The 111,428-nt window shown below is 69.2% G+C and carries 110 protein-coding genes and 1 tRNA gene (2 of these 111 running past the window's edge); 42 read left to right on the top strand and 69 right to left on the bottom strand.

The features are described 5' to 3' along the window. Nucleotides 1–286: the end of an AI-2E family transporter gene (locus OG984_RS27700; RefSeq protein WP_328529297.1), read on the top strand. The gene continues 911 nt to the left of window position 1, outside the view; the window shows 286 of its 1,197 coding nt (coding positions 912–1,197); its start codon lies beyond the left edge, outside the window; its stop codon occupies nt 284–286. 55 nt (nt 287–341) lie between these two features. Here the strand turns inward: OG984_RS27700 and OG984_RS27695 are convergent, their stop codons facing one another. After that, on the bottom strand, nt 342–1,304 hold the full coding sequence (locus OG984_RS27695) for an EamA family transporter (RefSeq protein WP_328529296.1): 963 nt from the start codon (nt 1,302–1,304) through the stop codon (nt 342–344). Nucleotides 1,305–1,342: 38 nt separating this feature from the next. On the opposite strand from OG984_RS27695, the gene OG984_RS27690 reads away from it, so the two are divergent. After that, the gene (locus OG984_RS27690) at nt 1,343–1,897 is read left to right on the top strand and encodes a CGNR zinc finger domain-containing protein (protein ID WP_328529295.1); all 555 of its coding nucleotides are present in this window, start codon (nt 1,343–1,345) and stop codon (nt 1,895–1,897) included. On the opposite strand, the gene OG984_RS27685 is transcribed toward OG984_RS27690, so the two are convergent. After that, nucleotides 1,876–3,165, bottom strand: a complete 1,290-nt coding sequence (locus tag OG984_RS27685) for an ArsB/NhaD family transporter (protein WP_328529294.1) — start codon at nt 3,163–3,165, stop codon at nt 1,876–1,878. The two genes, OG984_RS27690 and OG984_RS27685, sit on opposite strands and share 22 nt — an antisense overlap. Nucleotides 3,166–3,267: 102 nt before the next feature. Here OG984_RS27685 and OG984_RS27680 point away from each other — a divergent pair, with 102 nt between their 5' ends. Together OG984_RS27680 and OG984_RS27675 are read left to right on the top strand one after the other, a co-directional pair. Continuing rightward, nucleotides 3,268–4,215 (top strand): sensor histidine kinase, encoded by a 948-nt coding sequence (locus OG984_RS27680; RefSeq protein ID WP_328529293.1) that lies wholly within the window; start codon nt 3,268–3,270, stop codon nt 4,213–4,215. Further along, a complete protein-coding gene (locus OG984_RS27675) occupies nt 4,212–4,874 on the top strand; it encodes a response regulator (protein ID WP_141795508.1) in 663 nt (220 codons plus the stop codon). Before OG984_RS27680 ends, OG984_RS27675 begins: the two co-directional genes overlap by 4 nt. A 14-nt stretch (nt 4,875–4,888) precedes the next feature. Here the strand turns inward: OG984_RS27675 and OG984_RS27670 are convergent, their stop codons facing one another. From OG984_RS27670 to OG984_RS27655, 4 genes are all read right to left on the bottom strand, one after another. Then, nucleotides 4,889–6,580: an FAD-dependent oxidoreductase gene (locus tag OG984_RS27670; protein ID WP_328529292.1), complete on the bottom strand. Its 1,692-nt coding sequence runs from the start codon at nt 6,578–6,580 to the stop codon at nt 4,889–4,891. Between the two features lie 27 nt (nt 6,581–6,607). Beyond that, on the bottom strand, nt 6,608–7,387 hold the full coding sequence (locus OG984_RS27665; RefSeq protein WP_328529291.1) for an alpha/beta fold hydrolase: 780 nt from the start codon (nt 7,385–7,387) through the stop codon (nt 6,608–6,610). Between the two features lie 32 nt (nt 7,388–7,419). Next, complete coding sequence (locus tag OG984_RS27660; protein WP_328529290.1) at nt 7,420–8,175, bottom strand: hypothetical protein; 756 nt, start codon at nt 8,173–8,175, stop codon at nt 7,420–7,422. Nucleotides 8,176–8,312: 137 nt separating this feature from the next. Then, entirely contained in the window at nt 8,313–10,091 is a 1,779-nt protein-coding gene (locus OG984_RS27655) for a 3-hydroxyacyl-CoA dehydrogenase family protein (protein WP_328529289.1), read from the bottom strand. Nucleotides 10,092–10,153: 62 nt separating this feature from the next. Between OG984_RS27655 and OG984_RS27650 the strand changes: the two genes are divergently transcribed. Continuing rightward, entirely contained in the window at nt 10,154–10,660 is a 507-nt protein-coding gene (locus tag OG984_RS27650) for a polyketide cyclase (RefSeq protein WP_328529288.1), read from the top strand. A 122-nt stretch (nt 10,661–10,782) separates the two neighbouring features. On the opposite strand, the gene OG984_RS27645 is transcribed toward OG984_RS27650, so the two are convergent. After that, on the bottom strand, nt 10,783–11,949 hold the full coding sequence (locus tag OG984_RS27645) for a 3-hydroxyacyl-CoA dehydrogenase family protein (RefSeq protein ID WP_328529287.1): 1,167 nt from the start codon (nt 11,947–11,949) through the stop codon (nt 10,783–10,785). An 88-nt stretch (nt 11,950–12,037) separates the two neighbouring features. Here OG984_RS27645 and nucS point away from each other — a divergent pair, with 88 nt between their 5' ends. Beyond that, nucleotides 12,038–12,712: an endonuclease NucS gene (nucS, locus tag OG984_RS27640; protein ID WP_328529286.1), complete on the top strand. Its 675-nt coding sequence runs from the start codon at nt 12,038–12,040 to the stop codon at nt 12,710–12,712. A gap of 62 nt (nt 12,713–12,774) precedes the next feature. Beyond that, entirely contained in the window at nt 12,775–13,050 is a 276-nt protein-coding gene (locus OG984_RS27635; RefSeq protein WP_008362168.1) for a hypothetical protein, read from the top strand. Nucleotides 13,051–13,071: 21 nt separating this feature from the next. On the opposite strand, the gene OG984_RS27630 is transcribed toward OG984_RS27635, so the two are convergent. The 6 genes from OG984_RS27630 to OG984_RS27605 form a co-directional block, all read right to left on the bottom strand. After that, the gene (locus tag OG984_RS27630; RefSeq protein WP_328529285.1) at nt 13,072–14,910 is read right to left on the bottom strand and encodes a bifunctional metallophosphatase/5'-nucleotidase; all 1,839 of its coding nucleotides are present in this window, start codon (nt 14,908–14,910) and stop codon (nt 13,072–13,074) included. 82 nt (nt 14,911–14,992) lie between these two features. Further along, a complete protein-coding gene (locus tag OG984_RS27625) occupies nt 14,993–15,130 on the bottom strand; it encodes a hypothetical protein (protein WP_196876577.1) in 138 nt (45 codons plus the stop codon). A 71-nt stretch (nt 15,131–15,201) separates the two neighbouring features. Beyond that, nucleotides 15,202–16,083, bottom strand: coding sequence for an NAD(P)/FAD-dependent oxidoreductase (locus OG984_RS27620; protein ID WP_328529284.1), 882 nt, complete (start codon nt 16,081–16,083; stop codon nt 15,202–15,204). 123 nt (nt 16,084–16,206) lie between these two features. After that, nucleotides 16,207–16,647 carry a DUF6069 family protein gene (locus OG984_RS27615; RefSeq protein ID WP_328529283.1) on the bottom strand — a complete coding sequence of 147 codons (441 nt, stop codon included), beginning with the start codon at nt 16,645–16,647 and terminating at the stop codon, nt 16,207–16,209. 122 nt (nt 16,648–16,769) lie between these two features. Beyond that, nucleotides 16,770–18,797, bottom strand: a complete 2,028-nt coding sequence (locus tag OG984_RS27610; RefSeq protein ID WP_328529282.1) for a protein meaA — start codon at nt 18,795–18,797, stop codon at nt 16,770–16,772. 83 nt (nt 18,798–18,880) lie between these two features. Next, complete coding sequence (locus OG984_RS27605) at nt 18,881–19,189, bottom strand: STAS domain-containing protein (protein WP_040756541.1); 309 nt, start codon at nt 19,187–19,189, stop codon at nt 18,881–18,883. A 196-nt stretch (nt 19,190–19,385) separates the two neighbouring features. On the opposite strand from OG984_RS27605, the gene OG984_RS27600 reads away from it, so the two are divergent. Next, nucleotides 19,386–19,958, top strand: coding sequence for a cob(I)yrinic acid a,c-diamide adenosyltransferase (locus OG984_RS27600; RefSeq protein ID WP_328529281.1), 573 nt, complete (start codon nt 19,386–19,388; stop codon nt 19,956–19,958). 7 nt (nt 19,959–19,965) lie between these two features. Here the strand turns inward: OG984_RS27600 and OG984_RS27595 are convergent, their stop codons facing one another. After that, nucleotides 19,966–20,961 (bottom strand): helix-turn-helix domain-containing protein, encoded by a 996-nt coding sequence (locus OG984_RS27595; RefSeq protein WP_328529280.1) that lies wholly within the window; start codon nt 20,959–20,961, stop codon nt 19,966–19,968. Nucleotides 20,962–21,337: 376 nt separating this feature from the next. Here OG984_RS27595 and OG984_RS27590 point away from each other — a divergent pair, with 376 nt between their 5' ends. Then, complete coding sequence (locus OG984_RS27590) at nt 21,338–24,505, top strand: DEAD/DEAH box helicase (RefSeq protein WP_328529279.1); 3,168 nt, start codon at nt 21,338–21,340, stop codon at nt 24,503–24,505. Nucleotides 24,506–24,597: 92 nt separating this feature from the next. Here the strand turns inward: OG984_RS27590 and OG984_RS27585 are convergent, their stop codons facing one another. The 15 genes from OG984_RS27585 to prmC form a co-directional block, all read right to left on the bottom strand. Then, nucleotides 24,598–25,758 (bottom strand): MFS transporter, encoded by a 1,161-nt coding sequence (locus OG984_RS27585; protein WP_328529278.1) that lies wholly within the window; start codon nt 25,756–25,758, stop codon nt 24,598–24,600. 42 nt (nt 25,759–25,800) lie between these two features. Continuing rightward, complete coding sequence (locus tag OG984_RS27580; protein WP_328529277.1) at nt 25,801–26,403, bottom strand: DUF1707 and DUF4870 domain-containing protein; 603 nt, start codon at nt 26,401–26,403, stop codon at nt 25,801–25,803. A 104-nt stretch (nt 26,404–26,507) separates the two neighbouring features. Beyond that, nucleotides 26,508–26,954: a DUF2550 domain-containing protein gene (locus OG984_RS27575; protein WP_328529276.1), complete on the bottom strand. Its 447-nt coding sequence runs from the start codon at nt 26,952–26,954 to the stop codon at nt 26,508–26,510. Nucleotides 26,955–26,975: 21 nt separating this feature from the next. After that, nucleotides 26,976–27,368, bottom strand: coding sequence for a F0F1 ATP synthase subunit epsilon (locus tag OG984_RS27570; RefSeq protein ID WP_328529275.1), 393 nt, complete (start codon nt 27,366–27,368; stop codon nt 26,976–26,978). Then, on the bottom strand, nt 27,368–28,804 hold the full coding sequence (gene atpD / locus OG984_RS27565) for a F0F1 ATP synthase subunit beta (RefSeq protein ID WP_328529274.1): 1,437 nt from the start codon (nt 28,802–28,804) through the stop codon (nt 27,368–27,370). Before atpD ends, OG984_RS27570 begins: the two co-directional genes overlap by 1 nt. 26 nt (nt 28,805–28,830) lie before the next feature. After that, entirely contained in the window at nt 28,831–29,757 is a 927-nt protein-coding gene (locus OG984_RS27560) for a F0F1 ATP synthase subunit gamma (protein WP_040756539.1), read from the bottom strand. A gap of 3 nt (nt 29,758–29,760) precedes the next feature. Next, nucleotides 29,761–31,401 (bottom strand): F0F1 ATP synthase subunit alpha, encoded by a 1,641-nt coding sequence (gene atpA / locus OG984_RS27555; RefSeq protein WP_328529273.1) that lies wholly within the window; start codon nt 31,399–31,401, stop codon nt 29,761–29,763. Between the two features lie 78 nt (nt 31,402–31,479). Then, on the bottom strand, nt 31,480–32,292 hold the full coding sequence (locus tag OG984_RS27550) for a F0F1 ATP synthase subunit delta (protein WP_008362141.1): 813 nt from the start codon (nt 32,290–32,292) through the stop codon (nt 31,480–31,482). Next, the gene (locus OG984_RS27545; RefSeq protein ID WP_008362140.1) at nt 32,292–32,828 is read right to left on the bottom strand and encodes a F0F1 ATP synthase subunit B; all 537 of its coding nucleotides are present in this window, start codon (nt 32,826–32,828) and stop codon (nt 32,292–32,294) included. Before OG984_RS27545 ends, OG984_RS27550 begins: the two co-directional genes overlap by 1 nt. 26 nt (nt 32,829–32,854) lie before the next feature. After that, nucleotides 32,855–33,067 (bottom strand): ATP synthase F0 subunit C, encoded by a 213-nt coding sequence (locus tag OG984_RS27540; protein ID WP_141795487.1) that lies wholly within the window; start codon nt 33,065–33,067, stop codon nt 32,855–32,857. A 76-nt stretch (nt 33,068–33,143) separates the two neighbouring features. Beyond that, the gene (gene atpB, locus OG984_RS27535) at nt 33,144–33,950 is read right to left on the bottom strand and encodes a F0F1 ATP synthase subunit A (protein WP_328529272.1); all 807 of its coding nucleotides are present in this window, start codon (nt 33,948–33,950) and stop codon (nt 33,144–33,146) included. 113 nt (nt 33,951–34,063) lie between these two features. Next, complete coding sequence (locus OG984_RS27530; protein ID WP_328529271.1) at nt 34,064–34,480, bottom strand: hypothetical protein; 417 nt, start codon at nt 34,478–34,480, stop codon at nt 34,064–34,066. Nucleotides 34,481–34,594: 114 nt separating this feature from the next. After that, entirely contained in the window at nt 34,595–35,770 is a 1,176-nt protein-coding gene (locus tag OG984_RS27525) for a glycosyltransferase family 4 protein (RefSeq protein WP_328529270.1), read from the bottom strand. Continuing rightward, complete coding sequence (locus OG984_RS27520; RefSeq protein ID WP_328529269.1) at nt 35,770–36,498, bottom strand: L-threonylcarbamoyladenylate synthase; 729 nt, start codon at nt 36,496–36,498, stop codon at nt 35,770–35,772. The genes OG984_RS27525 and OG984_RS27520 overlap by 1 nt, the downstream gene beginning before the upstream one ends. Beyond that, on the bottom strand, nt 36,495–37,352 hold the full coding sequence (gene prmC, locus OG984_RS27515; RefSeq protein WP_328529268.1) for a peptide chain release factor N(5)-glutamine methyltransferase: 858 nt from the start codon (nt 37,350–37,352) through the stop codon (nt 36,495–36,497). The genes OG984_RS27520 and prmC overlap by 4 nt, the downstream gene beginning before the upstream one ends. Nucleotides 37,353–37,528: 176 nt before the next feature. Between prmC and OG984_RS27510 the strand changes: the two genes are divergently transcribed. Further along, nucleotides 37,529–38,497, top strand: a complete 969-nt coding sequence (locus tag OG984_RS27510) for a sunset domain-containing protein (protein ID WP_328529267.1) — start codon at nt 37,529–37,531, stop codon at nt 38,495–38,497. A gap of 69 nt (nt 38,498–38,566) precedes the next feature. Here the strand turns inward: OG984_RS27510 and prfA are convergent, their stop codons facing one another. From prfA to OG984_RS27470, 8 genes are all read right to left on the bottom strand, one after another. Continuing rightward, complete coding sequence (gene prfA, locus OG984_RS27505; RefSeq protein ID WP_328529266.1) at nt 38,567–39,646, bottom strand: peptide chain release factor 1; 1,080 nt, start codon at nt 39,644–39,646, stop codon at nt 38,567–38,569. Between the two features lie 159 nt (nt 39,647–39,805). Further along, on the bottom strand, nt 39,806–40,018 hold the full coding sequence (gene rpmE / locus OG984_RS27500) for a 50S ribosomal protein L31 (protein WP_008362128.1): 213 nt from the start codon (nt 40,016–40,018) through the stop codon (nt 39,806–39,808). 144 nt (nt 40,019–40,162) lie between these two features. Continuing rightward, a complete protein-coding gene (gene rho, locus OG984_RS27495; RefSeq protein ID WP_328529265.1) occupies nt 40,163–41,950 on the bottom strand; it encodes a transcription termination factor Rho in 1,788 nt (595 codons plus the stop codon). A 202-nt stretch (nt 41,951–42,152) separates the two neighbouring features. Further along, the gene (gene thrB, locus OG984_RS27490; RefSeq protein ID WP_328529264.1) at nt 42,153–43,076 is read right to left on the bottom strand and encodes a homoserine kinase; all 924 of its coding nucleotides are present in this window, start codon (nt 43,074–43,076) and stop codon (nt 42,153–42,155) included. A 5-nt stretch (nt 43,077–43,081) separates the two neighbouring features. Further along, a complete protein-coding gene (gene thrC / locus OG984_RS27485) occupies nt 43,082–44,149 on the bottom strand; it encodes a threonine synthase (RefSeq protein WP_328529263.1) in 1,068 nt (355 codons plus the stop codon). Further along, nucleotides 44,149–45,462: a homoserine dehydrogenase gene (locus OG984_RS27480; RefSeq protein WP_328529262.1), complete on the bottom strand. Its 1,314-nt coding sequence runs from the start codon at nt 45,460–45,462 to the stop codon at nt 44,149–44,151. Before OG984_RS27480 ends, thrC begins: the two co-directional genes overlap by 1 nt. A gap of 62 nt (nt 45,463–45,524) precedes the next feature. Continuing rightward, on the bottom strand, nt 45,525–46,469 hold the full coding sequence (locus OG984_RS27475) for an alcohol dehydrogenase catalytic domain-containing protein (RefSeq protein ID WP_328529261.1): 945 nt from the start codon (nt 46,467–46,469) through the stop codon (nt 45,525–45,527). A 52-nt stretch (nt 46,470–46,521) separates the two neighbouring features. Further along, a complete protein-coding gene (locus OG984_RS27470; RefSeq protein ID WP_328529260.1) occupies nt 46,522–47,184 on the bottom strand; it encodes a hypothetical protein in 663 nt (220 codons plus the stop codon). A gap of 81 nt (nt 47,185–47,265) precedes the next feature. On the opposite strand from OG984_RS27470, the gene OG984_RS27465 reads away from it, so the two are divergent. Beyond that, nucleotides 47,266–47,838, top strand: coding sequence for a hypothetical protein (locus tag OG984_RS27465; RefSeq protein WP_328529259.1), 573 nt, complete (start codon nt 47,266–47,268; stop codon nt 47,836–47,838). Between the two features lie 108 nt (nt 47,839–47,946). Here OG984_RS27465 and lysA read toward each other — a convergent pair whose 3' ends face one another. Further along, nucleotides 47,947–49,332, bottom strand: a complete 1,386-nt coding sequence (gene lysA, locus OG984_RS27460; RefSeq protein WP_328529258.1) for a diaminopimelate decarboxylase — start codon at nt 49,330–49,332, stop codon at nt 47,947–47,949. After that, nucleotides 49,332–50,996: an arginine--tRNA ligase gene (gene argS, locus OG984_RS27455; RefSeq protein WP_328529257.1), complete on the bottom strand. Its 1,665-nt coding sequence runs from the start codon at nt 50,994–50,996 to the stop codon at nt 49,332–49,334. The genes lysA and argS overlap by 1 nt, the downstream gene beginning before the upstream one ends. A gap of 86 nt (nt 50,997–51,082) precedes the next feature. Here argS and OG984_RS27450 point away from each other — a divergent pair. Both OG984_RS27450 and OG984_RS27445 read left to right on the top strand, forming a co-directional pair. Continuing rightward, a tRNA-Arg gene (locus OG984_RS27450) sits at nt 51,083–51,155 on the top strand. Nucleotides 51,156–51,248: 93 nt separating this feature from the next. Further along, the gene (locus OG984_RS27445; RefSeq protein ID WP_328529256.1) at nt 51,249–51,794 is read left to right on the top strand and encodes an RNA 2'-phosphotransferase; all 546 of its coding nucleotides are present in this window, start codon (nt 51,249–51,251) and stop codon (nt 51,792–51,794) included. A gap of 12 nt (nt 51,795–51,806) precedes the next feature. Here OG984_RS27445 and OG984_RS27440 read toward each other — a convergent pair whose 3' ends face one another. After that, the gene (locus OG984_RS27440; protein ID WP_008362113.1) at nt 51,807–52,013 is read right to left on the bottom strand and encodes a DUF4287 domain-containing protein; all 207 of its coding nucleotides are present in this window, start codon (nt 52,011–52,013) and stop codon (nt 51,807–51,809) included. 135 nt (nt 52,014–52,148) lie between these two features. On the opposite strand from OG984_RS27440, the gene OG984_RS27435 reads away from it, so the two are divergent. The 3 genes from OG984_RS27435 (at nt 52,149) to OG984_RS27425 (ending at nt 53,486) form a co-directional block, all read left to right on the top strand. Beyond that, the gene (locus OG984_RS27435; protein ID WP_328529255.1) at nt 52,149–52,724 is read left to right on the top strand and encodes an acetoacetate decarboxylase family protein; all 576 of its coding nucleotides are present in this window, start codon (nt 52,149–52,151) and stop codon (nt 52,722–52,724) included. An 81-nt stretch (nt 52,725–52,805) separates the two neighbouring features. Beyond that, complete coding sequence (locus OG984_RS27430; protein ID WP_328529254.1) at nt 52,806–53,153, top strand: VOC family protein; 348 nt, start codon at nt 52,806–52,808, stop codon at nt 53,151–53,153. A 54-nt stretch (nt 53,154–53,207) separates the two neighbouring features. Further along, a complete protein-coding gene (locus OG984_RS27425) occupies nt 53,208–53,486 on the top strand; it encodes a MazG-like family protein (RefSeq protein WP_328529253.1) in 279 nt (92 codons plus the stop codon). Here OG984_RS27425 and OG984_RS27420 read toward each other — a convergent pair. Further along, nucleotides 53,483–54,244, bottom strand: coding sequence for a lysophospholipid acyltransferase family protein (locus OG984_RS27420; protein WP_328529252.1), 762 nt, complete (start codon nt 54,242–54,244; stop codon nt 53,483–53,485). The two genes, OG984_RS27425 and OG984_RS27420, sit on opposite strands and share 4 nt — an antisense overlap. 135 nt (nt 54,245–54,379) lie before the next feature. On the opposite strand from OG984_RS27420, the gene OG984_RS27415 reads away from it, so the two are divergent. Beyond that, nucleotides 54,380–55,228, top strand: a complete 849-nt coding sequence (locus tag OG984_RS27415) for an alpha/beta fold hydrolase (protein WP_328529251.1) — start codon at nt 54,380–54,382, stop codon at nt 55,226–55,228. A gap of 3 nt (nt 55,229–55,231) precedes the next feature. Here the strand turns inward: OG984_RS27415 and OG984_RS27410 are convergent, their stop codons facing one another. Both OG984_RS27410 and OG984_RS27405 read right to left on the bottom strand, forming a co-directional pair. Next, nucleotides 55,232–56,170 (bottom strand): LCP family protein, encoded by a 939-nt coding sequence (locus OG984_RS27410; protein WP_328532395.1) that lies wholly within the window; start codon nt 56,168–56,170, stop codon nt 55,232–55,234. 5 nt (nt 56,171–56,175) lie between these two features. After that, nucleotides 56,176–56,853, bottom strand: a complete 678-nt coding sequence (locus OG984_RS27405) for a hypothetical protein (RefSeq protein WP_328529250.1) — start codon at nt 56,851–56,853, stop codon at nt 56,176–56,178. A 220-nt stretch (nt 56,854–57,073) separates the two neighbouring features. Here OG984_RS27405 and OG984_RS27400 point away from each other — a divergent pair, with 220 nt between their 5' ends. Then, complete coding sequence (locus OG984_RS27400; protein WP_328529249.1) at nt 57,074–60,823, top strand: multifunctional oxoglutarate decarboxylase/oxoglutarate dehydrogenase thiamine pyrophosphate-binding subunit/dihydrolipoyllysine-residue succinyltransferase subunit; 3,750 nt, start codon at nt 57,074–57,076, stop codon at nt 60,821–60,823. Nucleotides 60,824–60,886: 63 nt separating this feature from the next. Here the strand turns inward: OG984_RS27400 and OG984_RS27395 are convergent, their stop codons facing one another. Next, nucleotides 60,887–63,058: an MMPL family transporter gene (locus tag OG984_RS27395; RefSeq protein WP_328529248.1), complete on the bottom strand. Its 2,172-nt coding sequence runs from the start codon at nt 63,056–63,058 to the stop codon at nt 60,887–60,889. 85 nt (nt 63,059–63,143) lie between these two features. Between OG984_RS27395 and OG984_RS27390 the strand changes: the two genes are divergently transcribed. Then, complete coding sequence (locus OG984_RS27390) at nt 63,144–63,830, top strand: TetR/AcrR family transcriptional regulator (RefSeq protein ID WP_328529247.1); 687 nt, start codon at nt 63,144–63,146, stop codon at nt 63,828–63,830. 12 nt (nt 63,831–63,842) lie between these two features. Beyond that, a complete protein-coding gene (locus OG984_RS27385) occupies nt 63,843–64,019 on the top strand; it encodes a DUF6104 family protein (RefSeq protein WP_008362094.1) in 177 nt (58 codons plus the stop codon). Nucleotides 64,020–64,120: 101 nt separating this feature from the next. On the opposite strand, the gene OG984_RS27380 is transcribed toward OG984_RS27385, so the two are convergent. From OG984_RS27380 to OG984_RS27370, 3 genes are read right to left on the bottom strand one after another with little or no spacing between them, the layout of a single operon-like run. Beyond that, nucleotides 64,121–64,324, bottom strand: a complete 204-nt coding sequence (locus OG984_RS27380; protein ID WP_328529246.1) for a hypothetical protein — start codon at nt 64,322–64,324, stop codon at nt 64,121–64,123. Between the two features lie 26 nt (nt 64,325–64,350). Then, a complete protein-coding gene (locus OG984_RS27375; protein WP_328529245.1) occupies nt 64,351–65,475 on the bottom strand; it encodes a fatty acid desaturase family protein in 1,125 nt (374 codons plus the stop codon). 24 nt (nt 65,476–65,499) lie between these two features. Continuing rightward, nucleotides 65,500–66,594, bottom strand: coding sequence for a flavin reductase family protein (locus tag OG984_RS27370; RefSeq protein WP_328529244.1), 1,095 nt, complete (start codon nt 66,592–66,594; stop codon nt 65,500–65,502). Nucleotides 66,595–66,740: 146 nt separating this feature from the next. On the opposite strand from OG984_RS27370, the gene OG984_RS27365 reads away from it, so the two are divergent. Beyond that, on the top strand, nt 66,741–67,376 hold the full coding sequence (locus OG984_RS27365) for a TetR family transcriptional regulator (RefSeq protein WP_328529243.1): 636 nt from the start codon (nt 66,741–66,743) through the stop codon (nt 67,374–67,376). 54 nt (nt 67,377–67,430) lie between these two features. Here the strand turns inward: OG984_RS27365 and OG984_RS27360 are convergent, their stop codons facing one another. The 4 genes from OG984_RS27360 to OG984_RS27345 form a co-directional block, all read right to left on the bottom strand. Continuing rightward, nucleotides 67,431–68,960, bottom strand: a complete 1,530-nt coding sequence (locus OG984_RS27360) for an MDR family MFS transporter (protein ID WP_328529242.1) — start codon at nt 68,958–68,960, stop codon at nt 67,431–67,433. A 208-nt stretch (nt 68,961–69,168) separates the two neighbouring features. Then, complete coding sequence (locus OG984_RS27355; RefSeq protein ID WP_328529241.1) at nt 69,169–70,137, bottom strand: zinc-binding dehydrogenase; 969 nt, start codon at nt 70,135–70,137, stop codon at nt 69,169–69,171. Nucleotides 70,138–70,283: 146 nt separating this feature from the next. Further along, nucleotides 70,284–71,477: an NAD(P)-dependent malic enzyme gene (locus OG984_RS27350; protein WP_328529240.1), complete on the bottom strand. Its 1,194-nt coding sequence runs from the start codon at nt 71,475–71,477 to the stop codon at nt 70,284–70,286. A 165-nt stretch (nt 71,478–71,642) separates the two neighbouring features. Further along, nucleotides 71,643–72,017, bottom strand: coding sequence for a S24/S26 family peptidase (locus tag OG984_RS27345; RefSeq protein ID WP_328529239.1), 375 nt, complete (start codon nt 72,015–72,017; stop codon nt 71,643–71,645). A gap of 54 nt (nt 72,018–72,071) precedes the next feature. On the opposite strand from OG984_RS27345, the gene sodN reads away from it, so the two are divergent. The 3 genes from sodN (at nt 72,072) to OG984_RS27330 (ending at nt 73,783) form a co-directional block, all read left to right on the top strand. Next, nucleotides 72,072–72,473, top strand: coding sequence for a superoxide dismutase, Ni (gene sodN, locus OG984_RS27340; RefSeq protein WP_328529238.1), 402 nt, complete (start codon nt 72,072–72,074; stop codon nt 72,471–72,473). A 130-nt stretch (nt 72,474–72,603) separates the two neighbouring features. After that, nucleotides 72,604–72,984 carry an anti-sigma factor gene (locus tag OG984_RS27335; RefSeq protein WP_328529237.1) on the top strand — a complete coding sequence of 127 codons (381 nt, stop codon included), beginning with the start codon at nt 72,604–72,606 and terminating at the stop codon, nt 72,982–72,984. Nucleotide 72,985: 1 nt separating this feature from the next. Next, nucleotides 72,986–73,783, top strand: coding sequence for a SigB/SigF/SigG family RNA polymerase sigma factor (locus OG984_RS27330; RefSeq protein ID WP_328529236.1), 798 nt, complete (start codon nt 72,986–72,988; stop codon nt 73,781–73,783). Between the two features lie 3 nt (nt 73,784–73,786). On the opposite strand, the gene OG984_RS27325 is transcribed toward OG984_RS27330, so the two are convergent. Then, nucleotides 73,787–74,158 (bottom strand): hypothetical protein, encoded by a 372-nt coding sequence (locus tag OG984_RS27325; protein ID WP_328529235.1) that lies wholly within the window; start codon nt 74,156–74,158, stop codon nt 73,787–73,789. A gap of 292 nt (nt 74,159–74,450) precedes the next feature. Here OG984_RS27325 and OG984_RS27320 point away from each other — a divergent pair, with 292 nt between their 5' ends. Continuing rightward, on the top strand, nt 74,451–74,705 hold the full coding sequence (locus OG984_RS27320; protein ID WP_008362075.1) for a WhiB family transcriptional regulator: 255 nt from the start codon (nt 74,451–74,453) through the stop codon (nt 74,703–74,705). A 36-nt stretch (nt 74,706–74,741) separates the two neighbouring features. On the opposite strand, the gene OG984_RS27315 is transcribed toward OG984_RS27320, so the two are convergent. Then, complete coding sequence (locus tag OG984_RS27315) at nt 74,742–76,232, bottom strand: sensor histidine kinase (protein ID WP_328529234.1); 1,491 nt, start codon at nt 76,230–76,232, stop codon at nt 74,742–74,744. 83 nt (nt 76,233–76,315) lie between these two features. Between OG984_RS27315 and OG984_RS27310 the strand changes: the two genes are divergently transcribed. Together OG984_RS27310 and OG984_RS29560 are read left to right on the top strand one after the other, a co-directional pair. Further along, complete coding sequence (locus tag OG984_RS27310) at nt 76,316–77,155, top strand: DUF2785 domain-containing protein (RefSeq protein ID WP_328529233.1); 840 nt, start codon at nt 76,316–76,318, stop codon at nt 77,153–77,155. Nucleotides 77,156–77,234: 79 nt separating this feature from the next. Then, entirely contained in the window at nt 77,235–77,309 is a 75-nt protein-coding gene (locus OG984_RS29560) for a 50S ribosomal protein bL37 (RefSeq protein ID WP_369797015.1), read from the top strand. Nucleotides 77,310–77,396: 87 nt separating this feature from the next. On the opposite strand, the gene rsrA is transcribed toward OG984_RS29560, so the two are convergent. The 6 genes from rsrA to OG984_RS27280 all read right to left on the bottom strand — a co-directional run bounded on the left by rsrA (nt 77,397) and on the right by OG984_RS27280 (nt 83,170). Continuing rightward, complete coding sequence (gene rsrA, locus OG984_RS27305) at nt 77,397–77,660, bottom strand: mycothiol system anti-sigma-R factor (protein ID WP_328529232.1); 264 nt, start codon at nt 77,658–77,660, stop codon at nt 77,397–77,399. Further along, the gene (locus OG984_RS27300; RefSeq protein WP_442941017.1) at nt 77,657–78,364 is read right to left on the bottom strand and encodes a sigma-70 family RNA polymerase sigma factor; all 708 of its coding nucleotides are present in this window, start codon (nt 78,362–78,364) and stop codon (nt 77,657–77,659) included. Before OG984_RS27300 ends, rsrA begins: the two co-directional genes overlap by 4 nt. Before the next feature lie 90 nt (nt 78,365–78,454). Further along, the gene (arfA, locus tag OG984_RS27295) at nt 78,455–79,963 is read right to left on the bottom strand and encodes an arabinosylfuranosidase ArfA (protein WP_328529230.1); all 1,509 of its coding nucleotides are present in this window, start codon (nt 79,961–79,963) and stop codon (nt 78,455–78,457) included. A 73-nt stretch (nt 79,964–80,036) separates the two neighbouring features. After that, the gene (locus OG984_RS27290; RefSeq protein WP_328529229.1) at nt 80,037–81,365 is read right to left on the bottom strand and encodes an ABC transporter substrate-binding protein; all 1,329 of its coding nucleotides are present in this window, start codon (nt 81,363–81,365) and stop codon (nt 80,037–80,039) included. Nucleotides 81,366–81,398: 33 nt separating this feature from the next. After that, nucleotides 81,399–82,265, bottom strand: coding sequence for a carbohydrate ABC transporter permease (locus OG984_RS27285; RefSeq protein ID WP_328529228.1), 867 nt, complete (start codon nt 82,263–82,265; stop codon nt 81,399–81,401). Next, on the bottom strand, nt 82,262–83,170 hold the full coding sequence (locus OG984_RS27280) for a carbohydrate ABC transporter permease (protein WP_328529227.1): 909 nt from the start codon (nt 83,168–83,170) through the stop codon (nt 82,262–82,264). Before OG984_RS27280 ends, OG984_RS27285 begins: the two co-directional genes overlap by 4 nt. A gap of 250 nt (nt 83,171–83,420) precedes the next feature. On the opposite strand from OG984_RS27280, the gene OG984_RS27275 reads away from it, so the two are divergent. Beyond that, the gene (locus tag OG984_RS27275; protein ID WP_328529226.1) at nt 83,421–84,509 is read left to right on the top strand and encodes a LacI family DNA-binding transcriptional regulator; all 1,089 of its coding nucleotides are present in this window, start codon (nt 83,421–83,423) and stop codon (nt 84,507–84,509) included. Here OG984_RS27275 and OG984_RS27270 read toward each other — a convergent pair. From OG984_RS27270 to OG984_RS27250, 5 genes are all read right to left on the bottom strand, one after another. Continuing rightward, on the bottom strand, nt 84,499–85,368 hold the full coding sequence (locus OG984_RS27270; protein WP_328529225.1) for a fumarylacetoacetate hydrolase family protein: 870 nt from the start codon (nt 85,366–85,368) through the stop codon (nt 84,499–84,501). The genes OG984_RS27275 and OG984_RS27270 overlap by 11 nt on opposite strands. A 10-nt stretch (nt 85,369–85,378) precedes the next feature. Further along, nucleotides 85,379–87,160, bottom strand: coding sequence for an IlvD/Edd family dehydratase (locus tag OG984_RS27265; RefSeq protein WP_328529224.1), 1,782 nt, complete (start codon nt 87,158–87,160; stop codon nt 85,379–85,381). Between the two features lie 75 nt (nt 87,161–87,235). Next, the gene (locus tag OG984_RS27260; RefSeq protein ID WP_328529223.1) at nt 87,236–87,874 is read right to left on the bottom strand and encodes an alpha/beta hydrolase family protein; all 639 of its coding nucleotides are present in this window, start codon (nt 87,872–87,874) and stop codon (nt 87,236–87,238) included. A 4-nt stretch (nt 87,875–87,878) separates the two neighbouring features. Next, nucleotides 87,879–88,619 (bottom strand): SOS response-associated peptidase, encoded by a 741-nt coding sequence (locus tag OG984_RS27255; protein ID WP_328529222.1) that lies wholly within the window; start codon nt 88,617–88,619, stop codon nt 87,879–87,881. Between the two features lie 41 nt (nt 88,620–88,660). Continuing rightward, nucleotides 88,661–89,383, bottom strand: coding sequence for a hypothetical protein (locus OG984_RS27250; RefSeq protein WP_328529221.1), 723 nt, complete (start codon nt 89,381–89,383; stop codon nt 88,661–88,663). A gap of 293 nt (nt 89,384–89,676) precedes the next feature. Between OG984_RS27250 and OG984_RS27245 the strand changes: the two genes are divergently transcribed. The 5 genes from OG984_RS27245 to OG984_RS27225 all read left to right on the top strand — a co-directional run bounded on the left by OG984_RS27245 (nt 89,677) and on the right by OG984_RS27225 (nt 96,214). Then, nucleotides 89,677–92,259, top strand: a complete 2,583-nt coding sequence (locus OG984_RS27245; RefSeq protein ID WP_328529220.1) for a sigma-70 family RNA polymerase sigma factor — start codon at nt 89,677–89,679, stop codon at nt 92,257–92,259. A 69-nt stretch (nt 92,260–92,328) separates the two neighbouring features. Further along, the gene (gene aroA / locus OG984_RS27240; protein ID WP_328529219.1) at nt 92,329–93,624 is read left to right on the top strand and encodes a 3-phosphoshikimate 1-carboxyvinyltransferase; all 1,296 of its coding nucleotides are present in this window, start codon (nt 92,329–92,331) and stop codon (nt 93,622–93,624) included. A 123-nt stretch (nt 93,625–93,747) separates the two neighbouring features. Next, nucleotides 93,748–94,758, top strand: a complete 1,011-nt coding sequence (gene rsgA / locus OG984_RS27235; RefSeq protein ID WP_328529218.1) for a ribosome small subunit-dependent GTPase A — start codon at nt 93,748–93,750, stop codon at nt 94,756–94,758. 97 nt (nt 94,759–94,855) lie between these two features. Continuing rightward, nucleotides 94,856–95,728, top strand: a complete 873-nt coding sequence (locus OG984_RS27230) for an inositol monophosphatase family protein (protein WP_328529217.1) — start codon at nt 94,856–94,858, stop codon at nt 95,726–95,728. A gap of 54 nt (nt 95,729–95,782) precedes the next feature. Then, a complete protein-coding gene (locus OG984_RS27225; protein WP_328529216.1) occupies nt 95,783–96,214 on the top strand; it encodes a CBS domain-containing protein in 432 nt (143 codons plus the stop codon). On the opposite strand, the gene OG984_RS27220 is transcribed toward OG984_RS27225, so the two are convergent. After that, on the bottom strand, nt 96,147–97,406 hold the full coding sequence (locus OG984_RS27220; protein WP_328529215.1) for an MFS transporter: 1,260 nt from the start codon (nt 97,404–97,406) through the stop codon (nt 96,147–96,149). The genes OG984_RS27225 and OG984_RS27220 overlap by 68 nt on opposite strands. A gap of 184 nt (nt 97,407–97,590) precedes the next feature. Between OG984_RS27220 and OG984_RS27215 the strand changes: the two genes are divergently transcribed. From OG984_RS27215 to OG984_RS27205, 3 genes are read left to right on the top strand one after another with little or no spacing between them, the layout of a single operon-like run. Next, nucleotides 97,591–98,292, top strand: coding sequence for a response regulator transcription factor (locus OG984_RS27215; protein WP_328529214.1), 702 nt, complete (start codon nt 97,591–97,593; stop codon nt 98,290–98,292). Further along, nucleotides 98,289–100,916, top strand: a complete 2,628-nt coding sequence (locus OG984_RS27210) for a DUF4153 domain-containing protein (RefSeq protein WP_328529213.1) — start codon at nt 98,289–98,291, stop codon at nt 100,914–100,916. The genes OG984_RS27215 and OG984_RS27210 overlap by 4 nt, the downstream gene beginning before the upstream one ends. A 6-nt stretch (nt 100,917–100,922) precedes the next feature. Beyond that, nucleotides 100,923–101,297 carry an FKBP-type peptidyl-prolyl cis-trans isomerase gene (locus OG984_RS27205; RefSeq protein WP_008362044.1) on the top strand — a complete coding sequence of 125 codons (375 nt, stop codon included), beginning with the start codon at nt 100,923–100,925 and terminating at the stop codon, nt 101,295–101,297. Between the two features lie 155 nt (nt 101,298–101,452). Here the strand turns inward: OG984_RS27205 and OG984_RS27200 are convergent, their stop codons facing one another. Continuing rightward, nucleotides 101,453–101,695 carry an RNA-binding S4 domain-containing protein gene (locus tag OG984_RS27200; RefSeq protein ID WP_008362043.1) on the bottom strand — a complete coding sequence of 81 codons (243 nt, stop codon included), beginning with the start codon at nt 101,693–101,695 and terminating at the stop codon, nt 101,453–101,455. A 178-nt stretch (nt 101,696–101,873) separates the two neighbouring features. Further along, nucleotides 101,874–103,151: a DUF445 domain-containing protein gene (locus OG984_RS27195; protein WP_328529212.1), complete on the bottom strand. Its 1,278-nt coding sequence runs from the start codon at nt 103,149–103,151 to the stop codon at nt 101,874–101,876. A gap of 250 nt (nt 103,152–103,401) precedes the next feature. On the opposite strand from OG984_RS27195, the gene OG984_RS27190 reads away from it, so the two are divergent. The 6 genes from OG984_RS27190 to OG984_RS27165 all read left to right on the top strand — a co-directional run bounded on the left by OG984_RS27190 (nt 103,402) and on the right by OG984_RS27165 (nt 110,104). Next, on the top strand, nt 103,402–103,701 hold the full coding sequence (locus OG984_RS27190; RefSeq protein WP_328529211.1) for a hypothetical protein: 300 nt from the start codon (nt 103,402–103,404) through the stop codon (nt 103,699–103,701). 98 nt (nt 103,702–103,799) lie between these two features. Continuing rightward, nucleotides 103,800–104,648, top strand: coding sequence for a nitrilase-related carbon-nitrogen hydrolase (locus OG984_RS27185; RefSeq protein ID WP_328529210.1), 849 nt, complete (start codon nt 103,800–103,802; stop codon nt 104,646–104,648). A 10-nt stretch (nt 104,649–104,658) separates the two neighbouring features. Beyond that, a complete protein-coding gene (gene hydA / locus OG984_RS27180; RefSeq protein ID WP_328529209.1) occupies nt 104,659–106,092 on the top strand; it encodes a dihydropyrimidinase in 1,434 nt (477 codons plus the stop codon). 3 nt (nt 106,093–106,095) lie between these two features. Beyond that, nucleotides 106,096–107,121, top strand: coding sequence for a TIGR03842 family LLM class F420-dependent oxidoreductase (locus OG984_RS27175; RefSeq protein WP_328529208.1), 1,026 nt, complete (start codon nt 106,096–106,098; stop codon nt 107,119–107,121). A 162-nt stretch (nt 107,122–107,283) separates the two neighbouring features. Next, complete coding sequence (locus OG984_RS27170) at nt 107,284–108,585, top strand: aspartate aminotransferase family protein (protein ID WP_328529207.1); 1,302 nt, start codon at nt 107,284–107,286, stop codon at nt 108,583–108,585. A gap of 19 nt (nt 108,586–108,604) precedes the next feature. Then, the gene (locus tag OG984_RS27165) at nt 108,605–110,104 is read left to right on the top strand and encodes a CoA-acylating methylmalonate-semialdehyde dehydrogenase (protein WP_328529206.1); all 1,500 of its coding nucleotides are present in this window, start codon (nt 108,605–108,607) and stop codon (nt 110,102–110,104) included. Nucleotides 110,105–110,123: 19 nt separating this feature from the next. Here OG984_RS27165 and OG984_RS27160 read toward each other — a convergent pair whose 3' ends face one another. Next, nucleotides 110,124–110,312, bottom strand: coding sequence for a hypothetical protein (locus tag OG984_RS27160; RefSeq protein ID WP_328529205.1), 189 nt, complete (start codon nt 110,310–110,312; stop codon nt 110,124–110,126). Between the two features lie 90 nt (nt 110,313–110,402). Next, nucleotides 110,403–111,428: the 3' portion of an endo-1,4-beta-xylanase gene (locus tag OG984_RS27155; RefSeq protein ID WP_328529204.1), read on the bottom strand. 120 nt of this gene lie beyond the right edge of the window; the window shows 1,026 of its 1,146 coding nt (coding positions 121–1,146); its start codon lies off the right edge, out of view; the stop codon is at nt 110,403–110,405.

The following is a 111,428-nucleotide window of genomic DNA, read 5'->3' as shown; positions in this document are numbered from 1 at the left end:
GATCGGCGCGGTCATCGTCTGTGCGATCACCTTCGCGACGACCGACCTGAAGACGGGGCTCATCGCGGTCGTCTTCTACATCGCCTACCAGCAGTTCGAGAACTACGTCGTCTACCCGCGGGTCATGTCCCGCTCGGTCGACATCCCCGGCGTGGTCACCGTGATCGCGGCCCTCATCGGTGCCTCGCTCCTCGGTGTCGTCGGTGCGCTGCTGGCGATCCCGACCGCGGCGGCCATCCTGATGCTGATCCGTGAGGTCTACGTCAGGGCCCAGGACGAGCGCTAGCAGGACCCTTCGAAGCGCCGCACGCCTCAGCTGAGGCGTGCGGCGCTTCAGGCTGTCAGGAGGCGCTCGTCGACTGCTCACCCTGCTGGACCGCGATGATGCCGGCCAGCACGACCAGCCCGCCGATGAGCTGGATCAGCCCGGGCGCCTCACCGAGCAGCAGCCAGGCGAAGACCACGGCCGAGACGACCTCGAGAAGCCCCACGAAGGACGAGAGCCGCGAACCGAGGGTGCGGGTGGCGGCGATGCCGGTGGCGTACGCGACCGAGCAGGTCAGCACACCGAGGCCGACCAGCGGCCCCCACCAGGGCATCTCCAGTCCGGCGAGGACCACCGGCGTGGTCTCCATCGCGAACGGGATCGCCCCGATCAGGCAGAGCAGCGCGAGCAGGATCGTGGCGCCGGTCAGGCCGAGCCAGGCCAGCGCGAGCGGCGGCAGCGTGGTGCTTGAGTGTGCGTTGAGCACGTAGTAGCCGGCCAGTCCGACGGCGGCCGCGGAGCCCCACAGGACCCCGAGCGGGTGCACGTTGGCGCCGCTGACCAGGTCGAGGACCAGCACCAGCCCGGCGATCGCGACCAGCGCGCCCACCATCGTCAGCCGCGAGGGCCGCTCGCCGTGCCGCAGCCACATCCAGGCGACGACGAGCACGACCCCCATGTATTCCAGCAGCAGCGCCGGCCCGACCGCCATCCACTGCACCGCCGAGAAGAACGCGAACTGCGGCACCACGATCGCCAGCAGTGCGTACGCCACCACGACCCGCCAGCTCGAGGCGATGTTCCGCCATCGACCGGCCAGTGCGCGCACCGCGAACGGCGCCAGCACGACGGCGCCGATGCCGACTCGGAAGACCAGCACGCCGCCGGTCGACCAGCCGGTGTCGAAGAGACCGCGTCCCAGCGGCCCGGACAGGCTGAACGTGACCGCCGAGACGACCGCCAGGAGCAGTCCGGCAGCCACCAGCGGCGTCTTCGTCGGGCTCTGCGGCACCGCCTCGTCATTGGTCAAAGTCGTCATGACACATGACGATCCCAGCGACGCGGTAATGTGTCAACATGGTTTTCACCCATGACACCGAGGTAGGCCTCCAGGCGGCCGCGGCGTTGGCGAACACCCTCGCCCTCTCCCCCGGCTCGGTCGACGAGCTGGCGACCGTGGCGGCGCTCGACGAGTTCTTCGTGACGTACGACTACACCGGGCGGCACGACCGCGACCGCGCCGAGCTCGACGAGGTCCGCGCCCTGCGCATCCGGCTGCGCGATCTGCTCACCGCCGAGCGCGACGAGGCCGTGCGGCTGACCAACGCGCTGCTCGCCGAGCACCGGGCCACGCCCCAGCTCGTCCGCCACACGACGTACGACTGGCACATCCACGCCACCGAGCCCGACGCGCCGCTGGCGACGCGGATCGCCGTGGAGACCGCGATGGCGATGGTCGACGTGATCCGCGCCGACGAGCTGTCCCGGCTCTCGATCTGCGCCGACGACGGCTGCGCGGGGGTGGTCGTCGACCTCTCCCGCAACCGGTCGAAGCGCTACTGCTCGCCGACCTGCACCAACCGCAACGCCGTGGCCGCCTACCGGGAGCGTCAGGCGGCGAGCACGAAGTAGCGCAGGGCGACGTAGGCCCAGGCGACGGCCAGCGTCACGATCGTGACCACGATGCCGTACCTGGTGAACCTCCAGAAGCTGATCGGGTGGCCGGCCTTGGCGGCGAGGCCGAGCACGACCACGTTGGCACCGGCGGCGACGGCGGTCGTGTTGCCGCCGAGGTCCGCGCCGAAGACGAGGGCCCACCACAGCGGGCTGTCGGCACCCGAGGACGGGGTCGCGGCGACCATCTCCTCCACGATCGGCACCATCGCCGCGGTGTAGGGGATGTTGTCGACGAACCCGCCGACGACGGCCGAGCCGATCATCAGCCCGGTGACCCCGGCGAGCTCGTTGTCACCCATCAGGTCGGCGGCGAAGGTGCCCAGGGAGCCGATCACGCCGACCTCGACCAGGCCGCCGACCAGCACGAACAGGGCCATGAAGAAGGCCAGGGTGGACCACTCGACCTCCTCCAGGAACGCCTCGGTCCTGGTCTGGGAGACGACCACCATCGCGCCGGCGCCGAGCATGGCGACGAGCGAGGGGTCGAGGTGGAGCTCGGTGTGCAGCCCGAAGGCGAGCATGACCAGGGCAAGGACCGTCAGGCAGCGGTAGAGGAGCCCGCGGTCGGGGATCGCCGAGGCGGGCGGCTCGATCAGGCCGTCGAGGTCGACGTGGCCGCGCAGGTCGTGCCTGAAGAGCACCCGGACCAGCCCGATCAGCACGACCAGCAGGATCAGGCACAGCGGCAGCGAGTGGATCAGGAAGTCGTCGAAGGTCAGGTTCGCCCGGCTGGCCACGATGATGTTGGGCGGGTCGGCGATCAGCGTCGAGGTGCCGCCGACGTTGGCGGCCAGGATGAGCGAGATCAGGTAGGGCATCGGCCGCAGCCCCAGCCGCTCGCAGACGGACAGTGTCACCGGCGTGACGAGCAGCACGGTGGTGACGTTGTCGAGGATCGGCGAGAGCGCGGCGGTGACCAGGATCAGCAGCGTCGCCAGGCGCGCCGGGCGGCCGCCGGAGTGCTTGACCGCCCAGAGCGCGAGGAACTCGAACAGGCCCGTCTGCTTGAGGACGCCGACGATCACCATCATCCCGAAGAGCAGGAAGATGACGTCCCAGTCGACCCCGGTCTCGTGGCTGTAGAAGGCCGACTCGGCACTGATGATCCCGAGCGCGACCATCGCGGCGACGCCACCCAGGGCGGCGGCGACGCGGTGGACGCGCTCGGTGGCGATGAGGCCGTAGGTGACGATGAAGACGGCCACCGCTGCGTACACGATCATGCGTTGAGCTCCATGCTGTCGACTCTCCGCGACCGTGCGCCGGATCCGAATGGGTGCTGCCACCCATAAGGCCAGGCCAGAGGACATGTCAGGGTTGGTGGCATGAGCGATCTCCCCCTCTACTGGCGGGTCTGCCTGACCAACTGGGCGGTGTTCTGCGTCGGCACCCTCGTCCTGGCGCTGTCCCCGGCCCGGGTCTCGGAGCGCGTACTGGCCTCCGAGGCGGTGGTGCTGGCGGTCGGGCTGGTCGTGATGGCGACCCTCAACGCGCTCCTCCTGCTGCGCAGCCTGGCGCCGATCGACCGGGTGATCCGCACCATGGACTCGGTCGACCACCTCTCCCCCGACCAGCGCCTGACCACCCACGGCAAGGGCGCCGGCGCCCGGCTGGTGGCCAGCTACAACGCGATGCTGGAGCGGCTGGAGACGGAGCGGAGCACCAGCAACGCCAAGGCTCTCGCCGCCCAGGAGGCCGAGCGGCACCGGATCGCCCAGGAGCTCCACGACGAGGTCGGCCAGTCGCTGACCGTCGTGCTCCTGGGGCTCAAGGGGCTGGAGCGGCAGGTGCCCGAGGCGGTGCGCCCCGATCTCGCCGCCGTGCGCGAGTCCGCGCGCACCGGTATCGACGACGTACGCCGCGTGGCGCGGCAGCTGCGGCCGGGCGTGCTCGAGGACCTCGGTCTGCACGCCGCGCTGGCCTCGCTGGCCACCGACGTCGGCGCGCTCGGCCGCACGACCGTACGCCGCACCATCGCCCGAGGACTGCCCGAGCTGCCCCAGGACCGCGAGCTGGTGATCTACCGGGTCGCCCAGGAGGCGCTCACCAACGTCGTCCGCCACGCCCACGCCGCCACCGCCGAGCTCTCCCTGTGCAAGGTCGGCGACAAGGTCGTCCTCACCGTCTCCGACGACGGTCGCGGCAGCGCCGACCTCGTCGCCGGCGCCGGGATCAGCGGCATGCGGGAGCGGGCCCTGCTCGTGGGTGCCGACCTCCGGGTGACCAGCGACGCCGGCCGCGGCACCACCGTCGTCCTGGAGGTGCCGCTGTGACCCCCACGCCTGCGAAGATCCGGATCCTGCTGGCCGACGACCACACCCTCGTCCGCCGCGGCGTACGCCTCATCCTCGACGCCGAGCCCGACCTCGAGGTGGTCGCCGAGGCTGCCGACGGCGCCGAGGCCGTCGCCGCGCTGCGTGACGTCGAGGTCGACCTGGTCATCCTCGACGTCGCCATGCCCCGGATGACCGGGCTACAGGCGGCTCGCAGCATCGTCCGGATGCGTACACCACCGAAGATGCTGATGCTCTCGATGCACGACAACGAGCAGTACTTCTTCGAGGCGCTCAAGGTCGGCGCCAGCGGCTACGTCCTCAAGTCGGTCGCCGACGAGGACCTGGTCAAGGCGTGCCGCACCGCGATGAGCGGCCAGGCCTTCGTCTACCCCGGTGCGATGAGCGCGCTCGTCCGCGACTACCTCGACCGCCTCAACCGGGGCGAGAGCCTGCCGCGTACCGTCCTGACCGAGCGCGAGGACGAGGTGCTCAAGCTCATCGCCGAGGGACACTCGACCCGCGAGATCGCCCGGGAGCTGACGATCTCCTACAAGACCGTCGAGCGGCACCGCGAGAACATCCTCGCGAAGCTGGGGCTGCGCGACCGCACCCAGGTGACCAGGTACGCGATCAGGGCGGGCCTCATCGAGCCCTGAGGTCGCGCACCGGCTCAGGCGCCGAACTCCCGGGCGCGCATCCGCGCCAGGTGGGCGTGCACCAGCGGGAGCACCGACGCGCCCTCGCCGCTCGCGGAGGCGACCCGCTTCATGGACCCGGCACGCACGTCGCCGACAGCGAAGACACCCGGCACCGTCGTCTCCAGGCTCGCGGGCGGAATCCCGTCGACCCACGCCTCGCGCGGCACGTCGCGGCCGGTCAGGACGAACCCGTGCTCGTCGAGGGCCACCCCCTCCGCCAGCCACGCACAGTCGGGCTCCGCTCCGAGCAGGCAGAAGAGGCCGTCGGCGGAGGTCTTGGTGTCTTCACCCGTGTCCAGGTTCTCCAGCCGCAGCCACTCCAGCTGGCCCTCGCCCCCGCCGTCGGCGACGATCGTGCGGGGCCGGACCTGGATGTTCGAGGTCGCGTCGATCTCCCGCACCAGATAGGCCGACATGGTCTCCGCGAGGTCGTGCCGCCGGACCAGGATCGTCACCGTCTTCGCGAACTTGGCGAGGTGGATGGCCGCCTGCCCGGCGGAGTTGCCGCCGCCCACCACGAAGACCTCACGGCCCTGCATCTCGCGCGCCATCGACGTCGCGGCACCGTAGTAGACGCCCGCACCCACCAGGTCGTCCACGCCGGCCACCCCGAGCCGCCGGTAGGTCACGCCCATCGCGAGGACGACCGTGCGCGCGCAGAACTGCGCGCCGCGCACGTGCACGTGCTGGTGCTCGGGCTCGTCGACCGGGCCGGGCTCGATCCCGGTCACCGGGCGCCCGGAGAAGAAGCGCGCGCCGAACCGGCTGGCCTGGATGCGGGATCGCTGCGCGAGACGCATGCCCGAGATGCCGCGGGGAAAGCCGAGGTAGTTGCGGATCATGGAGCTCGACCCGGCCTGGCCACCGATCGCGTCGCGCTCCACGACGACCGTCGCCAAGCCCTCCGACGCCGCGTAGACGGCCGCCGCGAGGCCGGCCGGTCCGCCGCCCACGATAGCGACGTCGGCGATCACGCCCTCGGGAATCTCGTCGAACCCGCCGTAGATGGCCTCCGCGGCCGTCGCCGCGGTCGCCCCGGAGACCACCTGGCCCGTGAACGTACGGACCAGAGGCAGCTGCGCCCCCGGCCCGGCGGCCTCCATGAGCTCCTGTGCCTCGTCGTCACCCGGTTCGAGCAGCCGATTCGGGAAGCCCATGCGTTCGAGCAGGTCCCGGATCGCCGCCGCGTCACGGTCGCCCGGCTCGGCCACGATGTCGGTCACGGTCACCAGGGGCCTGCCCACCGACCATCCCCACTCGGAGAGGAGCTCGATCAGCGCGGTGTGGAACTCCTCGTCCCGTGGGCCGCGCGGAATGAGGACGTAGGTGTCCATCTCGCGCTCGAGCGCCGCGGCACGCAGGTCGTCGAGGGCGCCGGAGAAGTCGTCCCACGAGACCAGCGCGACCCGGCGTGCCGTCGCCACGATGCCCGGTACGCGGTGCAGCAACTCGATCGAGGTGCCCTCGTCGAGCACGTGCTCGGCGGCGACCATCGCGATCTGGGCACCCTCGGCCACCAGCTCGCGTGTCCTGTCGAGGCCCGCGGCAAAGCCGACCACCGGCTCGATCCGGTAGTCACGGTCGTAGCGTGCCCTGAACTCCTGCTCGATGACGTCGGCATGCTCGCCGCCGACCAGCACGATGACGGGCCTGTCGCGCTCCATGCCGCACAGCGTAGACGCCGCGGCGGCTCAGTCGCCGAGGAACTGACGCAGGGCAGCGAGGAAGGTCTCCGGCTTCTCGGAGTGGACCCAGTGACCGGCGCCCTTGATGGTCACCTTGCGGTAGCGCGGGAACCATTCCTTCATCGCCGGCGCGTACTCGTCGGTGACGTAGTTCGACAGCTCGCCGGCCACCCACAGCACGGGCCCGTCGTAGGGCTCGTACGCCTTCAGCTCCTCGGCCGGCCAGGCGCCGATGCGGTCGAGGTCGCGGCCGAGGACGTCCAGGTTCATCGCCCAGCGCCAGCCGTTCCCCTCACGGCGCAGGTTCTGCAGCAGGAAGCCGCGGACGGTCGGGTCCGGGACCGCCTCCTGCATCCCGGCGTCCGCCTCCTCGCGCCGGGTGATGCGGCTCAGGTCGAGACCCTGCATCCCCTCGACGTACGTCTTGAAGCCGCCGACGCGCTCGTAGACGACCGGTGACATGTCGGCCACGACCAGCTTCGCGACCAGCTCGGGGCGGGAGATCGCGAGCAGCATCGCCACCTTGCCGCCCATCGAGTGGCCGACCACGGTCGCGGGGTCGTCGGCCGAGAGAAGCTCGGCGACGGCCGCGGTCACCTCGAGGTAGTCGAAGGTGTCCGGCTGCGGCGAGCGGCCGTGGTGGGGCAGGTCGACGAGCGTGACCCGGTGCTTGTCGGCCAGCTGCTTGCCGAGGGTGTTCCAGTTGCGTCCCTGGCCGAAGAGCCCGTGGAGGAAGACGACGCGGCTCCCGGTCTCGCCGAGCTCGAGCGTGTGCAGGTCAGTCACAAGCGAGGATCGTACGTGCGCTGTCGACTCGCTCAGAAGTCGAAGCCGTCGAACATGTCGCCGAGGCCCTCGCCGAAGCCGCCGATCGCCTCGCCCATGCCCTCGCCGATCTCACCGATCGCCTCGAAGCCACCGAACGCGCCGAACATCATGCCCGCGAACATCCAGTCCATCGGCCCGAATGAGCCGAAGTAGCCACGGGCGTAGGGCTGGTAGGCCGGGCCGCCCTGCCAGTAGGGCACTCGCTCGTTGCCCACCATCACCTTGCGGGTGTCCGGTTCGGCACCCGCCCTGATCCGCTCGAGGTCGAGCGCGCAGGCGGGTACGTCGCGGGGCACGCCACCTGGGGGCGCCCACTCCACGTCCTCGACCGAGAGCCCGTGGCGGGGGTCGAAGAAGCACGGCGGGCGGCGCTTGGGCAGCGGCTCCCCGGCGACCCGCGCCTCGACGCACGCGATCGCGTAACGGCCGTCCTCGACGATCGTCGTGATCTGCTTGACGTCGTCGGGCGAGGTCATCTTGTCGACGGTGCGCTTGGCCGTCTCGTACTCGTCCAGGGCTCGCTGGTAGTCGGCGTTGGCGCCCTCGTCGAGCTCCTTGCCGGCCATGTCGAGGTCGAGCTTCTGCAGCTCCTCACCGAAGGCGGTGACATCCTCGAAGGCGAGCTGCTTGACCGGTTCGAGCTCGGCGCGCTGCTTTTCCAGCGCCCGCGCCTGCGAGCGCCTGCTGGTCACGACCACGGTCCCGATCACCGCGACGACGATGAGAAGTGCGATCAGAAGTCCCACGTCATTCAGCGTACTGCCGGGGTGGTGGGGGCGCGGTTCGTCTAGGTATGCAGGCGAACCAGCACATCCCAAGCGGAATTCCGCTTGGGATGCGGCAGTCTGGCTGCATACCTAGACGAACTGACGCCGCTGGCGGCTCAGCTGTAGTCGCGAAAACCCTTGCCGGTCTTACGGCCGAGGTAGCCCGCTGTGACCAGATGCTCCAACAGCGGCGCGGGCGCGAAGCCCGGCTCGCGGAACTCCAGGTAGAGCTCACGCTCGATGGCGAGCGAGACGTCGTTGCCGACCACGTCGAGCAGCTCGAACGGACCCATCGGGAGGGCGCAGCCGAGCTTCATCGCGGTGTCGATGTCGTCGGCGGTGGCGTAGTGCCCCTCGAGCATCTTGACCGCGTCGTTGAGGTAGGGGAAGAGCAGCGCGTTGACGATGAAGCCGGCTCGGTCGCCGCACGAGACCGGCGACTTGCCGACCTGCGCGCAGAGCGCGCGGACGGTCTCGGAGACCTCCTCGGAGGTGGTGACCGTGGAGACGACCTCGACCAGCTTCATCACCGGCGCCGGGTTGAAGAAGTGCATCCCGACGACGTCGGCCGGCCGCTTCGTCACCCTCGCCAGCTCGATGACCGGCAGGCTCGAGGTCGTGGTCGCCAGGATCGCTCCCGGCTTGCAGATGTCGTCGAGGTTCTCGAAGAGCGTGGTCTTGATGGCCAGGTCCTCGGCGATCGCCTCCACGACGATGTCCACGTCGGCCAGGTCGTCCAGCGAGGTGGTGCCGGTCAGGCGGCCGAGGATCTCCGGCTTCGCCGACTCCTCGAGCTTGCCGCGCCCGATCGCCTTGTCGAGGCTCTTGGTGATCCGCGCGGCGACACCCTCGACCTTGTCCTGACTGCGCCCGACGTACGTCACGTCGTAGCCGCCCTTGGCGAACACCTCGACGATCCCGGAGGCCATCGTGCCGGTGCCGACGACGCCCACCTTCGTGATCGACCGGCGCAGCTCGTGGGTGGCGTCGGCGCTCGGGGTGAGCGCGTCCGGAACCACGACGGGCGAGTCGGCGGCCTCGTAGGTGTAGAAGCCGCGTCCCGACTTCCGCCCGAGCATCCCGGCGGTGACCATCTGCTTGAGGATCGGCGCGGGGGCGTGCAGGCGGTCGCGACCCTGGCGGTACATCGTGTCGAGGATCTCGTAGGAGGTGTCCAGGCCGATCAGATCGAGCAGCGCCAGCGGCCCCATCGGGTAGCCGCAGCCCAGCCGCATCGCGGTGTCGATGTCCTCGCGAGTGGCGTAGTGGCCCTCGAACATCGAGACGGCGTGGTTGAGGTAGCCGAAGAGCAGTGCGTTGGCGATGAACCCGGCCCGGTCACCGCAGACCACCGGCGACTTGCCGAGCTTGCCGACGACGTCGCGGGCGTCGTCGAGCACGTCGGGCTCGGTCACCACGGTGCGTACGATCTCGACGAACTTCTGCACCGGCGCGGGGTTGAAGAAGTGCACGCCGACGACCCGCCCCGGGTGCTTGGAGGCGGTCGAGATCTCGGTCACCGACAGCGACGAGGTGTTGGTCGCCAGGATCGTCTCGGGAGCCACGATCTCGTCGAGCGTGGCGAGGATCGACTTCTTCAGCTCCAGCGACTCCACGACCGCCTCGACGACCATGTCGACGTCCTTGAGCGCCGTCGCATCGGTGGCGAAGGAGATCCGGCCGAGCAGCGCCTCCTGCTCCTCCTCGCTGAGCTTGCCGCGCTTGACCGCACGGCCCGTCGAGTGCGCCAGGTGCGCCTTGCCGCGCTCGAGGCCCTCCTCGTCGCGCTCCACGCCGACGACGGTGAACCCGTTGCGGGCGAACACCTCCGCGATCCCCGCACCCATGGTGCCCAGGCCGACGACTCCGACTGTCTCGATCGTGCGCTCGCTCATGCCGAGCATCCTGCCACGGTGTGACGCCGGGCATGCCCGGGACGCCGCTAGATTCAGACCCCGTGACCGAACAGACCCAGACCTCCGGGCCCACCGAGGCCGAACGCATCGACGCCGAGCGGATCATCCCCGCCTCCCCCGCCGACATCTTCGCCGTGCTGGTCGACCCCGACGGCCACGTCGCCATCGACGCCTCCGGCATGCTCCAGTCGGCGGAGGGATCCGCCGTGGCCGCGGTCGGCGACCGCTTCGTCGTCCACATGGACCGCGAGGCGCTCGGCGACTATCCCATGGGCAGGTACGACGTCACCGTGATCATCACCGGCCTCGAGCCCGACCGGTCGATCGAGTGGACCATCGACGGCACCATCAAGCCGCCGATCGGCCACCGCTTCGGTTACCAGCTCGAGCAGCTCGACTCCGGCGACACCCGCGTCACCTCCTACTGCGACTGGTCCACCGCCCTCCCCGAGTGGAAGCCGATCTTCCCGGTCATCGACCAGAAGTCGATCCGGGCCACGCTGGGGATCCTGGAACGAGCCGTACGCCGCGGCTACCCCCGCCCCTGACCGAGGCGTCACCCCCGCAGGCCGAGGCGTCGGACAGGCGAATCGAGCCGTCACCGGGGTGACGACTCGATTCGCGTAGGTGACGCCTCGACCGACGTACGTGACGCCTCGGCCGGGCTGGATCAGTAGGTGTGGAAGCCCTCGCCGGTCTTGCGGCCGAGCTTGCCCTCCTGGACCTTCTGGACCAGAAGAGGCGCGGGGTCGAAGCCGGGCTCGCCGAACTCGCTGCGGAGCTCGGACTGGATCGCCAGGGAGACGTCGTTGCCGACGACGTCGAGGAGCTCGAAGGGGCCCATCGGGAACTTGGCGGACTCCTTGATCGCGGCGTCGATCTCGTCCATGGCGACGCCGGACTCGTGCAGCTTGACGGCGTCGTTCAGGTAGGGGAACAGCAGGGCGTTGACGATGAAGCCGGAGCGGTCGCCGCAGGAGACCGGCACCTTCTTGACCGCCGTGGACAGCGCGCGCACGGTCTCGTCGACCTCGGCCGAGGTGAGGTCGGTGGTGACCACCTCGACGAGCTTCATGACCGGCGCGGGGTTGAAGAAGTGCATCCCGATGACGTCGCCGGGGCGCGCGGTGACCTTGGCGAGCTCGGTGATCGGCATCGAGCTGGTGGTCGTGGCCAGGATGGCGCCGGGCTTGGCGATCCGGTCGAGGTCCTTGAAGAGCTCGGTCTTGACCTCGAGGTCCTCGGCGATGCCCTCGACGATCAGGTCGGCCTCGCCGAGGTCCTCGCGCGAGGTGCTCCCGGTGAGCCGGCCGAGCACGGCGGCCTTGGTCGCCTCGTCCGAGCGGCCCTTGGCGATCGCCTTGTCGAGCGACTTGGTGATCCCGGCGACGACTCCGTCGAGCTTCTCCTGCGAGCGGCCGACGAAGAGGACGTCATAGCCCGCCTGGGCGAAGACCTGGACGATGCCGGAAGCCATGGTGCCGGTGCCGACCACGCCGATCTTCTCGATCGTGTGGCGCAGCTCCGGAGCCCGTACGTGGTCCCCGGCTGCGCCGGTGAACGACCCGGACTCGTCGGAGATCTGAGTGAGCAGGTCGGCGGGCTTGTGCAGGTTGTCGCCGGTCTCCTCGAAGCGGGCGAGCAGCGCGTCGCGTACGACGGAGGCGCCGATCTCGTCGACCGTGGCCAGCGGTCCCTGGGGGTAGCCGCAGCCGAAACGCATGGCGTTGTCGATGTCGGTGGCGGTGGCGTAGCCCGACTCGAGCATGCGAATCGCGTGGTTGAGGTAGGGCAGTACGAGCACGTCGTGGATGGAACCCTGAGTCGAAACCGTCATGCGACGGAAGACTGCCAAATTTATTACCCATGAGTAACCCCTGGTGGCGTGACGCTGCTCACATGGACCCATGCGATACGTTCTCCCGGTGAGACTCGTCGTTGCCACCTGCCAGGTCGACTACGCGGGGCGGCTCACCGCCCACCTCCCGATGGCCACCAGGGTGTTGATGCTCAAGGCCGACGGATCGGTGCTGGTCCACTCCGACGGGGGCTCCTACAAGCCTCTCAACTGGATGTCGCCGCCGTGCACCCTCTCGGAGGGCAAGTCCGACGACGGCCGGATCGAGTGGACGGTGACATCCAAGACGGACGACACCCTGCGGATCCTGATCGACGAGATCCACCACGAGACGTCGCACGACCTGGGCGTCGACCCCGGTCTGCAGAAGGACGGGGTCGAGAAACACCTCCAGGAGCTGCTCGCCGATCACCCGGCGACGCTGGGCGAAGGCCTGACCCTGGTGCGCCGCGAGTACCCGACCGCGATCGGTCCGGTCGACCTGATGTGCCGCGACGCCGACGGGAGGTCGGTCGCCGTCGAGATCAAGCGACGCGGTGAGATCGACGGGGTCGAGCAGCTGACCCGCTATCTCGAGCTGCTCAACCGCGACCCGCTGCTGGCCCCGGTGCGCGGCATCTTCGCAGCCCAGGCCATCAAACCGCAGGCCCGTGTGCTCGCCGAAGACCGCGGGATCACCTGCGCAATCGTCGACTACGACGCGCTCCGCGGCCTCGACGACCCGACCGAGAGACTCTTCTGACCAACAGTTGGTGCACGGTCAGGCAAGTTCACGTCGGCGAAACACCATTCCATACGTTTCGCATGGAACTGCGTGACAAGATTCACGCCATGTCCATGAACTACTCGGGGCATGGCGTTGGGGGCCGCCTGTCCGTGAGCGACGTCGAGGCGATCATGATCGATCTCCTGACGATGCAGCAGATGCACACGGCGGAGTTCCATGCGATCAAGGGCCGGATGGAGCGCACCGATGCCGCGATCGACAGCGTCAACGCGCGTCTGGACAGCGTCGAGCGGCGGCTGGACGACCTGCTGATCTCGATGAGTCAGCTGCTCAACTGGATCAACCCCCGCTGACCCGACGAGCCGACTCGGCGGTCAGGAGTTGACCGTGATCGGCTCGCCGCCGGAGACGAGGCGCCAGTCGACCGAGGCGAAGGCGGCGGGGTCGATGACCTGGTTGGCGGTGACCCAGTCGATGAGCAGCTGCCGGATCTCGACCTGCTGGTTGTAGACCACCGTGGCGTCGGTGACGTGCGGGAAGCCGCCACCACCGGACTGGCGGTAGTTGTTGACCGCGAGCACGAACTCCTGCGCATCGCTGACCGCGACGCCGTCGTAGGCGAGGTTGGTGATCCGCGAGCCCACCGGCAGCGAGATGTCGATGTCGTAGGTCAGCGGCGCGTCCAGGCCGGCGATCGTGTCGAAGTTGTAGTCGGGCGTGCCGTTGGGCGCGGTGTCGGTCGGGGCGTTGGTCACCTGGTCGATCGGGAACGGACCGGTGCCGCTGACCTGCTTGAAGTAGCGCGCAGAGAACTCGAGGTAGTCCTTGAGCTGGGCGCCGGTGATGCGCACCGCCATCAGGGTGTTGTCGTAGATGTAGAGACCGGCGACGTCGCGTACGGTCACCTCCCCCGCAGGGAAGGCCGCCGCGCGGCTGAACGGGGCCGCGATCGAGATGACCGGCAGCTCCGCGTCGGAGCCGGTGAGCGCCGCCTTGACCGCGTCGGCCTGGACGAAGTTGACGAAGTCGATGATCGGTACGTCCTCCACGACCGCCCGCGCGGCCAGCATCTCCACCGCCGAGGTGCCGACGACGGAGTTGACGTAGTCGATGACCACGTCGTGCTGCTCCTGCACGGCGGCCGAGACCTCCGGGTCGGGGTCGACGGTGTTGGAGTTGAGCGTCTGCGAGGTCGCGGACTCGAGAATCCATCGGGGCCGGCCGTGGCGCTTCTCGCGGCGTACGACCAGGTCCATCACGGAGACGCGCATTCCCCAGTAGAGCGGCTCGGTCAGCAGCACCTGCTTGCCGGTCTCGGTGTTGGTGACGTAGCGCTGGGTGATCTCCCGGTGGGCGTGACCGACGAGGATCGCATCGACGCCCGGCACCTGCTCGGCGACCAGGGTGGAGGCGTTCTCCGGGGGCAGTTCGTCACCGTAGGAGCTGGAGGTGTCGGCACCGGAGTGAGCGCTGATGATGACCAGGCCGCAGCCGGCCTTCTTGAGCTCGGGCACGAAGATCTTGGCCTGCTCGACCAGCCCCGGGAACTCCATCTTCCCCTCGACGTTGGCCTTGTCCCAGATCGCGATGCCGGGGTTGGTCAGACCGAGCACGCCCACCCGGAGGCGGCGGCCGCGGCCGAGGTCGTAGTCCTTGATGATGTAGGGCGGGAAGACCGGCAGCTTGGTCGACGGGTCGACCGCGTTGGCGCCGAGCATCGGGAAGTTCACCTGCTCCTCGAACTTCCGGATCGTGTCGATGCCGTAGTTGAACTCGTGGTTGCCCAGGGCCGCGGCGTCGTAGCCGACCAGGTTCATCGCCCGCGCCATCGGGTGGATCGCGCCCTCGGTGATCGGGTCGATCCGGGCGTAGTAGTAGGCCAGCGGGGTGCCCTGGATGGTGTCACCGGCATCGATCGTGAGGATCGGCTCGCCGCGTCGCTCCTCGCGCACGGCATCGATCAGCGTCTTGACCTTGGCGACGCCGATCTCGTTGCCGGCGCTGTTCGAGAACTCGGCGTTCTTGTAGTAGTCCCAGTTGAAGACGTTGCCGTGCAGGTCGGTCGTGCCGAGCACGGTCAGCCGGACCGTGTCACCCTTCCCCGCGCCGTTCGCACCATGGGCCGGGGTGGCGGTGTAGCCGGCAGCGCTCAGCGCCGCGGCGCCCGTGACAGCAGCACCGGACAGGACAGAGCGGCGGGTGGCGTGAGGCATCGGTAACGTCCTTGCACGAGTAGGTAATCGACTGCAAAGCAATTCCTACCACCTCGCGCACAACTTGGCGGCGCCTTTCCCGTCAAGCAGCCAGGTGCTTCTTCTTGACCGGCTTGCCGTCGAGGGTCACCAGACGGCGCTTCTTGACCGTCATCCCCTCGGGCAGGGTGCCCTCCTTGAGCATGCGGATCGGACACCGCTTGCACCGCGACTTCGACACGCAGCACTCCGTCTTGGGAGGTTTCCTCTTCTTGCCCACGCTCGAAGGGTAACAGCAGAGTTAGGCGAGCCTTACTTCACGAGCGCGGCCACCTCGGTGGCGCAGCCCCAGCTCAGGGTCACCCCGGCACCGCCGTGGCCGTAGCAGTGAACGACCCGTCCCTCGCGCTCCAGCCGGACCGAGGAGCGGGCCGGCCGGAGGCCGACCTTGTGGCCCCTGACCTCGACGTTCGCGATCTCCGGCATGGCGGCGGTGGCGTCGGCGAGGATCCGCTCAGCCGTACGCGGGTCCGGGCTCTGGTCCCAGGCGTGCGGCACCGACGTACCTCCGACCACGGTGTCCCTGCCGCGCGGGAAGACGTAGGAGGGCTCCTCGCCCTCGGCCTCCAGCCACTCCTCGGTGGCGCCGGGTTCGAGGATGACGATCTGGCCCTGGACCGGGTAGAGGCTGGTGTCGCCGACCAGCTCGCGCGCGCCGAGGCCGGTCGCGTTGACCACGACGTCGGCGTCCAGGCTCTCCAGGTCGTCGACCGTCCCGGTGGTGATGCTCCCGCCGGCCTCGATGACCTTCCGCTCGAGCCACGGCAGGTAGACCGGCATCTCGGCGATCGGGACGGTGAACTCGGCGCGGCCCTCGCCGACGGTCAGGTCGGTGAGCGGCGCGGCCCACCACAGGTCGGTCCCCGGGTTGTGCTGGGTGCCGTGGACCATACGTACGCCGGCCTCGGGCTCCTCACGGGCCAGCCGGGCGAGCTCCAGGAAGGTCTCGGCGGCCCAGGCTGTCACCCGCTCGCGCGGCTCGGCAAGGTAGGGGAACCAGAACCCACCGGCCACCGCCGAGGTCGTCCCGGTCGTCCGCTCCCGGCCGATCACGCTCACCTCGTGACCGGCCTCCAGCAACCGCACCGCGCACGAGAGTCCGATGACTCCGGCTCCAACCACCGTTACCCGCATGCGCGGCAGGCTACCCGGCGCGCATGTAACACGTCGTTCGTAGGACTGTGTGGTCGTCTGGAACGACCGGACAGTCCTACGAACGACGTGTTACACGATGCAGCCGTCGGCAGACCTCACCGGTCACGCGGCGAGACGACGAGCCAGCACCGGGATGACGATGGCGGCGGCGACGACGTGGAGGAGCATCAGGACGACCGCGCTGGCGGCGTCGAAACCGAAGGTCACGTCGGGGACGAGCGAGGCGACGGTCAGCACCACGGTGGTGACCACGAACGTACGCCGCGGGCGACGGGCGACACGGGCCAGCACCGCGGCCATCGCGACCCCGATGAGCGAGAAGAAGGCGGTCAGCTGGGCGTAGCCGGCGAGCGGGATCGTGCCGCTGGCGGTCTCGAAGCTCACCCCTGCCGCCGAGGCAACGACGGCGAGAACGGTGACGACCGCGCTGGCCACGACCGTGGCGCCGAGGCCATGGAGCCAGACCGACTTGCGGGCAGCGGAGCGAGCCGAGCCGGCGGCGCGGGTGGAGGAGGTCTGCTGGGCGGTGGTGATCGTGGACATCTCGTACTCCTGTGAAGTGGCGAGAGGCGCTGTCCGCCTCCCTCTGCCCCTTTCACGAATGGACACCCACCCGGATCGACACGGCTCCCGAAGTTTTTTCGGGAGCCGTGTCGATCCTCGACTCAGGAGAGGTCGTTGGCCTTGCGGATGACCTCGATGATGTCGGCCATGATCTCGGTGAGGCTGAAGTCCTTGGGCGTGTAGACCGCCGCGACCCCCGACGCGAGCAGCGCCTTGGCGTCGGACTCGGGCACGATGCCACCCACGATGACGGGTACGTCACCGAGACCCGCCTCGCGAAGCCCGTCGACCACCGAGGGCACGAGCGACATGTGCGAGCCGGAGAGGATGGAGAGCCCGACCACGTGTACGTCCTCGGCGACCGCCGCGGCGACGATCTGCTCCGGGGTGAGCCGGATGCCCTGGTAGATGACCTCGAAACCGGCGTCACGGGCCCGCACCGCGACCTGCTCGGCGCCGTTGGAGTGGCCGTCCAGGCCCGGCTTGCCGACGAGCATGCGCAGCTTGACACCGAGCTCCTCGCCGGTGGCCTTGACCCGGTCACGTACGGTCGCCAGCTCGGCGCCGGCCTCCGCGGCACCGACGGCGCCCGAGACACCGGTGGGTGCCCGGAACTCGCCGAAGACCTCGCGCAGGGTGCCGGCCCACTCCCCCGTGGTCGCGCCCGCACGGGCGGCGGCCAGGGTGGCCTCCATCAGGTTGGCGTCGGTCTTCGCGGCGGCGGCCAGCGCGGCCAGCGCCTCGGAGACGGCCGACTCGTCACGCTCGGCCTTCCACGCCTCGAGCGAGGCCTTGGCAGCCTCCTCGGCACGGGGGTCGGCGACCATGATGGCCGCGTCCAGGTCGGCGGTCAGCGGGCTCGGCTCGGTCGTCGTGAACTTGTTGACGCCCACGATGATCTCCTCGCCGGCCTCGATCGCGGCGCGACGGCGCGCGTGCGAGGAGACCAGCTCGGACTTCATGTAACCGGTGTCGACCGCGGCGATCGCGCCGCCCATGGCCTGGACCCGGTCGATCTCCTCCTTGGCGCCGGCCACGAGCTCGGCCACCTTGGCCTCCACGACCGGGGAGCCGTCGAAGAGGTCGCCGTACTCCAGCAGGTCGGACTCGTAGGCCAGCACCTGCTGCAGGCGCAGCGACCACTGCTGGTCCCACGGACGCGGCAGGCCCAGGGCCTCGTTCCAGGCGGGCAGCTGCACCGCGCGCGCCCGCGCGTTCTTGGACAGCGTCACCGCGAGCATCTCGAGCACGATGCGCTGCACGTTGTTCTCCGGCTGCGCCTCGGTCAGGCCGAGGGAGTTGACCTGCACGCCGTAGCGGAAGCGGCGCATCTTCGGGTCCTCGACGCCGTAGCGCTCGCGGGTGATCTCGTCCCACAGCTGGACGAAGGCGCGCATCTTGCACATCTCCTCGACGAACCGCACGCCCGCGTTCACGAAGAACGAGATCCGGCCGACGACCTTGCCGAAGTCCTCCTCCGAGACCTGACCGGAGGCCTTGACCGCGTCGAGCACCGAGATGGCGGTGCACATCGAGTAGGCGATCTCCTGCACCGGCGTCGCGCCGGCCTCCTGCAGGTGGTAGCTGCAGATGTTGATCGGGTTCCACTTCGGGATCTGGTGGACCGTGTAGGCGATCATGTCGCTGATCAGGCGCAGGGAGTGCTCCGGCGGGAAGACGTACGTCCCCCGGGACAGGTACTCCTTGATGATGTCGTTCTGGGTGGTGCCCGCCAGCTTGGCGGCCACCTCGGCCGGGTCCATCCCGGGGTTCTGCTCCTCGGCGGCGACCTGGTACATCGCGAGCAGCCACATGGCGGTCGCGTTGATCGTCATCGAGGTGTTCATCTCGGTGAGCGGGATCTGGTCGAAGAGCTTGCGCATCTCGCCCATGTGCATGATCGGCACGCCCACCTTGCCGACCTCGCCACGGGCGAGGGCGCTGTCGGGGTCGTAGCCGGTCTGCGTGGGCAGGTCGAAGGCGACCGAGAGACCGGTCTGCCCCTTGGCGAGGTTGGTGCGATAGAGCTCGTTGGACGCCTCGGCGGTCGAGTGGCCGGCGTACGTCCGCATCAGCCAGGAGCGATCCTTCGCCGGGCGGCTCTGCTCGGAGGGCGTGGTGTCCGTCATAAGAGGCATGCTAGCCCCTCGGTTACCGATCAGTAACCGGCTCCGGTGTGGAAGATGTCACTCGCCCGCCCACTCTTTACCGACTACGCGATGAGCGGCGAGTTCTCCACCTCGAGGACACGATAGAGCCTGGAGAGGTGGAGCATACGCCGCACCGCGGGGGTGCAGCCGTGGAGAGTGAGGTGTCGACCCTCGGCGTGAGCCTGTCGCGTCGCGACGGCGAGCAGCTTCAGCGCCGTCACGTCCGCGCTGGACACGCCGGAGACATCGAGCACGACATCACCCTCGACCGACTCGAGGTGGTCGTAGATGACACTGCGTGCCATCCAGGTGCTGCGTACGTCGAAGTCGCCGTTCAACACCAGCGTCGGCCCGTCGATCACGATCTCCATGCCTGCCTCCATCCCCAGAAATGGGTTGCCCTCACACAGAAGCTCTACGCACCAGTTGGCGCTCCCTCTCGCCCACTATGACGCGCGGCAGCTCAGATTGGTTGCACCTCAACAGCCTCGTTCGTCACTTCCGTCACTATTTTCTGTCAAATGACCACGCTCGCCGAGAAGTAGGCCGTCCGCATAGGCTCAGCGCATGGTCAACCTGACACGCATCTACACCCGCACCGGCGACGCCGGCGAGACCCGGCTCGGCGACATGAGCCTGACCGCGAAGACCGACCTGCGGCTGGAGGCGTACGCGACCACCGACGAGACCGGGGCGGCGATCGGTGTCGCGCTGGCCCATGGCGGCATCGACGAGGACGTCGTCAAGGTGCTGACGACCATCCAGAACGACCTCTTCGACGTCGGCGCCGACCTCTCGACCCCGGTCGTTCCCGACCCGGAGTACCCGCCGCTGCGCGTCGAGCAGGCCTACATCGACCGGCTCGAGGCCTGGTGCGACGACTACAACGAGCCGCTGGAGAAGCTCCGCTCGTTCATCCTCTCCGGCGGCACCGTCGCCGCGGCCCATCTGCACGTCGCCCGCACCGTCGCGCGCCGTGCCGAACGGGCGGCCTGGGCCGCGTACGAGGTGCACGGCGAGACCATGAACAAGCTCGCGCTGACCTACCTCAACCGCCTCAGCGACCTGCTCTTCATCCTCGCCCGGCACGCCAACCGGGAGCAGGGCGACGTCCTGTGGGTGCCGGGCGGCGAGCGCTAGCCAGAGCTCACAGCCAGCCGCGACGCCCCGCCTCGTAGCCGAGCTGGAGGCGGGTGTCGACCTGCGCGCGGTCCATCATCTGACGCACCCGCCGCTGGACCGTACGCAGCGACAGCCCGAGCTGCGCCCCGATGGAGGCGTCGGTCAGGCCCGCCAGCAGGAGCGAGAGCACCTTGGTGTCCAGCGGCTCGAGCCGGTCGGCGGCCGTCTCGACCGTACCCTCGGGCGTCGCGACGAGCTTCGGCGCCGAGGTCCAGATCAGGTCGAAGAGGGCGATGATCGCGTCGAGCAGGCCGCTGGGGTGCAGCAGGAGCGCGTCCTGGACCGTGTTGTGCTCACCCGAAGCCGTCGAACCCTGCATGAGCGGGATCAGGGCGATCTCGCGGTCGACGATGAAGGCGCGCAGCGGCACGGTCGGCACCACCCGCAGCTCGATGCCGATCTCGAGCCCGGAGTCGATGGTCTCGTAGATGCCCGGGGTGTCGAAGACGGAGCGTTCCAGCACGATGTCGTGCCTGACGCCGCGCTCGATCGCGGCCCGCTCGGCCTCGTCGGCATCCTCCCGCGTGACGACCGCGGCCTGCGGCTTCTGCAGAGCCTGGATGCACTTCTTCGCCGAGTACTGCAGCTGGGCGAACCGCTGGGCGATCGCCTCGGTGCCGTGGACCACGTCGACGACGTCGGCCACGTCGCGACGAGCGACCGACCCGCGATAGAGGCCGGCCAGCTCGGTCATCTCGACCTGAGCGCGACGCAGCTCGTCCTGCCGCTGGACCAGCAGCGCCCCGAGCGCCACCGCCGGCGGCGAGGCGACGTATCTGTCCTGTCCCGCCGATGCCCGGGCGACCAGGCCCTTGCCCTCCAGCGCGGCCAGCACCGCGGAAACCGCGTAGCTGTCCAGGTCGGCCGCCTCGGCCAGCTCGTCGAGGTTGGCCGAAGGTGCACCGACCAGCTGGCGGTAGACCGTCTCCTCGAGATTGTCGAGACCGAGCGCATCGAGCATCCGAGAACCCTTTCGTGGCGGGGAAGGAACGACGGACATCATGGCAGATATACGACACGTCACATTCCCGCCATGGCGGTTCGACTTGCAATCACCGCCAACTTGGCCGAAAGTATTCATCGCCACCTCGGTCCGGATCCCCCCGCTCGGATCGAGGTGGCTTTCCTTTTGCGCGACGAAGTTGTCGCGATGGGTTCGGATTCGGTTGCCTGCATGTCCGCGACGGACGCGCGCCTATGCAGGCCCATGAATGCACCGCAACCCCATCGAGGTGCGCCTCTGGTCTAGACCACCGCCACCGCAACAAACGAGACGCTGCTCACCACCAGCGTCCACGAAGTCGCAGAACCGCCCTCATGCTGGAAGACTAGGTCGGGTGTCCTCGCTCGAAGCTCTCACGAACGACCTGCTCCGCGAGACCTTCGACCCACAGACCATGGAGCGCGGCAAGGCCTACGCGGCCGAGGGCCGCGTCGCCGAGCCCCAGGTCAGCGAGGTCGGCGGCACGCTGCGTGCCACCGCCGAGGTCCGGGGAAGCGGGCCTGCCCCCTACCGCGCGACCCTCAGCCTGGAGGCCAGGAACGGCGTCGACCGGGTGACCAGCACGTGCACCTGCCCCGTACGCAACAGCTGCAAGCACGGCGCAGCCCTGGGCCTGGTGCTCACCGGCTCGCGCACCGCGTCGGCGTCGCAGAGCTCGCTGTGGGAGACGGAGCTGCGTACGCTGCTCGGCCAGCTCGCCGAGGACAACAAGCCCGAGGACGACCTGCCGGCTCTCGCGCTCGAGATCGACGTGCACAGCCCGCGGTCGGCGGTCGCGAGCTCCCCCACGGTCGAGCTGCGGCCGATGCGGATGGGCAACCGCGAGCGCTGGGCGAAGACCGGTGCCGACTGGTCCAACATCCCCAGCGCGCTGCCGGGCAAGGACTTCCCGCGCAGCCAGCTGCTCCCCCTCCAGGAGCTGGCCCGGCAGCTGCGGCCCGACCGGTTGCTCTACGCCCGCGGCTCCTCGCTCAGCCTCGCCGACTTCGGTGAGCACGCGGTCAGCCTGCTCCGCGACGCGATCCGTGGCGGCGTGACGGTGCTGCCCGGCGAGAACGTACGCGGCGTGGTGATCTTCGACGAGCCGCTCTCGCTCGCCGGCGAGCTCCGCCGCGAGGACGGCGAGGCCGTCCTCCGCTTCGGCCTGGCCCACGGCGACCGCGTCTACGCCGGCCCGACCGTGCTTCCGATCGGTCGCCCGACCCGCTCGGTGGGTGTGCTCGACGCCGGCGTGCTCCACCTCGGCGACCTGTCGGGGCCGCTGTCGACGCACGCGCAGCGGCTGGTGACCGCCCGGGAGCCGCTGACCGTCCCGGAGCCCGAGATCGGCACGCTGAGCGCCCTGCTGGGCCCGCTGGCCCGTCTGGTACCGCTGCGCTCGACCGACGACTCCCTGGACATCCCTGCGCCTCCCGCGCCGCGCCTGAGCCTGACGGTCACCTGGCGCAGCTCGACCCATGCCACGCTCGGCTGGACGTGGGCCTACGGCGTACGTCACTACCCGGTGGACTCCCGCGAGGATCTCGGCCTCGTCCGCGACCCGGCGCAGGAGGCCGCGCTCCGTGAGAAGGTCTCCGCCGACCTGCTCCGCAAGCAGGAGGTACGTGACGGCGACGCGCTCGCGCTCGCCATCCACGACCTCCCGGCGCTGCGCGAGATCGAGGGCGTCGAGGTCACCGAGGTGGAGCGGCCCGAGTTCCGCGAGACCGACGAGGACCCGGAGATCTCCTTCGAGATCACCTCCCCGGAGGGCGGCGACGCGATCGGCCGGGACTGGCTCGACCTGCAGGTGGTGATCCGGATCGGCGGCGAGGCCGTCCCGCTGCCCGACGTGCTCGCGGCGCTGACCCGGGGCGACGACCACCTGATCCTCCCCAGCGGCACCTACATCACCACGGACCGCCCCGAGCTCGACCGGCTGCGCAACGTCGTCGAGGCCGCCGGGCAGCTCCACCAGCGCACCGGCGACGGGATCGCGGTCGGCAAGCACGACCTCGGGGTCTGGGCCGAGCTCGCCGAGCTGGGCGTCGTGGACCAGCAGGCAGCCGAGTGGGTCCAGCGGGCCCAGGCCCTGCGTGACCTGCGCGAGATCCCGCGGCCGGAGCCGACCGGCCTGGCCACCGAGCTGCGCCACTACCAGCTCGACGGCTTCCACTGGCTCGCGTTCCTGCACGAGCAGGGCCTCGGCGGGATCCTCGCCGACGACATGGGCCTGGGCAAGACGCTGCAGGTGCTGGCCACCATCTCCCATGCGGTGCATTCGCAGCCCGCCCCGCGCGCCCCCTACCTCGTGGTGGCGCCGACATCGGTCGTCCCGGCCTGGGTCCAGGAGGCCCGCCGCCACACCCCCGGCCTGCGGGTGAGCACGGTCAGCAAGCGCGTCGACTCCGTGGCCGAGGCCCGCGAGGACGCCGACGTCGTGGTCACGACCTACGCCATCCTCCGGCTCGAGCAGGACGCCTTCGCCGGGCGTCCCTGGGCCGGTCTCGTCCTCGACGAGGCCCAGCAGGTCAAGAACCACCAGTCCAAGACGTACGCAGCCGCCCGCCGCATCGACGCCAGCTGGCGTCTCGCGGTGACGGGCACACCGTTCGAGAACCGGCTGATGGAGCTGTGGGCGCTGCTCTCGATCACCGCGCCCGGCCTCTACCCCAGCCCGCGGATGTTCCGCGACACGGTGGTCTCGCCGGTGGAGAAGTCGGGTGACGACGGGGCGCTGCGCCGGTTCCGGACCCGGTTGCGCCCGTTCCTGCTGCGACGCACCAAGGAGCTCGTCGCCGACGACCTGCCACCCAAGCAGGAGCAGGTGCTCGGCGTGGACCTCAACCCGGCTCACCGCAAGATCTATGACGCCCACCTGGCCAGGGAGCGGCAGCGGATCCTGCACCTGCTCGACGACTTCAACGACAACCGGGTCGCGATCCTCAGCGCGCTGACCAGGCTGCGCCAGCTCTCGCTCGATCCCGGGCTGGTCGACCCCGAGGACGACCACGTCGGCTCGGCCAAGCTCGACACCCTCGTCGACCACATCGAGGAGCTCGCCGCCGAGGGCCACAAGGCGCTGGTCTTCAGCCAGTTCACCTCGTTCCTCGGCCGGGCCCGCACCCGGCTCGCGGAGGCCGGCATCGACGCCGCCTATCTCGACGGTGCCACCCGTGACCGCGGCGCGGTGATCGAGAGCTTCCGCGACGGGGATGCCCCGGTCTTCTTGATCTCGCTGAAGGCCGGCGGCGTCGGCCTGACCCTGACCGAGGCCGACTACGTCTTCGTGCTCGACCCGTGGTGGAACCCTGCCGCCGAGGCCCAGGCCGTCGACCGCGCCCACCGCATCGGCCAGACCCAGCACGTCATGGTCTACCGGCTGGTCTCGACCGACACGATCGAGGAGAAGGTCATGGAGCTCAAGGAGCGCAAGGCCGAGCTCTTCGCGAAGGTCGTGGACGGCGAGGGTGCCATGGGCTCCACCATCGGCGCTGACGACATCCGCGCGCTCTTCGACTGAACAGACGGGCGGGGGCGTCGCTCTCGTGTAACACGTCGTTCGTAGGACTACTCGCCCTGTCAGAACGACCGGATAGACCTACGAACAGCGTGTTACACCGCCCGCCGCCGCGCCACGGTCCCGGCGAGAGCCGCCGCAGGGAGCATCAGGACCGCGACGACCAGGAGTGCGCGTAGGGTGCCGATCTGGTCCCCCACGGCACCGAGGATGGGCGGGAAGCCGAGGAAGGCGCCGTAGGCCAGCGTGGAGACGACCGAGACGCGCGCCGCTGCCCGGGCCTCGTCGTCGGCGGCGATGCTGATCCCCAGCGGGAAGCCCAGGGCGGCGCCGAAGCCCCACAGGACGATCCCGGCCAGCGCGAGCCCGAACGAGCCGGCGAACACGGTCAGCACGATCCCGGCACCGGCCAACGCCGCCGAGGTGATCAGGACCGGCTGCCGGCCGACCCGGTCGATCACCTTCGCACCGGCGAACCTGGCCAGGCTCATGCAGAGGACGAACACCGCATAGCTCGCCACCCCGACCCGATGACTGACGTCGTAGCCGTCGATCATCGCCAGCGAGACCCAGTCGTTGGCGCTTCCCTCGGCCGCGGCGAAGGCGAGCACCATCAGGCCCAGCAGGAGGGTGTGGGGCGAGCGCCACGCCGCCAGCAGCTCACGCCGCGGCGAGTGCCCCTCCGGCGGCGCCGAGGTCGGGAGGAAGCCGGCGGTCCCCCACCAGCAGATCGCCAGCGCAACGGCCGCGACGCCGGCGACGTGCCATACCGTCGGCAAAGTACCCACCAGAGCGATGCCCAGCAGCCCACCGAGCACGGTGCCGACACTCCACATCGCGTGCAGCTGGGGCATCAGCGTCTTGCCGCCCAGCCGCTCGACCGCGGCACCCTCGACGTTCATCGCGACGTCCCAGACGCCGTAACCGACGCCGTACGCCACCAGGAACACCGCCACCAGCCACGCCTGCCCCAGCCAGCTGCCGGAGATCGCCACCATGGTCAGCGCGGCGACGCAGAGCATCGCGCAGCGGCGTACGACCCGGGCAGCACCCCAGCGCATCACCAGTCCTCCGGCCAGCGGCAGCGCGGCGACCGACCCGATCCCCATCGCCAGCAGCATCAGGCCGACGGCCGAGTTGTTCAGGCCGAGGCTCTCGCGCAGGGCGGGGATACGGGAGATGAAGGTCGCTGACAGCAGGCCGTTGGTGGCGAACGCCACCACCGAACCGGCTTGGGCACGGCGAAGAGGCGTCACGAGTAAAGGCTAGTGGCCTCCAGAACGTGCCCAGGGGTGGTCTCAGTCGCGCTTCTTCTCGTAGGGGCCGCCGCGTCCGAAGATCGGCAGCACCCACGGCTGGCGCAGCGGGGCGCCGGCGAGCGCGACGACGGCGAAGGCGGTCGCCAGGACCCAGGCGATCCCGTAGAGCGCGCCACCGAGTCCGAACGTCACGATCGTGACGGCGAGCAGGGTGAGCTGCAGGTTCAGGGCACCGGCGGCGTGGTGCTTCACGAACTCGGAGCGCTTGCCGACGGTGTAGTAGAGGATCGCGGGGCCGACGACGATCGGTACCCAGGTCGTGGCCTGGGCGAGCGCTGCCAGCAGCCGCTCCTCGGTGGTCGGCGGCGGCAGCAGGTCACGGGCGGGCTTGGCCGGCGCCGGGGCCGGGGTGGGCTGCGCGACCAGGTCGCGGGTGATCGGCTCGAGGGCGGCGTACGTCTTCGCCTTCATGGTCAGGTCGAACCTGACGTCGAACTCGGCCTGGTCGAGCCGGCCGTCGGCGTAGGAGGCCTTGAGCAGGTCGATCACGCGGTCGCGATCGGCGTCGGTGCAGCGGAGCTCATCGCCAGCAGGCGAAGCGGGCGGAGCGGGCGGGGTCGGAATGGGAGCGGTTGAGGACATACCTCAACGATCCGCCGCAGACGCCCTCCGGACAATCAGGGAAGCCCCCGAAAGCAAACCGACCGACCCCGGTGTTGTGCCGGGGACGGCCGAAGGAGGACGACTCAGAAGACGGTCCAGGTGGACCGCATCGGGCGGGACTCGAGCCACGCCTGGAAGCCGATCAGCGTCTGCGGGTCCATCGCCAGGTCGATGTGCTCGCCGTTGACCTCGCAGGTCACGATCAGGCTCTCGGGGTAGAGAACCAGCTCCTCGATACCTTCAGGAGACCGGCTGGAGATGTAGGCCATCTCGGTGCGGCGCCAGACCCGTTTGGGTTTGGGCGAGAGCGAGAAGATCCGGAACCACTCCAGCTGTGCGTCACCGGAGTAGCGGCCGATGCCGATGACCCAACCGCGCCCGGGACTGGTGTCCCGGACGCGGTGGCTCAGCTCGAAGACGCCGCCGTTGCGAGCGAGCAGACGGCGACGAGCGGCGATCCCGATGCCATAGGCGAGGACAAGCAGAAGCAATGCGGCCACAACGGCCAAGAGCAGCTCCCACCATGCCATCCGGGTATCGCCCCTCTTCCCCTAGGAGGCCTTCTCGACAGCGCGGATGCGTGCCTCGGCGTGACGGATGCGCTTCTCGGCGTCGTTGTTGGTGCCGAGCAGGCGACGGGCCTCCTCGAGCTCGACCTGTGCTTGGTTGAGGTCGATCTCGTGGGCCAGCAGCACGTGCTCGGACAGGATCGAGACGCGGTCGTTGGCCACCGAGAGGAAGCCACCGTCGACGGTCGCGATGACCTCGGTGCCCTCCTCCGGAGTGATCTCCACGACCGCCTCGGTGAGTGCCGACAGCACCGGCGCGTGACCGCGCAGGATGCCGACATCACCGTCGACCGTTCGGGCGATGACCATGGTGGCCCCGCCGCTCCAGACCACACGGTCTGCAGCGACGAGCTCCACCTGAAGTGCGTCCGTCATCAGAGGCTCTTCTGGATCTCGGCCCACTTCGCCTCGACGTCGTCGAGGCCACCGCACATGAAGAACGCCTGCTCGGCGACGTGGTCGTACTCACCGTCGGCGATCTTGTTGAACGCCTCGATGGTGTCCTTGACCGGAACCGTCGAACCCTCGATGCCGGTGAACTGCTTGGCGACGTAGGTGTTCTGCGAGAGGAACCGCTGGATGCGGCGAGCACGGGAGACGATGATCTTGTCTTCCTCGGAGAGCTCGTCGACACCCAGGATCGCGATGATGTCCTGCAGCTCCTTGTTGCGCTGGAGGATCTGCTTGACGCGAACGGCGCAGTCGTAGTGGTCCTGGCCGATGTACTGCGGGTCCAGGATTCGCGACGTCGACGTCAGCGGGTCCACCGCCGGGTAGATACCCAGCGAGGCGATCTCACGGGAGAGCTCGGTGGTCGCGTCGAGGTGGGCGAAGGTGGTCGCCGGAGCCGGGTCGGTGTAGTCGTCGGCCGGCACGTAGATCGCCTGCATCGAGGTGATCGAGTGACCACGCGTCGAGGTGATCCGCTCCTGGAGCAGACCCATCTCGTCGGCGAGGTTGGGCTGGTAGCCCACCGCGGACGGCATCCGGCCCAGCAGGGTGGAGACCTCGGAGCCCGCCTGGGTGAAGCGGAAGATGTTGTCGATGAACAGCAGCACGTCCTGGCCCTGGACGTCGCGGAAGTACTCCGCCATCGTCAGCGCCGAGAGGGCCACGCGAAGACGCGTGCCCGGCGGCTCGTCCATCTGGCCGAAGGTCAGGGCGACCTTGTCGTAGACGCCGGCCTCCTGCATCTCGTGGATGAGGTCGTTGCCCTCACGGGTGCGCTCGCCGACACCGGCGAACACGGAGACACCACCGTGGTTCTTGGCGACTCGGGCGATCATCTCCTGGATGAGGACGGTCTTGCCGACGCCCGCACCACCGAAGAGGCCGATCTTTCCACCGGTCACGTACGGGGTGAGGAGGTCGATGACCTTGATGCCGGTCTCGAACATCTGGGTCTTGGACTCGAGCTGGTCGAAGGCCGGAGCCTTGCGGTGGATGCCCCAGCGCTCCTTGACCTCGACCGTGGACGGGTCGACATCCAGGATGTCGCCGGTCGCGTTGAACACGTGGCCGAGGGTGACGTCACCCACGGGCACGGTGATCGGCGCGCCGGTGTCGGTCACGGTGGCACCGCGGACGACGCCGTCGGTCGGCTTCAGCGAGATCGCGCGGACCATGCCGTCACCGATGTGCTGGGCGACCTCGAGCGGCAGGATGGAGGTCTCACCGTTGACGGTGACCTCGACCTCGAGCTTGTTGTAGATTTCCGGCATGGCGTCGACGGGGAACTCCACGTCGACGACCGGGCCGATCACGCGGGCGATGCGGCCCGTCGTGGTCTTCTCGTCAACCTGTGCGGTCATTTTCTAGTCAGTCTTTCTGTGGGTTCTCAGTCGTTCGCAGCCTGGGCGTCGGCCAGCGCGTTCACGCCACCGACGATCTCGCTGATCTCCTGGGTGATGCCGGCCTGGCGAGCCTGGTTGGCAACCCGGGTGAACTTCTTGATGAGCTCGTCGGCGTTGTCGGTAGCCGACTTCATCGCCTTCTGACGCTGGGCCAGCTCGGAGGCGGCCGCCTGCAGCAGCGCGAACCAGATCCGGCTCACGACGTACTGCGGAAGCAGCGAGTCGAGCACGGCCTCGGCCGACGGCTCGAACTCGTAGAGCGGCAGGACGTCACCCTCGGCCGGAGCCTCGGTGCCCTCCACGACCTCCAGGGGCAGGAGACGTACGGCGGTGGGCTTCTGCGTCATCATGGTGATGAACCGCGTGTAGACCACGTGGACCTCGTCGACGCCGGGGGCGGCAGCCTTCTCGGCCTCCGTGCCCTCGACGAAGACCTCGATCAGCTTCTCGCCGATCTCCTTGGCCGCGTCGTAGTCCGGACGGTCGGAGAAGCCGGTCCAGGCCTGCGCCACGGAACGGCCGCGGAACTTGTAGAAGGCCTCGGCCTTACGTCCGGTGACGTAGAGGTCGACCTCCTTGCCCTCGGCCTTGAGCTTCTCGACCAGGCCCTCGGCCTCCTTGAGCACGCTCGAGGAGTAGGAGCCGGCCAGACCACGGTCGCTGGTGACCACCAGCACGGCGGCGCGCGTCGGCGCCTCCGGCTCGGTGGTCAGCGGGTGGTCCACGTTGGAGTAGGTCGCCACCGCCGAGACGGCGCGGGTGAGCTCACGGGCGTACGGCGCGGCCGCATTGGCCCGCTGCTGCGCCTTGATGATCCGGGACGCAGCGATGAGCTCCATGGCGCGCGTGATCTTCTTCATCGACTCCGTCGACTTGATCCGCGCGCGGAGTTCACGCACTGACACGGCCATGGGTCAGCCCCGCTTCTGCTTGACGATCTGCTCCTGCTCGACGTCCTCGTCAGCCAGGGCCTCTTCCTTGGCGGAACCCGGCTTGACCGAGGCGCCCTCCGAGGTCTCGAACTGGTTGAGGAAGCTGTCGTACGCACCGCTCAGCGCGGACTCGGTGGAGTCCTCGAACTTCAGCGACTCGCGGATCGCGGCCAGGGTGCCTTCGTGGGAGCGACGCAGGTAGTCGAGGAACTCCTGCTCGAACTTGAGCACGTCCTCGGTCGGGACGATGTCCAGGCGGCCGGTGGTGCCCAGCCACAGCGAGACGGTCATCTCGTCGATCGGGTAGGGCGAGTAGGCCGGCTGCTTGAGCAGCGCCATCAGCCGCTGACCACGGGCCAGCTGCTGCTTCGAGGCCGCGTCCAGGTCGGAGGCGAACATCGCGAAGGCCTCCATCGCGCGGTACTGCGCGAGGTCGACCTTGAGCGAGCCGGTGACGGCCTTGAGCGCCTTGGTCATCGCCGCGCCACCGACGCGGGAGACCGAGACACCGACGTCGATCGCCGGACGCTGGTTGGCCGCGAACAGGTCGGACTGCAGGAAGATCTGACCGTCGGTGATGGAGATGACGTTGGTCGGGATGAACGCCGAGACGTCGTTGGCCTTCGTCTCGATGATCGGCAGACCGGTCATCGAGCCGGCACCCATGTCGTCGGAGAGCTTCGCGCAGCGCTCCAGCAGACGGGAGTGCAGGTAGAAGACGTCACCCGGGTAGGCCTCGCGGCCCGGCGGGCGACGCAGCAGCAGCGACACGGCGCGGTAGGCCTCGGCCTGCTTGGTCAGGTCGTCGAAGACGATCAGGACGTGCTTGCCCTCGTACATCCAGTGCTGACCGATGGCCGAGCCGGTGTAGGGGGCGAGGTACTTGAAGCCGGCGGAGTCGGACGCGGGAGCGGCCACGATGGTCGTGTACTCCAGCGCGCCGGCCTCCTCGAGGGCGCCACGCACGGAGGCGATGGTCGAGCCCTTCTGGCCGATCGCGACGTAGATGCAGCGAACCTGCTTGTCGGGGTCGCCCGAGTCCCAGTTCTGCTTCTGGTTGATGATCGTGTCGATGGCGACCGTGGTCTTACCGGTCGCCCGGTCACCGATGATCAGCTGACGCTGGCCACGGCCGATCGGGGTCATCGCGTCGATCGCCTTGATACCGGTGGCGAGCGGCTCGTGAACCGACTTGCGCTGCATCACGCCCGGAGCCTGGAGCTCCAGGGCGCGGCGGCCGACCGTCGCGATGTCGCCGAGGCCGTCGATCGCGTTGCCGAGCGGGTCCACGACGCGGCCGAGGTAGCCGTCACCGACGGGGACCGAGAGAACCTCGCCCGTACGTCGGACCGACTGGCCCTCCTCGATCTTGTCGAAGTCGCCCAGGATGACGACACCGATCTCGCGGGTCTCGAGGTTCAGGGCGAGACCGAGGGTCCCGTCCTCGAACTCGAGGAGCTCGTTCGCCATGGCCGAGGGCAGGCCCGAGACCTGGGCGATGCCGTCAGCGGTCCGCGCGACAGTGCCGACCTCCTCGGTCTTCGCCGCCTCGGGCTTGTAGTCCGCGACGTACTTTGCCAGCGCGTCCCTGATCTCGTCGGGACGGATGGTGAGCTCCGTCATCTCTGCCTTCTCTCTCGTTCTTACGTCGAAGTCTGTGTCACACAGGGGTCATACGGCCAGTTGGGCCGTGATGCCGGATCAGCCGGCGAGTGCTCGCTGCGCCCCGTCGAGGCGGCTGGAGATGGTGCCGTCGATGACGTCGTCACCGATCGAGACCTTGATGCCGCCGACGATGGCCGGGTCGACCACGATGTTCAGGTGGACCTCGCGGCCGTACTTCTTCGCGAGGGCCGCAGCCAGGCGGGTGGTGTCCGCCTCCGAGAGCGGAGCGGCCACGCGGACGACCGCGGTGCCTTCGCCCGCGACCGCGGCGGCGACCTTCTGGTATTCACCCAGCGCGACCGTGGCGGTGCGGTAGGTGCCCGCCAGGGCCTGCTTGGTCAGGGCGACGGTCGCTGCCAGCGCCTTGCCGCCGAGAAGGTCGTCGACCAGCGTGACCTTGTCCTCGGTCGTGCGAGCCGGGTCGGAGAGCGCGTCGCGCAGCTCCGGCGTCTCCTGCACGGCCTGCTGGACCGCGAACAGCTCGTCGGCGAGGCGCTTGGCCTCTCCACCGGCGCTGCGGACCGCGGCGATCTCGCTCAGTCGCTCGACCGCGTCGCTCAGGTCACCGGCGTGCGTCCAGCGGTGCTTGACCGCCGACTGGACCACGCTGAGGGCCGTCGCGTCGACCTTCCCGCCGAAGAGCTCACCGACGAGGCCGGTCTTGGCCTCCGACGGCACCGATGCGTCGGTGACGAAGCGGCGCAGAGCTGCTTCGGCGCGGAAGGTCTGGGAGACCTCGAAGAGGGAGTCGGCCGCCTTCGCCGCCGCCTCGGGAGAGGCGGAGACAGCGGTCTTCAGCTCCTCGGTCAGGGCGGCAACTGCGTCGGCCGACGCTCCACGGAAGTCCATCAGTGAACCCCTGCCTCGAGGTCGGCGAGGAACCGCTCGACCACACGGCTGGAACGCTCGTCGTCGTCGAGGGACTCCCCGACGATGCGACCGGCGAGACCGGTGGCCAGCGAGCCGACCTCGGTCTTCAGCGATGCAGCAGCCGCCTGGCGCTCGGCCTCGATCTGCGCCTTGCCTGCGGTGATGATGCGCTCGGCCTCGGCCTGCGCCTCAGCGCGGAGCTCGGCCTTGATCGCGGCGCCCTCCTCGCGGGCCTGCTCGCGGATGCGGGCAGCCTCGTGACGGGCATCGGCCAGCTGAGCCTCCAGCTGGGCGAGCTTGGCATCGGCCTCGGCCTGCTTGGCGTTGGCGTTCTCGATGCCACCTTCGATCGCCGCGGTTCGATCGGCGTACGCCTTCTCGAAGTTCGGAACGATGAACTTCGCTACTCCCACGAAGAGGATGGCGATGACGATGACACCGAGGATGATCTCCGGGACGTGCGGGACCAACGGGTTGATCTCGGTCTCCGCAGCGGTTACCTGGGTAAGGATCATGTCGGAACCTTCAGTAGTTCCCTACGTCAGCGAAGGACGAAGGCGAGAGCCAGGGAGATGATGAAGAACTGCTCACACAGAGCGAAGCCGAGGATCGCGATCGCCTGCAGGCGGCTCTGGGCCTCCGGCTGACGGGCAACACCGGCGACGTACGCGGCGAAGATCAGACCGACACCGACACCCGGGCCGATGGCGGAGAGGCCGAGGCCGATGATTCCGAGCTGTCCCGACAGTTCCATGGGATTTCCTTCCGGTTGTGACGCGATCTGCGTCAGTTGTTGTGCGTCGACTTGGGTTGGCTGTTCAGACGAGACGTCAGTGCTCGTCGGCGACCGCCCCGGCGATGTACATCGCCGAGAGCAGCGTGAAGACATAGGCCTGCAGGAACATGATCAGCATGTCCAGGAAGGACACGAAGATGCCGAGCAGGAAGGCGAAGACGCCGGCCGCGACACCCTGCCATGCCGGAGCGTAGTGCAGGATCAGCCAGGCGCCGCCGATGGAGAAGAGCGCCACCAACAGGTGACCGGCGAACATGGTGGCGAAGAGACGGATCGCCAGCGTGAACGGGCGCACGATGATGTTGGAGAGGAACTCCAGCGGCACCATCATGAGCAGGATCGGGCCGCTCACGCCGCCAGGCACGGTCTGGAGCTTGAGGTAGCCGACGAAACCGTGCTTCGCGATGCCGACGATGTTGTAGATCAGCCAGGTGATGGCCGCCAGCGCCGCCGTGAAGCCGATGTGCGACATCGTCGGGAACTGGATCAACGGGATGATCCCGTAGAAGTTGTTGACCAGGATGAAGGTGAAGACCGTGAACAGGTACGGCACGAACCTCATGTAGTCGTGGGAGCCGATGATGTCGCGCGCGATGGAGTTGCGGACCATCCCGTAGACGTACTCACCGGCGAACTGCAGCCGGCCCGGAACGACCGCGGCCTTGCGAGAGGCCGCGTAGAAGAAGCCGAGAACGATCACGACGGACAGCAGGACCAGGAGACCCACCTTGGTCAGAGCCCAGTCGCCGGACCCGACGATCGGCGGAAGGAAGAAGTCCGCGGGCCCCGGGATATGAGGCCCCGACTCCGACGCCATAACGGTGGCGGCAAGCGACTTCACGCTGTCTCCTGTTTGTTCGAACTTACGATTCTGGGTGGCGAGCTTCAAAGGCTCGGGCATCATCCCGGCGGCCGCCCCCGACGGCCCGGACGATATCAGGCGCTACTGGCGGGTCATGAGTCTGCCCCGGGCAAGTCGAAGAGCGGAATCCGCTCGCGTCGCACCAGGAACGCAAACGTGGTCGTCCATGCGACCGTGAGCGCCATGACCGAGAAGGCTGCCGGACGTACGACAGCGTCTCCACCGGTCTGCGAAACGATCAGCAGGACGACGAAGAGAACCATGCCTGACAGGGTGAAGACACCGACGGCGGCGGGCAGCGACAAGGCGGGCGACTTCGCCGCGACCAAGAACATCGCCCACGAGCCGACCGCCAGCACGACGACGGTGGCGATCGAACCGATCGCGGCACCGGTCAGACCATTGGTCCCAGCAAGAAGGAAAGCCACCCCGAGGGCCGCGAGCACAGCAACTGCGGACACTGCGGCAGAACCTCGCAGCACCTTGGATTTGCTGGTTGCGGTCGTCATCGTCGGCGGCCGTTCTCTCTGGGGGCATTTCACGTGTTCAGGAGCGTATCCCGAACGCTCGTGAAAACTATCACAAGCGTCTTTGGGCGCCCTAATTGATCGATCAAGGCACCGCTATCGGGGCTGCTCCTCCAGCGGGGTGAGGTCCTCGGGGACCTCGAGGAGCTTGTCGGTGCGCTCGCCGCGGATCTTGGGGAGGACGAAGGTGAGCAGCACGATGAGGGCGGTGGCGACGGCGAGGCCGGTGATGACGACGGGGCCGCGGTAGAGGGTCACGAAGACCGATCCGAAGGACATCAGGCCGGCCCAGAGCCACATGATCAGCACGGCACGGCGCTGGGAGTGGCCGATCTCCAGGAGGCGGTGGTGCAGGTGCTTCTTGTCCGCGGCGAACGGGGAGCGGCCGGCGCGGGTGCGGCGTACGACGGCCAGGACCAGGTCGACGAGTGGGACGACCAGGATGGTCAGGGGTAGCAGCAGCGGCAGGAAGGTCACCAGGAGCGCGGTGGAGGCGTCGAAGGCGTTCACGTTCAAACCGCCGGCGCTGTAGGAACCGGAGAGCGTGACGGCGCTGGCGGCGAGGATGAGGCCGATCAGCATCGAGCCGCTGTCGCCCATGAAGAGCCGAGCAGGGTGCCAGTTGTGGATCAGGAAGCCGACGCACGCTCCGGCGAGCGCGACGCTCAGCAGGGCGGCGGTGGACGCGCGGCCGATGTCGTTGATGCGGGTGAACTGGTAGCAGAACAGGAAGAAGGCCAGCGCGCCGATGCCGACGACGCCCGCCGCCAGACCGTCCAGACCGTCGATGAAGTTGACCGCGTTGACCACGGTGATCACCACCAGCCCCGTGAGCAGCGCACCCTGGGCCGGGTCGACGGCGAACTGGGTGCCGTCGGGGAAGGTGATGAAGGTGTACTGCAGGTTGAAGCCCACCAGGATCGCGGTGGCCAGCACCTGACCGCCCAGCTTGGTGAGGGCATCGAGCTCGAAGATGTCGTCGACGACGCCGACGATGCAGATCAGCGCGCCGGCCAGGATCACCACGCCGGTGTCCTGCAGCACGAAGTCGGGGGCGTCGGCGAGGAACGGCAGCTCACGGGCCACCAGGTAGGCGGCGACCAGGCCGCCCAGCATCGCCACACCGCCCATGTAGGGGATCGGCACGGCATGTACGTCACGGTCGCGGACCTTCGCGACAGCCCCCGTGCGCATCGCGAACTCGCGGGCGACGACGGTGAGCAGGTAGGTCACCACGGCGGCGACCAGGAAGAGGAGGACGTAGGCGCGCATCAGGCTTCTGCGTCGGTGTCCGTGTCGGGCACATCGGTGTCGGCCACGGCCGGGTCCGGGTCGCCCGGGCGCCGGATGGCGACACCGTGCTTCGCGAGCAGCTCGTTGATCCGGTCGATGCTGATCGCGCCCTCTCGCAGGACCTTCGGCTCGTCACCGGTGGCGGAGATGATCGTGGACGCCTCGCCCACGGGCGACTCGCCCCCGTCGATGATCGCCCTGACCATCTTGCCGAGCATCTCGTCGGCCTGGTCGGCGTTGGTGGCGGCCGGCATCGTGGTGCGGTTGGCCGAGCTGGTCGCCAGCGGGCCGACCCGGTCGATGATCCGGCGCAGGATGTCGGAGTCGGGGATGCGTACGGCCACCGTCTGGCGGGCCTCGCCCAGATCCCACTGCAGCGACGGCTGCTGGTGGAAGACGACCGTCAGCGCCCCGGGCCAGAACTCCTCGACAAGGGTGCGGGCCCAGTCGGGGATCCGGGTGGCGAGGGCGTCGAGGGTGGCGACGTTGGAGATCAGCACCGGCGGCGGCATCGCGCGGCCGCGGCCCTTGGCGGCCAGCAGGCCGGCCACCGCTCCCTTGTCGAACGCGTCGGCGGCGACGCCGTAGACCGTGTCGGTCGGCACGATCACGAGCTCGCCGGCCTGAAGGGCGGCCGCAGCCGCATCTATCGCCTTGGTCTGCTCGTCCTCGGTCGCGATCGGGTAGCGCTCAGTCACAGTGCTCATGTTGCCAGTTGCGCGGTCGTGAAGCGCGGACGGCCTGCCAGATCGAGGTGATCGCGTACGTCCTGCCATCGTCCGGTGGCGGCGAAGACGGCCGGTGCCCCGCCGTTGTCGGCGTCCGGGCCCTGCTCGTCGGCATGCTCGAAGCCGACCACTCCCCCGGGCTTGAGCAGCTCGGCAGCCCGCCGTTCCAGGACGCGGATCGCGTCCAGGCCGTCCTGTCCGGAGAAGAGGGCGAGGTCGGGGTCGTGGTCCCGCGCCTCGCGCGCCACCGACTCCCACGCCTCGAGCGGGATGTAGGGCGGGTTGCAGACGAGGACGTCGACGCCGCCGTCCAGGTCGGGGAAAGCGTCGGCCATGTCGCCCTGTCGCAGGTCCACACCGGTGCCGGTCAGGTTGCGTACGGCCCAGGGATAGGCGTCCTCGGAGAGCTCGACCGCGTGCACCTCGGCGCCCGGGACCTCGTCGGCGATGCTCTTGGCGATCGCCCCCGAGCCGGTGCAGAGGTCGACGACGACGGGTGCGTCGATCGCGGTGGCCCGGTCGATCGCCCAGCCGGCGAGCAGCTCGGTCTCCGGCCGGGGCACGAAGACGCCGGGGCCGACGGCGAGCTCGACGTGCCGGAAGTACGCCACCCCGGTCAGGTGCTGCAGCGGCTCGCGTTCCGCGCGGCGGGCGAGCAGGTCTGCGAAGGCCTTCTCCTGGTGCTCGGCGACGTCGTCGACGAGGAAGAGGCGGTTGCGGTCGGTGTCGAGGACATGGGCCAGCAAGATGGCCGCGTCGGCGTCGGGACTGTCGACGCCGGCCTCTTCGAGCTGCTTTCGGGCACTTGCCAGAAGTGTGCGCGGGGCGGTCATGGGCAACTGCTCCTGAATGTGTTAGTCATGCTTTACCCGGCTGAGGGTAACGTTCGGGCGCCTCAAGGGTTCTTCCGGTCATATGGGGGGACGCGGGAAATGGCCGCCACCCTCGTCGGGCGCTGTGCTGCCCCACCAACACACCCGAGTTCTCCCCCGGAAGGAAACATCACCCCATGAAGTGGCTCTTGCTGCTTGCACTCATTCTCGTCCTCGCCCTCCTGATCTGGTTCTTCTTCGGACGGCCGATCCGCAAGGACGCCAAGGCCGCGCACGGAGCGGACGAGGACAGCCCGGCGACCGAGACCACCAGCGCTCCCGTCGCCGCTGCCGCGGTCCCCGCCGAGGTGGCGGTGACCGAGCCGGTCTCCGAAGAGACTCCGGCTGACAAGGGTCCCGCTGACGAGGCTCCGGCTGCTGAGGCGCCGGCTGACGAGGCTCCCGCGGCCGAGGAGTCGGTCGAGGCTCCCACCGCCGAGGTGACCGAGGCGGACACCGCTGCCGTGGTCGCCGAGGCCGAGAGCGTCACCGCCGCAGCGGCAGCCGCTGACGCGACCGCCGAGCCGGAGGCCGCCGAGCCGACGGTCGACGAGGCCGAGACCCCGGCTCCCACCGCCGAGGTCACCGCCGAGTCCGCTCCCGCCGCCGAGGCACCCGCCGCGACCAAGGGGGCTCCCTACGCCGGCGCCGTGCTGCCTGCCGCTGACGGAAGCAGCTCGGATGCTGCGTACACGATCAAGGGCAGCAGCGGGAAGAAGTACCACATCACCGCGAGCCCCTACTACGGGCGCACGAAGGCGGCTGTCTACTTCGACACCGTGGAGTCGGCCGAGGCGGCCGGGTTCGTCGGCGCCAGCAGCGACTTCTACGACCGCGGCAAGAAGACCGCGGCCGCCGAGACCGAGCAGCCGCTGCCGCCGGCGAGCAGCTACGGCACCGGTAGCGCCGACCCGCTCGAGGACGGCTCCAGCCCGCACCCGGCGTACGTCGTGAAGGGCAACATCCGCAAGGACGGCGCCAAGCGCTACCACACCTCCGCCAGCACCGCCTTCAAGCGGACCCAGGCCGAGGTCTGGTTCGACAGCGAGGCCTCGGCCGAGGCGGCCGGCTTCGAGATCGGCTTCAAGAAGAAGGCCAACGCCTGAGCACGGCCCGCGCCACACGCACGAAGGTCGCAGTCACCACCTGGTGACTGCGACCTTCGTTCTTCGGGCTCAGGAGTCGAGCGAGGCCAGGCGCGCGGCCAGGTCGGCGTCGACGGCGCTGCCGATGACCGGCTCCAGGTCACCGTCGAGGACCTGGTCGAGGTTGTAGGACTTGTAGCCGGTGCGGTGGTCGGAGATGCGGTTCTCCGGGAAGTTGTAGGTCCGGATGCGCTCGGAGCGGTCGACGGTGCGCACCTGGGAGCGGCGGGCGTCGGAGGCCTCCGCGTCGGCGGCGTCCTGCGCGGCCTGGAGCAGGCGCGAGCGCAGCACACGCATCGCCTGCTCCTTGTTCTGCAGCTGCGACTTCTCGTTCTGCATCGAGACGACGATGCCGGTGGGGATGTGGGTGATCCGGACCGCCGAGTCGGTGGTGTTGACCGACTGGCCGCCAGGGCCCGAGGAGCGGTAGACATCGATGCGGAGGTCGTTGTCGTTGATCTCGACGTCGACGGGCTCGGCCTCGGGTACCACCAGTACGCCGGCGGCCGAGGTGTGCACCCGGCCCTGCGACTCCGTGACCGGCACCCGCTGGACCCGGTGCACGCCACCCTCGAACTTGAGCAGCGCGTAGGGAGCGCGGCCGGGCTCGGGGTTGCCCTTCGCCTTCACCGCGACGGTGACCGACTTGTAGCCGCCGAGGTCGGACTCGGTGGCGTCGAGGAACTCGAGCTTCCAGCCCTGGCGCTCGGCATAGCGGGTGTACATCCGCAGCAGGTCGCCGGCGAACAGCGCCGACTCCTCGCCGCCCTCACCCGACTTCACCTCGAGGATCGCGTCCTTGTCGTCGGTCGGGTCGCGGGGCACCAGCAGGCGACGCAGCCGCTCCTCGGCCGCCTCGCGCTGCGGCACCAGCGCATCGGCCTCCTCGGCGAACGCGGGGTCCTCCCCCGCCAGCTCGCGGGCGGCCTCGATGTCGTCACCCAGCTGCTGCCAGGAGCGGTAGGCGTCGATGATCGAGCTCAGCTCGGCGTACCTCTGGTTGAGCTTCTTCGCCAGGCGCGCGTCGGCATGGGTCTCGGGCTCGGCGAGCCGCTTCTCCAGCCCCTCGTGCTCCTCGATCAGCCCTTCGACTGCTTCAAACTGTGACATCTCCGCCTCGCTTCTCGCCTGGGAGGAATACCCGGTCAACCGGGTATTCCTGAACTTCTCCGGCGTTGCAATGCCCGAGAAGTTCAGGAATTGCCAGAGAAGTTCGATGAAATGCGCCGCGCCGGCCCCCACGACACGTGGGAGCCGGCGCGAGAAGAGCTACTTGTTGCGCTTGCCGAAGCGAGCCTCGAAGCGAGCCACGCGACCGCCGGTGTCGAGGATCTTCTGCTTGCCCGTGTAGAACGGGTGGCAGTTGGAGCAGACGTCGGCGCGGATGGCGCCCTCGGCCACGGTGCTGCGGGTGGTGAACGAGTTGCCGCAGGTGCAGGTGACCTGGGTCTCGACGTACGTCGGGTGGATGTCGGACTTCATGAGGTTCCTCTCAAGACATTGGGTTCCGGGTCGCCGCCGCAGGTTGCGGGACGTGAACCGGCACCGAGGATTCAGTGTATGTGAACGCCTGGGGCCGCCAATAATTCCCGGCGGCCCCAGAACGCTCGTCGCGCTCCGGTCGTCTCAGCTCTTGGCGACCTCGTTGAGCAGCACCATGTTGGTCGCGGACCCGGCGACCTTCTCCACCAGGACCGAGGCGGCCTTGGCGCCGTCGAGCGTGGCCAGCGAGGCGCGCAGCTTGCGCACCGCGTCGCCCTCGCCACCGGCGAAGAGCAGGTCGTCGCGACGGGTGCCCGAGGCGTTGACGTCGACGGCGGGGAAGATCCCGGCCTCGGCGTAGTCCTCGTTCAGTCGCAGCTCGGAGTTGGCGGTGTCCTTGAACGCCTCGAAGATGATCTCGTCGGTCTTCGAACCGGTCTCGACCGCGGCCGTGGCGAGGATGGTCAGCGAGCCACCGTCCTCGACGTTGCGGGCCGCACCGAAGAACCGCTTGGTCGGGTAGAGCGCCGCGGAGTCGACGCCGCCACCGAGGATCCGGCCCGAGGCGGGGACGGAGAGGTTGTAGGCCTTGCCCAGACGGGTCAGCCCGTCGAGCAGGACGACCACGTCGTGGCCGAGCTCGACTAGACGCTTGGCCCGCTCGATGGCCAGCTCGGCGACCACGGTGTGGTCGGCGGGCTGCCGGTCGAAGGTGGAGGCGATGACCTCACCCTTGACGCTGCGCTCGAAGTCGGTGACCTCCTCGGGGCGCTCGTCGACGAGCACCACCATGAGGTGGCACTCGGGGTTGTTGGCGGTGACCGCGCCGGCGATGGCGTGCAGGACCGTGGTCTTGCCCGCCTTCGACGGGGAGGCGATCAGGCCGCGCTGACCCTTGCCGATCGGCGCGATCAGGTCGATGACCCGGCCGGTGACCGGGTCGGCGCCGCCCTCGAGGCGCAGCCGCTGGTCGGGGTGGACCGGGGCGAGCTTGTCGAACTCCACACGGTGCTTGGCGACCTCGGGGTCGGCACCGTTGACGGAGTCGATGCGCACCATCGGGTTGTACTTCTCCTTGCGCTCGCCCTCACGGGGCTGACGCACCTGGCCGACGATCGCGTCACCACGGCGCAGGCCGAGGCGCTTGACCAGCGACAGGGAGAGGTAGACGTCGTCGGGTCCGGGCAGGTAGCCGGAGGTGCGGACGAAGGCGTAGTTGTCGAGTACGTCCAAGATGCCCGCGGCGGGCACCAGCACGTCGTCCTCGAGGATGGTCGTGTCCGGCTCGCCGCGGCCCGGGCGGTTGCGGTCGCGGTCGCGGCCACGACGGCGGCGGTTGCGGCGGCTGCCGCCCTCACCCTGGTCGTCGTCGCCCGCGTCGTCGGCCGACTCGGCCGGCTTGTCCTTCGGAGCGTCCTCGTTCTTCTTCTCGGCAGCGGGCTGGGCGGCCTTGGCCGGGCTCTTGCCCTGGCCACCGCCTGCGGGCTGGCCACCCTGGCCCGACTGACCACCCTGACCACCCTGGACGGACTGGCCGCCCTGGCCGGTGCTCTTGTTCTGGTTCTGGTTGCGCTGGCGGCGCGGGCGCTGGGCACCCTCGCTGCCGGCGTCAGCAGCCTCGGCGGGCTTCTCGGCGGGCTTCTCCGCGGGCTTCTCGGCCTTCTCGGCCGGCTTGTCTGCGGACTTCTGCGCAGCCTTCTCGGCGGCCGGCCGCTCGGCCTTCTCAGCCGGGGCGGGCGCCGACTGGGCGCGGCTGCTCTGGGCAGCCTTGATCGCGTCGATCAGCTGGGCCTTCTTCATCGAGTTCGCCCCGCTGATGCCCATGCCGTTCGCCATCGCCTTGAGGTCGGCGAGGAGCATTCCGCCAAGGCCACCGCGCTTCTTCGGGGCTGCGTTCGGCTCCGGCGCAGTGGATTCCATGGTCTCAGTCACGTGAGTCCTTTCCCACGTATCGCCGATCGGCGTACGACGCCGACGGCTCGTCTTGTCAGAACCCCTGACGCGCCGATGCGCGCCAACCGAAGTGGCACGGCACGAAAGGGGGATGTCACACCCATGGACCTGAGCGGCCCGACGGATGTATGTCCAGGCTAACACGCATGGCACCCATCACAGCAGGGGCCCGGAAGGCGGGTCAGAGGATGCGTACGCCGTCCATGTCGACGCTCAGCGCATGGCAGGCCCAGCCCGCCGGACAGCGGGCGGCGAGCTTGGTCGTCTCGGCCGACTCGACGCCGCTGCTGAACGCCAGGACCGTCGGCCCGGCGCCCGAGACGATGGCCGCGACACCGTCGGCGCGCAGCTCGTCAACCAGGGCGAGCGACTCCGGCATGGCGGGCCGGCGGTACTCCTGGTGGAGGAAGTCGCGGGTGGCGCGGTGCAGGTGCTCGGGCGCGTCGCTCAGCGCCGCGACCAGGAGCGCCGTACGTCCCGCGTCGGCCGCCGCGTCGGAGTGCGGGACGGTCTCGGGCAGCAGGCCGCGGGCGGCCTTGGTCTCGACGCCGGTCGCGGGCACGAAGACCACGACGCTGACCCGGGGGTCGACGGCGGTGCGGACCGCGAAGAACCCGTCGTCCTCACCCGCGATCGTGAAGCCACCGTGGAAGGCGGGCGCCACGTTGTCGGGGTGCCCCTCGATCTCGGCGGCCGTCTGGAAGAGCGTCTCGTCGTCGAGGATCAGCTCGCCGCCGGCGACCAGCGCACGGGCGAGCACGAGTCCGCCGATGATGGCGGCCGAGGACGAGCCCAGGCCGCGCGCGTGCGGGATCCGGTTGTGGCAATGGAGCCGGAGACCGGCCGGCTGCTTGCCGATGATCTCGAAGGCGGCCCGCATGGAGCGTACGACCAGGTGGGACTCGTCCAGCGGGACCGTGCCCTCGCCGGCTCCCTCGACCGTGACCTCCAAGGTCCGTTCCCCGGTGGTCGAGCTTGTCGAGACCACTTCGCCGGTGAGCTCGTCACGCAGGTCGAGTGCGAGGCCGAGGGAGTCGTAGCCGGGGCCGAGGTTGGCGGAGGTGGCCGGGACGGTGACGGACACCGGGCCTTCTACGAACGTCATGGGTGCTACGCGAGTCCTGCTGCGGCCGCGGCGGCCTCGAGATCGGCGTCGATGACGATCTCGGGGATCTCGCCGAAGAACTCCAGCGCGGTGGCGGTGTCCTTGAGCCCGTGACCGGTGACGGTGATGACCGTGGTGGCCCCGGCGTACGTCTCCCCCAGCTCGAGGTCGGCGAGCAGCCCGGCGACACCGGCTGCCGAGGCGGGCTCGACGAAGACCCCGTCGTTGCGGGCCAGCAAGGCCTGGACGGAGAGGATCTGGTCGTCGGAGAGCGCGCGGAAGCGGCCACCCGACTTGGCGGCGGCGGCCTCGGCGAGCTGCCACGAGGCCGGGTTGCCGATGCGGATCGCGGTCGCCCTGGTCTCCGGGTGCTCGACCGGGTGGCCGAGCACGAGCGGCGCCGCGCCCTCGGCCTGGAAGGCACGCATCACCGGAGTCTTGGTGGCGTGGCCGGCCGCTGCGTACTGCTCGTAGCCGAGCCAGTAGGCAGACAGGTTGCCGGCGTTGCCGATGGGCATCAGGTGGTAGTCGGGGGCGTCGCCGAGGCGGTCGACGACCTCGAAGGCCGCCGTCTTCTGGCCCTCGAGGCGGACCGGGTTGACGGAGTTGACCAGCGCGACCGGGTAGCTGTCGGCGAGCGCGCGGGAGAGCTTGAGGCAGTCGTCGAAGTTGCCGCGTACCTTGACCACCTCGGCGCCGTGGACCAGCGCCTGGGCCATCTTGGCGGCGCTGATCTTGCCGTTGGGGACGAGCACGACCGGGGTGATCCCGGCCTTGGCGGCGTAGGCCGCCATCGAGGCGCTGGTGTTGCCCGTGGAGGCGCAGACGACCGCCTTGGCACCCTCGTGGACGGCGACGGAGATGGCCGCGGTCATGCCGCGGTCCTTGAACGAGCCGGTCGGGTTCTGGCCCTCGACCTTCAGCCACACCTCACCCTTGGTGGCGCCGGAGAGCCACTCGGAGTGGACCAGCGGGGTGCCACCCTCGCCGAGCGTCACCGCCTTGGTGTCCTGGGGGATGTCGAGAAGGGTGCGGTACTCCTCGATCACGCCGCGCCATTGGGTTGTGGTCATCAGACTGCTCCTTCTACACGCATCACCGAGGCGACGTCGCGGACGTACTCCATCTCGCGCAGGTGCTGCACGGTCGCCGCCAGCGCGGCATCGGGGGCCTCGTGGGAGACGACGACCAGCTGGGCGTCCTCTCCCCTGCCTTCCTGGCGAACGGCTTTGATCGAGACGCCGTGCTCGGAGAAGGCGGTCGCGACGGCGGCGAGCACGCCGGCCTTGTCGGCCACGTCGAGACTGACGTGGTAGCGGGTGACGGTCTCGCCCATCGGGCGCACCGCTCGGGCGGCGTAGGCGGACTCGCCGAAGCCGCGGGCGCCGAGGGCCTTGTTGCGCGCGATCGTGACCAGGTCGCCCAGGACCGCGCTGGCGGTCGGCTCGCCGCCCGCGCCCTGGCCGTAGAACATCAGGTCACCCGCGGAGGCGGACTCGACGAAGACGGCGTTGTAGGCGCCGCGTACGGTCGCCAGCGCGTGGGTGCGCGGGATCATCACCGGGTGGACCCTCGCGGAGACGTCGTCGCCATCGAGCTCGGCGATCGCGAGCAGCTTGACGACGCTGCCCATGGCCTTGGCGGAGGCGACGTCGCCGGCGGTCACCTCGGTGATGCCCTCGCGGTAGACGTCGCTGGCGGTCACCCGGGTGTGGAAGGCGAGGCTCGCCAGGATGGCGGCCTTCGCGGCGGCGTCGAAGCCCTCGACGTCGGCGGTCGGGTCGGCCTCGGCGTAGCCCAGGTCCTGGGCCTCGGCGAGCGCCTCCTCGAAGCCGGCCCCGTAGGTGTCCATCTTGTCGAGGATGTAGTTGGTGGTGCCGTTGACGATGCCCATCACCTTGGTGACGTGGTCGCCGACGAGCGAGTCGCGCAGCGGGCGCAGGATCGGGATCGCGCCGGCGACCGCGGCCTCGTAGTAGAGGTCGGTGCCGGCCTTCTCGGCGGCCTCGTAGAGCGTCGGGCCGTCCTCGGCGAGGAGCGCCTTGTTGGCGGTCACGACGCTCGCGCCGTTCTCCAGCGCCTTGAGGATGAGGCCGCGGGCCGGCTCGATGCCACCGATCACCTCGACCACGAGGTCGACGTCGTCGCGGGCAACCAGGCCGTGGGCGTCCGTCGTCAGCAGCTCGGCGGGGACCTCGACGTCGCGCGGAGCGTCGAGGCGGCGTACGGCCACGCCCCTGAGCTCCAGCGGCGCACCCACTCTGGCGGCGAGATCCGCATCGCCCTCGAGCAGGAGCCGGACCACCTGGGACCCCACCACACCGCAGCCGAGGACGGCGACGCCCAGGGGTTCGACGGCGTGCGCGGTCGTCTTGTTGCTGCTCACGCGCCCAAGGGTATCCGGGACAGGCTCCAGGGACCGACTTCCGCTCTAGGCGCGGACACCTCTCACGTCAGGAGCACGACCTTGCCGGTCGTCTCCCGGGCCTCCAGCGCGCGATGGGCGTCCGCGGCCTCGGCCAGCGGGAAGGCGGAGCCGACGTACGGCGTGCGGGAGCCGTCAGCGGCGGCCTCGAGCGAGGCCTGCTCGAACTCCTTGATCCGGCCCTGGACCCAGGGGCCGAGGATGTCGATGATCTTCGCGGCGCCCTCGTAGCCGTCCTGGTCGCCGGAGAAGCGGACCATCCTCCCCTCCGGGGCGAGGTGGGCATAGACCTGCCTGGGTACGTCACCCCCGACCCCATCGAGAAGGACCGTGATGCGGGGCTCCTCTGCACGAAGGCGCTCCAGCCAGCCGTCCGCGCGGTAGTCGATCGTCGTCTGCGCGCCGAAGCCGCGGGCGATCTCGAGCTTTGCCTCCGAGCCCGCGAGCCCGACCGCGCGAGCGCCCGCGTTGCGGATGCCCTGGAGCAGGATCGCGCCCATGCCACCGGCCGCCGAGGTGACCACGACGACGTCGTCGGGAGTGATCTGGGCGGCCTCGAGCACCGCCGCCGAGGTGCGTCCGGTGCCGATCGCAGCGACCGCCGCGGCCGAGTCGAGGCCGTCGGGACGACGGTAGAGCTGCTTCTCGTCGGCGACCGCGAGCTCGGCATAGCCGCCGCTGCTTCCCGGGCCGAGGTGAGCGACGACCTTCGCGCCCCGCCAGGCCTCGTCGACGCCTTCACCGATCTCGTCGACCACCCCGGCGACCTCACGGCCCGGAGTCATCGGCAGCTCCGGCCGCGGCATCGTCGGCGGGAGGTCGGCCGCTCTGATCGAGGTGTCGAGGCGGTGGACGCCGGCGGCCTCCACCCTGATGCGTACCTGGCCCGGACCTGGGGTCGGGTCGGGAACCTCCTCGATTCGCAGGACCTCCGGACCACCGAACTCGTGCTGTCTGATCGCTCGCATGGCTCGAGTCAACCTGCTCAAGTTGACTTGAGGTCAAGAGATTTCCGAAACCTCAGGAGAGCTCCGGGATCGGCCGGAGCACGGCAGCGACGTCGCGCGCCAGGCGTACGCGGCGGAGCAGCTCCTCCATGTCGGGCTCGATGTCGGTGGTGACGGTGATCGCGTCCTCGCGCGCCACCACCCACAGGCGCTCGTCGACGACATGGCTGGCGAACCGGGACAGCGACCGGGCGTGCTCCTCGTCGGCGGCGATGACAGCGCCGTCCGGGGTGGTCACGTTGGTCTTGGCCCGGAACTCGGGAGGGAAGAAGACCGGGGTCGGGACGCGGCCGGTGCCGGTGTTGCCGGAGCCCGGCGAGAGCCCGATCATCGCGGCCGTCTTGGGCAGGTGAGCAGGGACCCGCACCACCACCCAGCGGGCCGGGCGCCAGGGACCCTTCCCGGGGGACGCCTTCCCGTGCCAGTACTCGACCAGGACGCCGTCGCAGGTGCCGTCGACGACGAGGTCGCAGCGCTCGGCACGTACGTCCGGACCCAGCACCTCCCACCGCACCGGCCGCTGCGCGGCGGCCTTGCCGGTCACCACCGGCCAGCCGAACGTCTGGGCCGCACGGGTCACGCTGTCGCGCCGTTCCTTGGTGAGCCGGGCGAAGGACGCTCGCGGCGCCTGGGAGGGCGCCGCGAGCGGTCCTTCTGAGTAGACCCCCCTCGGCATGCGGACCATCGTAGGCTCACGACCCCACGGATTTCGGGAAGGCGAAACCGAATTTCCTGCTCTGCGCGGTTTGATGGGTGGGTGCTGTTCCCCAACGCCGACCTCGAACGCATCCGCACCGGCGACGTCGACCTCGCCTTCCGCCGCTGGAAACGGCCCATGCACGTCGCCGGCGGCCGCCAGCGCACCCGCATGGGCGTGGTCGAGTTCTTGTCTGTCTCACCGGTGTCCCCGGATTCGCTGACCGAGGACGACGCTCGCCGGGCGGGTACGACGCTCGCGGACCTGCTGGCGTTCCTGTCCCGCAAGGACGGCGAGGTCTACCGGATCGAGATGCACTTCGCCGGCGAGGACGAGCGTGTCGCCCTCCGCGCCAAGCGCCCGGGGAAGAAGGAGACCAAGGCGCTGGTCGCGAAGCTGGCCGACATGGACCGGCGCAGCCGCCGCGGCCCGTGGACCAGGGAGCACCTCGAGCTGATCGAGGCCCGGCCCGGCGAGCTGGCCGAGACCATCGCCGCCTCGATCGGCCGCGAGAAGAAGCCGTTCAAGGCCGACGTCCGCCGGCTCAAGGAGCTCGGTCTCACCGAGTCCCTCCCCGTCGGCTACCGGCTCTCGCCGCGTGGGCGGGCGGTGCTGCGGGCGCTGCGGGGCTGAGGGATGTTCATCTAGGTATGTAGCCGAACCGTCGCTTCCCTGGTGGAACTCCACGAGGGAAGCGACGGCTTGGCGACATACCTAGACGAACATCCCGCCCACGACGCCTCAACCCATGTCGGTGGCGAAGAGATCGGCCTCGGTCTCGCGCCGGACGATGACCCGCGACTCCCCGTCGCGGACCGCGACGACCGGCGGCCGCAGCGCGTGGTTGTAGTTGGAGGCCATCGAGCGTCCGTAGGCGCCGGTGCCGGGGACCGCGATCAGGTCACCGGGAGCGATGTCGGCAGGCAGGAACTCGTGCTTGACCACGATGTCGCCGGCCTCGCAGTGCTTGCCGACCACGCGGCCGAGCACGGGTCCGGCGGACGAGGCCCGCCCGGCGAGGGTGGCGGAGTAGTCGGCGTCGTAGAGAGCCGTGCGGATGTTGTCGCTCATCCCGCCGTCGACGCTCACGTAGGTGCGGGTGACGCCGCCGTCGAGGGCGACCTCCTTGACCGTGCCGACCGTGTAGACGGTGCACATCGACGGCCCGACGATCGCGCGGCCCGGCTCGATCGAGAGGTGCGGCACCGCGAGGCCGAAGCCGCGGCACTCGTGCTCGACGATCGCGGTGAGCTCCTCGGCCAGGGCCTTGGGCGTCGAGGGGTCGTCCTGGGTGGTGTAGGCGATGCCGAAGCCACCACCGAGGTCCATCTCGGGCAGCTCGGTGCCGAGCTCGTCGCGGATCCGCGCCTGCAGCGCCAGCACGCGCCGCGCGGCGACCTCGAACCCGGAGGAGTCGAAGATCTGGGAGCCGATGTGGGAGTGGAGCCCGCGCAGCTCGACGTTCGGGGCGGCCAGCAAGCGGCGTACGGCTTCGAAGGCATCGCCCGACGAGATCGAGAAACCGAACTTCTGGTCCTCGTGGGCGGTGGCGATGTACTCGTGGGTGTGGGCCTCGACGCCGGCGGTCACCCGCACCATCACGCGCGCGGTGATGCCGGTCTCGGCGGCGATCGCGGAGACCCGCTCGACCTCGGCGAAGGAGTCGACGATGATCCGCCCGACGCCCGCGACGATCGCCCGGCGCAGCTCCATCGGCGCCTTGTTGTTGCCGTGGTAGCCGATCTTCGCGGGATCGACCTCGGCGCGCAGCGCCACGGAGAGCTCGCCGTCGGAGCAGACGTCGAGGCAGAGCCCCTCCTGCGCCACCCAGCGCGCGATCTCGGTGCACAGGAACGCCTTGCCGGCGTAGTAGACGTCGTAGCCGGTGAAGGCGTCACGGAACGCGCGGGCGCGCTCGCGGAAGTCGACCTCGTCCAGGACGTACGCAGGCGTGTTGATGTTCGCGACCAGGTCGGGCACCGCGACACCCCCGACGGTGAGGACACCGTCGGTCTTCTCGGCCGTCGCCGACCACAGCGCGGGCACGAGGGCGTTGACGTCGTCCGGGGTCTTCAGCCAGACCGGGGAGGTGCCGGTGAACGATCCCGGCGAAGCGTGCGCCGTCATCACATCCGCTCCGGGGCGGAGACGCCGAGCAGGCCGAGGCCGTTGGCGAAGACGGTGCGGGCGGCCGAGACGAGGGCCAGCCGGGCGAGGTTGACGGGAGCCACCGGCTCGTCGCCCTTGGGCAGCATCCGGCAGTCGTCATCGTCGTACCAGCGGTGGAAGATCCCGGCGGTGTCCTCCAGGTAGCGGGCCACCCGGTGCGGCTCGCGCAGCTCGGCGGCGGTCGCGACCACGCGGGGCAGCTCGGCCAGCGCGCGCAGCAGCTCGCCCTCGCGCGCGTGGGTGAGCAGCGACGGGTCGAACGTGTCGAGGTCGATCGCCATACCGAGGTCGGCGGCGTTGGCCATCATCCGGCAGGTGCGCGCGTGGACGTACTGCACGTAGTAGACCGGGTTGGCGCTGTCGGCCTTGGCCCACAGGTCCAGGTCGATGTCGATGTTGGAGTCGCTGGAGTAGCGGGCCAGTGCGTAGCGAGCCGCGTCCACCCCGATCGCCTCGACGATGTCGTCGATGGTGACCACGGTGCCGGCGCGCTTCGACATCCGCATCGGCTGGCCGTCCTTGAGGAGGTTGACCATCTGGCCGATCAGGATCTCGAGGTTCTCGTGGGGCGTGTCGCCGAAGGCGGCGCACATCGCCATCATCCGGCCGACGTAGCCGTGGTGGTCGGCGCCCAGCATGATGAAGCAGCGGTCGAAGCCGCGCTCACGCTTGTCGAGGTAGTAGGCGAGGTCGCCGGAGAAGTAGGCGCCGTTGCCGTCGGCCTTGATGACGACGCGGTCCTTGTCGTCACCGAACTTCTCGGTGGCCAGCCAGATCGCGCCGTCCTTCTCGTAGACGTTGCCGAGCTCGCGGAGCTTCTCGATGGCGCGCTCCACGGCACCGGACTTGTGGAGGTTGTCCTCGTGGAAGTAGACGTCGAAGTCGACGTTGAAGTCGTGCAGGCTCTGCTTGATCTCGGCGAACATCAGGTCGACGCCGATCTCCCGGAAGACCTCCTGCGGGTCGTCGGCCTCCAGCGCCTCGGGGCGCTTGGCCAGAACCTGCTTGGCGATCTCCTCGATGTAGGCCCCGCCGTAGCCGTCCTCCGGCACCGGCTTGCCCTGCGCCCAGGCCAGGAGGCTGCGGGCGAAGCGGTCGATCTGGCCGCCGTGGTCGTTGAAGTAGTACTCCCGGGTCACCTCGGCGCCGGACGCCTCCAGGACGCGACCCAGCGCGTCGCCCACCGCGGCCCAGCGGACACCACCGAGGTGCAGCGGGCCGGTCGGGTTGGCGGAGACGAACTCCAGGTTGATGTTGTGACCCTTGAAGGAGTCGTTGTTGCCGTACGCAGCACCGGCGGCGACGATCTCGCCCGCCAGCTTGCCCTGGGCACCGGCTTCGACGGAGATGTTCAGGAACCCGGGACCGGCGATCTCGACGTCCGCGATCCCGTCGGTCGCCTTCAGCTTCTCGGCGACCTGCTCCCCCAGCGCGCGCGGGTTCATCCCCGCCTTCTTCGCCAGCTGCAGCGCCACGTTGGTGGCGTAGTCGCCGTGGCCCTTCTGCCTGGGTCGCTCCACCGTGACAGTGCTCGGCACGCCGTCGGGAAGGGTGATCGCACCCTCATCGACGAGCGCGGTGAGGACATCGACGACCGCGGTGGAAAGCTGCTCAGGAGTCACAAGGTCCAGCGTATAAGCGCCAGTCGGTTTCACCGTTATCCGTCCCAGCCTGTAGGGTTCCATCTGCACCGCTCAGGTGGTGCACTGCCTCCGTAGCTCAGGGGATAGAGCGCCGGTTTCCGGTACCGTAGGCCGCAGGTTCGATTCCTGCCGGGGGCACAGTTGAAACCGCTGGGTGACCAGCGGTTTCTTTCATTTTCGGCCGAAAACCGGCAGCGTACGGGGCCACCGGCATGCCACTCTGTGGCCAGCATGGACAAGACAGACGTACGCCGCTCGAAGCGGCTCTCACAGGTGCTCAGGCACCAACCCGGTTCCGTGGGCATCGAGCTGGACCCGCACGGCTGGGTCGATCTGTCCACTCTTCTCGATGCCCTCGCCGCCCACGGCTCCCCGATGACTCGCGATGACGTCGACCGAGTCGTACGCGGCAACGACAAGCAGCGCTTCGAGATCGACACGACGCTCGAGCGGATCCGTGCGAGGCAGGGACACACCGTCGAGGTCGACCTGGACCTCGCTCCCTCCGAACCGCCGGCGCTGCTCTTCCACGGCACACCGCGCGGCAACGTCGACTCGATCCACACCACCGGCCTCGACCGCCGTCAGCGGCATCACATACACCTCTCACCCGACCGCGATACCGCCGAGCGCGTTGGCGCCCGCCGCGGCGACTTCGTCGTCTTCCGGGTAGACGCGGCCAAGATGTACGCCGACGGGCTCGTCTTTTGGTGCACCGGCAACAACGTCTGGCTGACGGACGCGGTGCCTTCGACCTATCTCACGCTGGATCTCTGACGTACGTTCCGGTCACAGGCCCTCGGCGAGCGTGTGGGCGACGAGGGCGTTGGCGTGACCGTGGCCGAGGCCGTACTCGCTCTTGAGGTGGGCCACGATCTGCATGTGCTTGGTGATCCCGCAGGTGCGGATGATCTGCTGCCACTCCGCGATCGGGCGGCCGTACTTCTTCTCGATGGACGGGAAGTAGGAGGCGGGGCCCTTCACCTGGTCGGTCATCTCTGGTCTCCTTGGTAAACCGTGGCGACGATCGCCACACACCTACGCGTCGAACCATGCAGGACCGCTTCGACACGGACCACGACAAATATTCGGGAGACCCACGTGACCAGCTATCCCCCAGCCCCTTGGCACATGCACGGATCGATGTGGCTCTCGGTCTACCGGCTCGCTCACGACGTCGACGAGCGGCACCCGAAGGGGATCTACGCCGTCGCCCTGGTCGACTACACCGAGCCGAGCCCGCTGACCTACCACGAGCTCCTCTCCGCCCGGGTGATCACCGCGTCCAACGGGAAGAAGGCGGTGAGCGTGGTCGACATCTGGGTGGACTCCCCCGACTCCGTGGCCGGCGGCCGTACGTTGTGGGCGATCCCGAAGGGCCTGGCCAAGTTCAGCGGAGGGTCGTCCGAGAAGGGGCCGCTGGCGACCCACACCTGGGAGGCGAGCAACGACGACGGGCCGATCGCGACGGCCAGGTTCAACGACGTCACCCGGCTCGCGCCGCGCATCCCGATGCAGGGCAACGTCGAGCAGCCCGGCATCGAGGAGCACCCCGACACCGCGTGGCTCACCATGAAGGGCGGCGCCAAGCTCCTCCCCGCCCGCGGCACCTGGACGTTCGACCCCGACGGCCCCCTCGCCTACCTCCGCGACGCCACCAAGATCGGCTCCTTCCGCGGCAAGGGCTTCGAGGTCGACTTCGGCTGAGCCGGCTGCACAGCAGCGCTGCGCGGATTGCGAAGCAATCGCATCCAATGCTGTCGGTGGTCGCGAGTAGCGTCGACGGGCATGAATGCACTCCACATCGACTACCTCGAGCTCGCGGTCACCGACCTCCCGGGCTCGCGCACCTTCTACGAGTCCGCCTTCGGCTGGTCCTTCAACGACTACGGCGGGATGTACGCCGGGATCGTCGGGCCCGACGGCAAGGACGAGAACGGCGGGATGTACGCGTCGGAGACCCCGGTCGCGCCGCTCCCGCTGATCCGCACGACCGATCTGGAGGCCGCGGTGGCGGCTGTCGAGAAGGCCGGCGGGACGATCGCCGAGCCGCCCTACGACTACCCCGGCGGACGCCGGTTCATCTTCACCGACCCGTCCGGGAACCGGCTCGGCGTGTACCAGCCCGCGAAGTAGCCGCTAAACCTAAGGCTCGACCGAATTACGGGGACCGCCCTAGACTCCGACCGCATGACCGACGCTACGCCGGCTCTGCTCGCGTATCTGTCCCGGTGGCTCGACGAGTCCCGGGGCGATCGCGACGCGGAAGCCGTTCTCTGGGGGAGAGTCGCGAAGGTGAGCGAAGAGGCCGGCGAAGCCATCGCCGGACTGGTCGCAGCCACCGGGCAGGATCCCCGACTGAGCTCATTGCTGGGAAGCACCCACAGCTACGACGACGTCGTCGATGGGTTCCTCGACGTCGCCATCACCGCGATGACCGCGGTCGAGCACGCGGGCGCCCCCACCTAGGACTTCCGCTTCGCGGCCTTCCGCTGCGCCCGAAGCCGGCGCTCCTCGGCGTACATCGCCTCGGCCTCCTCCAGCGTGGGGGCCGAGCCGCCGTATGCCTTCGGCAGCCACCACGAGCCCGGGGGCTGCTCCTCGGCGGGGTGCGCCTTGATCAGCCGGTCGAGCATGGCCTCCATCTGCGACCGCAGCGCCGCGGTCTCGGCTGCCGGGTCCTCGCCGGTCACCGGCAGCGGCGGGCCGATCTCGATGCCGATCGTCTTGTGACGCGACAGGTCGACCTTCTGGCCCTTGGTCATGATCCGCTGGGTGCCCCACAGCACGACGGGGATCAGCGGGACGCCGGCGTCGGCGGCGATGCGTACGGTGCCGGTCTTGAGGTCCTTGATCAGGAACGAGCGCGAGATCGTGGCCTCGGGGAAGATCCCGACGACCTCGCCGTTCTGGAGGTATTCGACGGCCTTCTTCATCCCGGCCGCGCCGTAGCTGCGGTCGATCGGGATGTGGTGGAACGAGCGCATCACGGGGCCGCCGACAGGGTGGTCGAAGACCTCCTTCTTGGCGATGAACCGGGTCAGCCGGCCGCGCTCGGCGCCGGGGAACCCGGCCATGATGTAGTCGACGAAGGAGAGGTGGTTGATCGCCAGCAGGGCACCGCCCTTCTCGGGGATGTGCTCCGCGCCGGTCATGTTGATCTTGATGTCGCCGAGCTTGAACCAGGTGCGGGCCGCGGCGATCGTGACCGGATAGCTGATGTCCATGGGGCGAATCGTGTCACGTCGGCGTCAACACCGCCCGACTAGCCTCGCCGGTGTGAGCGAGCGCCAGCGAGTGAACCGAAAAAACAACACGCGACCGCGTCCGTATCCTGGCGCTCGCGCTACGGAGGTGGTCGCGTGAGCAGCCTTTACGTGACGACCACCGACGGGCTCCGGCTGGCCGTCACCGACTTCGGGTCTTCCGGTGACACCCGCCCGACGCTCGTCTGCGTCCACGGCTACCCCGACAACTCCAGCGTCTGGCTGCCGCTGGTGAGGATCCTGGGCGGTGAGCTGCGGATCGTGACCTACGACGTACGCGGCCACGGGAGCTCGCAGGCTCCGGCCACGCGCGACGGCTACCTGATCGAGCAGCTCAACGCCGACCTGGAGGCCGTCATCGACGCGGTCAGCCCGTCGGCGCCGGTGCACCTGCTCGCCCACGACTGGGGCTCGACCCAGACCTGGGAGGCGGTCGCCGGCAACGTACCGTCCGAGCGGATCGCGTCGTTCACCTCGATCTCGGGGCCGAGCCTCGACCAGGCCGGGGCCTGGCTGCGTACGCCCGGGAGGACCGCCCGCGGTGTCCTCCAGCGCCTCAAACAGGGTGTCGAGTCGACCTACATCGGCTTCTTCCAGGCGCCGCTGCTTCCCGAGCTCGCCTGGCGCTCCGGGGTCCTCGACCGGATCGTCGGCGGCTCCTCCGTCGACCGCACCCAGGCCGACCGGATCAACGGCCTCGAGCTCTATCGCGCCAACGCGATCGCCCGGATGGGTCGCCCGCAGCCGCGACCGGTCCACGTCCCGGTCCAGGTGATCGCGCCGATCGGCGACGCCTACGTCAGCCGCGCGCTCGCGGCCGAGGCCCCGAAGCCGTATGTGGCCGACCTGACGGTCCACGAGGTCAGGGGCTCGCACTGGGTGGTCGCCGACCACCCCGAGCGGATCGCGCCGCTGGTGCGCGACTTCGTCGCCGCGCACGAGTGAGGCTCAGCCGCGGCAGCCACGGTTGAGCCGGCCGTCGTGACGCGCATCCTTGCCCATCGCCCGAGCCGCCCCGACGTTGGGGAAGACGACACTCGCGGCGCCGGCGTTGCCGATCCCGCCGGGGACGACGCAGGTGCGGACCTTGCCGGGGTTGATCGCCGCGACCGCGTGGCCGAGCTGGTAGAGGTCGCGGCCGGAGAGGCCGGTGGTGTGCATCTTCCGCATCACCAGCGAGACGCCCTTGGCCATGAAGCCGACGTCGTTCTGCCGGGCGACGATCTTGCGGTGGATGCCGCGGATGACCCGCGACTGGTTGGCCGAGCGGTCGAAGTCACCGCCGGGCAGCGTCTTGCGGGCTCGCGCGAAGTCGACCGAGTGCGGTCCGTTGATGTGGATCCGGCCCTTCTTGAAGCCGTAGGGCGCGACGTACGGATCGCTGAAGGCGCGCGGGTTGTCGACGTCGACGCCGCCGATCCCGATCACCATGTCGCTCATGCCGGAGAAGGAGGTGACGAAGACGTACTGCGGCTGCACGCCGACCAGGTCGCCGACGGCGCGGCCCATCAGCTTCGGGCCGCCGTAGAGCAGCGCCGAGTTGATCTTGTCGCGCCCGTGGCCGGGGATGTTGACGTAGGAGTCGCGCGGGATGCTGATGTCGGTCGCGTATCCCGTGGAGGGGTTGAACCCGATCAGGTGCAGCGCGTCGCCGCGGGTCCGGGTGACCTTCTGGCCGGGGCGGGCGTCCGAGCCGACGGCCAGGACCCAGATCGTGCCGCCCTTGCGGGTGAACTTGGCGACGTCGAGGCCCTTGGCCCACTTGGTCGCGATCAGCTCGGCGCGCGGCTCGGCGACCTCGGCGTCGGGCACCAGGACGGCGGTCAGCGCCAGCACCACACCGAGCGCGAGCGTGGTCAGCAGGCGGCGGCGTACGAACTTCCTCATGCGGCTCACGACTCGTCTCCCGACGGGCTCGGCGAGGCGGAGGGCGCCGAGGACGGGTCCTGCGCCAGCTTCTCCTCGCGGGTGATGTTGAAGCCGAAGACGGCCCAGGAGGTCTCGGTCGGCACCATGTCGAGGCTGCCGCGGACGGTCTGGCGCGACTCGCGGTCACCGGTGGTGTCGTAGACCAGGCGGATCCGGGCGACCGCTCCGACCGGGTAGTTGTTGTTGGCCAGCAAGTCGACGTGGACGTCGCTGGAGACCACCTCGACCGCGTCGATCTGAGGGGCGATCGTGGCGTTGCTCATCAGGCTCATCTGCTTGCCCGCCTGGGCGATCGTGCCCTTGGAGAAGCCGGGGAACGACTTCGCGGTGAAGGTCGAGGTCGCGCGCGGGTAGTCACCACCGACGTACGCGGCCTGCAGCCACCGGTCGACGACCTTGGCCACGTTCGTGGCGACCGCCTGGCGCCGGCTCCGGGGGAATTTGCCCTGCACGTGGACGAGCTTCGCGGCCGATTTCACGCTCGGCGCGGGCACCGGCGACGAGGAGGGCGAGGCGGCCGGTTTGTCGGGCTCACCACCGCACCCGGCGAGCGCGAGAGTGCCGCTCAGGACCGCCGCCGTGAGTGCCGTCGCGACGCGTGGGCTGATCCGCCTACGGGGCTTCGTACTGCTGCTCGTCATGTGGGGAATCCACCTCATCGACCTGCTCCGGGACCGAGCCACCATACGCACAACGACCCGGGTTGCAACTTCCCCCGGCGGATAACGCAAGATGTGGGACGGATTACATCCTGTCCACAGGGAGAGCCTGCATCGGGCATTTGCGTGTTCGTGGGGATAGCCTTGCCCGTGGGCAACCCATTTCTTACAGTGCGAAAATTCGGAAGAGGCGAATCAAGCCGTGTCCTCAGGCACCCCGTCCCCCAACACTGCCGACATCCCCGCGGAATTCGGCGCCAACGAGTGGCTGGTCGAGGAGATGTACGACCAGTACACGAAGGATCCGAGCAGTGTTGACCCCGTGTGGGTGAAGTTCTTCGAGACCAACGGACAGCCTGGCGCGTCGCCGAACGGGGCCACCGCGGCCCCGGCCACGCCTGCTGCCAAGTCTCCGGTCCCGACCGCTCCGGCCGACGCTCCGGCCAACGCGCCCGCGCCGACCACCCCCGCCTCGACCGAGGCGCCGGCCGCCAAGGCGGCTCCGGCCCCCAAGGCCAAGCCGCGCCCGGACGCCCAGGCCGCCGAGCCGGCCAAGGGCACCGCGACGCCCACCCCGAAGGACGCCCCGAAGCCGACCGCCGTCGCCGTCACCGACGAGCCGACCTACACCACGCTGCGCGGCATCCCCGCCGCCACGGCCAAGAACATGGACGTGTCGCTCTCGGTGCCGACCGCGACCTCCGTGCGCAACATGCCGGTCAAGCTGCTGTGGGACAACCGCACCGTCATCAACAACCACCTCAAGCGCGCCCGCGGCGGCAAGGTCTCCTTCACCCACCTCATCGGCTACGCCATCATCAAGGCGATCAAGGCGATGCCGGCGATGAACAACACCTACGCCGAGATCGACGGCAAGCCCACGATGGTCACCCCGCCGCACATCAACCTCGGCCTGGCCATCGACCAGCAGAAGAAGGACGGCACCCGCCAGCTCGTCGCTCCGTCCATCAAGGGCTGCGAGCTGATGGACTTCGCCGGCTTCTGGACCGCCTACGAGGACATCGTCCGCAAGGCCAAGGACAACAAGCTGTCCATGGCCGACTACTCCGGCACCACGGTCAGCCTGACCAACGTCGGCGGCATCGGCACCAACAACTCGGTGCCGCGGCTGATGCAGGGCCAGGCCGCGATCATCGGCGTCGGCTCGATGGACTACCCGCCCGAGTTCCAGGGTGCCTCCCCCTCGAAGCTCGCCCAGAACGCGGTCTCGCGGATCATGACGATGACCTCGACGTACGACCACCGGGTCATCCAGGGCGCGCAGTCGGGTGAGTTCCTGGCCACCGTGCACAAGCTCCTGCTCGGCGAGAACGACTTCTACGACGAGATCTTCGCGTCGCTGCGGATCCCCTACGAGCCGATCCGCTGGAACCAGGACATCGACACCACCCACGACGACCAGATCTCCAAGCAGGTCAAGGTCGGCGAGATCATCCACGCCCACCGCGTGCGTGGTCACATGATGGCCGACACCGACCCGCTGGAGTACAAGCAGCGTTCGCACCCCGACCTGCAGATCGAGTCGCACGGGCTGACCCTGTGGGACCTCGACCGCGAGTTCCCGGTCGGCTCCTTCGCCGGCGGCCGCAAGCCGTTCATGAAGCTGCGCGAGATCCTCGGTGTCCTGCGTGACTCCTACGTCCGCACGACCGGCATCGAGTACATGCACATCCAGGACCCCGAGCAGCGCCGGTGGATCCAGGACCGCGTCGAGCGGCCCTACGACAAGACCCCGCGCCAGGAGCAGCTCCGGATCCTGTCGAAGCTCAACGAGGCCGAGGCCTTCGAGACCTTCCTGCAGACGAAGTTCGTCGGTCAGAAGCGCTTCTCCCTCGAGGGCGGCGAGACCGCGATCCCGGTCATCGACGAGGTATGCGAGGCCGCTGCCGAGGCCGGTCTGGACGAGGTCACGATCGGTATGGCCCACCGCGGTCGCCTCAACGTGCTCGCCAACATCGTCGGTAAGTCCTACAACCAGATCTTCCGCGAGTTCGAGGGCAACATCGACCCACGCACGGTCCAGGGCTCCGGCGACGTGAAGTACCACCTCGGTGCCGAGGGCGAGTTCCTCTCCGACCTGGGCGACACGATCAAGGTCTCCGTGGCCGCGAACCCGTCCCACCTCGAGACCGTAGACCCGGTCCTGGAGGGCATCGCCCGCGCCAAGCAGGACGTGCTCGACCAGGGCGCGGTCTTCCCGGTCCTGCCGCTGCTGGTCCACGGTGACGCCGCCTTCGCCGGCCAGGGTGTGGTCGCGGAGACGCTCAACCTGTCCCAGCTGCGTGGCTACCGCACCGGTGGCACCGTCCACCTGGTCATCAACAACCAGGTCGGGTTCACCACCTCGCCGGGCTCCTCCCGCTCCTCGCTCTACGCGACCGACGTCGCGCGGATGGTCCAGGCGCCGATCTTCCACGTGAACGGCGACGACCCGGAGGCCTGCGTGCGGGTCGCGCGGCTCGCCTTCGAATACCGCCAGGCGTTCAACAAGGACGTCGTCATCGACCTCATCTGCTACCGCCGTCGCGGTCACAACGAGGGCGACGACCCGTCGTTCACCCAGCCGATGATGTACGACCTGATCGAGCAGAAGCGATCGGTCCGCAAGCTCTACACCGAGTCGCTGATCGGTCGTGGTGACATCACGATCGAGGAGGCGGAGCAGGTGCTGGCCGCCTACCAGGCCCGCCTGGAGCAGGTCTTCACCGAGGTCCGCGAGGCCGACAAGATGCCGCAGGCCTGGGAGACCGTCCCGGACTACCCGGAGAAGCCTGCCGGCGAGACCGTCACCGCGATCACCACCGACGTGCTGAAGCGGATCGCCGATGCGTACGTCACCCCGCCGGAGGGCTTCACCGTCCACCCGAAGGTGATGCCGCAGCTGCAGCGTCGTGCCACCGCGATCACCGAGGGCAACATCGACTGGGGCACCGGCGAGATCCTCGCCTTCGGTTCGCTCCTGCTCGACGGCCGTCCGGTGCGCCTGGCCGGTCAGGACTCGCGACGCGGCACCTTCGCCTCGCGCTTCGCGACCATCATCGACCGCAAGAACGCCGATGAGTGGACCCCGCTCAACAACCTGACCGAGGAGCAGGCGAAGTTCTACGTCTACGACTCGCTGCTCTCCGAGTACGCCGCCCTCGGCTTCGAGTACGGCTACTCGGTCGCGCGTCCCGAGGCTCTGGTCATCTGGGAGGCGCAGTTCGGTGACTTCGTCAACGGCGCCCAGTCGGTGATCGACGAGTACATCTCGGCCGGCAAGACCAAGTGGGGCCAGGACTCCGGCGTCGTGCTGCTGCTGCCGCACGGCTACGAGGGCCAGGGCGCCGACCACTCCTCGGCGCGCATCGAGCGGTTCCTCACCCTGTGCGCCGACGAGGCCATGGTGGTGGCTCAGCCGTCGACCCCCGCGTCCTACTTCCACCTGCTGCGTACGCACACGCTCGGTGCCGAGCACCGTCCGCTGATCGTCTTCACCCCGAAGTCGATGCTGCGCCGCAAGGAGGCCGCCTCGCAGCCGGCCGACTTCACCTCGGGCTCGTTCCAGCCGGTCATCGGCGACTCCGAGGCGGACGCCTCGAAGGTCAAGACCGTGCTGGTCGTCTCCGGCCGCCTGACCTGGGACCTCGCCGTCGAGCGCAAGAAGCGGAGCCGCGAGGACGTCGCGATCATCCGCGTCGAGCAGCTCTACCCGTGGCCGACCGAGCAGCTCGCCGCCGAGCTCGCGAAGTACCCCGACGCCAAGGTCAAGTGGGTCCAGGACGAGCCCTACAACCAGGGCCCGTGGCCGAGCTACTACCTCAACGTGGTTCCCGAGCTGGGTCGCGAGGTCGAGCCGATCACCCGCCCGGCCTCCTCCACCACCGCCGTCGGCACCATCAAGCGGCACACGGTCGAGCAGAAGGAGCTCATCGAGCGCGCCTTCGCCTGATCCCCGGATCAACCCAACGCCGAGTCGGCGCGTTCTAACGCGCCGACTCGGCGTGGTTTTTGCTCAGACGGGGACCGGGACCGGCTCCTCGCTGAGCCCGACCTTGCGGTGCAGGCGGCGCAGCGGGCGCGGCGCCCACCAGGCGGCCTCGCCGAGCATCCGCATGGCGGCGGGCAGGAGGACGCCGCGGATCAGGACCGCGTCGATGAGGATCGCCAGCCCGACGCCGAGCCCGAAGAACTTCATGAAGCTGACCTCGCTGACCATGAAGGCGAAGAAGCTGGTCGCGATCAGGGCGGCGGCCGTGGTGACGATCCGACCGGTGTGGGCCAGCCCCTGCACGACCGCGTCGACGTTGCCCAGGCCGCGCCGGCGCATCTCGGTGATCCGGCCGAGCACGAACACCTCGTAGTCCATCGACAGCCCGAACGCGATGACCAGCAGCAGCACGACCATCGAGACGTTGAGCGGCATCGCGGTGAAGCCGAGGAGATCGGCGCCCAGACCCTCCTGGAAGATCACCACGGTCGTGCCGACGGTCGCTCCCAGGCCGATGACGTTGAGCACCAGCGCCCGTAGCGGCTGGATCAGGCTGCCGGTGAACAGGAACAGGATCACCACCATCGCGATCGCGAGCCCGCCGACGGCGTACGGCAGCTTCGCGCCGATCGCGTCCAAGGAGTCCAGCAGCTCCGCGGCGCCACCACCGACGAGCGCCGTCGTTCCCTCCGGCGTCGGGACGGCGCGTACGTCACGGACCAGGTCACGTGCCTCCTCGGACTGGCGATCGAGCTGGTTGACGACGGCGAGCTCGTCCGCGCCGTCGCCCGGCGGAAGGGCCGGGGTCTCCGAGACGAGCGCACCCTCGGCGTACGTCCCGACGCGGGTGTCGACGCGGTCGACGTCGTCGACCAGCGAGAGGTCGGCGGCGTACGTCGCCAGGCTCTCGTCGTCGACGGTCGAGGTGGTCACCACGCGGATGGGGCTGGTGCCGTCGCCGCCGAACTCGTCACGGAGCAGGTCGCCGGCCTGGCGGCTCCCGGCGGACGTCTGCAGGACCCTGTCGTCGGGAGTGCCGAACTCGATGCCCGCCAGGGGCGCGGCCATCGCGAGCAGTACGGCCACGACGGGGAGCGCGACCCAGGGCCGCCGGGTGACGAAGCCGGCCAGGCGGGTCCAGAACGGAGCCGCACCACCGCGGAGACCACGCACACCCGGGACGCGGAGGGCGTCGATCCGGTCGCCGAGGAGGGTGATCGTGGCGGGGAGCAGCACCACCGCGACGACGGCGGTGATGACCATGACCCCGATCCCGGCGTACGCCGAGGAGCGCAGGAAGTAGAGCGGGAAGACGAGCAGCGAGGCCAGTGAGACGGCGACCGTGGTGGCGCTGAAGACGATGGTCCGGCCGGCCGTCTCCACCGCGCGGACGACCGCGTCGGCGTGGCTCACCCCGGCGGCCCGCTCCTCACGGACCCTTGCCACCATCAGCAGGCCGTAGTCCACCGCCAGGCCCAGGCCGAGGCCCGTCGTCAGGTTGAGGGCGTAGATCGAGACGTCGGTGAAGTTGCCGAGCACCGACAGCTCCGCGAAGGTGCCGGCGATGGCGAACCCGCCGACCCCGATCGTCACGAAGGCAGCGACGACGTTGCCGAAGGCGAGGACCAGCAGCGCGATCATCAGGGGGATCGCGATCGCCTCGGCGAGACCGAGGTCGGCGCCGATCTGGGTGCCGACCTCCTCGAAGATCGCGAGCTGGCCACCGACGTGGACGGTCGTGGCGCCGTCACTCGTGGTGTCGTCGGTGTAGCGATCGATCACCGCGGCGGCGTCGATGCCGTCGGGGTCCTTGGCACCGACCGAGATCAGCCCGTGGGCGCCGTCGTCCGAGACCATGCCCGGCCCGGGCGCATCGAGGTAGGAGACGACGTCGGTCAGGTCGTCGTCGGCTCGGAGGCGGTCGACGAGCGCCTGGGCGTCCTTCGCGGCGGCACCCTCCGTCACCTTGCCGGCGTCGGCGCTGACGGTCAGGAGGAAGCCGGCCTCGTTGCCGAAGCCCTCCTCCAGCGCGGTGGCCGCGCGGCTGCTCTCCGAGGCGGGGTCGTCGAAGCCGGCGTCGTCGAGCTTGCCGAAGGCCGAGGTGGCCAGGTAGATCGCGCCGAGGAGGGCGATCAGGCCGATCACCAGGACCCGGCGCGGATTTCGCACCACAAGGGTGCCGAGTCGGTGGAACATGATTCCTCCAGAGGAATGTGTGCAGGCGTAAACTTTGTAGGTGTTAACTTTCCCTTCGATGTGGGCAGGTGTCAACATGAATTCCGTGAAATCCTCAGAGAGCTCGGACGAGGCCACCCGGCCCTACCATCACGGCGACCTCCGCAACGCACTGGTCGAGGCGGCCGCGGCACTCGCCGAGGAGGGCGGCCCGGACGCGGTGACCATCCGCGCCGCGGCACGGGCGGTCGGGGTGACCCCGACCGCGACCTACCGCCACTTCGCCAACCAGGCCGACCTGCTCCACGCCGCCAAGCACGAGGCCATGGACCGGCTGGCCGCGACGATCCTCGACCTCCTGGCCGCCGAGAAGCCGGCTTCACACCCGGCCGAGGCCGCCGTGCAGCGCCTCGCCGCAGCAGGCCGGGGCTACGTCCACTTCGCACTCGCCCAGCCCGGTCTCTTCCGCACCGCGTTCCTGCGCCCCCACACCGGCGAGGAGCACCCCCACGAGGAGATGTCCGCGATCCTCGCAGAGGCCCCGCCGTACGCCTTCCTGACCACGGCCCTCGACGACCTGGTCGAGGCCGGCTGGCTGGCCTCCGAGCTCCGCCCGAACGCCGAGACGGCGGCCTGGTCCACGGTCCACGGTCTCGCGGTCCTGTTCATCGACGGCCCCTACCGTGTCTGCCCCGACGCCGAGCGCGACCAGCTCATCAACGTCACCCTCGGCATGGTCGTGCGCGGCCTGTCCGGCGGCCCGGCCTCCGACTCACCGCTGAACGCAGAATGAAAGACTGAGCCCATGTACTTCACCGACCGCGGCATCGAGGAGCTCGTCACCCGTCGGGGCGACGAGGAGGTCACCCTCGCCTGGCTGGCCGAGCAGCTCCAGGCCTTCGTCGACGTACACCCCGAGCACGAGACGGCGATCGAGCGGCTCGCCACCTGGCTGGCCCGCCTCGACGACCCCGAGGACTGACGCCCGGCCGAGTCCGTAGTTCTGGCGGACGAGAAATCAGTTGTGGGCGACGAAACTGGAGTTTCGTCGCCCACAACTGCAGACTCGGCCGCCAGAACTACCTATTCGGCGTGGTCTTGTTCGGCTCGCTTGGCCGCGGCGCGGAGCTCGAACAGCTCGGTGGCCAGGCCGCCGATGGCGCCGGCCACGTCACGTACGGCGCCGGTGATGATGACCGCCACCTGTCCGACGGTGGTGGCCGTGACCTCGACGGCGCTCTGCGCGACATCCTTGCGGATCTCGTTCTTGCTCAGATCTGGTGCCATGACCACCCATTGTGGCCGGTCATCCGTCATGCCGCGACCCCCTCGAGGGCGGGAGTCGCCTCGACACCGTCGGCAGCCGGGCGCTTGCGGTCGGGGAGGGCGTACCGGCAGATCTTCTTGAAGACGCCCCACAGCTGCTTGTGCAGCGGACCGGTGTTGTAGGCGAGTCCATAGCGCGAGCAGATCTCGCGGACCTCCTCGGCGATCTCCGGGTAGCGGCGTGCGGGCAGGTCGGGGAAGAGGTGGTGCTCGATCTGGTGGGACAGGTTGCCGGACATGATGTGGAAGATGCGGCCGCCGGTGATGTTGGCCGAGCCGAGGAGCTGGCGGTAGTACCAGTGACCCTGGGTCTCGTTCTCGCACTCCTCCTGCGAGAAGGAGGCGACGCCGGCCGGGAAGTGGCCGCAGAAGATGATGTTGAACGCCCAGATGTTGCGTACCAGGTTAGCCACACCGTTGCCGAGGAACGTCAACGGTGCGAGCGGACCAGTCAGCAGCGGGAACAGGACGTAGTCCTTCAGTGCCTGACGCTTGACCTTCTTCATCAGGCCACGGTGCAGCTCGGCGTTGTCGGAGAACGTGCGCTTGCCCGCGACGAGGTTCTCGACCTCGAGGTCGTGCATCGCGACGCCCCACTCGAAGAAGATCATCAGCAGGAAGGCGTAGACCGGGTTGCCGAGGAAGTAGGGGTGCCACTTCTGGTCCTCGTCCATCCGCAGGATGCCATAGCCGATGTCGCGGTCCTTGCCGAGGACGTTGGTGAAGGTGTGGTGGATGTAGTTGTGGGAGTACTTCCACTGGTCGGAGGGGCAGACGTTGTCCCACTCGAACATGCGCGAGTTGAGGTCGGGGTCGCCCATCCAGTCGTACTGGCCGTGCATGACGTTGTGCCCGATCTCCATGTTGTCGAGGATCTTGGAGATCGACAGACAGGCGACGGCCGGGACCCAGCCGATCACGGGCAGGTAGAAGAGCGCGCGGCCGGCGATCTCGAAGGCTCGCTGCTTCTTGACGATGTCATAGATGTACGCCGAGTCCTTCTCGCCCAGGTCGGCGACGATCCGCTGGCGGATGGCGTCCATCTCCTGGCCGAAGGCTTCGAGCTCCTCGGCGGAGAGGCGGCGGTTGCCGGTGTTCTCAACGGTGGTCATGGGGGTGTCTCCTTGGAGGAATCGTCAGAGGTCCACGGAGCAGTCGCCCTCGGGCGTGCTCACGCAGATCCGGATCTGTTCGTCGGGGAGCTCGGAGGTCTCGCCGGTCAGGATGTTGCGGACCCGTCCGGAGCTCTTGTTGGTGGTGCAGGAGAAGCAGATCCCCATCCGGCAGCCGGACTCGGGGGTCAGCCCCGCGGCCTCGGCCTGGTCGAGGATCGTGGCGCCGTCGTTGCCGACGGTCTTGCCGGTGCGCGCGAACTCCATCTCGCCGCCGGCCACACCGGCGGTCTTCGGCGGCTTGAAGTACTCCACCTTCAGCGACTCGGTGCCGGCGTACGCAGCCTGGGCCGCCTCGATGAGCGACGCCGGCCCGCAGGCCCACGTCGGCAGGTCCCGATATCCCGGGACCAGCTTCGAGAGCAGCGCCGGGGAGAGGTAGGGCGCCCCGTCGGCGGTGTGGAGGAGGTGCAGGTCGACGCCGTGGCCCTGATGCCGGATCTCCTCGAGCTCCTCGGCGAAGATCTGGCGGTCGGCGCTGGGCGCCCAGTGCAGGAAGGTGACCTTGCCCCGGTGCGTACGCCGCTGGAGGGAGCGCAGCATCGACATCACCGGGGTGATGCCGGAGCCACCCGAGATCAGGACGATGTGCTCGGGCACGCGGTCGGGAAGGACGAAGTCGCCCTCGGCCTGGGACAGGTGCACCAGGGTGCCGACGGTGGCGCGCTCGGTCAGGTACTTGGAGATGCTGTAGGGGGTCGCGTGCTCGTCGTCGTGAGCACGCACCGTGATGGTGAGCGGCTCGCCGGCCTTGCCCTCGGTGTTGGAGACGGTGAAGACGCGGGTGGTGCGCCGCCCCTCCCCCGTGTCGATGCCGACACTGACGTGCTGGCCGGCGCGGTGACCGCGCCAGGTCGAGGTGGGCTGGAGCGTCACGGTCGCCACCCGGGGCGCGCCGGGCGCGCTGACCTCCGGGTGGATGTCGGTGATGCGGGCCCGCACCTCGTGCGCGGCCAGCATCGGGTTGATCTGGGTCAGGTAGCGGTCGATGCCGTGCGGGGAGGCGAGCGCCGCAACCGTGCGGGAGCGGAGGATCCGGCCGCCGAGGTCGAGTGCCATGTGTTTCGCCTTTCAGTGAACATCTGTACACCGATAACGATGGCGGGTCACCACAACCCGCGTCAAGACACGACGCACGTGGTCCAGATCACGGTGTACAGGTGTGCACCTGACGCCTCGACGGCCTCTGCCCCTAGGATGGTCTGGTGATCGAGACGGGTGCGGAGCCGGAGAGCCGTGCGGAGCGCAAGCTCCGGACCCGGCGAGCGATCCTGGACGCGACGCTGGAGCTGTGCTCAGACAGCTCGCTGACCGCGCTCTCACTGCGCCAGGTCGCCAAGCAGGTCGGCATCGTGCCGACCGCGTTCTACCGCCACTTCGACTCCATCGAGTCGCTCGGGCTGGCCCTGGTCGAGGAGTCCTTCGACTCGCTGCGCGACCTCTTCCGCGACGTACGCCGCAACGCTCAGGCCGACAAAGATATCGTCGACGGCTCGATCGACGCCCTCGTCGACCACGTCCACCGGCGCCGCAACCACTTCGGGTTCATCGCCCGCGAGCGGGTCGCCGGGCCGCGCTCGGTGCGCGAGGCCATCCGGCGCGAGATCGAGCTCTGCGAGCGCGAGCTCGCCACCGACCTGGCTCTGATGACCGGCACCGACACGTGGACGGCCAAGGACCTGCACGTGCTCTCGTCGCTGTTCGTGACGGTCCTGGTCGCCACCGCGGAGCAGATCCTCGCCACCACCCGCCCCGAGCAGGAGGAGCAGATCATCGCCACCGTGCGTACGCAGCTGAGGATGTTGCTGGTCGGGGTCTACCAGTGGCGCTCGGAGCCGTAGGAATACCCGGTTAACCGGGTATTCCTACAGAGGCATACGACCGCCGCCCACGCCTCAGCAGCCGCAGACCGCAGGCTCGCGCCCGTGCTCGCACAGCTCAGCGAGCTCGGCGTCGAGATCCGCGGCAGGCTCCTCAGCGGCCCCGTCAGCAGACTCCTCGTGTCCTTCGGCCCGAGCAGGCAGCAGGATGGCCATCACGACGACGATCAGAGCCAGCGCGGCGCTGACGAGGAACGCGGCCTGCAGGCCGCTCACCTGGGCCGCGACCGCGCCGACCTCGTCGACGACCTGGTCGCTGCGTACGGACATCACGGTGACCGCCAGGGCGGTGCCGAACGCGGCCGCGACCTGCTGGAGCGTGCCCAGGATCGAGGAGCCGTGGGAGTAGAGGTGGGACGGCAGAGACCCGAGACCCAGCGTGAAGACCGGGGTGAAGGCCGCGGCGAGGCTGACCATCAGGACCAGGTGGAGCACCAGCACGAACCAGTAGGGCGTGGTCAGCGAGATCTGCGAGAGACCGGCGAGGGCGGCGACGATGCCGATGGAGCCCGGGATGACGAGCACCCGGCCACCGTACGTGTCGAAGATCCGTCCCACGGTCGGCCCGAGCAGACCCATCGCGAGACCGCCCGGCATCACCAGAAGACCGGTGTAGAGCGGCGAGAGCCCGCGCACGGTCTGCAGGTAGAGCGGCAGCAGGATCATCGAGCCCATCATCGCCAGGAACGCGATCGCCATCAGGACCAGCGACTTGGTGAAGGTCGAGTGCAGGAAGGCGCGCAGGTCCAGGAGCGGCGAGCCGACGCGCTGCAGCCGGAGCTGACGGAGCACGAACCCGAGGATCAGCACCGCGCCGGCGGCCGCGATGAGCAGCGGAAGCCCGACCTCACCCTCGGCGAACCGGCTCAGTCCGTAGACGAGCGAACCGAAACCGAGCGCGGCGATGACCACGGAGGCCCAGTCGACGCTCGACTCCGCGGGCTCGTTGACGTTCTCCAGGCGGCGCAGGCCGGACCAGGCGACGACGACGGCGATCGGCAGGACCAGCAGGAAGAGCAGCCGCCACGAGCCGAAGCCCAGGATCAGGCCGGAGAGCGTCGGCCCGAGGGCCGGCGCGACCGAGATGGCCATGGTGACGTTGCCCATCACCCGGCCGCGGTCGCTCTCGTCGACCACCGTCATCAGCGTGGTCATGAGCAGCGGCATCATCACCGCGGTGCCGGCGGCCTGGATGACCCGGCCGGCGAGCAGGATCCCGAAGACCGGCGCGATCGCCGAGAGCACGGTGCCGGCGATGAAGACCCCCATGGCGGTGGCGTACGCCGTCCGGGTCGTCACCCGCTGCAGGAACCAGCCGGTCACCGGGATCACCGAGGCCATGGTCAGCATGAACGCGGTCGAGACCCACTGAGCGGCATGCTCGGTGACCCCGAAGCTGTTCATCAGGTTCGGGATCGCGTTGAGCATGATCGTCTCGTTGAGGATCACCACGAAGGTGGCCAGCACGAGCAGGGTGATGACGGCAGGCGTACGCCGCTTCTCACCGTCGAGTGGACGATGTGACGTTGTGACGGCAGCAGTCATGACGAGTTCCTCGGGTCGTACGCAGGGGCCCGGTGCCACCCGCTCTCATACATAGATCGAACGGGCGAGGCCGATTTCGACATCACGCCACGAGAAACTTTTCGAGCCCCCCGGCAGTGACACTCAATGGTCCCTTGCTGAACCCCGGGGAGTCGAACGATATTCCGTACGTCACACAGCCGGCGTCACGGCCGGTGTCGGTTCCTGGTCACAGCGTGAAGACGACCTTCCCGAAGAGATCACCGGCGTGCATCGCCTCGAAGCCGGCCTTGGCCTCGGTCAGCGGCATGGTGCGGTCGATCAGCGGTCGGGTGCCGGTGGCCTCGAGCAGCGAGACCAGGCTCGCCAGCTCGTTGCGGGTGCCCATCGTGGAGCCGATCACCTTGAGCTGCAGGAAGAAGATGTTCGTCAGCAGCGCGTCGTCGAGGTTCGGACCCGACGTGGTGCCGCTGATGATGATCGAGCCGCCCGGCCGCAGCGAGCGCACCGAGTGCGTCCAGGTCGCCCGCCCGACGGTCTCGATCACGGCGTCGACCTTGACCGGCAGCCGCTCCCCCGAGGCCAGTGCCTCGTGGGCACCGAGCTCGAGGGCGCGCTTCTGCTTCGCCTCGTCACGCGAGGTGGCGTAGACCTTGAGACCGGCCGCCCGCGCGAGCGTGATCGCCGCGGTCGCCACGCCGCCGCCGGCGCCCTGCACCAGCACCGAGTCACCAGCCTTGAGCCCACCCTGGGTGAACAGCATCCGGTAGGCCGTCAGCCATGCCGTCGGCAGGCACGCAGCCTCCTCGAACGACATGCCGGCGGGCTTGGCCACCACGTTGCGACGCGGCACGATCACCTTCTCGGCGAAGGTGCCCTGGTGACGCTCGGAGAGCAGCGACCGCTTCGGGTCGAGGGTCTCGTCTCCGGTCCAGTCGGGCGAGGAGATCACCGAGTGGACCACGACCTCGTTGCCGTCCTCGTCGAGCCCGGCCGCGTCGCAGCCGAGGATCATCGGCAGCGCCTCGGCCTTGAGCCCGACCCCCTGCAGGGACCACAGGTCGTGGTGGTTGAGCGAGGCGGCCTTGACGGTGACCGTCGTCCACCCGTCGGGCGCGACCGGCTCGGGCCGCTCCCCCAGCACGAGGCCGGAGATCGGGTCGTCGGATGAGAACTTCTCGGCGTACGCAGCGAACATGCGCCCGACCCTACCGACCCGCCGAGCCGGCGCAACCGTACGTCCAAACCGGCCGACTCGGCTCATCCTGACAGCGCCGATCGCCGAGTCGGCCCGTTGGAACGAGCCGACTCGGCGATCGTGTGGGTCAGAACGAGCCGGGTCGGCTACCTGCGGGCGACCCCGTCGACCCGAGCAGCCTCGGCGACCGCGGCGGAGACGGCGGGACCGACGCGCGGGTCGAACGGCTCCGGGATGATCTTGTCCGCGGACAGCTCATCGCCGACCAGCGCCGCCAGCGCCTGGGCAGCGGCCAGCTTCATGCCCTCGGTGATCGAGGAGGCGTGCACGTCGATCGCGCCCCGGAAGATGCCGGGGAAGGCGAGGACGTTGTTGATCTGGTTCGGGAAGTCCGAGCGACCGGTGGCGACGATGCTGGCGTACTTGTGCGCCACGTCGGGGTGGATCTCGGGGTTCGGGTTGGCCATCGCGAAGACGATCGCCTGGTCGGCCATGGTCGCGACGAGCTCCTCGGGCACCGTTCCGCCGGAGACCCCGACGTAGACGTCGGCGCCGGCGAGCGCCTCAGCCAGCGAGCCGGTGCGGCCGGTGACGTCGGCGGTCACCTCGGCGATCGCCTTCTTCGACGCGGTCAGGTCGGAGCGGGTGGAGGAGATGACGCCCTTGCGGTCGAGCAGCGCGAGGTCCTTGATGCCGAACTCGAGCAGGATCTTGGCGACCGCGACGCCGGCGGCACCGGCGCCGGAGATGACCACGCGGGTCGACTCCGGGTTGCGGCCGGTCAGCTTCAGCGCGTTCATCAGCGCGGCCAGCGTGACCACGGCGGTGCCGTGCTGGTCGTCGTGGAAGACCGGGATGTCGAGCGCCTCCTTGAGGCGGTCCTCGATCTCGAAGCAGCGCGGCGCGGAGATGTCCTCCAGGTTGATCCCACCGAACGAGGGCGCCATCCGGATGACGGTCTCGACGATCTCGTCGACGTCGGTGGTGTCCAGGCAGATCGGGATCGAGTCGACGCCGCCGAACTCCTTGAACAGCACCGCCTTGCCCTCCATCACCGGCATCGCCGCGGCGGGGCCGATGTCACCCAGGCCGAGCACGGCGGTGCCGTCGGTCACGACCGCGACGGTGTTGGGCACCCAGGTGTAGGTGTGGGCCAGCTCGGGCTGTTCGGCGATCGCGGTGCACACCCGGGCGACACCGGGGGTGTAGGCCATCGACAGCGAAGCCTTGTCGGAGACCGATGCGGTCGCCGCGATCGCCATCTTGCCGCCGCGGTGGAGCTCGAACACCGGGTCGCCGTCATAGGCGGTGGTCTCGGTGGACAGGGTGGACTCGGTCATTTGGGGGGCCTCCAGAAAACTACGGACTCGGACGTCGGGCGGTCGAACGCGAGCCGAAGGGTGGAGCCGCGCAAGGCGCCATCTACAGGGATGTGTTGCCCGGATGGCAGTTTCCCACAGGCTACCGGAGGAAGCGGTTGATGTTTCCTACAGGTGACGAAGCCCTCATCTGGAGCCCTCGTGCAGAGTCTCGCCCAGGACACGCGGGCGCGGCCAGAGCCGGGCCACCACGACGCCGAGCACGTCGTCGTCCGCGACGGGCCCCCGGTGACGCGAGTCGACCACCCCCGGGGCGCCCGGATTGTCCGAGAGCAGCCACCACCCGGAGCGACCGGAGGCGGTCGTACGCCGCTCCACCGCCCGCTTCACGACGACCGCCCCGTCGGCGAGCCGGGCGACGACCACGCGGCCCGGCACCGGCGTACGTCCGTAGGCGACCCACAACCGGTCCCCAGCCTGCAGCGTCGGCTCCATCGAGACCCCGACGACCTTCGCCATCCCCCAGGTGTGTCGGGGTGCCCTGGCCGCGATGTCTTCCATGCGGAGTAGTGTCGCAATCCGTAGGACACATGAACACTCTTTGAGAGGACCCGCATGTTCGCGCGACTTTTCGCTCCCACCATCGAGGTCTCGGCCCACTGCGACCTGCCCTGCGGCGTCTACGACCCCGCCCAGGCCCGCATCGAGGCCGAGTCCGTCAAGGCGGTCATCGCCAAGGCCCTGGACAGCGACGACCCCGACTTCCGCACCCGCGCCATCATCATCAAGGAACAGCGCTCCAACCTGGTCAAGGAGCACCTGTGGGTGCTGTGGACCGACTACTTCAAGCCCCCGCACTTCGAGGCCTACCCCCAGCTCCACACCCTCGTCAACGAGGCCACCAAGCTCGCCGGCGCCGCCGGCACCAAGGGCACCCTCGACCTGGAGACCGCCGACAAGCTCCTCGCCAAGATCGACGAGATCGCCGAGATCTTCTGGGCGACCAAGAAGGCCTGAGCCTCCTCGAGAATCAGCCGTACGCCGCAGCCGCTCCGTTCCCGGAGCGGCTGCGGTGCGTTTCCGGCACGACGCACCAGATCTCGTTGCATAATCAGGCGCAAGCCAACACGAAGGACTGACAACCCAGATGCCCCAGGTCGAGCTGCGCCTTCCCGCAGAAGGTGCCTACGTCTCCGTGCTGCGTACGACCACCGCCGCGCTCGCCGCGCGCCTCGACTTCACCCTGGAGGACATCGAGGACCTGCGGATGGCGATCAGCGAGGCAGCCGCGATCTGTCTGGAGTGCGCCGCGGATGACGCCCACCTGGACGTCGTCTTCGATCTCGGCGAGGACACGATCGGGGTCACCGTGACCACGACCTGCGAGGCCGAGGCCGAGATCGACGAGGAGAGCTTCGCCTGGCAGGTGCTCACCACGCTGGCCCGGGAGGTCACCGCCACCCCCGACGGCGACCAGCTCAGGATTTCGCTGGTCGCGGGAGCGACCCCGCTTGGAGCCGCGCGCTGACATGGCGCAGGAGACGATTCGGTCGTCGAGGTCCAGGAGCACGAGCGAGGTCGAGGACGCTCGCGCACGCTCCCGCGAGCTCTTCACGACGCTCGCCGGCACCGACCTGAGCGACGCCGAGCGCACCGCGGCGCGCGAGGAGCTGGTTCACCTCAACATGGCGCTGGTGGAGTACTGCGCCTCTCAGTTCTACGGTCGCGGTGAGCCGCACGAGGACCTCGTCCAGGTCGGCGTGGTCGGCCTCCTCAACGCCGTGGACCGCTACGACCTCGCCCGCGACGTGGAGTTCTCGACCTACGCCGTGCCGACGATCCTCGGCGAGATCAAGCGCTACTTCCGCGACAGCCGGTGGGCCGTCAGCGTCCCCCGCCGCCTGCGCGACCTGCAGCAGAACCTGCGCGACGCGACTGCCGAGCTCTCCCAGGAGCTCGGCCGCTCCCCCACGGCCCGCGACCTCGCCACCCGCCTCGGCGTCAGCCTGGAGACCGTCGTCGAGGGACTGGAGTCCAGCAACGCGTACGCAGCGCTGTCGCTCGACTCCGAGAGCGACGAGACCGCGCCGATGCTCGATTCTCTGACCGCCCACGACCTGCGCCTCGACGACGTCGAGGTGCGGGAGTCGATCAAGCCGGTGCTCGACAGCCTCTCCGCGCACGAGAAGCAGGTGCTGATGCTGAAGTTCTTCCGCAACAAGACCCAGACCGAGATCGCCGGCGAGCTGGGCGTCTCGCAGATGCAGGTCTCCCGGCTGCTCAACCGCTCGCTCAAGCAGCTCCGCAAGGCGCTGGAGGAGGACTAGGCCCTAGCGCTCCTCGAGCGCGGCGATGCTCGGCGGCGCGAAGACGCCGACGAGGGCGACGACCGCGAGCAGCGCGAGCCCGCCCGCGACGGCGAGGTCCTCACGCAGGTTCCACGCCAGGCCGAGCACGATCAGCTGGACGAGCACGAGCGGCGCACGCGACCAGGACTCCAGGCGCCAGAACATGGCGGCGCACCAGCCGATCCCGGCGGCACAGAGGAGGAAGAACAGCCCACCCGCGATCGCGGTGGTGAGCGAGGCGGCGTCGGGGATGCGTACGAACTCCATCGCGCCCCACAACAGCATCGCCGCGGCCTCCACGCCCGCAGCGACCACGGTCAGCAGAAGAGTCCAGGGGCGATGCGGCGCGGTCACCTCAGCAGCCTAGATCCCGGGCCAAGGCTCAGAAAATCGGCGAGAGCATACACCACCCGATTTGCGGGTAACTCACCGCGTTACCGAAATGTCTAGCCACAGGAAGACTGAGTGTTACGGTCCGGTGACGAACCAGACACTGGTTAGGGGTTGTTTCGGCGTCCATTTCTTGGAACTCTAGAGACAGCACGCACGTGAAGACATTCACACATCCCCGCCACGTGCCCACTCGCAGGGTCTCGCAGCACCAGGGCCTTGCCCATCCTACGTCAGAAAGAGGGTCTACCCAGCCATGGATTGGCGCCACCGTTCGGCTTGTCTCGATGAAGACCCGGAACTGTTCTTCCCCATCGGAAACACCGGTCCGGCCATCCTCCAGATCGAGGAAGCCAAGCAGGTCTGCCGGCGTTGCGACGTCCGGGAGCAGTGTCTTCAGTGGGCTCTTGAGGCCGGTCAGGACCACGGCGTGTGGGGTGGACTGAGCGAGGACGAGCGTCGTGCGCTGAAGCGCCGCAACGCCCGCTCCCGTGTCCGCACCGCCGTCTGACCAACCCCTAGAGGCCACACACCCCTAGAGATCCACCTAAAGTTCCAACGGCAGCTCTACCGAAGCTCTCGCCCCATGGCCGTCAGGCCGGGGCCCCAACGAGAGCCGGCCACCGAGCTCACCTTCGACGAGAGTCTTGACGATCGACAGCCCCAGGTTGGTCGAGGTCTCGAGACTGAACCCGTCGGGTAGTCCATGACCGTCGTCCTCGATGGTCACCTGGAGATGCCCGGCGGGTTGTTGTCGTACGGACATCACGATCGTGCCCGTCTCGGGATCACCGGGACCGCTGCCGCGGTAGCCGTGCTCGACTGCGTTCTGCAGCAGCTCGGTGACGACCATCGCCATCGGCGTGGCCACCTCCGAGGGCAGCGACCCGAACGAGCCCTCACGGCGCACCCGCACCGCGACGCCGACCGAGGTGACCTCTCCGACCATGGAGGCGAGCCGGTCGGCGATCTCGTCGAACTCGACGGTCTCCTCGACCGCCTGCTGCGAGAGGATCTCGTGGACCAGCGCGATCGATCCGACACGCCGTACAGCCTCGTTCAGTGCGTCCTGAGCCACCCCGGAGTCGACCCGGCGCGACTGCATCCGCAGCAGCGCGGCCACGGTTTGTAGATTGTTCTTCACCCGATGGTGGATCTCGCGGATGGTCGCGTCCTTGGTGACGAGCTCGCGGTCACGTCGACGCAGGTCGGTGACGTCGCGCAGCAGCACCAGCGCACCGATCGCCTCGCCGCGCGGCCGCAGCGGGATCGAGCGCATGATGATCGCCATCACCCCGGTGTCGATCTCGGTGTCACGGTGGGCCCGCCCGCCGAGCACCGCGCTCAGCGTCTCCTCGTCGGGGCGCTTGCGCGGCGGCACCAGCGCACGGGTCATCCCGGCCAGCGACTGGCCCGCCAGGTCGCCGGAGAGGCCCAGTCGGCGGAAGACCGAGAGGGCGTTGGGGCTGGCGTAGTCGACGACCCCGTCGGCGTCCACCCGCACGAACCCGTCGCCCACCCGCGGGGTGTCGGTGTGGTCGCTGCGCTGGCCGACCGCCGGGAAGTAGCCGTTGGCGATCATCTGGGTCAGGTCGGCCGCGGTCTGCAGGTAGGTCAGCTCGAGCTTGGACGGCGTACGTACGCCCAGCAGGTTGGTGTTGCGGCTCAGCACCGCGATGATGCGGCCGGCCCGGCGTACGGGGATGGTCTCGACCCGCACCGGGAGGTCGTCACGCCACTCCGGGTCGCCCTCGCGCACGAGTCGGCCGGCGTCGACGGCGTTGTCGAGGGTGGCGTGGCGGCCCTTCGGCACGAACATGCCGACGATGTCGTCGACGTAGGCCGTCGGGCCCGTCGTGGGGCGCATCTGACCGGCCGCCCAAAAGCCGTTGCCCGACTTGTCCGGCAGCCACAGGACCAGGTCGGCGAAGGACAGGTCGGCCAGGATCTGCCAGTCGGCCATGAGCAGCTGAAGCCACCCGACATCCTCGCTGTCGAGGTCGGTGTGGTTCTGGGCAAGCTCACTCAGGGTGGGCACGGGCACAGCGTAGATGTAGACCTTGGTAGGGCATTGCGCGGGTCGGATGTCCACGCGCGGCGGGGTTTGGCAGGATGTTCCCCATGTCGGAGGCGTACTGGCGGGAGGTTCACTCGACCGGTCTCGCCGTACCCACGGACCGGCCCCTGGGCGATCTCACCATCGAGCTCACCCGGATGCTCGGCGACCCCGACCCGGACGTACGCAGCGGGCTGGCCGTGCCGGCCCTGTCGACGTGGATCCAGCGCGGTGTCTACGACGACCTGCTCGCGGGCCTGGGCGACGGGATGGCCGCCGGCCTCGTGGTCGGGCTCGGTGACTCCGGCAACAACGGCGTCTTCCGCCGGGCCTCCTCGGTCGAGGCTCTGGCCGAGTGCATCGCCCGCGACAACGCCCGCTCGCTGGTGCCTGCGGAGAAGGTGCTGGAGTGGGGCGACCGGATCGCCACCTGGCTGCTGCGCGAGCGTGATCTGCGCGCCTTCGTCCCCGAGCGCGGCTGGGCGCACGCGGTCGCTCGCGGGGCCGACGCGCTGGGCACCCTGGCCGCCTCCGAGCATCTCGGCAAGCCAGAGCTGACGGTGATCCTCGACGTCGTCGCCGACCGGGTGCTGGCCCGCGGGGACACCATCTACGCCCACGGCGAACCCGACCGGCTGGCTGCGGCCACGATGTCCGTGCTGCGCCGCAACCTGGTCCCGCTCAACATCATGGAGCCGTGGATCAACCGGATCGTCACCGTCGCGACCGCCACCCCGGAGACACCCGACCGCGACCCGTTCCTGCTCACCGGCAACGCCGAGGCGTTCCTGCGGGCCCTCTACATCCAGCTCGCGCTCAGCAACGACACCCCACAGATCCGCGGCGACCTGCTGCTGGTCGTGGTCGCGGCGCTGAAGATCTCCAACCGCGCCTACCTGACCTGAATTGGCTCTCACGCACCTGGCTTTGAGAGACTGTCTCGAGGCCCCTCGGGGTCCACGTACCCCAATGGAGGAGATCATCATGGGCAAGACCGGTCGCAAGCGCCGCGCGCGCCGCAAGAAGGGCGCGAACCACGGCAAGCGCCCCAACGCCTGACCGCTGACCCCTCACGGGTCAGAACTGTCAAGACGCGCAAGAGCCCCAGCCGATTCGGCTGGGGCTCTCGTCGCGTCTGTGGCCGTTTCACGACCTCGTACGGAGCTCCTGGATCTGGACCATGATCTTGGCGCGCAGATCACCCGGAGCGACCTCGGTGCACGAGCGCGCGACGACCGCCTTGACGATGCGCTGCTGGTCGTAGGTCTCCAGGCACGGGTTGCAGCTCTGCAGGTGGAGCTTGACCTGGTCGGCGTCGGCCTCGGCGAGCTCGTTGTCGATCAGGAAGACGATCTGCTCGAGGAAGTCCGCGCAGTCGCTGGGAGATGCGTCGTGTTTGTGGGCACTCATGACGCACCTCCACGAGCGCCGGTGAGGTCGTTGGTGCGTACGTAGTCGGAGAGAAGATCGCGCAGCTGGCGCCGGCCGCGGTGCAGCCGCGACATCACGGTGCCGATCGGGGTTTCCATGATCTCGGCGATCTCCTTGTAGGCGAATCCCTCGACGTCGGCGAGGTAGACAGCGAGCCGGAACTCCTCCGGAAGACGCTGCAGGGCGTCCTTGACCTGCGAGTCGGGCAGGTGCTCGAGGGCCTCCATCTCCGCAGACTTCAGACCGGTCGAGGTGTGTGACTCGGCCCGCGCGAGCTGCCAGTCCTCGACGTCCTCGGACATCGACTGCTGCGGCTGCCGCTGTTTCTTGCGGTAGGTGTTGATGAAGGTGTTGGTGAGGATGCGGTAGAGCCAGGCCTTCAGGTTCGTGCCGGGCTTGAACTGGTGGAAGGAGGAGTACGCCTTCGCGAACGTCTCCTGCACCAGGTCCTCAGCGTCGGACGGGTTGCGGGTCATCCGCATCGCGGCCGAGTAGAGCTGGTCGAGGAAGGGCAGCGCGTCCCGCTCGAAGCGCAGCGCGCGCTCCTCGGGCGTCTCGGTGGCCAGGTCGACCTCCGCGCTCCGCGCGGTTACTCCCTCGCTCGTCTCATCGTTGTTGTCGCTCATCACGTCCCAGGGTACGCGCGTGAGCATCGGGGCGCCCATCGGCGACACGTTCTCCATAGGGCGTTCGAGGAGGATGGTCATGTCGGATGAACGCCGCGACGACCGCGAAACATTCCCTGCTGCCCGGGACCCCGGGCGACGGCTGTATCAGGACGTCTGCAGGACGAACATGCTCCACGAGGCCGGAGGAAGCTCGGCCTCGAGCGCGCTACCCACGACCTTCGCCGAGTCGAACGTCTTCGGCACCACCCGGTCGGGATCCTCCATGCTGTTCACGGCGAACAGGTCCTCGCCACCCATCACCGTCGCCTCGACCAGCTCCACGTCGCCGAAGTAGCGCACGTCGGTGGAGAAGGCCATGGCCTCCGACGGATGCCGGTTGACGACGAACACCGCCACGCGGCCGTTCTCCCGATCGTGGGTCGCCACGGCGTCGAGGACGGTGACGTCACCGTGCTTGGCGGTCGCCATCGTCGGGGCGACCACCCGCGGCTCGAGCACCTCCCCCTGCGCGAACCGGGCGGTCAGCGCGAACGGGTGGAAGATCGACTGCCGCCATGCCGGCCCGCCGGGCTCGCACCTGATCGAGCCGATGGTGTTGACCAGCTGGGCCTGGCAGGCGGCGGTCACCCGGTCGCTGTGCTTGAGCAGCGTGATGAGCAGGGAGCCGACGACGACGGCGTCGAGCGCCGTGTAGGCGTCCTCGCTGAGCCGAGGGGCGAAGGTCCACTCCTTCGGGGCGCCCTCCTCCTGGAACTTCTTCAGGTACCAGACGTTCCATTCGTCGAAGGAGATGTTGATCCGCTTCGGCGACGAGAGCTTCGCCCCGATGTGGTCGGCGGTCGCGACGACCTCCCGGATGAAGAGGTCCATGTCGACCGACGAGGCGAGGAAGCTTGCGACGTCATCGCCCTCCAGCTCGTAGTAGGCATGCGCCGAGACGAAGTCGACGACGTCGTAGCTGTGCTCGAGCACCGTCGCCTCCCACGCACCGAAGGTCGGCATCGAGCGGCCCGAGCTCCCGCAGGCGACCAGCTCGAGGTCGGCGTCGTACTGGCGCATTCCTCCGGCCACCTCCTTGGCCAGGCGGCCGTACTCCTCGGCCGTCTTGTGGCCCAGCTGCCAGGGGCCGTCCATCTCATTGCCGAGACACCACATCCGGATGTCGTGCGCATCCGTGGCGCCGTCCGAGATACGCCGGTCGGACAGCTCGGTGCCGCCAGGGTGGTTGGCGTACTCCAGCAGCTCGAGCGCCTCCGCCAGACCGCGCGTCCCGAGGTTCACCGCCATGATGGGCTCGATGCCGGCCCTCCTCGCCCAGGTCATGAACTCGTTGAGGCCGAACGCGTTGGTCTCGATGGTCCGCCACGCGGGGTCCAGGCGGGTCGGCCGCTGGTCGCGCGGGCCCACTCCGTCCTCCCACTTGTAGCCGGAGACGAAGTTGCCCCCGGGGTAACGGACAGCGGTCACCCCGAGCTCGCGTACGAGATCCAGTACGTCCCCGCGCAGGCCGTCGTCGTCCGCCGTCGGGTGCCCCGGCTCGAAGATGCCGCCGTAGACACATCGACCCATGTGCTCCACGAACGATCCGAAGATCCTCCTGTTGACGGGGGCGACGGTGAACGCCGGATCGATCGTCAGCTTGCCGTTCTCCATGGGTTCCTCTCTCTGGTCTGGGCAGCGGCGTCCCGGGCGCCGGCGACACGCCGGCGCCCGGAACCCTTCGCAGCTACTTGAGCTGGTTCTCCAGGTCGGCCTGCGCCTGGTCCAGCGCCTGCTTGGCCGGGACGCCGTCCCCGAAGACCTGGTTGTACGTACTGGTCGTGAACACCTCGTCGACCTTGGGCAGGTTCGGGTCGGCGAAGGACTCGAAGTGGCCGATGTCGCCCTTGACCTCGTTGAGCACGTCGAAGAGGTTGGTCCGGAAGTACTTGTTGAACTTGTTCTCCGGGTTGTGGGTGACCTCCTTGTCCTCCCACACCGACATGTTCACCGGGTCGAAGCCGAGCTCCTCCCAGACGGCGACGTTGGCCTCCGGCGACAGCTTCGCGAAGGCGAGCCACTCCATGGCGAAGTCCTTGTCCGGGGAGCTGTCGATCACCGCGGTGCCGGTGCCGCCGCCACCGATCGTGGCAACCTCACCGCCCTCGATGACCGGCGCCGGTGCGATCGCGATGTCACCGGCAAGGTCGGGCATGTAGTCGACGAACCGGGAGGTGTACCAGGCCGGGTAGACGACGGCCGCGTACTCGCCGTCGTTGATGGGGCCGTAGGCCTCCTCGATGTCCGGGCTCCCGCCCGGGATGGTCGAGAGCGCTCCGGCCTTCTGCATCTCCTGCAGCATCCCGACCGCCTCCACGACCTCCGGGCTGTTCACGGTGACGTTGCCGTCCTCGTCGAACAGGTTGCCCCCGAGCTGCGCCATGATCAGCGGCTGCACGATGTTGGTGTCGGTGCTGGCGATGCCGAACGCCTTGCCGGTCTCCTTGTTGTACTTGGCGCCGGCCTCCTTGAAGTCGTCCCAGGTCTCGATGGTCTTGTAGTCGACCCCGGCCTTCTCCATCAACGGGACGTTGTAGAAGGCCACCTGGGCCCCGACGTGAGTCGGGTAGCCGAGCTGCTTCCCCTCCCGGTTGTACAGGTCCATCCGGGCCTGCACGATGTCCTCCTGGTATGGCTCGGCGGCCTCGGACAGGTCCGCCAGCGGCGTACGCCCGTCCTCGGTGACGAAGTTCGAGAACTTGTTCACCTCGATGTCCACGACGTCCGGGAGCCCCTTGCCGGAGTTCACCGCCAGCTGGAGCTTGTTGTGCATCTCGTCGTACGGGAAGACCGTCACGTCGAGCTTGATCTCCTTGTCGGGGTTCTGCTCGTTCCACGCGTCGGCCATCGCCTCGTAGTAGGTGCCGTGCAGCTCGGCGAACACCCACATGTCGATGCTGGTGCGGCCCTCTGCGTCAGGTCCGCCTTCCTCCTCGGAGCCGCCGCAGGCGCTCAGTGCGAGCGTCGCGGCGAGTCCTGCGGCGAGGAGGGAGGTGATTCTCCGCGTTGTCGTCATGGTTTCTCTCCATCTGTGAGGTTGTGCAAGGGGTCAGCCCTTGAGCGCCCCGGCCGTCATTCCAGCGACGAAGAACCGCTGGAACAGCAGGAAGAGCACCAGGACGGGAAGGAGCGAGAACAGAGATCCGATGATCAGCAGCTCGTAGTTGTTCTCGTGCGGGGTGAGCAGGGTGTTGAGCCCGATCGGAAGGGTGAACTTCGACTCCGAGCGCAGCACCAGCAGCGGCCAGAGGAAGTTGTTCCAGATGATCATCCCGTTGAGGATGGCCATCGCCGCGAACGCCGGTTTCGCCACCGGCACCACGATCTTGAAGAAGATGCCGAACTCCGTGGCGCCGTCCATCCGGCCCGCCTCGAGCAGATCCTTCGGGATGCCGAGGAAGTACTGCCGGAAGTAGAAGATCGTCACCGTGGCTGCCAGGAACGGCAGCACGATCACCGAGTAGGAGTCGTCCAGGCCGACGTCGTTCACCAGCACGTACAGCGGGAGCATCATGATCTCGAACGGCACGGCCATGAGCAGCAGCACGGCGATGAACAGCGCGGTCTTGCCCTTGAACTCGTAGACCGCGAAGCCGTAGGCGACGAACGAGCTGACCAGCAGCGTCCCGGCCACCTGTACGACGGTGAGCAGGATCGAGTTCGCGAACCACCGGAAGTACGGCCCGGAGTCGGTGAAGAGCATCACGTAGTTGTCCAGGGACAGCGAGCCGAGATCGACGTCGAGGGAGAGTCCCCTCCGGATGACGTCGTTGCCGTCCTGGAACGTCGCGACGAACATGATCAGCAACGGAGCGAGCACGACCAGCGTCAGCACCAGCAGCAGCGCGGTCTGGACGGAGCCGTGCAGCCAGTACGGCAGCTGGATCCTCGTGCGGGTGACCGGCTCGGCACTCAAGACGCGTGCTCCTTCTTGAAGGTTCCGCTGAGCGTGAGGAACGTGAGGTTGATGGCCATGATGACCACGACGAGCACGACACCGACCGCGGAGGCGAAGCCCAGATCGTTCTGCTCGATCCCCCGCCGGTAGAGGTAGCCGATCACGGTTAGTCCCTGGTCGTTGGGCGAGGCGTTGCCGCGGTAGAGCATGAAGCTCTCCAGGAACATCGCCAGGCCGCCGTACACGCTGATGGTGGTGACGTAGACGATGGTCGGCTTCAGGTTGGGCAGGGTGATGTGGAAGAACTGCTGCAGCCTGCTGGCCCCGTCGATGGTCGCGGCCTCGTAGTACTCCTCGGGGATGGACTGCATGCCGGCGAGGAAGTAGAGGATGTTGACGCCGGTCCAGCGCCACATCGCCAGTGCCAGCAGGGCGATCAGCCCGCCCGTGTCGATGCGAAGCCACCGGACCGGGTCGAGACCGAACAGCCCGACGATCTGGTTCATCAGTCCGGTGCCGGTCTCGGCGAACATCAGCCGGAAGATGATCCCGGCGACGACGACGGAGGTCAGCGCCGGCACGAACATCGAGGCCTTGAAGACCGCCTTGACGCGGTCGCTGCCGATCTTGGAGTTGATGAGCGCGGCCAGCACCAGTGGGATCGGGATCAGGAGGGCGATGGTCAGCACCATGTAGCGGGCGCTGTTGAACATCGCCTTCCAGAAGAGCCGGTCCTCCCAGAGCCGCTGGTAGTTGTCGAGACCGATGAAGGCGGCCTGCCCGAACACCACCTCCTGGGTGCTCAGCAGGAAGGTGCGTGCGAGCGGGAGCAGCCAGAAGGCGAGCAGCGTGATCACGAACGGCGCGATGAACAGGTAGGGCGCCGCCTTCTGCGAGTACAGCAGCCGCCGGAGAACGACCATCAAGGACTCCTCTTCGCTGAGGCATCACACGCGGGTGGGGAAACCCATCGGTTTACGACGATGTACGTCTCTCACCAGCAGGTTTACCACGTGGTAATCAGCGCTTATCCTTGTCCTGCGCGCAGACCCCTGTCAAGACCCGAACGTGACATTCGCCACACGCAGTGTCCGAAAGGGCAGCCAGGGCCAGCGCAAAACACCGATGTAGGCTGCCCCCTGAACCGGGGGCACGAGGGAACACGAGGCGACGATGGCTGTGACGATGCGCGACGTCGCGGCCGTTGCCCGCGTCTCGCCCAAGACCGTGTCCAACGTGGTCAACGACCATCCGAACGTGCACCCGGACACGCGTGCCCGTGTTCAGCAGGCGATCGCCGAGCTGGGCTACCGGCCGAACCATTCCGCGCGCGGCCTGCGCTCCGGCCGCACCGGCGTCATCGGCCTGGCGGTGCCGGAGCTGAGGCAGGCCTACTTCGCCGAGCTTGCCGATGCGGTCATCGCGGCGGCGGCCAAGCGCGGGCTGAGCGTGATCGTCGGACAGCTCGGAGGCGACCGCGAGCACGAGATCGAGCTCCTCACCCACGGGCTCCCCCAGACCGACGGCCTGCTCTTCAGCCCGGAGCGACTCGGCACCGAGGACAGGGACCTGTTGGCGTACGTCGACTTCCCGATGGTCATGCTGGGAGAGTGGATCTTCGGTGGACCCACCGACCACGTGACGATGCACAACGTCAGCGCGGCCCGCGCGGCCGTCGAGCACCTGATCTCGCTGGGGCGCCGGCGGATCGCCGTCATCGGCGCCCATCCGGAGGACGAGACCCGGCGGATGGGGCCCTCGAACCTGAGGATCCAGGGCTACCGGGAGGCCCTGGCGGCTGCCGGTATCGAGCACGATCCGCGGCTCGAGCGCGTCGTCGCGCCCTGGCACCCGGAGGACGGCGCCGACGCGGCCCGCCAGCTGATCGAGTCAGGGCTGGAGTTCGACGCCATCTTCACCCTGACCGACGCACTCGGGCTGGGTGCGCTCCGGGCGCTCGGCGAGGCGGGGCGGGTCGTGCCCGACGACGTCGCCGTGATCGGCTTCGACAACATCAGGATCAGCCACCTCACCGTCCCCTCGCTCTCGAGCATCGACCCCGGCCGCGCCGAGATCGCGGAGACGGCGGTCAGCATGCTCGTCGAGCGCATCGAGTGGGGCGCCGGGTCGTCGCGGCCGGCACGTCTGCACAAGGCTGCCTTCGACGTGATCGTGCGAGAGTCCTCCGGCGGGACCGCTTCCGGGGCGCCGGAGACCTCGTCGAGGCAGCCCTCCGTGGAGCCTCAGACGCTCAACGGTTGAGCCACGCGAACGGCTCCTTCCCGGCCTCCACCCGGTTGACGAGCCGTCCGACCTCCGCGATCTCGATCTCCACGAGGTCGCCGGGCTGGAGACTGAAGTCCATGTCGGGGACGATCCCGGTGCCGGTGGCCAGCGCCGCACCGTCGGGGAAGTCGTTGGCGGCGAACAGGTAGTCGACGAGCTGCTGGATCGGACGGACGAGCTGGTCGGACGACGTCCTCGCCGCGACGACCTCTTGTCCGCTCCGGCGGACCACGAGGGTGATGTCGAGGCCTGTGGGCTCAGGGACCTCCCACGCGGGCCTGATGCCTGCCGCGAGCGCCGCTGCACCTGCGTACACCTTGGCCTGGGACAGGTAGAGCGGGTTCTCGCCCTCGATCGAGCGGGAGCTCATGTCGTTGCAGACCGTGTAGCCGATGATCTCGCCGTGGGCGTTGACCACGACGGCGAGCTCCGGCTCGGGTACGTCGTGGCCTGAGTCGGCCCGGATGCCGACCGGCTCGCCGGCGGTGACCAGACGCCAGGCCGGCGCCTTCAGGAACAGCTCGGGCCGCTGCGCGGAGTACACCTTGTCGTAGACCGACCGCTCGGCGCTCTCCTCCATCCGGGCGCTGCGCGAGCGGGCGTAGGTGACGCCCGCGCACCACAGCTCGGCCCGCCCGTCCAGCGGGGCGAGCAGACGTGCGGACGCCGCCGGGAGCGGCGTGGCGGAGGCGGACTCCACGGTGGCCCGCAGCTCGTCGCGCGGCATCGCGAGGAGATCCGCCATGGACCCGACACCGCTCACCGGCGTGATCGAGTCGTCCCTGAGCACGCCGACCTGGGGGCCGCTGCCGCTGTCGTATCGGACAAGGTGCATCGTCTGCTCCTCAGTGGTTGTCGCGCGGGGTGCCCTTGGTCTGCACCACGCGTTGGTACTTCACAGCGGGCTCGAGGACCATGCCGTCGGCGAGCTGGCCGACCATGGACCGCTGGATCTCCTGCCACGGCGTCTGCGACTCCGGCACCGGGAACTCCCCCAGCGCCTCCCGCCGCTCGGCCAGCTCTTCGTCGGAGACCAGCATGTCCGCCCGTCCCTGGTTGAGGTCGATCCGGACACGATCATCGGTACGCAGCAGTGCCAGGCCTCCTCCGGCGGCGGCCTCGGGCGAGGCGTTGAGGATCGAGGGCGACCCTGACGTACCGGACTGGCGGCCGTCACCCACGCAGGGCAGCGAGTGCACACCCCGCTCGATGAGCGCGGCGGGAGGCTGCATGTTGACGACCTCGGCCGAGCCGGGATAGCCGATGGGGCCGACGCCGCGGATGAACAGGATGCATCCCTCATCGACCTCGAGCGAGGGGTCGTCGATGCGGGCGTGGTAGTCCTCGGGCCCGTCGAAGACGATCGCGCGGCCCTCGAACACGTTCGGGTGCTCGGGGTCGGAGAGGTAGCGATCCCGGAACTCCTCCGAGATCACGCTGGTCTTCATGATCGCGCTGTCGAACAGGTTCCCGGTCAGCACGATGAAGCCGGCGGCCTCCACCAGCGGGTTGTCGAAGCCGCGGATCACCTCCGCGTCCTCGCTCACCGTGTCACGGCAGTTCTCGCCGATGGTCCGCCCGTTCACGGTGAGGGCATGCTCGTGGATCAGCCCGTGACGCATCAGCTCGTGGACGACGGCCGGCACCCCGCCCGCGCGGTGGAACTCCTCACCGAGGAACCTGCCCGCGGGCTGCATGTCGACCAGGAGCGGGATCCGGTGCCCGACCGTCTCCCACTCCTCGATGCCGAGGTCAACCCCGACGTGCCGGGCGATCGCGTTGATGTGGACGGGCGCGTTGGTGGAGCCCCCGATCGCCGAGTTCACGACGATCGCGTTCTCGAACGCGTCCCTGGTCAGGATGTCGGAGGGCTTGAGGTCCTCGTGCACCATCTCGACGATGCGCCTGCCCGTCAGGTAGGCCACCCGGCCGCGATCGCGGTGCGGTGCCGGGATCGCTGCCGAGCCGGGCAGGCTCATCCCGAGGGTCTCGGCGAGGCTGTTCATCGTGGCCGCGGTGCCCATGGTGTTGCAGTGACCCGGCGACGGCGCGGAGGACGCGATCAGCTCGGTGAACTCCGCCTCGTCGATCTCCCCCGCCGCGAGCATCTCGCGGGCCTTCCAGATGATCGTGCCCGAACCGATGCGCTCCCCCTTGAGCCAGCCGTTGAGCATCGGCCCGCCGGAGAGCACGATCGCCGGGATGTTCACCGTGGCCGCCGCCATCACGCAGGCCGGCGTGGTCTTGTCGCACCCCGTGGTCAGCACCACCCCGTCGAGGGGATATCCGTAGAGGACCTCCACCAGGCCGAGGTAGGCGAGGTTGCGGTCCAGCGCCGCCGTCGGCCGCTTCCCCATCTCATGGATCGGGTGCACCGGGAACTCGAACGCGATCCCACCCATCTCCCGGATGCCGTCGCGTACGCGCTGCGCCAGCCCGAGATGGTGCCGGTTGCAGGGCGCCAGGTCCGAGCCGGTCTGAGCGATCCCGATCACCGGCTTGCCCGACTGGAGCTCCTCTCGCGTCACGCCCCAGTTCATGTAGCGCTCGATGTAGAGCGCCGTCATCGCGGGGTTGGCCGGGTTGTCGAACCAGTCCTGGCTGCGCAGTCGATGGGGGTTTACCACGTGGTAAACCCTAGCGCCGCCACGCGTCGTCCGCCCGCAAAGTCACCACGGTCTGGGCTCAACGAGGCGATCGAGCTAGGCGATGACCTCGCGGACCAGCCACTCCAGGGTGGACTCGACCAGGATCGCGTCGGCGTCGGCCTGGGTGATCGGGCCTCGCTTGCCGACGATGAGGGAATGATCCGCACCCGGGATCGGGGTCACCTCGATCCCCTCGGGGAACTCCTCGGGCCTGCCGAACCTGTCCCGGGTGCCCTGCAGCACCAAGGTCGGCACCCTCGCCTCCAGCAGCTCGTGGGCACGCGAGATCTGGGGCTTGCTGACCGGGTGCAGAGGGAAGGCCAGGCAGAGCGCTCCGGCGGCACCGAACCCGCGCGCCGTGCGGACCGCCGAGCGAGCACCGGCCGAACGGCCCCCGACCACCAGCGGCGTACGCACTCGCATCCAGTTGGCCGCCAGCGTCAGCGCGGCGTCGAGGGACTTGGGCGGCGTGGCGACCGGCTTTCCCTTGACCCGCCAGGGCTGCTCGAAGCGGACCACCGTGATCCCCTGGGCCGGCAGCGCATCGTTGAGCGCCATCAGGTCGTGGGTGTCGATGCCGTTGCCGGCGCCGTGGGAGAGCAGCAGCGTCGCCTGTGGTCGTCGCGCCCGGCGGGTGTAGAGCCGCCCCTCCCCGTAGGGAGTGTCGATCATCTGCGTCGTGGTTCCACCCATGTCATCACCAGGTTTCCTCGAGCGGCAGTGGCTCGATGAGTTCATGGCCGTTGTTGCGTACGTTGCTCACCAGCGTCGAGACCGGGTAGGCCTCCAGCCGGCCGGGCGCCGCCGGGGTCAGCAGGTCCACGTCGCCGGGCCGGGTCGGGTCGAGCCACTGGTCCCAGCGCTCCCGTTCGACCATGAGCGGCATCCGGTCGTGGATCCGGCCCAGGGAGTCCTCCGCCTCTGTGGTGATCACCGTGCAGCTCCACAGCCAGCGGCTGGGATCGTCCTCGTCCTTGGCGGGGTCGGGCCACAGCTCGTAGAGCCCGGCCATCGCCAGCACTCCCCCGTCCTTCGGCGTGATGAAGTAGGGCTGCTTGCGGGGCTTGCCCTTGGCGTCCTTCGCGTCGGTGGCGTACCACTCGAAGTAGCCGTCGGCGGGCAGCAGGCAGCGGCGCTTGGCGAAGGCCCGGCGGTAGGCGGGCTTCTCGCCCACCGTCTCCATCCGGGCATTGATCATCCGGTTGCCGATCTTGACGTCCTTGGCCCAAGAGGGAACCAGGCCCCAACGTACGGAGCGGAGCTGGCGCTCGGTGGTGGCGTTCTCCTGGTGGGGCGGGCGCTCGAGGACGGCGTAGACCTGGTCGGTCGGAGCCACGTTGTAGCTCTCGGTGAGCGGCTCCTGCAGGCGCAGCTCATCGATCTCGAACTCCTCGGCCAGCTCGTCGGGTTGGCGGCTGGACGCGTAACGACCGCACATACGTTCACCTTAGCGCCGCCGGACCGTGCTGTTTCCAGGTATTACGAGGCTCCGCGGGCGAGCTCGTCGAGCAGGAAGCCGGCGGACCTGTCGTTCTCCGGAAGCCCCTCGATCCAGATCCGGTCGGCGCTGTGCTCGACCATCCGCTTGAGGAGGCCGAGCCTCTTGACCAGCGTCTCGTCGCGCGGGGCCACCACGACCATCCGGCTGTGACCGACCTGTCCGACGGCGGCCGCGCCGGCGAAGACCGTGCGGGCCGTCTGGCCCAGCAGCGACATCCGGCGGGCGGTGGCGATGCTGTCGGTCTTCCCGCGGGTGCCCGGGACGTGGGCGTCGGTGACGACCAGCGCGTGGCTGCACGCCTTGGCCTCGCGGTAGAGATCGGAGATGCGCTCGCGTACGTGCGCCAGGGTGGAGAGACCGGTGAGCGGGTCGGCGCAGGAGATGGTGTGCAGATAGCCGAGCGTCGCCTCGCTCCAGGCGACGGAGAGTGCGTGCACCTCGGCGAAGGCCGGGTCACGGCTGTGGACGGTCTGGGTCGTCGCCCGGAGGTCCTCGAGGCTCTCCCCGAGCGGTACACCGATCTCGGCGAGGTCATGACCGACCACCCAGCAGGCCTCGGCGACGTAGCTGCTCCGCTCGGCCAGCGCCTCGGCGACGGCCTCGAACCGCGGCGGGAGCGCCGCCCGCTGCTCATCGGAGAGCTCCGTGGACTCAGGCGGGGTGGACGCACGCGCACGCCAACCCCGGGAGAACAGCCGCACGACTCACCTCTTTCCTCGTGTTTCCAGGCGTTGCTGTGGTTCCTCGTTCGAAATCGTCGGGTGATGGATACAGTGGTGCGCGCGCCGATCTCCTGCGCGCTCACGTGGACGTGACGGGCGAAATCGGTGAGCATGACGCGATAGAGACCCACCTTTTCCGGGTTTCTCGAAACTTGTTGTCCGATCCCGGGAAGGAGGCGTGACGTGCCGGCCGCCGCAGTCGTTAGCACAACGCATGTCTCCCGTCGGCGCAACCCGCGTCATACCTCCGTCCTTCTAACGTCTCTGGTGCCGTGAGCGAAACGACCCCCACCCCTCTACCTACCCTCGACGCCCCTGGCGACGCCGAGCTGATCACCGCCGTCCGCGGTGGTGACCTGGATGCGTACGGGACGCTGTTCGAGCGCCATGTCGAGGCCGCCCGCCGCCTCGCTCGTCAGCTGGTGTCGCCGGGAGACGCCGACGATCTCGTCTCCGAGGCGTTCTCCAAGGTGCTCAACGTGCTGCAGAGGGGCGGTGGCCCCGACCTGGCGTTCCGCGCCTACCTGCTGACGTCGCTGCGCCGGCTGCACGTGGACAAGATCCGGGCCGCCTCGAAGCTCACGACCACCGACGACCTGACGCCCTTCGACCCGGGGGTGCCCTTCGAGGACACCGCGGTGTCGGGCTTCGACAACCAGGCGGCCGCGAAGGCGTTCCAGCAGCTTCCCGAGCGCTGGCAGCAGGTGCTGTGGCACACCGAGGTCGAGGGCCAGAAGCCCGCCGAGATCGCGCCGATGCTCGGCATGTCCGCCAACTCGGTCTCCGCACTCGCCTACCGGGCCCGGGAGGGCCTCAAGCAGGCCTTCATCTCGATGCACGCGCAGGACGCCGTCGAGGAGGCCTGCGCCACCACCCGCGCCAACCTGGGCGCCTACATCCGCAACGGCCTGTCCAAGCGCGACTCGAAGAAGGTCGACGACCACCTGCAGGACTGCCGTCCGTGCACCGCGATCTACCTCGAGCTCACCGAGGTCAACTCCGGGATGGGTGCTTGGCTCGCTCCGGCTCTGCTCGGCGCCGCGGGGGCGGGCTACCTCGCCGTCGGTGGCGGTGTCGCCGCCAAGGGCGGTGTCGTGCTCTTCTTCGGGCGGGTCAGGGACTGGGTGCTGGGCGATCCGGTGGGACGTACGGTCGCGGGTGGTGCCGGTGTCGCGGCCGCCGCGGCCGTGGTCGCCGGGTTCGCGCTCACCGGTGGTGATCCGGCGCCCAAGGTGCCGGCCGCGGAAGAGCCCGCTGCGGAGGCACCCGCCGACCCGGCGCCCGCGGCTCCTCCGGCCGCGCCGCCGGCCGCGCCGCCCGCCGACCAGCCGGCGCCCCCGCCGGCCGCACCTCCGGCCGCGCCTCCCGCCGATCAGCCGGCCGACCAGCCCACCGACACTGCCCCGGCCCAGACCCAGGAGGCACCGGTCATCACCTCGCCGCTGCCCGAGGTGCAGGTCGCTCCGGGTGGCAAGGCGGTCATCGACCTGACCCAGGGCGCGACCGACGCCAACGGCGACTCGCTCTCGGTCAAGGAGGCCAACGTCCGCGCCCCCGCCCACGGCGCCGTCACCGTGGGCGGCACGTCCTCGGGCGGCAAGGGCCGCGGCCCCAGCGGCGTGATCTTCGGTGGCCTGCGGATGGCCGGTGAGCCGGTCACCACCGTCACCTACGTCGCCGACAAGGGCTGGCGCGGGACCGACACGATCGAGTACGTCCTCACCGACGGCAACGGCGGCGAGGTCGCCGGCACCGTGGACGTGACCACGCCCAACGCCGACCCCAAGGCCGTCGGCGACGACGCGACACTGACCAGGACTCCCGGGTCGAACGGCAACGGCCAGGGCAACAACGGCAACGGAAACGGCAACCAGCCGTCGACGGCGCAGGGCACCATCGACGTACTCGCCAACGACACCGACGACAACGACGACACCCTCGACCTGGTCGAGATCGTGGACCAGCCCGCGCACGGCCGGGCCGAGATCGTCGACGGCAAGGTCGTCTACACGATGACCCCCGGCTACGACGGCGCCGGCGACACCTTCACCTATCGGATCTCGGACGGCCACGGCGGCAAGGACGTCGGTGCTGTGGAGGTGACCTTCGAGGAAGAAGCGCCGAAGCACGACCCAAAAGTCGCGGTTAGCGCCTACCAGCAGGACGGCGGGTTCGGTGCGTCGTTCCTCGGGCTGTCCGGGTGGGCGAGCTACGTGGCCGCCACCGCAGAGGTCACCGGCCTCCCCGAGCCCGCGACCGGCCGGTCGACCAAGCTCATGATCACGGTGACGGGCATGGAGCCGGCCTACCTCGGCTGGCAGGCCTGCGGCACCTTCGCTCCCCCGCCGACGGGCAGCACCTACTCCTACGAGTGCGAGCTGGCCGGTGACGGCACGGCGGCACAGGTCAACTTCATCCCGAAGGCGGGCGAGACCTGGACCTTCGACGCCCGCATCGTCCCGGCCGGTTACGAAGACAGCGACGCGAGCAACAACCACGACAGCGTCTCCGGGTCCGCCGGCGAGGAGCCCACGCCGACCCCGACGCCCACGCCGACCCCGACGCCCTCTCCCACCGAGACGCCGGACGTGCCACAGGTGCCCACGCCGCCGACGACCCCGGACGTCCCGCAGGTGCCCACGCCGCCGACCACTCCGGACGTACCTCAGGTGCCGACTCCCTCCTCGGATCTGCCCAGCGACCCGGGCAGCCCGAGCGAGGGTCCCACGCTGCCCGAAGAGCCTGAGGAGCCCAGCGACAGCGCCGACCCGGACGAGGACCTCGAGGTCGAGCGCGGCTCCGCGACCGGCGGGCTGACCTGGGAGGGTTTCCTGAAGGCGCTCGGGATCGACTGAGCCCGTCGCCGGTTCCATCCCCGGTGACCGGCGGCCGCCCTGGCTCTCAGAACCTCTAAAGTTGGACCTGTGACTACGACGACCGACCGTGCCGCTGACCCTGCCAACGGACCGGCCGACCCCTGGCCGGCGCCCCTGGCGCGCGGTCCGGTGACGGCGACGGTGTCGCTGCCCGGGAGCAAGTCGCTCACCAACCGGGCGCTGCTGCTGGCCGCGATCGCGGACGGGCCGAGTGTCGTACGTCGTGCCCTGCGCTCGCGCGACACGCTGCTGATGGCGGCAGCACTGACATCGCTGGGGTCGCAGGTGGACACCTCGGGCGAGGACTGGGTCGTGACGCCTGGCGTGTTCGGCGCCGACGCCGAGGTCGACTGCGGGCTGGCGGGGACGGTGATGCGGTTCGTACCTCCGGTGGCCGCGCTCTCCACCGGCACGATCGCCTTCGACGGCGACCCGCACATGCGCAAGCGGCCGGTCGGCGAGGTGCTGCGCGCGCTGCGCGACCTCGGCGTGGACATCGAGGGTGACGGGCTGCCGTTCACCATCCGCGGCGCCGGTGCGGTGCCCGGCGGCACCGTGGTGGTCGACGCCTCGGCCTCGAGCCAGTTCATCAGCGCGCTGCTGCTGGCGGGGGCGCGCTACGAGCAGGGCATCGACATCCGCCACGACGGCAAGCCGGTGCCCTCGCTCCCCCACATCGACATGACGGTCGCGATGCTGCGCGAGCACGGCGTCGCGGTCGACGACTCAGACGCCAACCGCTGGACCGTGGCACCGGGACCGATCAAGGCCCTGGACCGCACGATCGAGCCCGACCTGTCCAACGCGGCCCCGTTCCTGGCGCTGGCGGCGGTCTCGGGCGGTACGGTGACCGTGCGCGACTGGCCGGAGGCCACCGACCAGCCGGGCGACCAGCTGCGCGAGGTGCTCTCGCTGATGGGCTGCGAGGTGCAGGTAGGCGACGACGGGCTCACCGTGACCGGACCCGAGCGACTCATCGGGATCGACCTGGACATGCACGACATCGGCGAGCTCACTCCGGCGGTCGCGGCCCTCTGCGCCCTCGCGGAGACGCCCTCGCACCTGACCGGCATCGGCCACATCCGCGGCCACGAGACCGACCGGCTCGCCGCGCTCGCCCAGGAGCTGGGCGCACTCGGGGCCGACGTCACCGAGCACCCCGACGGCCTGACCATCCGGCCGGCGACGCTTCACGGCGGGGTGTTCCACACCTACGCCGACCACCGGATGGCGCACGCCGGCGTGATCATCGGCGCTGCCGTCGACGACGTCCTCGTCGAGAACATCACCACCACCTCCAAGACCTTCACCGACTTCGCGCCCTTCTGGGCGGGACTCTTCTGAGGTCCTCCCGATGAGATCGCCGGTAGTACTTGACGGGCACTTCGTGGACTTGTCGGGTGTTTCAGTGACCGCCCAGTCCAGGGATACCCGGTCGACCGGGTATCCCACGCCGGGAGCATCCTGATGGCGAAGGCACAGCGGCGCTACGGGACCGAGGACGTCGAGCACTACGACCGTCCCCGGCGCCGCACCCGACCGCGGACGAAGGACCGCCCCAGCTACGACGACGCCGACCTCGGGCGGGTGATCACGGTCGACCGTGGACGGTTCACGCTGGTCATGGACGAGGCCCCGGACGTCGAGGTGTGGGCGGTCAAGGCCCGCCCGCTCGGCCGCAAGGGTGTGGTCGTGGGCGACCGGGTGAAGGTCGTCGGCGACACCTCGGGGGCCGAGGGCGCACTGGCCCGGATCGTCGAGGTCGAGACCCGGGAGACGGTGCTGCGGCGTACGGCTGACGACGACGACCCCGTCGAGCGGGTCGTGGTCGCCAACGCCGACCAGCTGGTGATCGTCACCGCGATCGCCGACCCCGAGCCGCGTACGGGGTTCATCGACCGCGCGCTGGTGGCTGCCCTGGAGGCGGGCATCGACCCCCTGCTGTGCATCACCAAGGCCGACCTGGCCGACCCGGAGTCGCTCGTCTCGATCTACCGGTCGCTGGGGGTGCCGTGGGTGGTGACCCAGCGCGGCGGCGACATGAGCGCGCTGCAGGAGAAGCTCGACGGACGTACGTCGGTCCTCCTCGGCCACAGCGGGGTGGGCAAGTCGACCCTGGTCAACGCGATCGTTCCCGACGCCGACCGCGAGGTCGGGCACGTCAACGCGGTCACCGGGCGCGGACGGCACACCTCCACATCGGCGTTGATGCTGCGGCTCCCGGGGGACGGCTGGATCGTCGACACCCCGGGGATCCGTACGTTCGGGCTGGCGCACGTCGAGCCGGAACGGCTCATCGTCTCCTTCCCCGATCTGCAGGAGGCGACGGCCGAGTGCCCGCGCGGCTGCTCGCACGCCGCCGATGCGCCGGAGTGCGGGCTGGACATCGCGATCGAGGACGGGAGGCTCGATCCGGAACGGGTCGCCTCGTTCCGTCGCCTGCTCGAGGCGCGGTCGGTGCCGACGTACGCCCTCTGACCGGCCGAGCCATCGATGCCCCGGCCGGTGTTTTCGTGGGGAACCGGTTACCAGGGGAGGGTTCGCAGGGAGAGCGGAGCCACTAGAGTGGATCCTCGTGGCGAGCACTCCTGACTACAACGACGACCTGCGGCTGGCGCACCTGCTGGCCGACGACGCCGACTCGCTGTCGACGTCGCGGTTCAAGGCGCTCGACCTGCACGTCATGACCAAGCCCGACCTCACCCCCGTCTCGGACGCGGACAAGGCCGTGGAGGAGTCCATCCGGCGCACGCTCTCCCGCGCACGCACCCGCGACGCGATCACCGGCGAGGAGTCGGGATCCTCCGGCTCCTCCAGCCGGCGCTGGATCGTGGACCCGATCGACGGCACGAAGAACTTCGTGCGCGGCGTGCCGGTCTGGGCCACCCTGATCGCGCTCGCCGTCGACAACGAGGTCGTGATGTCGGTCGTCTCCGCGCCTCAGCTCGGGCGGCGCTGGTGGGCGGCGAAGGGCCAGGGCGCCCACACCGGCAAGTCGCTGATGAAGTCGACCCGCTGCCAGGTCTCGGACGTACGCCGCCTGGAGGACGCCTCGATGTCCTACTCCTCGCTGCACGGCTGGGAGGAGCGCGAGCGGCTCGAGGACTTCCTGGCGCTGATGCGGAGCTGCTGGCGCACCCGTGCCTACTCCGACTTCTGGTCCTACATGCTCGTGGCCGAGGGTGCGGTCGACATCGCGGTCGAGCCGGAGCTCGAGCTCTACGACATGGCCGCGCTGGACATCATCGTGCGTGAGGCCGGCGGGCAGTTCACCTCGCTGGCCGGCGACCCGGGGCCGTGGGGCGGCAACGCGCTGGCCACCAACGGACACTTGCACGACGCGGTGCTCTCCTTCCTCGGCGGGCTCCCCGACGGCAACAACGACGCCGACTGGCCGGCCGCTCAGCCTGGGTCGGTCACCGCGTTCCGTCGTCCGGCAACCGAGTGACGCTGTCACACCAACCTCTGGCGTGACGCGAGTCACAGCCGCTACCGTTGATGCATGAAGATCGCGGACGTACTCACTCGCAAGGCGATCGCAGAAGTCGTCACGATCGCATCAACCGCCACCGTGCGTGACCTGCTCGGCGTGCTCGCCGAGCACGGCATCGGTGCCTGTGTCGTCAGTGGCGACGGCACCGCCGTGGCCGGGATCGTCTCCGAGCGCGACGTCGTGCGACGGCTGCACGAGAACGACGCGCTCCTCGCCGCCGAGGTCTCCTCGATCATGACGGCCGAGGTCGAGACCTGCGCTCCCGAGGCCACCATCGACGAGATCCTGGGCATCATGACCAAGCGCCGGATCCGGCACATGCCGGTCGTGGCCGACGGCGCCCTGGTCGGCATCGTCAGCATCGGCGACCTGGTCAAGCACCGCATCGACCAGCTCGCCTTCGAGCGCGACCAGCTCGAGGCGTACGTCCACCAGACGTAGGTCTCATCTGAGCAGCTGCCGTAACGATGGCCGCGGCGGCGACCAGGGCGGTCGCGGGCCAGCCGAACCACTCGACGGCCGCGACACCACATGCGGTGCCGAGGCTGCCCCCGACGAAGTAGACCAGCATGTAGGCGCTGTTGAAGCGCGCCGGTGCAGCCGGGTCGATCGCCAGGACGGTGCTCTGATTGGCGACCTGGGCGGCGAACAGCCCGGCGTCGAAGATCGCGAGACAGATCAAGGTCACCACGGTGTTCGAGAGGCTGAACCCGACGGCGACCGCGGCCGCTCCGGCGAGGAGGAGGCCGACCAGGGTCACGCGTCGAGCGCCCACCCGGTCGGTCCACCTTCCGGCGACCTGCGTGGCCAGGAGGCCCGACAGGCCGGCCAGTGCGTACAGGCCGATCTGCCCGGCCGACAAGGAGTGGGGCGCCTCAGACAGCGCTACGGCGATGCCGGCCCACACCGTGCAGAACGCGAAGAACCACAAGGAGCCCCGCAGAGCGGCAGAACGCAGAACAGGGTGGCGAACGATCAGCCCCGGTACCGATCGCAACGAAGCGAGATAGCCACGACCGCCGGCCACCGCCGCGTCGGGCAGCACCAGCACGCAGCCCAGGGCGATGAGTCCACAGGTGGCGGCGAGCACGAGCAGCATCACGCGCCATCCGAACTCGCCGGTCAGCCAGCCACCGACGATTCGACCGCCGAGGACCCCGACCGAGATGCCTGCGGTCACCGTCCCCAGCACGGTGGCACGCCGTCGAACCGGCGCCAGCCGACCTGCGAACGAGCTCAGACCGGCCCCGACGGATGAGCATGCGCCGATCACGACCATCCCCGCCGCCAGGAGCGTCACGGTGCCGGCGGCAGCACTGACTGCGAGCCCGAGCGCCAGGACCCCGAACTGCGCGGCGAGGACACGTCCCGGAGGAAGCCGGTCGACCAGAGGCACGAGAAGTGCGAGTCCGATCATGTAGCCGACGGGGCCGCCGGCAAGAGCCAGTCCGATGGACGCGATGTCGGTGCCGAGCGAGTCGGCCACCGTCGTGATCGCGGGCTGCATCGGGTAGATGGTCGCGGTGCCGACGGCGGCCGCCGTCGCCATGAACACGATCACGGAGACGCTGAGTCGCGCTGGCACCTCTGCGGTGTCGGTCTGGTCGCTCTGGTCTGTCTGGTCGGTCTGCATGCTGCAACCGTAGGGAGACCGAGCCTCCCGAACCGGCGGGAAAACGACGTCACCATCGGGGCAAGGGTCGACCCGATCATCACCGCCGGATCGACGCATCCGGGCTCGGGACACGACCTGACCTTCACAGGACCTGCACAACTTCTGCAGGCTTTCCGGCGGCTCCGGCTTCTAGCCTGAGCATGTGCCAGAACATGTGAGCGCCACCCGCCGGGTTCTCGTGGTCGAGGACGAGCCGGTCATCAACCAGGCCGTCTCCGACCGCCTCACCGCCGAGGGCTACGACGTCGTCCGGGCATGGGACGGGCCGGGAGCGGTCTCCACCTTCGAGGAGACCTCGCCGGACCTGGTCGTCCTCGACGTGATGCTGCCGGGCTACGACGGCCTCGAGGTGTGCCGCCGGATCCAGGCCGTACGCCCGGTGCCGGTGCTCATGCTCACCGCCCGTGTCGACGAGGCCGATGTGTTGGTCGGGCTCGGCGTCGGGGCCGACGACTACCTGACCAAGCCGTTCCGGGCGCGCGAGCTGGTGGCCCGGGTGAACGCCCTCCTGCGGCGCGTGGAGCGAGCGGCCGAGCTGGCCGGGTCGCCGCGGCGTACGGCTGAGATCGGCGGGCTTCGGATGGATTCGGCCGCCCGACGCGTGTGGGTCGACGGGTCCGAGGTCAGGCTCACGCCGACCGAGTTCGACCTGCTGGTCTGCCTGGCCGCCGACCCGGGCGCCGTGGTCACCCGCGAGCGGCTGCTCGCCGAGGTCTGGGGCTGGAACGACGCCTCGGGCACCCGCACCGTCGACAGCCACGTGAAGGGGCTGAGGGCCAAGATCGGGTCCGCGCGGGTCCGCACCGTGCACGGGGTCGGCTACGCGCTGGAGGCCGGCGAATGACTCCGCTGGAACGAGTCTCCTCGATCAAGGTCAAGCTCGGTCTGCTGGTCGCGGCGAGTGCCCTGGTGGCGGCGGTCGTCGCCTCCGTCGGTCGGGTCACCGGGGTCTCGCCGTGGATCTCGATCCCGGTCACGATCGGGATCGCGCTCGCGGTCACCCAGCTGCTGGCGGCCGGGATGACCTCGCCGTTGCGGCAGATGACGGTCGCGGCCCGCCGGATGGCCCGAGGCGACTACTCGGTCTCGGTGCCGGTCGGCGGGGCCGACGAGGTCGGCCAGCTGGGCCGCGCGTTCAACACGATGGCCAGCGATCTGGGCGCGGTAGACCGCCAGCGCCGCGAACTGGTCGCCAACGTCTCCCACGAGCTGCGTACGCCGCTGGCGGCTCTCACCGTCGTCCTGGAGAACCTCGTGGACGGTGTCGGATCCGACCCGACCGCCCTCCAGACCGCGCTCGGTCAGGCCGAGCGCCTGAGCCGGCTGGTCGAGGACCTGCTCGACCTGGCACGCGTCGACGCCGGCAAGGCGCCGTTGAGCACGTCGTCGGTCGAGCTCGGGCCGCTCCTGGAGGCCTGCGTCGCGGAGGCGCGGGTCAACGGGCGGCCGGTCACCTACGAGATCGACGCGCCGGACTCTCTTGTCGTCGAGGCCGACGCCGATCGGCTCAGCCAGCTCGTCGTCAACCTCCTCGACAACGCCTCCCGGCACAGTCCGCGGGACGGCGTGGTGGTCGTGCGCGCCGGTCTCGACGGCGAGCGCTACCACCTCGAGGTCCTCGACTCCGGACCCGGCGTCCCGGTCGCCGACCGGAGTCGCGTCTTCGAGCCCTTCGGCACCCTCAGTGCCTCGGCCGAGGGCGGCGGGACCGGGCTCGGGCTCGCCATCGCCCGGTGGGTCACCGATCTGCACGGCGGCTCCATCGCCTTCCTCGATCCGCTGCCCGAGACCGCGGGTGCTGCCGGCGCTCGGGTGCGCGTCGACCTTCCGCTGCGGCCACCCGCACGTCCCATCACCAGTCATCTCACCCCCACCCATGAGGAGAGCCAGATGCCCACCACTCCCCCGGCGGCCGAACCCGCCCAGCCCGCCGAACCCTCCCAGCCGGTCGACGCGCCCACGACGGACGCCAAGGCCTACGCCGCCCCGTCGGTCCTCGACGACATCTTCGGCACCTACTGGCCCGATTCCGGTGTCGCGGGCCGGTTCGGGCTCTTCATCGGAGCCGTGATCGCCGGCCTGCTGGGCGGGCTGCTGATCCCCGACCGCAACGCCGGGCTCGGGACGGTCATCGTGCTGCTCGCGGCCGGCGGGGTCGTGATGCTGGCGAGCGAAAGGCGCCGTAGCTGGTTCCCGATCGTCTGCTACGTGCTGTTCGCGCTGCTCTCCTCGGTCGCGGTGTTCCGCGACGCCGAGTGGATCGTCGTGCTGTGCCTGCTCACCGCGATCGCGGTGATCCTCTGCGCCTCGACCGGCGCCAAGACGCTGCTCGGGATCGTGCTGACCGGGATCTCCTGGCCGCTGGCCGGCCTGCGCGGGATCCCGTGGCTGGGCCGCACGCTGACCAGCGTCTCGGGACACGGGCACGGAGCCGCGGTCGCGCGCACCACGGTCCTCTCGCTTCTCGGGCTGGTGATCTTCGGCCTGCTGTTCACCACCGCCGACGCGGTGCTGGGCAGCTGGGTCGACCAGTTCGTTCCGGACGTACGTCCCGACACCTTCGCGGCTCGGATCTTCATGACCGTGTTCGTCTTCGGCGTGGTGATGGGCGCCGCCTACCTGGCCGTGAACCCGCCGCGGATCGACCGCAGCGAGCGTACGTCCCAGCCCGTCGCCAACCGCTACGAGTGGCTGGCTCCGGTCGGTGTCGTGGTCGCCGTCTTCGCCGCCTTCCTGGTCGCGCAGGCGACCGCGGTCTTCGGCGGCGAGGACTACCTGCGCGAGACGACCGGGCTGACGTACGCCGAATACGTCCATCAGGGGTTCGGTCAGCTCACCGTCGCGACCGCGCTGACCCTGCTGGTGATCTGGGCGGCGGCGCGCAAGGCGCCGGTGGAGACGGTGGCCGACCGGCTGTGGCTGCGGGTCGCGCTCGGGCTGCTGGCCGCCGAGGCGCTGGTCGTCGTCGGGTCGGCGCTGTACCGGATGCACCTCTACCAGGAGGCGTACGGCTTCACCCAGCTCCGCCTGCTCGTCGACGTCTTCGAGGCCTGGTTGGGTCTGCTGGTGATCGCCGGGCTGGTCGCCGCGGTGGCCGGCGGCGCGATCGGCGGCGGTCTCTGGCTCGGCCGGTTCGCGCTGGTCAGCGGTGCCGTGGCGCTCCTCGGGATCGCCGCGATCAACCCGGACGCCTGGATCGCCGAGCACAACGTCTCGCGCTACGAGGAGACGGGGAAGATCGACACCGACTTCCTCTCCGGGCTCAGCGACGACGCGGTGCCGGCCCTCGAGAAGCTCCCCGACGACCTGCGCGGTTGTGTGCTCGGCCCCAACGACCGCGAGGGGGACTGGCTGGAGTGGAACCTCGGCCGCGAGCGGGCCGACGGCCTCACCCCGACCTACCCCGCGACGACCGACACGACCGACTCGGCGGCGGTGTGCCCCAGCGAGAATCGATACGTAGACTGATTTCCCATGAGCCAGAAGCCTGAGATCGACTTCGTCGACCCCACCCCTCCGACCGACCTCGTCATCAAGGACATCACCGTCGGTGACGGCGAGGAGGCCACCGAGCGCGACCGCGTCTCGGTCCACTACGTCGGCGTGGCGCTGTCCACCGGCGAGGAGTTCGACGCGTCCTACAACCGCGGCGAGCCGCTCGACTTCCGCGTCGGCATCGGCCAGGTCATCCAGGGCTGGGACCAGGGCATCCTCGGGATGAAGGTCGGCGGCCGCCGTCAGCTCGTCATCCCGCCGCACCTCGCCTACGGCGACCGCGGTGCCGGTGCGGTCATCAAGCCCGGCGAGACCCTGATCTTCGTCTGCGACCTGGTGAAGGTCGAGAAGTAACCCATTCGAATCCGTAGAACCGGCGGCCGAATCCGCAGTTGTGGCGGCCGAGAATGTAGTTGTGGGCGACGAAACTCCAGTTTCGTCGCCCACAACTCACTTTTGGGCCGCCACAACTGCGGACTCGGCCGCAAGAACTACCTACTCGGCGGGGGTCACCAGGGGACGTCGAAGTCGGCCTCGTCGGAGACCCGGGCCGCCTGGCCGGCGTACTCGACCACGTCGCCGACGCGGAGCTGGCGGCCCCGGCGGAGCTCGGTCTCGCCGTTGACCTTCACCTCGCCCGCGGTGATCGCCGGGCGCGCCTCGGAGCCGGTCTCGACCAGGTTGGCCAGCTTCAGGAACTGACCGAGGCGGATGACCTCGTCGGTGATGGGTACGTCGAAGGGCTCGCTCACGCCCTCATCCTCCCCCGCCCGCCGAGGCGTCACAAATATCGGCCGAGGCGTCAGCCGCGTCGGCCGAAGGGTCGCTGCGGTCGGCCGAGACGGCCCGTGGTGACATCTCGATCGACGTACGTGACGCCTCGGCCGACCTGAGCGACGTCTCGGCCGACGTACGTGACGCCTCGGCGGGTCAGGAGACCAGGACGGCGATGGTGTGGATGATGACGCCGACGAGGCCACCGACGAGGGTGCCGTTGATGCGGATGAACTGCAGGTCGCGGCCGACGAAGAGCTCGATGCGGCGGGCGGCCTGCTTGCCGTCCCAGCGTTGGATGGTGTGGGTGATGACGGTGGTCGCCTCGCGGCCGTAGCGCTTGACGACGTAGACGGCGACGTCGGAGGCGAGTGCGTCGTAGCGGCGCTGGAGGGTCTCGTCGAGGACGACCTTCTGGGCGTAGCGGACGACCTCGTCCAGGGCGCGGCGGCGGACGACGCCCTCGGGGTCGCGCAGCGAGGTGGTCAGCGCGCGGCGCAGCGCGTCCCAGATGGAGATCGCGGTGTCGATGACGCCGGGGTGGTCGAGCACGCGCTCCTTGAGCCGCTCGGCGCGCTCCATGGTGGCCTCGTCGTGCTGGAGGTTGTCGGCGAGGTCGGCGAGCATCGTGTCGATCGCCTTGCGTGCGCGGTGCTCGGGGTCGTCGCGGATGTCGGCGATCCAGCGGACCAGCTCGACATGGATACGGGCGGTCACCGGCTCGCGCAGCACCTGCGGCGTCCACCACGGCGCCCGCTCGCCGAGCACCTCGGTGACGATCTCCTCGTTCTCCTCGAGCCAGCCGTGCAGCTCGACCAGCGCCAGGTCGACCAGGCCGTGGTGGACGCCGTCGTCCAGCGCGGCCTGCAGCGTGCCGCCGAGGAGGGGCGCGATCTGCTCCTCGCGCAGGCGAGGCACGAACCCGTCCTGGATGATCTCGACGATGTGCCGGTTGCTGATCCGGGAGAGCCCGTCGGCGACCACGGTGGAGACCTCGTCGACGACGCGCTTGGCGTTGGGCTCCTCGGAGAGCCACAGCGCGAGCCGCAGCGACGGCATCGCGACCCCGAGCCGCTCACGGATGGTCTCCTCCTGCAGGAAGTTGTCCTGGACGAACTCCTCCAGGCTGGCGCCGAGCTCGTCCTTCCGCTTCGGGATCAGCGCGGTGTGCGGCACCGGGAGCCCGAGCGGGTGACGAAAAAGCGCGGTGACCGCGAACCAGTCGGCCATCGCGCCGACCATCGACGCCTCGGCACCGGCGTTAACGAACCCCCAGAACCCGTCCATGCCCAGGGTCAGCAGGTAGACGATGGCGGCCACGACCAGGAGCCCGGTGGCGACGATGCGCATGCGGCGCAGTGCCTGGCGGCGTACGACATCGGCCTCGGTCTCGACCATCAGGCCGCCGATCCCGACGCCCCCAGGAGAACTCATGGGCTCAATTGTGCCGGGTCGCCCCACGCGACGGCGACTGCAACACCACGGCCCTAGTTTCTATAGGTTACTCACGGGTCGGCCCACAGGTGGGTTACAAAGCTCCCAAGGGCGTCACCGATCCCTTCCTTTGGTCGTTGGAGTGGGCGAGAGTGCCTCGGGGGAGGCACACGTCCCACCGAGGAGATACATGTCGTCGCACAACGCGGACGGTGTGGGGTCGCATCTGTTCGACTCGTCGAGGAGCGCTATGTCGTTGACCACCGCCGCCAAGGTGGAGGTTCTCAGCGTCCTCGTCCGCGCCGGCCGGGAGGCCCGCGCCCCACTCACCCCGCACGACTGCAACACCGTGGTCGAGACCAGCGCCCACCTCGCCGAGATCGCGCCCACCCTCCCTGAGGGCACGCCCGGCGAGCGTGCCCGCGCGACCCGCTCCGCGATGGAGTTGTTCCTCTCCGTCGACTGCCCGCAGCTCGCGCCAGAGCTCCGCGAGGAGCTCGCCAGGGCCGTCGAGCACGTGGTCGTACGTCATCCGGCCAGCGCCGCGTAGAGCAAGAGACTTTCAAGCGCCGCCTCCCTCCGAGCAAAAATGCCGTCGTGGCCCCACGGGCCGCGGCGGCATGCTTCTATTGAGGGGGAGGTAGTTGCATGACCATCGTCAGAGCCGCAATCAGCCAGACCACCTGGACCGGGGACAAGGCCTCCATGCTGGACAAGCACGAGGGCTTCGCTCGTGATGCTGCCGCGCAGGGCGCCCAGGTGATGTGCTTCCAGGAGCTCTTCTACGGGCCCTACTTCGGGATCACCCAGGACAAGAAGTACTACCGCTACGCCGAGCCTGCCGACGGAGCCGTAGTGCAGCGCTTCGCGAGCCTGGCCAAGGAGCTGGGCATGGTGATGGTGCTGCCGATCTACGAAGAGGCCGACACCGGGATCTACTACAACACCGCCGTGCTCGTTGACGCCGACGGCACGATCCTCGGCAAGTACCGGAAGAACCACCTGCCGCACGTCGAGAAGTTCTGGGAGAAGTTCTACTTCCGCCCTGGCAACCTCGGCTACCCGGTCTTCGAGTCGGCGGTCGGCAAGGTGGGGATGTACATCTGCTACGACCGCCACTTCCCCGAGGGCTGGCGCGAGCTCGGGCTCAACGGGGCCCACATGGTCTTCAACCCCAACGCCACCAAGCCGGGACTCTCCAACCGGCTGTGGGAGATCGAGCAGCCCGCCGCCGCGGTCGCCAACGGCTACTTCGTGCTCGCGCCCAACCGGGTCGGCCTCGAGGACAACGAGTACGGCGAGGAGGCGGTCAACTTCTACGGGATGTCGCAGATCGTCGACCCCCGCGGCAACTACGTGGGCGAGCTCGGCTCGGGCGAGAAGGAGGAGCTGCTCGTACGCGACCTGGACATGAACATGGTCCAGGAGATGCGCGACGACTGGCAGTTCTACCGCGACCGGCGGCCCGATTCGTACACCGCCATCCCCCGACCCTGAGGAGGCCGGCATGACCACCACGCTCATCACGGGCGGCACGGTCGTCTCCGCGACCGGCCGCACCCAGGCGGACGTGCTCGTCGACGGCGAAAGGATCGTCGCGCTCATCGCGCCTGGCGCCAGCCCGTTCGGAACCATCACCGCCGACGTCACTATCGACGCGACCGGGAAGTACGTCATCCCCGGCGGCGTCGACGCCCACACCCACATGCAGCTGCCGTTCGGCGGCACCAACGCCTCCGACACCTTCGAGACCGGCACCCGGGCCGCGGCGTGGGGCGGCACCACGACGATCATCGACTTCGCGGTGCAGCGCTACGGCGAACGCGTACAGGACGGGTTGGCCCACTGGCACGAGCTGGCCGCCGGCAACTGCGCGATCGACTACGGGTTCCACCAGATCATCGGCGGGGTCGACGACGACGCGCTCAAGGCGATGGACACCCTCGTGGAGGAGGGGATCACCTCCTACAAGCTGTTCATGGCCTACCCGGGCGTCTTCTACTCCGACGATGCGCAGGTGCTCCGTGCGATGCAGAAGGCGACCGACCACGGTCTGCTGACCATGATGCACGCCGAGAACGGCCCCGCGATCGACGTGCTCGCCGCGCAGCTGGCCGAGTCGGGGAAGACGAGCCCCTACTACCACGGCATCGCGCGTGCCTGGCAGATGGAGGAGGAGGCCACCCATCGGGCGATCATGCTCGCCGACGTGACCGGGGCGCCGCTCTACGTGGTGCACGTCAGCGCCAAGCAGGCCGTCGAGCAGCTGGCCGCCGCCCGGGACAAGGGCAAGAACGTCTACGGCGAGACCTGCCCGCAGTACCTCTATCTCTCCCTCGAGGAGCAGCTCGGCGCCTCCTCGGAGGAGTGGGGCGACTTCGAGGGCGCCAAGTGGGTCTGCTCGACGCCGCTGCGCTCACGCACGGAGGGGCACCAGGACGCGATGTGGCAGGCGTTGCGCACCAACGACCTGCAGATGGTCTCGACCGACCACTGCCCCTTCTGCATGAAGGAGCAGAAGGAGCTCGGCAAGGACGACTTCCGGGCGATCCCCAACGGGATCGGCTCGATCGAGCACCGCGTCGACCTGCTCTACCAGGGCGTGGTGACCGGACAGATCACCCTGGAGCGCTGGGTCGAGCTGATCGCGACCACGCCGGCCCGGATGTTCGGCCTCTACGGCCGCAAGGGCGTCATCGCGCCGGGTGCCGACGCCGACATCGTCGTCTACGACCCGGCCGGTCACACCTCCATCGGCGTCGGGGAGGGCAGGACGCACCACATGAACATGGACCACTCCGCCTGGGAGGGCTACGAGATCGACGGCCACGTCGACGTGGTGCTCTCCCGTGGATCCGTCGTCGTCGCCGACGGCGAGTTCCACGGCACCAAGGGCCACGGCCGCTACCTCAAGCGCGACCTCTCCCAGTACCTGGTGTGAGTCATGGACTTCGGTGTCGTCCTCCAGACCAACCCGCCCGCCTGGCGGGTCGTCTCGCTGGCGAAGCAGGCCGAGGCGTACGGCTTCGACTACGCGTGGACGTTCGACAGTCACCTGCTGTGGATGGAGCCGTACGTCGTCTACAGCCAGATCCTCGCCGAGACCCGCACGATCAAGGTCGGTCCGTTCGTGACCAACCCGGCAACCCGTGACTGGACGGTGACCGCATCGGTCTTCGCCACGCTCAACGAGATGTACGGCAACCGCACCGTCTGCGGCATGGGCCGCGGCGACTCGGCGGTGCGGGTGCTCAACGGGAAGCCGTCCACGATCAAGGAGATGCGCGAGGCCACCCGGGTGATCCGTGAGCTGGCCAACCGGCGGCCGGTCGAGGTCAACGGCACCACGCTGCAGTTCCCGTGGGCCAAGCGCTCCGAGCTGGAGGTGTGGATCGCCGCCTACGGCCCGCTCGCGCTGAAGGCGGCCGGCGAGGTCGGCGACGGGTTCATCCTGCAGCTCGCCGACCCCGACATCACCGAGTGGATGATCGGGGCGGTCAAGAAGGCGGCCACCGACGCCGGCCGCGACCCGGAGTCGCTGACGTTCTGCGTCGCTGCCCCTGCGTACGTCACCGACGGGTCGCCCGAGGCCCTGGCCCACGCCCGCGAGCAGTGCCGTTGGTTCGGCGGGATGGTGGGCAACCATGTCGCCGACATCGTGGCCAAGTACGGGAGCGGCGCGGTCCCGCAGGCGCTCACCGACTACATCGAGGGCCGCGAGGGCTACGACTACAACGAGCACGGCCGGGCCGAGAACACCCACACCCGGTTCGTGCCCGACGAGATCGTCGACCGGTTCTGCCTCCTCGGCCCGGTCGAGGAGCAGGTCGCCAAGCTCGAGCAGCTCAAGAGCCTCGGGGTCGACCAGTTCGCCGTCTACCTGCAGCACGACGCAATGGACCAGACCCTCGCTGCGTACGGCGATCTGGTGATCCCGCGGGTGAACCGGCCGGCGACCGCGAAGGCATGAGCACGCGATTTCGTTGATTGAGGCATGAGAATGTAACGAAAACGTAGCGCTTGGCCTGATATACCGTCGTAATCAGTATCCAGGATCGGCGGCGACCCCGTCGTTCCCGGCGTAGAGTGAGCAGCCAGATCCATGTCCATCCACGCACCCCAGGGGACAGCCTTGACCAGTGCCAGCGACGCGCGCGCGTACGACCTCGACCGATCCCACGTCTTCCACTCCTGGTCCGCCCAGGGGTCGCTGACGCCGCTCGTCATCGCCGGCGGGCAGGGCTCGCGGGTGTGGGACGACTCGGGACACACCTACCTCGACTTCTCCTCCCAGCTGGTCAACACCAACATCGGCCACCAGCACCCCCGGGTGGTGGAGGCGATCAAGAAGCAGGCCGAGACGCTGACCACGATCGCGCCGTCGACAGCCAACCTGACTCGTGGCGAGGCCGCCGAGCGGATCACCGACATCGCGCCGGTGGGCTTCAACAAGGTCTTCTTCACCAACGCGGGCGCCGACGCGGTCGAGAACGCGATCCGGATGGCCCGGATCCACACCGGTCGCGACAAGGTGCTCTCGACCTACCGCTCCTACCACGGCAACACCGGCGCCGCGATCGTCGCGACGGGCGACTGGCGGCGGATCCCGAACGAGTACGCCCGCGGGCACGTCCACTTCTTCGGCCCCTACCTCTACCGCTCGGAGTTCTGGGCGACCACGCCGGAGCAGGAAGCCGAGCGCGCCCTGCACCACCTGCGCCGGGTCATCGAGGCCGAGGGTCCCGCGTCGATCGCGGCGATCCTCCTCGAGACCATCCCCGGCACCGCCGGGATCATGATCCCGCCGCCGGGCTACCTCCCCGGGGTCCGGGCGCTGGCCGACGAGTTCGGGATCATGCTCATCCTCGACGAGGTCATGGCCGGCTTTGGCCGCACCGGCGAGTGGCTCGCCCTGGACGCCTACGACGTCGTCCCCGACCTGATCACCTTCGCCAAGGGGGTCAACTCGGGCTACGTACCCGCCGGCGGGGTGATCATCTCCGACCCGATCGCGGCGACCTTCGACGACCAGGTCTTCCCCGGCGGCCTCACCTACTCCGGCCACCCGCTCGCGATGGCGTCGATCGTGGCGACCATCGAGGCGATGAACGAGGAGGGCATCGTCGACAACGCCGCCACCATCGGCACCGACCACATCGCCCCCGGGCTGGCCGCGCTGGCCGAGAAGCACGACGTGATCGGCGAGGTGCGCGGCACCGGGGTCTTCTGGGCCCTCGAGCTCGTCGCCGACCGCGAGACGCGGGAGCCGCTCCCCGCGGCGACGATGGGCCGGATCAAGTCCGACCTCATCGCCCGCAACCTGATCCCCTTCACCATGGAGAACCGCATCCACGTGGTGCCTCCGTGCGTCGTCACCCCCGACGAGGTCGCCGAGGCGATCTCGATCTACGACGACGTGCTCGGCTCGCTGTAACACTCAAAGGACGCATGACATGACCGATCTCCCCATCCTCGACCACTGGATCGGCGGGGCCACCAACCCCGGCACCGGCACCCGCCTCGGCGACGTCTACAACCCCGCGTTGGGCACCGTGCAGAAGCACGTACGCTTCGCCTCGGCCGCCGACGTCGACACCGCCGTCACGGCGGCGAAGAAGGCCTACGACGAGTGGAGCGAGACCTCGCTGACGCGGCGTACGGCCGTGCTCTTCAAGTTCCGCGAGCTGCTCAACGCCCGCAAGGGCGAGCTCGCCGAGATCCTGACCGCCGAGCACGGCAAGGTGCTCTCCGACGCGGCCGGCGAGATCGCCCGCGGACTCGAGGTCGTCGAGTTCGCCTGCGGCCTCTCCCACCTGCTCAAGGGCACCGTCTCCGAGCAGGTCTCGAACGGCGTCGACGTGACCACTCTCAAGCAGCCGCTCGGCGTCGTGGGCATCATCAGCCCGTTCAACTTCCCGGCGATGGTGCCGATGTGGTTCTTCCCCATCGCGATCGCGGCGGGCAACACGGTGGTCATCAAGCCCTCGGAGAAGGACCCGACCGCGTCGAACTGGATCGCCGAGCTGTGGGCCGAGGCGGGCCTGCCCGACGGCGTCTTCAACGTAGTCCACGGCGACAAGGAGGCGGTCGACGCGCTCCTCGACAACCCCGACGTCGCCTCGATCTCGTTCGTCGGGTCCACCCCGATCGCCCGCTACGTCTACGAGCGCGGCACCGCCGCCGGCAAGCGCGTCCAGGCGCTCGGCGGCGCCAAGAACCACATGCTCGTCCTGCCCGACGCCGACCTCGACCTGGTCGCCGACTCCGCGGTCAACGCGGGCTTCGGATCGGCCGGTGAGCGCTGCATGGCGATCTCGGTGGTGCTCGCCGTCGACTCGGTGGCCGACACCCTGATCTCGAAGATCACCTCGCGGATGGCCACGCTCAAGACCGGCGACGGCACCCGGGGCACCGACATGGGCCCGCTGATCACCGGGGCCCACCGGGACAAGGTGGCGAGCTATGTCGACGTGGCGACCGCCGATGGCGCCGAGGTCGTCGTCGACGGTCGAGGGATCGAGGTGGACGGCGACCCGAACGGGTTCTGGGTCGGCCCGACCCTCGTCGACCGGGTGCCGACCACGTCGACCGTCTACACCGAGGAGATCTTCGGCCCGGTGCTCTCGGTCGTCCGCGTCTCCGGCTACGAGGAGGGCCTGGAGCTGATCAACTCCGGCCAGTTCGGCAACGGCACCGCCATCTTCACCAACGACGGCGGCGCCGCACGCCGGTTCCAGCGCGAGGTGCAGGTCGGCATGGTCGGTGTGAACGTGCCGATCCCGGTGCCCGTCGCCTACCACTCCTTCGGCGGCTGGAAGGCGTCGCTGTTCGGCGACGCGAAGGCCTACGGTCCTGCGGGTCTGGACTTCTTCACCCGGGAGAAGGCCGTCACCACCCGGTGGCTCGACCCGTCGCACGGCGGGATCAACCTCGGGTTCCCTCAGAACTCCTAGTGGTGCCGTCCCGGCCGGGTCAGTAGTCGTAGTCGTCGTCGGGGCCGACCGCGTCGAGCTTCTGCTCGGCGTAGTCGGCCTCGTCGACGTCGTCCGGCGTCGAGGTGACCGTCTCCTCGGCGTCCAGGGGCGCCTCGTCGTCGACGGTCTCCCGCACGACGTCGGTCGCCTGCTCCTCGAGGTCTGCTTCTGCTGCGTACTCGCTCATCTACCCTCGCTCAGATCGATCGATGTGCTCGGTCTCCAGTAGACCACCGGCACGCAGGAGCCGCCACGACCCAGGTGCAGATCGGGTGCCTCAGCGCCGGCGGGGCGCGCCCAGGGCCAGCCTGAGATCCTGCTTCAGGGTGGTGTAGGCCTCCTTGGGCTGCTTGTTCACGTCCCAGAGCAGTGCGTAGCCCTGTCCTTCGAACCAGCCAGGTACCCAGGAGTGGGTGTCGTCGATGCCCCAGACCGTGAACGAGGTGCAGGCGCGCACGGCGAGACAGGCCTGGAGCATCTGCGAGAACTCGTAGGGGTGGGCGAAGAGCGCCAGGTTGTCCGTCGGGACCTGGGTCTCGGCGGAGTCGACGAAGGTGCGTACGTCGGCCTCGGTGACCGCGACCTTCAGTCCCAGGTCGGCGTAGCGCTGCAGGTCGGCGCGGAACCGCTCGCCGGAGAAGCCGTACTGGGTGTCGAGGTGGCCCTGGTTGCCGATCCCGTGGATCGGCACTCCCTGGGCGAGGAGCTCCTTGGCCCAGTTGTAGACCGCGGTCGACTTGGCGCTGTTCCCGTCCTCACCCGCGATGTTGTAGTCGTTGTAGAACAGCTGCGCCTTCGGGTCGGCGGCATGGGCCCAGCGGAAGGCGTCGGCGACGATGCCGGTGCCGAGGTGCTTGATCCAGAAGTTGTCGCCGTTCATACCGTTGGGGAGCGGGTTGGGGCTCCAGGAGTCGGCGAAGAACTCGTTGGCCACGTCCCACTGGTAGACCTTGCCGCGGAAGTGCTTCACCTCGTCGGTGATGTGCTTCTCGAGGATCGCGCGAAGCTCGTCGGTGCTGATCGTGCCGTCGTCGACACCCTCGGTCAGCCAGGCCGGGTTCTGGTTGTGCCAGAGCAGGGTGTGGCCACGTACCTTCTGGCCATGGGCGCGGGCGAAGTCGACGACCTCATCGGCACCCGACCAGTCGTAGGTGCCGCGGGTGGGCTCGACGGTCTCCCACTTCATCTCGTTCTCGGGGGTGAGGCTGGAGAACTCGTCGGCGGCGATGCCGGCGAGCACGTCGTCGGCCAGCACCTCGGGGTTGACCGCGACACCGACCCGCAGGCCGATCTCGGAGGCGTA

The sequence above is a fragment of the Nocardioides sp. NBC_00368 genome, from assembly GCF_036090055.1.
GTDB lineage: Bacteria > Actinomycetota > Actinomycetes > Propionibacteriales > Nocardioidaceae > Nocardioides.
Note: the sequence above shows the minus strand (reverse complement) of the source record. Positions and strands in the feature narration are given on the sequence as shown.

What these genes read in the sequence shown, in the direction of transcription:
- prmC (WP_328529268.1), bottom strand. Translation starts at nt 37,352, where the DNA reads ATGACCGCCCCGCGCACACTTCTGGCAAGTGCCCGAAAGCAGCTCGAA.
- OG984_RS27635 (WP_008362168.1), top strand. Translation starts at nt 12,775, where the DNA reads ATGGAACTGCGTGACAAGATTCACGCCATGTCCATGAACTACTCGGGG.
- thrB (WP_328529264.1), bottom strand. Translation starts at nt 43,076, where the DNA reads ATGACGTTCGTAGAAGGCCCGGTGTCCGTCACCGTCCCGGCCACCTCC.
- OG984_RS27350 (WP_328529240.1), bottom strand. Translation starts at nt 71,477, where the DNA reads ATGACCGAGTCCACCCTGTCCACCGAGACCACCGCCTATGACGGCGAC.
- OG984_RS27370 (WP_328529244.1), bottom strand. Translation starts at nt 66,594, where the DNA reads ATGGCACTCGACCTCGGCGGCCGGATCCTCCGCTCCCGCACGGTTGCG.
- OG984_RS27195 (WP_328529212.1), bottom strand. Translation starts at nt 103,151, where the DNA reads ATGAGTTCTCCTGGGGGCGTCGGGATCGGCGGCCTGATGGTCGAGACC.
- OG984_RS27410 (WP_328532395.1), bottom strand. Translation starts at nt 56,170, where the DNA reads ATGAGGAAGTTCGTACGCCGCCGCCTGCTGACCACGCTCGCGCTCGGT.
- OG984_RS27510 (WP_328529267.1), top strand. Translation starts at nt 37,529, where the DNA reads ATGAAGTGGCTCTTGCTGCTTGCACTCATTCTCGTCCTCGCCCTCCTG.
- OG984_RS27310 (WP_328529233.1), top strand. Translation starts at nt 76,316, where the DNA reads ATGTCGGAGGCGTACTGGCGGGAGGTTCACTCGACCGGTCTCGCCGTA.
- OG984_RS27425 (WP_328529253.1), top strand. Translation starts at nt 53,208, where the DNA reads ATGACCGACGCTACGCCGGCTCTGCTCGCGTATCTGTCCCGGTGGCTC.
- OG984_RS27405 (WP_328529250.1), bottom strand. Translation starts at nt 56,853, where the DNA reads ATGACGAGCAGCAGTACGAAGCCCCGTAGGCGGATCAGCCCACGCGTC.
- thrC (WP_328529263.1), bottom strand. Translation starts at nt 44,149, where the DNA reads ATGACCACAACCCAATGGCGCGGCGTGATCGAGGAGTACCGCACCCTT.
- OG984_RS27430 (WP_328529254.1), top strand. Translation starts at nt 52,806, where the DNA reads ATGAATGCACTCCACATCGACTACCTCGAGCTCGCGGTCACCGACCTC.
- OG984_RS27385 (WP_008362094.1), top strand. Translation starts at nt 63,843, where the DNA reads ATGTACTTCACCGACCGCGGCATCGAGGAGCTCGTCACCCGTCGGGGC.
- OG984_RS27220 (WP_328529215.1), bottom strand. Translation starts at nt 97,406, where the DNA reads ATGCAGACCGACCAGACAGACCAGAGCGACCAGACCGACACCGCAGAG.
- OG984_RS27185 (WP_328529210.1), top strand. Translation starts at nt 103,800, where the DNA reads ATGACCATCGTCAGAGCCGCAATCAGCCAGACCACCTGGACCGGGGAC.
- OG984_RS27630 (WP_328529285.1), bottom strand. Translation starts at nt 14,910, where the DNA reads ATGCCTCACGCCACCCGCCGCTCTGTCCTGTCCGGTGCTGCTGTCACG.
- arfA (WP_328529230.1), bottom strand. Translation starts at nt 79,963, where the DNA reads ATGGAGAACGGCAAGCTGACGATCGATCCGGCGTTCACCGTCGCCCCC.
- OG984_RS27470 (WP_328529260.1), bottom strand. Translation starts at nt 47,184, where the DNA reads ATGCCGAGGGGGGTCTACTCAGAAGGACCGCTCGCGGCGCCCTCCCAG.
- OG984_RS27530 (WP_328529271.1), bottom strand. Translation starts at nt 34,480, where the DNA reads ATGACGACCGCAACCAGCAAATCCAAGGTGCTGCGAGGTTCTGCCGCA.
- rsrA (WP_328529232.1), bottom strand. Translation starts at nt 77,660, where the DNA reads ATGAGTGCCCACAAACACGACGCATCTCCCAGCGACTGCGCGGACTTC.
- OG984_RS27165 (WP_328529206.1), top strand. Translation starts at nt 108,605, where the DNA reads ATGACCGATCTCCCCATCCTCGACCACTGGATCGGCGGGGCCACCAAC.
- OG984_RS27435 (WP_328529255.1), top strand. Translation starts at nt 52,149, where the DNA reads ATGCACGGATCGATGTGGCTCTCGGTCTACCGGCTCGCTCACGACGTC.
- OG984_RS27445 (WP_328529256.1), top strand. Translation starts at nt 51,249, where the DNA reads ATGGACAAGACAGACGTACGCCGCTCGAAGCGGCTCTCACAGGTGCTC.
- OG984_RS27320 (WP_008362075.1), top strand. Translation starts at nt 74,451, where the DNA reads ATGGATTGGCGCCACCGTTCGGCTTGTCTCGATGAAGACCCGGAACTG.
- OG984_RS27615 (WP_328529283.1), bottom strand. Translation starts at nt 16,647, where the DNA reads ATGTCCACGATCACCACCGCCCAGCAGACCTCCTCCACCCGCGCCGCC.
- OG984_RS27610 (WP_328529282.1), bottom strand. Translation starts at nt 18,797, where the DNA reads ATGACGGACACCACGCCCTCCGAGCAGAGCCGCCCGGCGAAGGATCGC.
- OG984_RS27540 (WP_141795487.1), bottom strand. Translation starts at nt 33,067, where the DNA reads ATGGAACTGTCGGGACAGCTCGGAATCATCGGCCTCGGCCTCTCCGCC.
- OG984_RS27175 (WP_328529208.1), top strand. Translation starts at nt 106,096, where the DNA reads ATGGACTTCGGTGTCGTCCTCCAGACCAACCCGCCCGCCTGGCGGGTC.
- OG984_RS27525 (WP_328529270.1), bottom strand. Translation starts at nt 35,770, where the DNA reads ATGCGCGCCTACGTCCTCCTCTTCCTGGTCGCCGCCGTGGTGACCTAC.
- OG984_RS27595 (WP_328529280.1), bottom strand. Translation starts at nt 20,961, where the DNA reads ATGCTCGATGCGCTCGGTCTCGACAATCTCGAGGAGACGGTCTACCGC.
- OG984_RS27645 (WP_328529287.1), bottom strand. Translation starts at nt 11,949, where the DNA reads ATGACGGTTTCGACTCAGGGTTCCATCCACGACGTGCTCGTACTGCCC.
- OG984_RS27695 (WP_328529296.1), bottom strand. Translation starts at nt 1,304, where the DNA reads ATGACGACTTTGACCAATGACGAGGCGGTGCCGCAGAGCCCGACGAAG.
- OG984_RS27580 (WP_328529277.1), bottom strand. Translation starts at nt 26,403, where the DNA reads ATGTCCTCAACCGCTCCCATTCCGACCCCGCCCGCTCCGCCCGCTTCG.
- OG984_RS27545 (WP_008362140.1), bottom strand. Translation starts at nt 32,828, where the DNA reads ATGATCCTTACCCAGGTAACCGCTGCGGAGACCGAGATCAACCCGTTG.
- OG984_RS27605 (WP_040756541.1), bottom strand. Translation starts at nt 19,189, where the DNA reads ATGGAGATCGTGATCGACGGGCCGACGCTGGTGTTGAACGGCGACTTC.
- OG984_RS27690 (WP_328529295.1), top strand. Translation starts at nt 1,343, where the DNA reads ATGGTTTTCACCCATGACACCGAGGTAGGCCTCCAGGCGGCCGCGGCG.
- OG984_RS27570 (WP_328529275.1), bottom strand. Translation starts at nt 27,368, where the DNA reads ATGACGGACGCACTTCAGGTGGAGCTCGTCGCTGCAGACCGTGTGGTC.
- prfA (WP_328529266.1), bottom strand. Translation starts at nt 39,646, where the DNA reads ATGTCACAGTTTGAAGCAGTCGAAGGGCTGATCGAGGAGCACGAGGGG.
- OG984_RS27395 (WP_328529248.1), bottom strand. Translation starts at nt 63,058, where the DNA reads ATGTTCCACCGACTCGGCACCCTTGTGGTGCGAAATCCGCGCCGGGTC.
- OG984_RS27680 (WP_328529293.1), top strand. Translation starts at nt 3,268, where the DNA reads ATGAGCGATCTCCCCCTCTACTGGCGGGTCTGCCTGACCAACTGGGCG.
- sodN (WP_328529238.1), top strand. Translation starts at nt 72,072, where the DNA reads ATGTTCGCGCGACTTTTCGCTCCCACCATCGAGGTCTCGGCCCACTGC.
- OG984_RS27300 (WP_442941017.1), bottom strand. Translation starts at nt 78,364, where the DNA reads ATGGAGAACGTGTCGCCGATGGGCGCCCCGATGCTCACGCGCGTACCC.
- OG984_RS27260 (WP_328529223.1), bottom strand. Translation starts at nt 87,874, where the DNA reads ATGGGTGGAACCACGACGCAGATGATCGACACTCCCTACGGGGAGGGG.
- OG984_RS27560 (WP_040756539.1), bottom strand. Translation starts at nt 29,757, where the DNA reads ATGGCCGTGTCAGTGCGTGAACTCCGCGCGCGGATCAAGTCGACGGAG.
- OG984_RS27440 (WP_008362113.1), bottom strand. Translation starts at nt 52,013, where the DNA reads ATGACCGACCAGGTGAAGGGCCCCGCCTCCTACTTCCCGTCCATCGAG.
- OG984_RS27685 (WP_328529294.1), bottom strand. Translation starts at nt 3,165, where the DNA reads ATGATCGTGTACGCAGCGGTGGCCGTCTTCATCGTCACCTACGGCCTC.
- OG984_RS27355 (WP_328529241.1), bottom strand. Translation starts at nt 70,137, where the DNA reads ATGTTCGCTGCGTACGCCGAGAAGTTCTCATCCGACGACCCGATCTCC.
- hydA (WP_328529209.1), top strand. Translation starts at nt 104,659, where the DNA reads ATGACCACCACGCTCATCACGGGCGGCACGGTCGTCTCCGCGACCGGC.
- OG984_RS27670 (WP_328529292.1), bottom strand. Translation starts at nt 6,580, where the DNA reads ATGGAGCGCGACAGGCCCGTCATCGTGCTGGTCGGCGGCGAGCATGCC.
- OG984_RS27345 (WP_328529239.1), bottom strand. Translation starts at nt 72,017, where the DNA reads ATGGAAGACATCGCGGCCAGGGCACCCCGACACACCTGGGGGATGGCG.
- OG984_RS27225 (WP_328529216.1), top strand. Translation starts at nt 95,783, where the DNA reads ATGAAGATCGCGGACGTACTCACTCGCAAGGCGATCGCAGAAGTCGTC.
- rpmE (WP_008362128.1), bottom strand. Translation starts at nt 40,018, where the DNA reads ATGAAGTCCGACATCCACCCGACGTACGTCGAGACCCAGGTCACCTGC.
- lysA (WP_328529258.1), bottom strand. Translation starts at nt 49,332, where the DNA reads ATGACGGCGCACGCTTCGCCGGGATCGTTCACCGGCACCTCCCCGGTC.
- atpA (WP_328529273.1), bottom strand. Translation starts at nt 31,401, where the DNA reads ATGACGGAGCTCACCATCCGTCCCGACGAGATCAGGGACGCGCTGGCA.
- OG984_RS27360 (WP_328529242.1), bottom strand. Translation starts at nt 68,960, where the DNA reads ATGACTGCTGCCGTCACAACGTCACATCGTCCACTCGACGGTGAGAAG.
- OG984_RS27275 (WP_328529226.1), top strand. Translation starts at nt 83,421, where the DNA reads ATGGCTGTGACGATGCGCGACGTCGCGGCCGTTGCCCGCGTCTCGCCC.
- OG984_RS27280 (WP_328529227.1), bottom strand. Translation starts at nt 83,170, where the DNA reads ATGGTCGTTCTCCGGCGGCTGCTGTACTCGCAGAAGGCGGCGCCCTAC.
- OG984_RS27255 (WP_328529222.1), bottom strand. Translation starts at nt 88,619, where the DNA reads ATGTGCGGTCGTTACGCGTCCAGCCGCCAACCCGACGAGCTGGCCGAG.
- OG984_RS27160 (WP_328529205.1), bottom strand. Translation starts at nt 110,312, where the DNA reads ATGAGCGAGTACGCAGCAGAAGCAGACCTCGAGGAGCAGGCGACCGAC.
- OG984_RS27270 (WP_328529225.1), bottom strand. Translation starts at nt 85,368, where the DNA reads ATGCACCTTGTCCGATACGACAGCGGCAGCGGCCCCCAGGTCGGCGTG.
- OG984_RS27335 (WP_328529237.1), top strand. Translation starts at nt 72,604, where the DNA reads ATGCCCCAGGTCGAGCTGCGCCTTCCCGCAGAAGGTGCCTACGTCTCC.
- OG984_RS27190 (WP_328529211.1), top strand. Translation starts at nt 103,402, where the DNA reads ATGTCGTTGACCACCGCCGCCAAGGTGGAGGTTCTCAGCGTCCTCGTC.
- OG984_RS27290 (WP_328529229.1), bottom strand. Translation starts at nt 81,365, where the DNA reads ATGACGACAACGCGGAGAATCACCTCCCTCCTCGCCGCAGGACTCGCC.
- OG984_RS27575 (WP_328529276.1), bottom strand. Translation starts at nt 26,954, where the DNA reads ATGGCATGGTGGGAGCTGCTCTTGGCCGTTGTGGCCGCATTGCTTCTG.
- OG984_RS27380 (WP_328529246.1), bottom strand. Translation starts at nt 64,324, where the DNA reads ATGGCACCAGATCTGAGCAAGAACGAGATCCGCAAGGATGTCGCGCAG.
- OG984_RS27475 (WP_328529261.1), bottom strand. Translation starts at nt 46,469, where the DNA reads ATGCGAGCGATCAGACAGCACGAGTTCGGTGGTCCGGAGGTCCTGCGA.
- OG984_RS27620 (WP_328529284.1), bottom strand. Translation starts at nt 16,083, where the DNA reads ATGCGGGTAACGGTGGTTGGAGCCGGAGTCATCGGACTCTCGTGCGCG.
- OG984_RS27655 (WP_328529289.1), bottom strand. Translation starts at nt 10,091, where the DNA reads ATGAGCGAGCGCACGATCGAGACAGTCGGAGTCGTCGGCCTGGGCACC.
- OG984_RS27375 (WP_328529245.1), bottom strand. Translation starts at nt 65,475, where the DNA reads ATGACCACCGTTGAGAACACCGGCAACCGCCGCCTCTCCGCCGAGGAG.
- rsgA (WP_328529218.1), top strand. Translation starts at nt 93,748, where the DNA reads ATGGCGAAGGCACAGCGGCGCTACGGGACCGAGGACGTCGAGCACTAC.
- OG984_RS27210 (WP_328529213.1), top strand. Translation starts at nt 98,289, where the DNA reads ATGACTCCGCTGGAACGAGTCTCCTCGATCAAGGTCAAGCTCGGTCTG.
- OG984_RS27600 (WP_328529281.1), top strand. Translation starts at nt 19,386, where the DNA reads ATGGTCAACCTGACACGCATCTACACCCGCACCGGCGACGCCGGCGAG.
- OG984_RS27205 (WP_008362044.1), top strand. Translation starts at nt 100,923, where the DNA reads ATGAGCCAGAAGCCTGAGATCGACTTCGTCGACCCCACCCCTCCGACC.
- OG984_RS27520 (WP_328529269.1), bottom strand. Translation starts at nt 36,498, where the DNA reads ATGAGCACTGTGACTGAGCGCTACCCGATCGCGACCGAGGACGAGCAG.
- OG984_RS27420 (WP_328529252.1), bottom strand. Translation starts at nt 54,244, where the DNA reads ATGGACATCAGCTATCCGGTCACGATCGCCGCGGCCCGCACCTGGTTC.
- atpD (WP_328529274.1), bottom strand. Translation starts at nt 28,804, where the DNA reads ATGACCGCACAGGTTGACGAGAAGACCACGACGGGCCGCATCGCCCGC.
- OG984_RS27330 (WP_328529236.1), top strand. Translation starts at nt 72,986, where the DNA reads ATGGCGCAGGAGACGATTCGGTCGTCGAGGTCCAGGAGCACGAGCGAG.
- OG984_RS27550 (WP_008362141.1), bottom strand. Translation starts at nt 32,292, where the DNA reads ATGGACTTCCGTGGAGCGTCGGCCGACGCAGTTGCCGCCCTGACCGAG.